This is a genomic window from Neorhizobium populisoli, assembly GCF_019430945.1.
Lineage (GTDB): Bacteria > Pseudomonadota > Alphaproteobacteria > Rhizobiales > Rhizobiaceae > Neorhizobium > Neorhizobium populisoli.
The window spans coordinates 1-115343 of record NZ_JAHYCB010000011.1; the positions used below are offsets into that span (position 1 = coordinate 1).

The 115343-nt window shown below is 58.6% G+C and carries 100 protein-coding genes and 16 pseudogenes (1 of these 116 running past the window's edge); 66 read left to right on the forward strand and 50 right to left on the reverse strand.

The features are described 5' to 3' along the window. The first annotated feature begins 286 nt into the window (after positions 1–286). From KX729_RS25385 to KX729_RS25395, 3 genes and pseudogenes are all read left to right on the forward strand, one after another. Positions 287–1156 carry a transglutaminase family protein gene (locus KX729_RS25385; RefSeq protein WP_219745291.1) on the forward strand — a complete coding sequence of 290 codons (870 nt, stop codon included), beginning with the start codon at positions 287–289 and terminating at the stop codon, positions 1154–1156. A gap of 216 nt (positions 1157–1372) precedes the next feature. After that, positions 1373–1581: pseudogene (locus tag KX729_RS25390) on the forward strand (cold-shock protein). A 171-nt stretch (positions 1582–1752) separates the two neighbouring features. After that, entirely contained in the window at positions 1753–1971 is a 219-nt protein-coding gene (locus KX729_RS25395; protein WP_219745292.1) for a hypothetical protein, read from the forward strand. Positions 1972–2359: 388 nt separating this feature from the next. Here KX729_RS25395 and KX729_RS25400 read toward each other — a convergent pair whose 3' ends face one another. Further along, complete coding sequence (locus KX729_RS25400; RefSeq protein WP_312991949.1) at positions 2360–2605, reverse strand: type II toxin-antitoxin system Phd/YefM family antitoxin; 246 nt, start codon at positions 2603–2605, stop codon at positions 2360–2362. Between KX729_RS25400 and KX729_RS34595 the strand changes: the two are divergent. From KX729_RS34595 to KX729_RS25410, 3 genes and pseudogenes are all read left to right on the forward strand, one after another. Beyond that, positions 2490–2811, forward strand: a pseudogene (locus KX729_RS34595) (RHE_PE00001 family protein); the annotation flags it as partial. The gene KX729_RS25400 and the pseudogene KX729_RS34595 overlap by 116 nt on opposite strands. 264 nt (positions 2812–3075) lie before the next feature. Next, positions 3076–3381, forward strand: a complete 306-nt coding sequence (locus KX729_RS25405) for a helix-turn-helix domain-containing protein (protein WP_219745293.1) — start codon at positions 3076–3078, stop codon at positions 3379–3381. A 1-nt stretch (position 3382) separates the two neighbouring features. Continuing rightward, a complete protein-coding gene (locus tag KX729_RS25410; RefSeq protein ID WP_219745294.1) occupies positions 3383–4636 on the forward strand; it encodes a type II toxin-antitoxin system HipA family toxin in 1254 nt (417 codons plus the stop codon). A gap of 107 nt (positions 4637–4743) precedes the next feature. Here KX729_RS25410 and nhaA (KX729_RS25415) read toward each other — a convergent pair. Together nhaA (KX729_RS25415) and KX729_RS25420 are read right to left on the reverse strand one after the other, a co-directional pair. Then, positions 4744–5518: pseudogene (gene nhaA / locus KX729_RS25415) on the reverse strand (Na+/H+ antiporter NhaA); the annotation flags it as partial. 213 nt (positions 5519–5731) lie between these two features. Then, complete coding sequence (locus tag KX729_RS25420) at positions 5732–6973, reverse strand: cation:proton antiporter (RefSeq protein WP_219745295.1); 1242 nt, start codon at positions 6971–6973, stop codon at positions 5732–5734. Between the two features lie 196 nt (positions 6974–7169). Here KX729_RS25420 and KX729_RS25425 point away from each other — a divergent pair, with 196 nt between their 5' ends. Together KX729_RS25425 and KX729_RS25430 are read left to right on the forward strand one after the other, a co-directional pair. Next, positions 7170–7973, forward strand: coding sequence for a potassium channel family protein (locus tag KX729_RS25425; protein WP_219745296.1), 804 nt, complete (start codon positions 7170–7172; stop codon positions 7971–7973). Between the two features lie 244 nt (positions 7974–8217). Then, positions 8218–8631: a hypothetical protein gene (locus tag KX729_RS25430; RefSeq protein WP_219745297.1), complete on the forward strand. Its 414-nt coding sequence runs from the start codon at positions 8218–8220 to the stop codon at positions 8629–8631. A gap of 118 nt (positions 8632–8749) precedes the next feature. Here KX729_RS25430 and KX729_RS25435 read toward each other — a convergent pair whose 3' ends face one another. Beyond that, on the reverse strand, positions 8750–9268 hold the full coding sequence (locus KX729_RS25435; protein WP_246617850.1) for an ArsR/SmtB family transcription factor: 519 nt from the start codon (positions 9266–9268) through the stop codon (positions 8750–8752). A gap of 382 nt (positions 9269–9650) precedes the next feature. Here KX729_RS25435 and KX729_RS25440 point away from each other — a divergent pair, with 382 nt between their 5' ends. Together KX729_RS25440 and KX729_RS25445 are read left to right on the forward strand one after the other, a co-directional pair. After that, the gene (locus KX729_RS25440) at positions 9651–11555 is read left to right on the forward strand and encodes a methyl-accepting chemotaxis protein (protein WP_246617851.1); all 1905 of its coding nucleotides are present in this window, start codon (positions 9651–9653) and stop codon (positions 11553–11555) included. A gap of 180 nt (positions 11556–11735) precedes the next feature. Beyond that, positions 11736–12701, forward strand: a complete 966-nt coding sequence (locus KX729_RS25445; RefSeq protein WP_219745298.1) for a sensor histidine kinase — start codon at positions 11736–11738, stop codon at positions 12699–12701. A gap of 165 nt (positions 12702–12866) precedes the next feature. Here the strand turns inward: KX729_RS25445 and KX729_RS25450 are convergent, their stop codons facing one another. The 4 genes from KX729_RS25450 to KX729_RS25465 form a co-directional block, all read right to left on the reverse strand. Then, positions 12867–13244 (reverse strand): ArsR/SmtB family transcription factor, encoded by a 378-nt coding sequence (locus KX729_RS25450; RefSeq protein ID WP_219745299.1) that lies wholly within the window; start codon positions 13242–13244, stop codon positions 12867–12869. Positions 13245–13575: 331 nt separating this feature from the next. Further along, complete coding sequence (locus KX729_RS25455; RefSeq protein WP_219745300.1) at positions 13576–13812, reverse strand: hypothetical protein; 237 nt, start codon at positions 13810–13812, stop codon at positions 13576–13578. 320 nt (positions 13813–14132) lie between these two features. Continuing rightward, positions 14133–15293: a Na+/H+ antiporter NhaA gene (gene nhaA, locus KX729_RS25460; protein ID WP_219745301.1), complete on the reverse strand. Its 1161-nt coding sequence runs from the start codon at positions 15291–15293 to the stop codon at positions 14133–14135. 251 nt (positions 15294–15544) lie between these two features. Next, positions 15545–15808, reverse strand: a complete 264-nt coding sequence (locus KX729_RS25465; RefSeq protein ID WP_219745302.1) for a DUF6894 family protein — start codon at positions 15806–15808, stop codon at positions 15545–15547. Between the two features lie 304 nt (positions 15809–16112). Between KX729_RS25465 and KX729_RS25470 the strand changes: the two genes are divergently transcribed. Together KX729_RS25470 and KX729_RS25475 are read left to right on the forward strand one after the other, a co-directional pair. After that, entirely contained in the window at positions 16113–16853 is a 741-nt protein-coding gene (locus KX729_RS25470) for a Crp/Fnr family transcriptional regulator (RefSeq protein WP_219745303.1), read from the forward strand. 98 nt (positions 16854–16951) lie between these two features. Further along, positions 16952–17356: a response regulator gene (locus KX729_RS25475; protein WP_219745304.1), complete on the forward strand. Its 405-nt coding sequence runs from the start codon at positions 16952–16954 to the stop codon at positions 17354–17356. Between the two features lie 234 nt (positions 17357–17590). On the opposite strand, the gene KX729_RS25480 is transcribed toward KX729_RS25475, so the two are convergent. Both KX729_RS25480 and KX729_RS25485 read right to left on the reverse strand, forming a co-directional pair. Beyond that, positions 17591–17728, reverse strand: coding sequence for a hypothetical protein (locus KX729_RS25480; RefSeq protein WP_219745305.1), 138 nt, complete (start codon positions 17726–17728; stop codon positions 17591–17593). A gap of 393 nt (positions 17729–18121) precedes the next feature. Beyond that, positions 18122–20068 (reverse strand): methyl-accepting chemotaxis protein, encoded by a 1947-nt coding sequence (locus KX729_RS25485; protein ID WP_219745306.1) that lies wholly within the window; start codon positions 20066–20068, stop codon positions 18122–18124. Between the two features lie 560 nt (positions 20069–20628). On the opposite strand from KX729_RS25485, the gene KX729_RS34280 reads away from it, so the two are divergent. Further along, positions 20629–20916 (forward strand): Lrp/AsnC family transcriptional regulator, encoded by a 288-nt coding sequence (locus KX729_RS34280; protein WP_281423267.1) that lies wholly within the window; start codon positions 20629–20631, stop codon positions 20914–20916. A 580-nt stretch (positions 20917–21496) separates the two neighbouring features. Here KX729_RS34280 and KX729_RS34285 read toward each other — a convergent pair. The 8 genes and pseudogenes from KX729_RS34285 to KX729_RS25525 all read right to left on the reverse strand — a co-directional run. Further along, a pseudogene (locus tag KX729_RS34285) lies at positions 21497–21670 on the reverse strand (SMP-30/gluconolactonase/LRE family protein); the annotation flags it as partial. Positions 21671–21812: 142 nt separating this feature from the next. After that, positions 21813–22853: a 4-hydroxythreonine-4-phosphate dehydrogenase PdxA gene (locus KX729_RS25495; RefSeq protein WP_219745307.1), complete on the reverse strand. Its 1041-nt coding sequence runs from the start codon at positions 22851–22853 to the stop codon at positions 21813–21815. Beyond that, complete coding sequence (locus KX729_RS25500) at positions 22850–23968, reverse strand: ABC transporter ATP-binding protein (protein ID WP_219745308.1); 1119 nt, start codon at positions 23966–23968, stop codon at positions 22850–22852. Before KX729_RS25500 ends, KX729_RS25495 begins: the two co-directional genes overlap by 4 nt. Beyond that, a complete protein-coding gene (locus KX729_RS25505; protein WP_246617853.1) occupies positions 23965–25908 on the reverse strand; it encodes a glycoside hydrolase family 127 protein in 1944 nt (647 codons plus the stop codon). Before KX729_RS25505 ends, KX729_RS25500 begins: the two co-directional genes overlap by 4 nt. A 34-nt stretch (positions 25909–25942) precedes the next feature. Further along, positions 25943–26803 (reverse strand): carbohydrate ABC transporter permease, encoded by an 861-nt coding sequence (locus KX729_RS25510; protein ID WP_219745310.1) that lies wholly within the window; start codon positions 26801–26803, stop codon positions 25943–25945. Further along, a complete protein-coding gene (locus KX729_RS25515) occupies positions 26803–27729 on the reverse strand; it encodes a carbohydrate ABC transporter permease (protein ID WP_219745311.1) in 927 nt (308 codons plus the stop codon). The genes KX729_RS25510 and KX729_RS25515 overlap by 1 nt, the downstream gene beginning before the upstream one ends. Positions 27730–27822: 93 nt before the next feature. Beyond that, a complete protein-coding gene (locus tag KX729_RS25520) occupies positions 27823–29064 on the reverse strand; it encodes an ABC transporter substrate-binding protein (RefSeq protein ID WP_219745312.1) in 1242 nt (413 codons plus the stop codon). Between the two features lie 68 nt (positions 29065–29132). Then, positions 29133–30125 carry a LacI family DNA-binding transcriptional regulator gene (locus KX729_RS25525; RefSeq protein WP_219745313.1) on the reverse strand — a complete coding sequence of 331 codons (993 nt, stop codon included), beginning with the start codon at positions 30123–30125 and terminating at the stop codon, positions 29133–29135. A 660-nt stretch (positions 30126–30785) separates the two neighbouring features. Between KX729_RS25525 and KX729_RS25530 the strand changes: the two genes are divergently transcribed. From KX729_RS25530 to KX729_RS33685, 7 genes and pseudogenes are all read left to right on the forward strand, one after another. Next, on the forward strand, positions 30786–31244 hold the full coding sequence (locus KX729_RS25530) for an MgtC/SapB family protein (protein WP_219745314.1): 459 nt from the start codon (positions 30786–30788) through the stop codon (positions 31242–31244). Positions 31245–31602: 358 nt separating this feature from the next. Beyond that, positions 31603–31842 carry a DUF2934 domain-containing protein gene (locus KX729_RS25535; RefSeq protein WP_219745315.1) on the forward strand — a complete coding sequence of 80 codons (240 nt, stop codon included), beginning with the start codon at positions 31603–31605 and terminating at the stop codon, positions 31840–31842. A gap of 10 nt (positions 31843–31852) precedes the next feature. Continuing rightward, entirely contained in the window at positions 31853–32062 is a 210-nt protein-coding gene (locus tag KX729_RS25540) for a hypervirulence associated TUDOR domain-containing protein (RefSeq protein WP_219745316.1), read from the forward strand. A gap of 352 nt (positions 32063–32414) precedes the next feature. Then, a complete protein-coding gene (locus KX729_RS25545; protein WP_219745317.1) occupies positions 32415–32618 on the forward strand; it encodes a cold-shock protein in 204 nt (67 codons plus the stop codon). A gap of 399 nt (positions 32619–33017) precedes the next feature. Then, the gene (locus KX729_RS25550; RefSeq protein ID WP_219745318.1) at positions 33018–33938 is read left to right on the forward strand and encodes a DUF6929 family protein; all 921 of its coding nucleotides are present in this window, start codon (positions 33018–33020) and stop codon (positions 33936–33938) included. A gap of 332 nt (positions 33939–34270) precedes the next feature. Then, a pseudogene (locus KX729_RS25560) lies at positions 34271–36193 on the forward strand (methyl-accepting chemotaxis protein). 99 nt (positions 36194–36292) lie between these two features. Next, positions 36293–36418: pseudogene (locus tag KX729_RS33685) on the forward strand (transcriptional regulator); the annotation flags it as partial. A gap of 315 nt (positions 36419–36733) precedes the next feature. Here the strand turns inward: KX729_RS33685 and KX729_RS25570 are convergent. Beyond that, positions 36734–39271, reverse strand: a complete 2538-nt coding sequence (locus KX729_RS25570) for a response regulator (RefSeq protein WP_246617854.1) — start codon at positions 39269–39271, stop codon at positions 36734–36736. Positions 39272–39443: 172 nt separating this feature from the next. On the opposite strand from KX729_RS25570, the gene KX729_RS25575 reads away from it, so the two are divergent. Continuing rightward, complete coding sequence (locus KX729_RS25575) at positions 39444–41387, forward strand: sensor domain-containing diguanylate cyclase (RefSeq protein ID WP_312991972.1); 1944 nt, start codon at positions 39444–39446, stop codon at positions 41385–41387. 238 nt (positions 41388–41625) lie between these two features. Here the strand turns inward: KX729_RS25575 and KX729_RS33690 are convergent. From KX729_RS33690 to KX729_RS25590, 3 genes and pseudogenes are all read right to left on the reverse strand, one after another. After that, positions 41626–41921: pseudogene (locus tag KX729_RS33690) on the reverse strand (ArsR/SmtB family transcription factor); the annotation flags it as partial. A gap of 257 nt (positions 41922–42178) precedes the next feature. Further along, entirely contained in the window at positions 42179–43504 is a 1326-nt protein-coding gene (locus KX729_RS25585) for a class-II fumarase/aspartase family protein (RefSeq protein ID WP_219745322.1), read from the reverse strand. Between the two features lie 66 nt (positions 43505–43570). After that, positions 43571–44539: a Bug family tripartite tricarboxylate transporter substrate binding protein gene (locus KX729_RS25590; RefSeq protein WP_219745323.1), complete on the reverse strand. Its 969-nt coding sequence runs from the start codon at positions 44537–44539 to the stop codon at positions 43571–43573. A gap of 143 nt (positions 44540–44682) precedes the next feature. On the opposite strand from KX729_RS25590, the gene KX729_RS25595 reads away from it, so the two are divergent. From KX729_RS25595 to KX729_RS34600, 11 genes are all read left to right on the forward strand, one after another. Then, on the forward strand, positions 44683–45789 hold the full coding sequence (locus KX729_RS25595; protein WP_219745324.1) for a GntR family transcriptional regulator: 1107 nt from the start codon (positions 44683–44685) through the stop codon (positions 45787–45789). Between the two features lie 22 nt (positions 45790–45811). Continuing rightward, positions 45812–46273: a tripartite tricarboxylate transporter TctB family protein gene (locus tag KX729_RS25600; protein WP_219745325.1), complete on the forward strand. Its 462-nt coding sequence runs from the start codon at positions 45812–45814 to the stop codon at positions 46271–46273. 11 nt (positions 46274–46284) lie between these two features. Further along, the gene (locus tag KX729_RS25605; RefSeq protein WP_219745326.1) at positions 46285–47787 is read left to right on the forward strand and encodes a tripartite tricarboxylate transporter permease; all 1503 of its coding nucleotides are present in this window, start codon (positions 46285–46287) and stop codon (positions 47785–47787) included. 219 nt (positions 47788–48006) lie between these two features. Then, positions 48007–48285, forward strand: coding sequence for a hypothetical protein (locus KX729_RS25610; protein ID WP_219745327.1), 279 nt, complete (start codon positions 48007–48009; stop codon positions 48283–48285). 482 nt (positions 48286–48767) lie between these two features. Next, the gene (locus tag KX729_RS25615; RefSeq protein WP_219745328.1) at positions 48768–49844 is read left to right on the forward strand and encodes a YihY/virulence factor BrkB family protein; all 1077 of its coding nucleotides are present in this window, start codon (positions 48768–48770) and stop codon (positions 49842–49844) included. A 94-nt stretch (positions 49845–49938) separates the two neighbouring features. After that, positions 49939–50730 (forward strand): alpha/beta hydrolase, encoded by a 792-nt coding sequence (locus KX729_RS25620; protein WP_219745329.1) that lies wholly within the window; start codon positions 49939–49941, stop codon positions 50728–50730. A gap of 22 nt (positions 50731–50752) precedes the next feature. Continuing rightward, a complete protein-coding gene (locus KX729_RS25625; RefSeq protein ID WP_219745330.1) occupies positions 50753–51397 on the forward strand; it encodes a glutathione S-transferase family protein in 645 nt (214 codons plus the stop codon). 580 nt (positions 51398–51977) lie between these two features. After that, complete coding sequence (locus KX729_RS25630; protein WP_219745331.1) at positions 51978–52913, forward strand: class I mannose-6-phosphate isomerase; 936 nt, start codon at positions 51978–51980, stop codon at positions 52911–52913. Further along, positions 52910–55195: a glycosyltransferase family 4 protein gene (locus tag KX729_RS25635; RefSeq protein WP_219745332.1), complete on the forward strand. Its 2286-nt coding sequence runs from the start codon at positions 52910–52912 to the stop codon at positions 55193–55195. The genes KX729_RS25630 and KX729_RS25635 overlap by 4 nt, the downstream gene beginning before the upstream one ends. A 36-nt stretch (positions 55196–55231) precedes the next feature. After that, on the forward strand, positions 55232–56530 hold the full coding sequence (locus tag KX729_RS25640; RefSeq protein ID WP_219745333.1) for a glycoside hydrolase family 130 protein: 1299 nt from the start codon (positions 55232–55234) through the stop codon (positions 56528–56530). Positions 56531–56792: 262 nt separating this feature from the next. Beyond that, positions 56793–56969 carry a hypothetical protein gene (locus KX729_RS34600; RefSeq protein WP_376776070.1) on the forward strand — a complete coding sequence of 59 codons (177 nt, stop codon included), beginning with the start codon at positions 56793–56795 and terminating at the stop codon, positions 56967–56969. A gap of 167 nt (positions 56970–57136) precedes the next feature. Here KX729_RS34600 and KX729_RS25645 read toward each other — a convergent pair whose 3' ends face one another. Continuing rightward, positions 57137–57466, reverse strand: coding sequence for a hypothetical protein (locus KX729_RS25645; RefSeq protein ID WP_219745334.1), 330 nt, complete (start codon positions 57464–57466; stop codon positions 57137–57139). A 469-nt stretch (positions 57467–57935) separates the two neighbouring features. Between KX729_RS25645 and KX729_RS25650 the strand changes: the two genes are divergently transcribed. Beyond that, positions 57936–58142 (forward strand): DUF3606 domain-containing protein, encoded by a 207-nt coding sequence (locus KX729_RS25650; RefSeq protein WP_219745427.1) that lies wholly within the window; start codon positions 57936–57938, stop codon positions 58140–58142. Here KX729_RS25650 and KX729_RS25655 read toward each other — a convergent pair. From KX729_RS25655 to KX729_RS25670, 4 genes and pseudogenes are all read right to left on the reverse strand, one after another. Continuing rightward, on the reverse strand, positions 58098–59048 hold the full coding sequence (locus tag KX729_RS25655; protein ID WP_219745335.1) for a DUF808 domain-containing protein: 951 nt from the start codon (positions 59046–59048) through the stop codon (positions 58098–58100). The two genes, KX729_RS25650 and KX729_RS25655, sit on opposite strands and share 45 nt — an antisense overlap. A 76-nt stretch (positions 59049–59124) precedes the next feature. Then, entirely contained in the window at positions 59125–60090 is a 966-nt protein-coding gene (locus KX729_RS25660; RefSeq protein WP_219745336.1) for a magnesium and cobalt transport protein CorA, read from the reverse strand. 92 nt (positions 60091–60182) lie between these two features. Further along, a pseudogene (locus KX729_RS25665) lies at positions 60183–60722 on the reverse strand (IS630 family transposase); the annotation flags it as partial. A 30-nt stretch (positions 60723–60752) separates the two neighbouring features. Then, positions 60753–61274 (reverse strand): YciE/YciF ferroxidase family protein, encoded by a 522-nt coding sequence (locus tag KX729_RS25670; RefSeq protein ID WP_219745337.1) that lies wholly within the window; start codon positions 61272–61274, stop codon positions 60753–60755. 840 nt (positions 61275–62114) lie between these two features. Between KX729_RS25670 and KX729_RS34850 the strand changes: the two are divergent. Continuing rightward, positions 62115–63155, forward strand: a pseudogene (locus tag KX729_RS34850) (PAS domain-containing protein); the annotation flags it as partial. A 111-nt stretch (positions 63156–63266) separates the two neighbouring features. Further along, positions 63267–65567: a hybrid sensor histidine kinase/response regulator gene (locus KX729_RS34855; RefSeq protein WP_446692524.1), complete on the forward strand. Its 2301-nt coding sequence runs from the start codon at positions 63267–63269 to the stop codon at positions 65565–65567. A 70-nt stretch (positions 65568–65637) separates the two neighbouring features. On the opposite strand, the gene KX729_RS25680 is transcribed toward KX729_RS34855, so the two are convergent. Beyond that, positions 65638–65919: a DNA-binding transcriptional response regulator gene (locus tag KX729_RS25680; RefSeq protein ID WP_219745339.1), complete on the reverse strand. Its 282-nt coding sequence runs from the start codon at positions 65917–65919 to the stop codon at positions 65638–65640. A gap of 141 nt (positions 65920–66060) precedes the next feature. Here KX729_RS25680 and lov point away from each other — a divergent pair, with 141 nt between their 5' ends. Both lov and KX729_RS25690 read left to right on the forward strand, forming a co-directional pair. Then, positions 66061–67110, forward strand: coding sequence for a blue-light-activated histidine kinase (gene lov, locus KX729_RS25685; RefSeq protein ID WP_219745340.1), 1050 nt, complete (start codon positions 66061–66063; stop codon positions 67108–67110). After that, on the forward strand, positions 67107–67511 hold the full coding sequence (locus tag KX729_RS25690) for a gamma-glutamylcyclotransferase family protein (RefSeq protein ID WP_219745341.1): 405 nt from the start codon (positions 67107–67109) through the stop codon (positions 67509–67511). Before lov ends, KX729_RS25690 begins: the two co-directional genes overlap by 4 nt. A 516-nt stretch (positions 67512–68027) precedes the next feature. Here KX729_RS25690 and KX729_RS25695 read toward each other — a convergent pair. Continuing rightward, positions 68028–68264 (reverse strand): hypothetical protein, encoded by a 237-nt coding sequence (locus KX729_RS25695; protein ID WP_219745342.1) that lies wholly within the window; start codon positions 68262–68264, stop codon positions 68028–68030. A 291-nt stretch (positions 68265–68555) separates the two neighbouring features. Between KX729_RS25695 and KX729_RS25700 the strand changes: the two are divergent. Continuing rightward, positions 68556–69067 (forward strand): annotated as a pseudogene (locus tag KX729_RS25700) (thiol-disulfide oxidoreductase DCC family protein). Here KX729_RS25700 and KX729_RS25705 read toward each other — a convergent pair. The 4 genes from KX729_RS25705 to KX729_RS25720 form a co-directional block, all read right to left on the reverse strand. Continuing rightward, positions 69017–69823, reverse strand: coding sequence for a cytochrome P450 (locus KX729_RS25705; RefSeq protein ID WP_219745343.1), 807 nt, complete (start codon positions 69821–69823; stop codon positions 69017–69019). The pseudogene KX729_RS25700 and the gene KX729_RS25705 overlap by 51 nt on opposite strands. 831 nt (positions 69824–70654) lie before the next feature. Next, positions 70655–72022: a metallophosphoesterase gene (locus KX729_RS25710; protein ID WP_219745344.1), complete on the reverse strand. Its 1368-nt coding sequence runs from the start codon at positions 72020–72022 to the stop codon at positions 70655–70657. Beyond that, complete coding sequence (locus tag KX729_RS25715) at positions 72019–73332, reverse strand: serine/threonine protein kinase (RefSeq protein WP_219745345.1); 1314 nt, start codon at positions 73330–73332, stop codon at positions 72019–72021. The genes KX729_RS25710 and KX729_RS25715 overlap by 4 nt, the downstream gene beginning before the upstream one ends. Before the next feature lie 18 nt (positions 73333–73350). Further along, positions 73351–74244, reverse strand: coding sequence for a vWA domain-containing protein (locus tag KX729_RS25720; RefSeq protein ID WP_219745346.1), 894 nt, complete (start codon positions 74242–74244; stop codon positions 73351–73353). Positions 74245–74600: 356 nt separating this feature from the next. Between KX729_RS25720 and KX729_RS25725 the strand changes: the two genes are divergently transcribed. Together KX729_RS25725 and KX729_RS25730 are read left to right on the forward strand one after the other, a co-directional pair. After that, positions 74601–75008 (forward strand): SyrB-like regulator, encoded by a 408-nt coding sequence (locus tag KX729_RS25725; protein ID WP_219745347.1) that lies wholly within the window; start codon positions 74601–74603, stop codon positions 75006–75008. A gap of 115 nt (positions 75009–75123) precedes the next feature. Then, a complete protein-coding gene (locus KX729_RS25730) occupies positions 75124–75717 on the forward strand; it encodes a hypothetical protein (protein WP_219745348.1) in 594 nt (197 codons plus the stop codon). 62 nt (positions 75718–75779) lie between these two features. Here KX729_RS25730 and KX729_RS25735 read toward each other — a convergent pair. Continuing rightward, positions 75780–75921, reverse strand: a pseudogene (locus KX729_RS25735) (cold-shock protein); the annotation flags it as partial. Between the two features lie 277 nt (positions 75922–76198). On the opposite strand from KX729_RS25735, the gene KX729_RS25740 reads away from it, so the two are divergent. The 8 genes from KX729_RS25740 (at position 76199) to KX729_RS25775 (ending at position 82579) form a co-directional block, all read left to right on the forward strand. Next, the gene (locus KX729_RS25740; protein WP_219745349.1) at positions 76199–76375 is read left to right on the forward strand and encodes a hypothetical protein; all 177 of its coding nucleotides are present in this window, start codon (positions 76199–76201) and stop codon (positions 76373–76375) included. A 1978-nt stretch (positions 76376–78353) separates the two neighbouring features. After that, positions 78354–78698 carry a hypothetical protein gene (locus KX729_RS25745; protein ID WP_219745350.1) on the forward strand — a complete coding sequence of 115 codons (345 nt, stop codon included), beginning with the start codon at positions 78354–78356 and terminating at the stop codon, positions 78696–78698. Between the two features lie 1335 nt (positions 78699–80033). Next, positions 80034–80351: a hypothetical protein gene (locus KX729_RS25750; RefSeq protein ID WP_219745442.1), complete on the forward strand. Its 318-nt coding sequence runs from the start codon at positions 80034–80036 to the stop codon at positions 80349–80351. Between the two features lie 249 nt (positions 80352–80600). Continuing rightward, on the forward strand, positions 80601–80984 hold the full coding sequence (locus KX729_RS25755) for a PAAR domain-containing protein (RefSeq protein WP_281423266.1): 384 nt from the start codon (positions 80601–80603) through the stop codon (positions 80982–80984). 2 nt (positions 80985–80986) lie between these two features. Then, a complete protein-coding gene (locus KX729_RS25760; protein WP_219745351.1) occupies positions 80987–81319 on the forward strand; it encodes a hypothetical protein in 333 nt (110 codons plus the stop codon). Between the two features lie 6 nt (positions 81320–81325). After that, a complete protein-coding gene (locus KX729_RS25765; RefSeq protein ID WP_219745352.1) occupies positions 81326–81709 on the forward strand; it encodes a hypothetical protein in 384 nt (127 codons plus the stop codon). A 258-nt stretch (positions 81710–81967) separates the two neighbouring features. Beyond that, a complete protein-coding gene (locus KX729_RS25770) occupies positions 81968–82204 on the forward strand; it encodes a hypothetical protein (protein ID WP_219745353.1) in 237 nt (78 codons plus the stop codon). A 36-nt stretch (positions 82205–82240) separates the two neighbouring features. Continuing rightward, on the forward strand, positions 82241–82579 hold the full coding sequence (locus KX729_RS25775; protein ID WP_219745354.1) for a hypothetical protein: 339 nt from the start codon (positions 82241–82243) through the stop codon (positions 82577–82579). Positions 82580–82598: 19 nt separating this feature from the next. Here the strand turns inward: KX729_RS25775 and KX729_RS25780 are convergent, their stop codons facing one another. Continuing rightward, positions 82599–84239, reverse strand: a complete 1641-nt coding sequence (locus KX729_RS25780) for an ABC transporter permease (RefSeq protein ID WP_219745355.1) — start codon at positions 84237–84239, stop codon at positions 82599–82601. A gap of 2 nt (positions 84240–84241) precedes the next feature. Then, positions 84242–85297 (reverse strand): ABC transporter ATP-binding protein, encoded by a 1056-nt coding sequence (locus tag KX729_RS25785; RefSeq protein WP_219745356.1) that lies wholly within the window; start codon positions 85295–85297, stop codon positions 84242–84244. Between the two features lie 115 nt (positions 85298–85412). Between KX729_RS25785 and KX729_RS25790 the strand changes: the two genes are divergently transcribed. The 3 genes from KX729_RS25790 to KX729_RS25800 all read left to right on the forward strand — a co-directional run bounded on the left by KX729_RS25790 (position 85413) and on the right by KX729_RS25800 (position 88372). Continuing rightward, positions 85413–86405: an extracellular solute-binding protein gene (locus tag KX729_RS25790; protein ID WP_219745357.1), complete on the forward strand. Its 993-nt coding sequence runs from the start codon at positions 85413–85415 to the stop codon at positions 86403–86405. A gap of 141 nt (positions 86406–86546) precedes the next feature. Beyond that, positions 86547–87563 carry a protein phosphatase 2C domain-containing protein gene (locus KX729_RS25795; RefSeq protein ID WP_219745358.1) on the forward strand — a complete coding sequence of 339 codons (1017 nt, stop codon included), beginning with the start codon at positions 86547–86549 and terminating at the stop codon, positions 87561–87563. Then, positions 87560–88372, forward strand: coding sequence for a DeoR/GlpR family DNA-binding transcription regulator (locus tag KX729_RS25800; protein ID WP_219745359.1), 813 nt, complete (start codon positions 87560–87562; stop codon positions 88370–88372). Before KX729_RS25795 ends, KX729_RS25800 begins: the two co-directional genes overlap by 4 nt. 9 nt (positions 88373–88381) lie before the next feature. Here the strand turns inward: KX729_RS25800 and KX729_RS25805 are convergent, their stop codons facing one another. After that, the gene (locus KX729_RS25805; protein WP_219745360.1) at positions 88382–89386 is read right to left on the reverse strand and encodes an inorganic phosphate transporter; all 1005 of its coding nucleotides are present in this window, start codon (positions 89384–89386) and stop codon (positions 88382–88384) included. Continuing rightward, positions 89386–90030 carry a DUF47 domain-containing protein gene (locus KX729_RS25810; protein WP_219745361.1) on the reverse strand — a complete coding sequence of 215 codons (645 nt, stop codon included), beginning with the start codon at positions 90028–90030 and terminating at the stop codon, positions 89386–89388. Before KX729_RS25810 ends, KX729_RS25805 begins: the two co-directional genes overlap by 1 nt. Before the next feature lie 94 nt (positions 90031–90124). Between KX729_RS25810 and KX729_RS25815 the strand changes: the two genes are divergently transcribed. Then, positions 90125–90655, forward strand: coding sequence for an NUDIX hydrolase (locus tag KX729_RS25815; protein WP_219745362.1), 531 nt, complete (start codon positions 90125–90127; stop codon positions 90653–90655). Between the two features lie 70 nt (positions 90656–90725). Here KX729_RS25815 and KX729_RS25820 read toward each other — a convergent pair whose 3' ends face one another. Together KX729_RS25820 and KX729_RS34605 are read right to left on the reverse strand one after the other, a co-directional pair. Then, the gene (locus KX729_RS25820) at positions 90726–91268 is read right to left on the reverse strand and encodes a DeoR/GlpR family DNA-binding transcription regulator (RefSeq protein WP_312992000.1); all 543 of its coding nucleotides are present in this window, start codon (positions 91266–91268) and stop codon (positions 90726–90728) included. A gap of 51 nt (positions 91269–91319) precedes the next feature. After that, positions 91320–91391 (reverse strand): annotated as a pseudogene (locus tag KX729_RS34605) (DeoR family transcriptional regulator); the annotation flags it as partial. Between the two features lies 1 nt (position 91392). Here KX729_RS34605 and KX729_RS25825 point away from each other — a divergent pair. Further along, positions 91393–91695, forward strand: a pseudogene (locus KX729_RS25825) (NUDIX hydrolase); the annotation flags it as partial. A 41-nt stretch (positions 91696–91736) separates the two neighbouring features. Beyond that, on the forward strand, positions 91737–91967 hold the full coding sequence (locus KX729_RS25830; RefSeq protein ID WP_376776067.1) for a hypothetical protein: 231 nt from the start codon (positions 91737–91739) through the stop codon (positions 91965–91967). 239 nt (positions 91968–92206) lie between these two features. Here the strand turns inward: KX729_RS25830 and KX729_RS25835 are convergent. The 5 genes and pseudogenes from KX729_RS25835 to KX729_RS25855 all read right to left on the reverse strand — a co-directional run bounded on the left by KX729_RS25835 (position 92207) and on the right by KX729_RS25855 (position 97401). Then, positions 92207–93123 (reverse strand): annotated as a pseudogene (locus KX729_RS25835) (nucleotidyltransferase and HEPN domain-containing protein). Between the two features lie 482 nt (positions 93124–93605). Then, the gene (locus KX729_RS25840) at positions 93606–93860 is read right to left on the reverse strand and encodes a ComEA family DNA-binding protein (protein WP_219745364.1); all 255 of its coding nucleotides are present in this window, start codon (positions 93858–93860) and stop codon (positions 93606–93608) included. Between the two features lie 96 nt (positions 93861–93956). Further along, a complete protein-coding gene (locus tag KX729_RS25845) occupies positions 93957–94994 on the reverse strand; it encodes a Gfo/Idh/MocA family protein (RefSeq protein WP_219745365.1) in 1038 nt (345 codons plus the stop codon). Then, positions 94991–95899, reverse strand: a complete 909-nt coding sequence (locus tag KX729_RS25850; protein ID WP_376776071.1) for an MDR/zinc-dependent alcohol dehydrogenase-like family protein — start codon at positions 95897–95899, stop codon at positions 94991–94993. The genes KX729_RS25845 and KX729_RS25850 overlap by 4 nt, the downstream gene beginning before the upstream one ends. A 116-nt stretch (positions 95900–96015) precedes the next feature. Continuing rightward, a complete protein-coding gene (locus KX729_RS25855) occupies positions 96016–97401 on the reverse strand; it encodes a UDP-glucose dehydrogenase family protein (protein WP_219745367.1) in 1386 nt (461 codons plus the stop codon). A 239-nt stretch (positions 97402–97640) separates the two neighbouring features. On the opposite strand from KX729_RS25855, the gene KX729_RS25860 reads away from it, so the two are divergent. The 9 genes from KX729_RS25860 (at position 97641) to KX729_RS25900 (ending at position 107687) form a co-directional block, all read left to right on the forward strand. Continuing rightward, positions 97641–98747, forward strand: a complete 1107-nt coding sequence (locus tag KX729_RS25860) for an NAD-dependent epimerase/dehydratase family protein (RefSeq protein WP_219745368.1) — start codon at positions 97641–97643, stop codon at positions 98745–98747. Beyond that, positions 98744–100783, forward strand: coding sequence for an NAD-dependent epimerase/dehydratase family protein (locus KX729_RS25865; protein WP_219745430.1), 2040 nt, complete (start codon positions 98744–98746; stop codon positions 100781–100783). Before KX729_RS25860 ends, KX729_RS25865 begins: the two co-directional genes overlap by 4 nt. A 35-nt stretch (positions 100784–100818) precedes the next feature. Next, on the forward strand, positions 100819–101892 hold the full coding sequence (locus KX729_RS25870; RefSeq protein WP_219745369.1) for a glycosyltransferase family 4 protein: 1074 nt from the start codon (positions 100819–100821) through the stop codon (positions 101890–101892). A 2-nt stretch (positions 101893–101894) separates the two neighbouring features. Continuing rightward, positions 101895–103025, forward strand: coding sequence for a CgeB family protein (locus tag KX729_RS25875; protein WP_219745370.1), 1131 nt, complete (start codon positions 101895–101897; stop codon positions 103023–103025). After that, positions 103022–104113: a CgeB family protein gene (locus tag KX729_RS25880; RefSeq protein WP_219745371.1), complete on the forward strand. Its 1092-nt coding sequence runs from the start codon at positions 103022–103024 to the stop codon at positions 104111–104113. Before KX729_RS25875 ends, KX729_RS25880 begins: the two co-directional genes overlap by 4 nt. Then, the gene (locus tag KX729_RS25885) at positions 104110–105225 is read left to right on the forward strand and encodes a CgeB family protein (RefSeq protein WP_219745372.1); all 1116 of its coding nucleotides are present in this window, start codon (positions 104110–104112) and stop codon (positions 105223–105225) included. Before KX729_RS25880 ends, KX729_RS25885 begins: the two co-directional genes overlap by 4 nt. A 17-nt stretch (positions 105226–105242) precedes the next feature. Continuing rightward, a complete protein-coding gene (locus KX729_RS25890; protein WP_219745373.1) occupies positions 105243–106286 on the forward strand; it encodes a UDP-glucuronic acid decarboxylase family protein in 1044 nt (347 codons plus the stop codon). A 3-nt stretch (positions 106287–106289) separates the two neighbouring features. Further along, positions 106290–107045 (forward strand): TIGR04290 family methyltransferase, encoded by a 756-nt coding sequence (locus tag KX729_RS25895; RefSeq protein ID WP_219745374.1) that lies wholly within the window; start codon positions 106290–106292, stop codon positions 107043–107045. Positions 107046–107141: 96 nt separating this feature from the next. Continuing rightward, on the forward strand, positions 107142–107687 hold the full coding sequence (locus tag KX729_RS25900; RefSeq protein ID WP_219745431.1) for a DUF1003 domain-containing protein: 546 nt from the start codon (positions 107142–107144) through the stop codon (positions 107685–107687). A 699-nt stretch (positions 107688–108386) separates the two neighbouring features. Here KX729_RS25900 and KX729_RS25905 read toward each other — a convergent pair. Beyond that, complete coding sequence (locus KX729_RS25905; protein WP_219745443.1) at positions 108387–108575, reverse strand: hypothetical protein; 189 nt, start codon at positions 108573–108575, stop codon at positions 108387–108389. Between the two features lie 899 nt (positions 108576–109474). Here KX729_RS25905 and KX729_RS25910 point away from each other — a divergent pair. After that, positions 109475–110473, forward strand: a complete 999-nt coding sequence (locus tag KX729_RS25910; RefSeq protein WP_376776072.1) for a 3'-5' exonuclease — start codon at positions 109475–109477, stop codon at positions 110471–110473. Between the two features lie 285 nt (positions 110474–110758). Here the strand turns inward: KX729_RS25910 and KX729_RS25915 are convergent, their stop codons facing one another. Next, positions 110759–112060 carry a mechanosensitive ion channel family protein gene (locus KX729_RS25915; protein WP_219745375.1) on the reverse strand — a complete coding sequence of 434 codons (1302 nt, stop codon included), beginning with the start codon at positions 112058–112060 and terminating at the stop codon, positions 110759–110761. Between the two features lie 220 nt (positions 112061–112280). Between KX729_RS25915 and KX729_RS34860 the strand changes: the two are divergent. Beyond that, positions 112281–112497, forward strand: a pseudogene (locus tag KX729_RS34860) (IS110 family transposase); the annotation flags it as partial. 688 nt (positions 112498–113185) lie between these two features. Here KX729_RS34860 and KX729_RS25920 read toward each other — a convergent pair. Then, a complete protein-coding gene (locus KX729_RS25920; protein WP_219745376.1) occupies positions 113186–113383 on the reverse strand; it encodes a hypothetical protein in 198 nt (65 codons plus the stop codon). 376 nt (positions 113384–113759) lie between these two features. Here KX729_RS25920 and KX729_RS33695 point away from each other — a divergent pair, with 376 nt between their 5' ends. Next, positions 113760–114023 (forward strand): cation:proton antiporter domain-containing protein, encoded by a 264-nt coding sequence (locus KX729_RS33695; protein ID WP_312992009.1) that lies wholly within the window; start codon positions 113760–113762, stop codon positions 114021–114023. 119 nt (positions 114024–114142) lie between these two features. On the opposite strand, the pseudogene KX729_RS33700 reads toward KX729_RS33695, so the two are convergent. Together KX729_RS33700 and KX729_RS25935 are read right to left on the reverse strand one after the other, a co-directional pair. Then, positions 114143–114548, reverse strand: a pseudogene (locus KX729_RS33700) (methyl-accepting chemotaxis protein); the annotation flags it as partial. Between the two features lie 246 nt (positions 114549–114794). Further along, positions 114795–115343, reverse strand: the end of a protein-coding gene (locus KX729_RS25935; protein ID WP_219745378.1) for an MFS transporter. It continues 705 nt past the right edge of the window; the window shows 549 of its 1254 coding nt (coding positions 706–1254); the start codon falls outside the window, past its right edge — the gene reads right to left on this strand; its stop codon occupies positions 114795–114797.

Sequence of the window (115343 nt, forward strand, 5' to 3'; positions counted from 1 at the left end):
CGTCGCGCCAGACCCGATGCTAGCACCGCGACCTCCAACGAAAGACAAGGCGATGATCGCCAGGAGGTCACGAACTATGTCCAGGACGTCATCGAGAGTGCGCTGCGATCCGCAGGGCTTATGAGATAAGCGTGTTCTTGGCCGCCTGCCGAGCGGCCCCTTCAATTGCCATACGGCACTAATTCTGGTTCCGGCGGACCGTCAGCCACGCAGCGGCGGGAATTTGCCTTGGTTTCGCAGTATTAGGACACATGCGCGCTGAGTTTGTTCTGCGCGAGGAGGGGAAATGACAAAGCTTTCCGTAAACCACCGGACGACCTACCGCTACCGATGTCCCGTTCAACTGTCGCCTTATCGGCTATTGCTACGACCGCGCGAAGGGCCGGATCTCCTGCTGCAACATCACCAGATCACGGTCTCACCGGAAAGCAGAGTCGCGTGGACTACGGATGTGTTTGGAAACGCAATTGCGACCCTGACGTTCTCGGAGCCGACGCAGCAGCTGGAGATCATAAGCCATGCCAACGTCGACCTGAAATCGCAAGCCTGGCCGGTGTTCGACATCGCTGCGTCGGGCATAACCTACCCATTCCGCTACGACGATCAGGATTGGAAGGATCTTGGCTCTCTCAGGGATGTTCAGTATCCCGATGCTTCCGGCGAGTTGCAGCAGTGGGTCAGGGGCTTCGTCATGGGGAATTCGACCGACACGCTGTCGCTGTTGAAGGATCTCAGTGCCGGTGTTTCGAACGGCGTCTCCTACCAGGTGCGAGATATGGAAGGAACACAGCCTCCGCTGGAGACCCTTCGTCTAAGGTCCGGGAGCTGCCGGGATCTTGCGACACTCCTTGCCGAAACTGTCCGGGTTCTTGGGCTCGGGGCGCGGATCGTTTCTGGATATCTCTACGACCCGGCGCGCACGCTCATCGGTTCGTCGTCAGGCGGATCAACCCATGCATGGGTTGAGGTGTTCCTACCAGGAGCAGGATGGATCGCGTTCGATCCGACGAACCGGAGCATGGGAAGCGCAAACCTGATCCCCGTTGCTGCCGCACGCAACATTACCCAGCTCGTGCCCGTGTCGGGAACGTTTATCGGTGCTGCGGACGCGTTCGTGTCGCTGGATGTCGCCGTGGATATTGCCTTCATTGGTTGATGACGCAAGCACAGGCAGAAACGCCGGGATCCTTTGTGGATGGGATTTTAAACCGGCGGTCTTTGTAAAATCAGAAATTTTACCCATATTCTCCTTATCGGCCATTGCTTGTGATGTTGGTCCGTAGCTTAGCTCCCGTCGGATTTCCTCTCAAGTCATCGATCTCATCCCGCAAGGTATCGCGGGAACCAACGATTGCTCTGAAAGGAAACCGTCATGAATAATGGCACTGTAAAATGGTTCAACTCCACCAAGGGCTTTGGCTTTATCGAACCAGACAACGGTAGCACGGACGTTTTTGTCCACGGTCTGCCGTCGAGCTCGCCGGAATGCGTTTGCTCTCGGATGGCCAGAAGATCTCCTACGAGGTTGTTCAGGACCGCAAGTCCGGCGAAAGCTCGGCCGAAAATCTTCAGGCAGCTTGAGTTTTTCATTAGCCCCGCTGACCACGGATGTACTAGCAGCAGAGCCGAGTGGCTGTGAGAGGTCGGGTTAGTGCCCGGCCCTTTTTGTTTTCGGACCGGCCGTGTTTCCGGCTTCGATCCAACCTTCGATTTCTCGGATGCGCCCGAGCTACAGACCGAAAGAAGTTTATCATGACCGTGACGAAGCATGAGTTTTTCAAGCCAGAGAAGATTTCCGCCCGAGACAAGGCCGCGACCACTAGCGAAGTCGCGCGGCAGATCATTGAAACGGAAGCGGCGGAGCGTATCCGCAAAACCGCGCGCCTGCGCCAATTGCGCGAAGCAAAGCCGATTATGCCAGACCCGGTCCGCCAGACTGGGCGTCGAAAGACAGCATCCGCAGCCGCTTGATTTGGGGCTACCAGCGGGATCATCTCGGTTGGTCGGATGACGTATTTAGGGAAGGAGAGGGTATTCCTCCCACCAATAGAATTTTTCGCCGAGCTATATTAACGCGCTCCAGGAGCGGTTGCCGTGACGAGTTTCGTCATCGTCCTTTTCATGATCACGGAGGGCTGGCTGTGGTGAACCTAACCGAAATAAAGCAGTCTCTTCTGCGTAGGCTTCTTAAAAGAGCGGGCTATGCGACGCTGGATCTAATGCCCGAAGCGGGAGGGGACCATGGCGGAGACGGCACTCTAGGGGCTTCGATGGTGCCGATGACGGTTTCAGCAGCATCGGAATATTCCTCCCGGCAGCACCCAAGCCGCGACCATGGAGTCATCGATGACAAAGGACATCAGCGGCGCCCTTCGTCACGCCAGGACAGGATCTCGTCATGAGTGGAGGTGACCGCTTTTTGCCGCGCGGTACGGACTTCGGCAAGCAACAACTGCATATCGTTCTCCTTGACCACACGGGCCAGTCGGATGATCGGATTGTTGCCGCGGGCGATCACGATATCCTCGCCTCCTTCTGCCCGAACGAGCAGGTCGGAAAGATGCGTCTTGGCTTCGGAGATTTGCACGGTGGTGGTCATCGGCATGAGCCTCGCCGACGCCTGCGCGTCGCTGTGGCTCGACGGCGAGCTCATCCATCTCGGGGACCTGTCCTCCACGATGCCGGCGCCGACGTCCGCGCCCCGACCCATGAACTGACCATCGCCGCGACGTGCTGCGCAGCCGCCGCCGCGTCACCAGCCAGCCGCCGGCCTGGGCCCTCAGCCCCGACGGCCTCTCCGGCACACGGGGCGTGCAGCCTCTTTTGGTGATCACGATGATAACGGCGGTGCGGATGGCAAGATCGCTATGCCCAGGGGAGGGGAGGGAGAAATTGGCCACCCGGCGGAGGCCACCGCGTCCTGGCTATGGCACTCCCATCCAGGACACAGCTTGAATGATATATAAACGGATCAATTCAGTAATAATGATCCGTATTAGTTTCTTTCGTGTTGACCGAACTCAGAATGTCTGAGATAGCTTTCCCTGCTCCACGAAGAATGGTGGGATGGGTAGGATGGCACGATCAGAGTCAGAATCCTTGCTGGAAATCGGGCGATTGCTGAAGGCTACTCGCAAAGCTCGGCAATTGACCCAAGAACAGATTGCCGACATGGCAGGCATATCGCGTCCCCGCTATCGCGAGATAGAAGCCGGAAGCAGTTCCGCACGCACGACAACCCTGATCAACATTGGCCGCGCTCTTGGGCTTGAATTGATGCTCATACCGCAGGCTATGGTTCCGGCCGTCGGTGCGCTGCTGCGGCCGAATGACGATATTGACGATCTCCCGGCATTCATGGCGCATCCGGACGGGGATTAGAATGTCTGAGGCTTCCTCCGATCCGAGATCCATCTCGTCGCTCGACGTGCTGCTGAACGATAAGAAGATCGGCACGATCGTCAGAACGCCCGGCGATTTCAACGCTTTCAGCTTCGAGGACAGTTATCGCTCAACCGGCGGCTTTTCGGTGCTCAGCCTGTCCTTTCGCGCTGCCACCGGCGGCTTGCGTAGAGATCCGAAACCCGTTGCCCGTGCGCTGCCGGCGTTCTTTGCTAATCTGCTCCCGGAAGACAAGCTGCGCGAGGCGATGGAAAAACATCATGTGGGGAGTGTTCGCGCGGGAAACGATTTCGACCTGCTCGTCGCGCTCGGGTCGGATCTGCCTGGCGCCGTCCGCGTCATCCCGGGTGAGGGAGCGGTTGCTCGTCTCGACAATCTGACAGCCCATAAGCCGAAAGCACGGTTTTCGCTCGCTGGCGTTCAGATGAAGCTTTCGGTCATCAAGAATACGGGCAAGGGCGGTGGCCTGACCCTACCGCTTGGCGACGATCAGGGATCCTATATCGCCAAGTTTCCATCGACCTCAATTCCCGGCGTTTCGGAAAACCAATATGCCAACCTTGCATTGGCGGAAGCGATCGGCATGGAAGTGCCGGAGCGGGAGCTTGTCGAACAGTCCGAGTTCGAAGGAATCCCAAAGGAGTTCGAGACTCTGTCGGATGGAAAAGTCTTGCTCGTCAAACGCTTCGATCGCGGCGCAGACGGCGAGCGGATCCACATCGAGGATTTCGCGCAGGTGTTCGGCATCTACCCGTCGCGGAAATACGAAGGGGGTGCCTATCACGATATCGCCGCAGCGTTGAACGTTGCCGTCTCGCCGACCGCTGCTCTTGAGTTCGTCCGCCGACTGGCGCTGGCAGCTATCACCGGCAATGGCGACATGCACCTCAAGAACTGGTCCTTGATCTATCGCGGGGCAGGTGACAAACCGCATCTCGCGCCCGTTTATGACGTTCTCTCGACGGTCCCATACATCCCTGCGGATGCCATGGCTTTGTCGCTCGCGGGCGAGCGGCCCTTCAAGGCGCTGAACGTGCAGCGGTGGAAAGCCTTCGCCAATCGTGCACGGCTTCCGGAAGCGGCTGTGCTCAAAGCGGTGGTCGATACAGTCGAACGCGTGAATGATCTCTGGTGGTCGCTGCCGGGACGTAATGTCGTCCCGGCGAAGGTTCTCGAGCGTATCGATACCCATGTAAGGTTGATGATGCCTATCCTTGGCACGTGTGCGGAGTGACGCCCTACGGCCGAGCTGTAGCCGCACTGTCCTAGCTGGCTCGCCAGTTCTCCTGACGCATCTTCACCCGTTGCCAAAGGGCATCGTCGACGATTCTAAGCGACGGCGCCGAGCGAGAACCCCGCGAACGACATGCCAGCATTGTCAAACCCGAAGATGGGCACGATGGCAAACGCGACCCACGGCTGGATCGCTTGCTCCAGCTTGAACAGCGGCGACAGGCCGGGTTGCCGTATTGCCAGTGGGACGGTCAGGGCAGGACCACGCCCGCCAATGTCGTATGGATCCCCGAGAGGAAGACCAGCACCCACAGCCCCAGGCCTAGCGCGGAATACGGCGCCAGGCGCTCACGTCGAAGTGGGTTGAGGGCCACGAGTACCACTGTTATCAGCGCTGCTCCGCCGAGCGCCATCACGTTCAGGTCGGCCGTATAAAACAGGGCGATAATAACCACGGCGCCGAGGTCGTCGATAATCGCAGAGCTGCCAGAAAGATCTTGAGGTCGGCACGTGTGAACCGAGCAGCGAGAGGACGCCGAGCGCGAATGCGATGTCGGTGGCCGCCGGTATCGCCCAGCCGCGCAGCGTTTCCGGCTCGCCGGCGTTCACGGCATAGATGAGAGCCGGGGCGAGATGCCGCCCGCCGCGGCCAGGCCAGGCAGGATGCGGTTTGGCCAAGTGGCGAGTTGGCCATCGACGACTTCACGCTTGATCTCAAGCCCGACCAGCAAGAAGACACCGCCATCAACGCGTCGTTGATCCAGTGCAGCACGTTCACGCCAGCCACATAGGTGTTTAGCGCCTCCTGATAAGACTGGCCGAGCGGCGAGTTAGCAACGACGAGCGCCAGCGCGGCGGCCGCCATCAGGATCAACCCGCCGGCGCCTCATGGGTGACGAAACGACGGAGAAACCCTCCTGAATTCGGGGAGGTGGGTGGAGAGTGGTGCGGTGCGTCATGGCTTCGCCGTCCTTTGTCAGAGGTTACATTTTCTCCGTCGGTTAAGGGGAGACCCAAGGCGCACGCAGCACACGCCCGACGATGCAAGCTAGGGAATCAGGCGTCATTGACCACCTTTTAGAAACTCACGTGCCCGTTACTCAACCGGACGGCCCTGGGCTTGGTCGAGGCGGCGCATGATCGGCGTCACGGTGATGCCGTGGATTACGATCGAAATCAGGACAATCAGAAACACCGTTGCCCACAAAGTCTCTTCAGTGCCGAAGCTGGCGAGGCCGGTCGCGAAAGCCAAGTAATAGAAGGAGCCAAGCCCCCGGATACCGAAGAAACCGATTACACCCCGCTCCGCAACCGACATCCGGAGCCCACCTAAGCTCAGCCATCCGATTACTGGGCGCAGGACAAAAAGCACTATCAAGGCCGTGGAGATAATCGGGATGGTCATGGCGCGCAGCAGCGTACCCTCCCCTATGATCATCCCGAAGAAGACCATCAACACCATCATCAAGAGGCGCTCGATCTGCTCGGTGAAGCTGTGCAGGTTCTCATGGAAATCATGTTGCCGTTCGGTGGAGCGCAGTGTGACCGCCGAAACAAATACAGCGACAAAGCCGTAGCCGTGGGCAAGTTCTGTGGCGCCGTATGAGAGCAAGGTAATCCCTAGTGCGACAAGCCCGTCGCCGGTCCGGGCCAGGCGGGCGTTTTTCGGGAGTCTGAAGGTCAGGAACCCCAGGATGCGCCCGGCTATCCATCCGATTGCCACTCCCGCCGCCAAGCGCCAGACGACATCGACCGCCAGCCAATGCCAAAGCACGTTCGCGTCGAAAGTCTGCATCGGAACCAGCGCGATCGCCAGGTACACGAATGGAAAGCTGAGGCCGTCGTTCAACCCCGCTTCTGAGGTCAGGGCAAATCTGGCTTCATCCTTATCTCCAGAACCGGGTGGCCCGACTTGCACATCACTGGCAAGCACCGGATCGGTGGGCGCCAGCACGGCGCCGAGCAGCAGGGCTGACGCCAGCGGCAGTGCCAGCAGGAGCCAACCGGTGACAGCGATGGCAAGGATGGTGACCGGCATCGCGATTGCGAGAAGCCGCCAGGTGGCGCGCCACCGCTTCCAGCCTAAGGGCCGGTCGAGCTTGAGCCCTGCGCCCATGAGTGCGACGATGACGACGATCTCCGTCAGCCGTTCGGTCAGGTTAAGGTTGTCCAGGGGGTTGATGGCCACCTGCGACAGTGTCGACCAGGAGAGCAGAATACCGAGCATGATACAAAAGATGGGCAGTGATAGTGGAAGGGTCCTCAGGACCATCGGCAGCCACGCCGTCAGCAGGATCACGACTCCGAGCAGCGTGAGAACGATCACATAGTTATCCATTTAGAACTTTCCTGACGTGGCAGCCGCAACACAGGTTTGCGCCGGGGTCAGGTGCTGCTTTTCTCTCCCCATCGATCCTTAACTGGCGGAGGTCGTAAACGTTTCAGCGGTGTCATAGATATCTTCTATTATTTGGTTTGCACCGAACCACGCGGCTTTTGCTTGACTCAAACCTATCACCGCCTATCTCGCGTTAATGAATGTTGACGAGCCGCGGACGCGCCCACTCAAAATCCCTGCTGCTTCAGTCCGGCAGAGCCTTCAACGGCTGGAGAGCAGTCGGGATACATGGGCACTGCGCTGGCAGGCATTTTTCGCTTTCATCGATCTGCTGATCCTGGCGTTCTTTATTCTTGGGCCATACCTTCGTGCAGGGCCGTCCTATATCATCATCGACTATCTGATTGCCGCATGGATGACCGTCGAGCTGGTGGCGCGCGCCATCAGTGCGCCGTCTCTGAAAGACTGGGCGAAACGGCCGATGACGTGGATCGACATCGTCATCCTTGGAACTCTGCTTTTACCCAATCACTTATTTAATTTCGCCTTCCTGAGGGTCATGCGGATCTGGGCGATCGGCAAAAGCCCCTTACTCTACGAGGGGCTGAGGCGCGCAGGTTTTGGGCATTTTCAGGACGTGGTCCGCGCTGTTCTGAACTTTCTGGTATTCCTCTTTATGGTGACGGGGTTTGTCTACACCACCTTCTTCTACCGCCAAGAGGGCGGCGAAGGATTTGTCGATGCGCTGTATTTTACTGTGGCGACGATCACGACCACCGGTTTTGGCGACATCACGCTCCCCGGCCCCCTCGGCAAGCTTACGTCAGTAGTCACGATGATCGTCGGCATCTCGCTGTTTGTCCGGCTCGCGCAGGCAGTCGTGCGGCCCTACAAGGTATCATATTCTTGCCACCAATGTGGCCTGCAGCGCCACGATGCCGACGCTGTCCATTGTAAAGCCTGTGGCAACCTCCTCAACATCCCGGACGAAGGTATCTGATAGGTGGCCAAGTCACCGAAGAGGAAGGCTAGCGTGGCGCAGCGTTGGACTGGGCCTTTGAGCAAACGTAAGCGAAATACGTGGCGCAGGGAGGTCGGATGACCAGGGAGTGCTCGATAGTGCGTGTTTCAAACCAGACCCTGGGGACCGAGGGGATGTGCCGCCCTACGTGGCCCTCCCGCTTCGCCTTCAGGTGCGAGGAGACGAGGTATAACTTGCCGAGCCGCTGCAGTTCGAGGCCTTGGTGCGTGACCGAAACATCCCCTTTGCACCGTCACCCGGAGAGTTCTTCGCTCTTTTTGAGGCCAAAGGGCAAAAGCAGCTATTTCCGGAGCTGGCTTCTCCCGCAGGCTTCAAATTGCTGGGGAAGGTCACGCCACTGATGCGTCAGCTTTCGATGCTGAGTCTGAGGCGCTTAATTTTTTTCCCGAGCATCCTCGTCAACCATACAAAATCCTTCCTGGCCCGATATATGGCCGATGTTCTGGGGCTACCTCATGTCCTGGTGTCGCCATTACCCGGCTGTACTCCCTATCCGCTCCTGCCGTTACCGTCGCTTGGACCGCTGAACCGGTTCAGCCGCATGCTGGCGACGCATAGGCTCGGCTTCTGCTCGGAAGCACGATGCGACGATAGCCATCGCGTGCAGTCGGTTTAAATGGCAGAATGAACGTCTCCCCTCGCGCTGGAACGGGACCACTGTGTTCCGTACAGGAGCGGATCACGCCGCCATGGCTCACATGTCCCGCTCATCCATTCCGATCACGCGGATAACTTCACAGAGGTAGCTGCCGGAGGCATTCAATAAGGCGCCGCATCTCGGCACTGGCTAGGCGATAATATTTGGTCTGGCCTTCCCGGCGCGGCACCACGATCCCCGCAATGCGGAGCTGTCGGAGATAACTCGATGCGAGACTGGAGCTGATCCCGGCAATCGTAGCCAAGGTGCCGACATCCCGCTCCTGGTCCATCATCAGTAGGATCATTAAGTAACGCTTCGGGTTAGCCGCCGCCGCGAGCAGTTCCACCGCTTTCTCAGGATCGAGGCTCTTAGGACCGGGGCACGCGGGTCGGCGCTCAGAGGCCGGTTGGCTTTTTCTTCTGCGGGAATAAAGGGACAGCTGCTCGGCAAAGAGGGTTCCCATCAGCCTGCGAACCGAGTTCGCTCCTTTAGGGACCCTTTGCCACTCGACAGCTCCGGAAGGCCTGACATGGAATATGAAGGGTTCATCCGCCGTCGCGGGAATGGTGACCCGGTAGATCAGACCCTCGTGTCGTTTTTCATAGAAGTGCATAGAGTCCCCCCTTACCCTTCCTGGTCCAAGGCCCGGCCGGACGCATTGAGCAAAATCAACGAGACCCGTGACCCGAGATAACGAGATTTTTAGGTTTTTGGATTTTCAGCATTCGCCGTCTGGAAAATGTCGGGAGAGAGCTCAATGGAAATCGGGTACTGGCTTGCCGTTCTGGTCGAGGTAATTGCAGGCCTATGGCTGATCCACACCGCACTGCTATAGCCTGCCTACGTAATCCGCCTCGACCGGATCACCGGATCTCGAAAAAAATAATACGCGATCATCCGGGCTAAGTTGCTATTTTCTTTAGATCTTATTAAATCAGCGTCCCTGAAATGCGCGGCGTCAACTGAACGTTCTCCCACGTGATAGAGAGCCAGCGATGCCCCGTCTTTCCGACATCAAAATCCTTCCCAAGATTGCTATTTCTTCCGCCGCCGTCATCCTGATCAGCACCGCAGCCGGTGTTTCCAGCTATAACGGCCTGAGCCGCCAGGAAGCTGCCAGCGAGATGACCGAGCACACCTATTCTGTCATCACCTCCCTCAACAGCGTTGCCGCCTCCATGGTCGACCAGGAAACCGGTGTCCGCGGCTTTCTGCTCTCAGGCGATGAAGCCTTTCTGGAGCCCCAGAAGAAGGGAGCTTCGCGGTTCCGCGAAAGCCTGGACCGCGTTCGCAGCCTGACCGTCGATAACTCAGCGCAGCAGCGGCGCCTAGACGAAGTGGAAAGCCTTGCCCGGCAGTGGAGCCAAAAGGTCGTCGAAACCGAACTCCCCCTGATGCGCAATCCGGCGACCCGGGAGCAAGCGCGCAGCATCGAGAACTCTGGCGTGGGGAAAGCCGCTATGGACGGCATCCGCGCCAAGGTGGCTGAAATGGTCGCCGATGAGCGGGCGCTTCTCAAGGATCGACGTGCAGCGGCTGACGAAGCCGCAGATACAGCCAGCCTGATGACTGTCGGAGGCGGAATTCTGGTACTGCTCGTCGCCCTGATCGCCCTGGCGATCGTGCATACCGGCGTGGTTCGTCCCGTTCGCTCAATCCGGGACGCCATGCTGCGTCTGTCAGAAGGCGATCGCGCCAGTGACATTCCCCACCTGCGCCGCCGCGACGAAATCGGCGAGATGGCAGGGGCCGTCGCGACCTTTCGCGAGGCCGCGATCCGCAACCATGAGCTTGAGCAGGAGGCCGTCGCTTCCCGCGAACGTGCCGAACGCGAACGGATCCGCCTGACCGAAGCCGCCGAAGCGGCAGCCCAGGCACGTCTCAACGAGGCGACTGCCGGTCTTGCGGCCGGGCTCAGGAAGATCGCAGCCGGCGACCTGTCATTCCAACTCGATGAGCCGTTTGCCCCTGACTTCGAAGCCTTGCGTCATGATCTCAATGGCGCAGTGAAGCAGCTTTCCGAAGCACTGGGAGCGGTCGCGTCGACCACCGCGTCGATCGACAGCGGCAGCCAGGAAATCAGCCGCGCGGCGGGTGACCTCTCCCGGCGCACTGAAAGCCAGGCAGCTTCGCTGGAAGAAACCGCCGCTGCGCTAGATCAGATTACCGCCAACGTCGCGAACTCCTCGCAGCGCGTCAACGAGGCCCGTGGTGTGGCCGCTGAAGCCAACAAAAGCGCCAAGTCGTCCGGCGAAGTTGTCGCCAACGCGGTTCAGGCGATGGAAAGGATCGAGGAGTCTTCCAGCCAGATCGCCAGTATTATCAGCGTGATCGACGAGATTGCCTTCCAGACCAACCTGCTCGCCCTTAATGCAGGTGTCGAAGCTGCGCGCGCAGGAGAGGCCGGTAAGGGATTCGCCGTGGTCGCTCAGGAGGTCCGCGAACTGGCGCAGCGCTCGGCCAAGGCCGCCAAGGAGATCCGTGAACTGATCCGTCAGTCCTCCGAAGAGGTGGGCAGCGGTGTTGAACTGGTGCGCGAGACGGGTACTGCGCTCCAGACGATCGGGCAGTTCATCGCCACCATGAACCAGCACATGGAGGCGATCGCCACCTCGTCGCGGGAGCAGGCGGTGGCTTTGGGTGAGGTCAATACCGCCGTGAACCAGATGGACCAGGTGACACAGCAGAACGCCGCCATGGTTGAGGAAACGAGCGCTGCGGGAGCTACCCTTGCCAGCGACGCAGTCCGGCTGCGTGAACTGGTCGGCCGGTTCGCCCTGCCCGGCAACAACGACAGCCTTCGACAGGTCGCTCGCCGTATGGCAGCGGCACAACAACCAAGGAGGCTGCCGTCCCACCAGGGTAATCTGGCTGTGAAAGAAGAGTGGTCGGAATTTTGAACCTGCACGGGCGGGAAACTTTCCCGCCCGATTTTTCGAGCTGCTCGACGAGGCATAAAGATTCACCATAAACGACGCGTTGCAAGGGGCCTCAATAGTGGCATCAGAGTGGCATTTTTCTGTTTTCTTTTGGGCGAACGCTGCTATCTCTATTACGGGGCTGCGGAGGAATGGACCGTCATGTCAGACATTCCAACGCCTGATGAACCATTGTGGTCACGGCTTTTGCCGAACCGGCCACCCAGTTTGCCGTACAGCCTGGCTTTGGGTCTGGGATGTCTTGCCGTGGGCTACGGCATACGCCTTCTCCTGTCGAACTGGGTCACCGGCGCGCCATTCCTGACCTTTTTTCCACTCATCGTCATTGCGAGCGTATGGGGCGGCGCGGCTGCAGGCGCGGTAGTGCTCATAGGGGCTGCGGGATTGGCTCTTGCGGGGATGACCGCGACTAACAATCTGCCGGGTTTAATCGTAGCGGTGTCAATGTTCTTGTTATCAGGAGCATTGATGACAGGCGTTATCCACGCCCTTCAGCGTGCCCTGGTGCGCCTTAGGGCATCCGAGGAGCAGGCCGAGGTAATGGCGCGGGAAATGCGCCATCGGGTGGCCAACGTGCTTCAGCTGGTGCAGTCAATCGCGCAGCTTAGCCTACGGACGTCAACAGATCCGTCGACTGTTTTACCGCTGTTTGAGAGCCGGCTGATGGCGCTCTCGAAGTCGCACCGTATTTCTTCGGGAGGCGCCGGTCGGGCGCCGACCGATCTTCGCGCGCTTCTGACAGACCTGCTTGCCGCTTATGGCTGCGACCGCGTCGATCTCTACGGCCCGCCTCTTGAACTGGACGAAAACCTTGGCCCGCGTATTGGCCTGATCATCCATGAACTGGCGACCAATGCCGCCAAGCATGGTGCGCTGTCTGTCCCGGAAGGCCGCGTGGCGATAGCGTGGGAAGCTTCGCAAGGAGTGACCGAACTGACGTGGCGCGAAACAGGCGGACCGCTTGTGCTGGCGCCGACGCGCCAGGGTTTCGGCAGCAAGCTCATTCCGGCTGCTCTGCCTCCGGATCTGGGGCGTGCGGAGATCATCTACGCGCCGGAAGGGGTCAGCGCCTATCTCCGGTTCAGGTCGTCTGGACCAGGCGGTTGAACCACAACCAGCTTTCATTTTAAGTTAACCGGTTGATCCATTTACGATCCCGCCCGCGGAACGGGACACCTACCGCCTGGTTTGGATGCCGCTGATCGGAGGTTCTCTCACTGGAAATATGGTTTTGGGCCGCAATCCTGGTACAGCTTGCCGCGGGCGCTTTCCTTATTCGGGCTGCGTTCCCAGAATTGCCGGAGTCTGAGACATCGCACCCAGAACAGTCGCCACTGTTTCGACAATCCGTGCGGCTCCCGGATCCAACAGGTCATACAGAGCCCGTTGCGCATCGCGCTTCGTCCTGACCACTCCGCAGTTCCTCAGGATCTTGAGGTGCTGAGAGGTCGTTGCCTGGCCGAGCCCAACAGTGGCTGCTATTGTGCCGACATCGTGACCCTGCTGCATGAGCAGGGTGACGATCCGAAACCGTGCCGGGTTGCTCAGGGCCTGAAGCAGGCGTGCCGCTCTGGTGATGTCGAACCCGGGTTCAGTGCGGGCCGAACCGATTTCATCGGCCGAGCCGCGGACTTTGGAAATGTCTTTCATCGATAGGTGTGGAGTTCGCTGAGAAACAGCGTTTCCATCTGCTTATGCAGAGCTTTGCACGACGTGGGATCGTCCACCAGCTGCTCCGCCCTCGCGCCAGGCGCGCGATCTGGAAACGGATGATCGTGCGACCCTGAAGGGGCGTACGCACCATCAGCCGATAGCTCATGCCGTCGTGATCTTTCTCATAGCTCTGAACTTGCATGGGCGCTCCTCCAGATATCGTAGCATACGCAACCTGCGTTTCTGGCGTTTGAGCCAAGTCAAACAAAGGCGTCGCCAATGCCACTGGTACGATAGCGTACCTTGGGACCGGGACGTCGATCGCAGCTCAAGCAGGATCAGCCTGACAGGTCTCAGTATTTCGCCTGAAAAGGCTTTCCAAACCCGGATAAGCCACTTCGTCTCCCGGCGCAGCCTTCATCTTGAGGCGCAATATCTGTCCGGACGCCCAGGCGCGCGCGCCCTCTTCGATCCCGAAGTCCTCTTCATAAAGCTCGCCACGTTCGACGATCCGGACGATCCAACGGCCATTGCGCACGATTATCTCGACGCTGTTGCGGTTCATGCTTGCTCCCTCTGAGTAAGACTCACAGCTTAAGACGCAAAACAAATCATGGTGTTGGATCTTAACAGCTTCGGCTTTGCGAAGCGGTTGCAAACTTTAGTATATGAGAGATTGGTAACATTAAGCGTCGCGAGAACGATAACTGTCAACGGACACGGCTGCAGTCGCTAAACCCAGGGGCGTTGCCCCTCGCGCGGGCAAGGGGCGGTTCTCGAGGCTCCGCGCTGCACTTGTGCGCCCGCCGCCTGAGACCGTTGCCCTTGCTACCCCCAGACCTCGCCGGTCAGGCAGGGTTGAAGGGAAACCCTGCACCTGCCGTCTTAGATACGCGCGGGTGCCTTCACCAGAACAGCCGCACCCACTACGCCCGACAGGATCGATCCCATCAGGACGCCCAGCTTCACCTCATCCTGAAGCAAGGGCGAAGTGGGGAACGCCAGCAGGCCGATGAACAGGCTCATTGTAAATCCAATCCCGCAGAGCAGCGACACACCATAGACGTGACGCCAGGACGCCGCGTGCGGCAAGGATGCCCAACCCGCTTTGACCGCCAGCAGCACCATGCCGAACACGCCAACCTGCTTGCCGAGGAACAGACCCGCCGCGATGCCGACGGGTACGGGATCAAGAAGCGCCCGCAAGGAAAACCCCGCAAACGACACCCCGGCATTGGCAAAACCGAACACCGGGACGATGGCAAACGCGACCCACGGCTGGATGGCATGTTCCAGCCTGAACAATGGTGACAGACCAGGTTCACGGATAGCGAGGGGGATGGTCAATGCCAGAAGAACACCAGCGAGCGTGGCATGGATACCAGATAGCAGCACCAGCACCCAAAGGACCGCCCCGAGGAAAAGATACGGCGCAAGGCCCCTGACCCCCGAGACGTTGAGCACGATTAGTCCCGCTAACACCGCCGCCGCGCCGCCCAGCGCCACGAGATTGAGATCGGCCGTGTAGAACGCGGCGATAATGAGCACCGCGCCAAGGTCATCGATGATTGCCAGAGCTGCGAGGAAGATCTTCAGAGATGCCGGAACACGCGATCCGAGCAGCGACAGGACGCCAAGGGCAAAGGCGATATCGGTCGCGGCGGGGATGGCCCAGCCTTGCATGGTGTCGGGATGACCGGAATTAACGGTTGCATAGATCACCGCCGGGGCCAGCATACCACCTGCCGCGGCAAGACCGGGAAGGATCCGGCGCTCCCAGGTCGCGAGTTGCCCTTCGATAATTTCACGTTTGATCTCAAGACCGACCAGGAGGAAGAAGACCGCCATGAGCGCGTCGTTGATCCAGTGCAGTACGCTCAGCCCGCCGATATAAGCATGCAGGACATGCTGATACGGCTCTGCGAGCGGCGAATTTGCGACTACCAGAGCTAATGCGGCCGCCGCCATGAGAATAAGCCCTCCGGATGCCTCATGCGTTGCAAAACGCCGCAGAAACCCTTGGGAGCGGTGGGAGGATGTGGTCATGGCTTCGCCATCCTTGCTAAGAGGTTACAATTCCTCCGTCGGTTTAGGAAAGCCCAAGGCGCACGCAGCACACGCCTGATAGCACCAACTTAGCGCATCCGGCCTGCGTTGACCACCTTAACCCGGTCGTGGATCGGGCTCTTGAACGCATAACGACAATGCCTAAATTAGGGATGTCTTCTCAACAAGAGCATCAAACGTGCGGCGCCTTTCCTCGACGGCGACGGCGTGAGGCGGGTTGAGCCACTTGTTCAAAGTGGTTCCCCGCCGGGGCAATCCAGTGCCAGTATGCCGGCCAAAGCTTCGCCGAGGGTTACGGTGGCAAGGATACCACCTAATTGGTCGGCGATATGAATGGCCTTGATCGTGAAGGCTCTGCCGTTGCGGATATGGTCGGCAAGGATCTCCCGGAAGCCGAGTAGAGCTTCCGACGTTGCGCGCTCCAGGTCGATCAGTTCGAGATCGTCAGCTGCGACATGCTGCTCGTCGTCTTCGATAATGAGTTGGTAGATCAAGTGGCCTCGCTTTGCAGGGCCCGCAATGAGCCAGCATGACCTTGCCACAGGCCCCAGTCCATCGCTTTGCGCTGGGTCAAAAAGAAGGCGGAGGTTCAGCTTCGTGCGGTAGCGTACTGGTACGGTACCCAATCAGCATATGCTGATCTAAGAAGCCGGTCCGCGCGTACAGTCTCCAAGTCGCTCCGCGGCTGGACGGAGGGTTCTGGTTTCCCCCTGATTGCCGGAATCCTTCGTCCGTTTTCCCTCTGGAACTTTTTATGACGGTGTCTACTTTTACGCCCCGAAAACTATGGGTAGTGACATGAGCGGGATTGTCTATCGCAACCTTCTTCTAGCGCATCTCGGTGAAGAGGATCGCCGACTTTTAGAACCCTTCGAGCCCATTGATGTTGACCTGCGCTTCAGCATCGAAAAGGCAGGCAAGCCCATCACGCATGTCTATTTTCCGGAAAGTGCGGTGGCCTCTGTTGTCTTGCAGGCGGGCTCGTCTGGCCTTGCCGTGGAAATGGGCGTCACCGGACTTGAGGGCATGACAGGCCTGCCGCTCCTTTACGGTGACGACCGCTCTGCCTTGGAAACCTTCATCCAGATCCCCGGGCGCATGTCGCGTATAACGACCAAGCAGTTTGTCACCGCGATCGAGAGCAGCGCCAAGCTCAAGGCCTTTTTCCTGCGCTACGCGCGTACCGTCCATGACCAGATCGCCAGCACCGCTGCGGCCAATGCCGCAGGCGACATCGAGCAGCGGCTGGGGCGCTGGCTACTGATGTGCCAGGACCGTGTGGGAAACGACCATATCCGCCTCTCACATGATTTTCTGGCGATCATGCTCGGCATTCGCCGGCCCAGTGTCACAGACGCTATCCACCGGCTTGAGGGGCGGTACCTGATCCGGTCCCTGCGCATGGATCTCCAGATCCTCGATCGCGCCGGCCTGCAGGCCATCTGTCGCGGCCTTTACGGCTACGCAGAACGGGAATACGAACGGATCATGGGTTTTCCCCTCCCGACCAGTCAACCGCAGCTGTCCGAGATCAGATGACGAAATGCGGGAACCCCGTAAGGGGAACCCCGATCTGATGTCGATCCTTGGTCGAGACTAACTGTAGGCTGGGGCTATGTGCCTCATAAAGGATTGCAATGCGCGAAATTACCAAGCAGCTTCTGTTGCTGACCGAAGACGACGCGATCCTGATGCTGGACGCCGAGGAAACCCTGGTCGGGGCCGGGTTCGGCGTAATAACAGCCGTGAATGGCACCGCTGCCCTGGCAATTATCAATGAGGACGCCGGGCGGTTTTGCGCCATCATCACCGACATCCGGCTCGGCCAAGGCCCAAGCGGCTGGGACGTGGGGCATCGGGTGCGCGAACTGGTTCCGACCATGCCGGTAATCTACATGACGGCTGACAGCGCCGCCGAGTGGTCGGCGCACGGCGTGCCAAACAGCGTCCTGATCCCCAAGCCGTTCGTGCCGGCCCAGCTGATCACGGCGGTGTCAACGTTGCTCAATCAGGTCGCGACGTCGCTTCCGCCGGCGGGTTAGACGGGGGCGACGAATAAGTTGCCGGAAGGAGCTTTATCAGCGTCTCAATGATCGTTTTGTTGTCGGTCGGTTTGATCAGCCAAGGACGGTCGGTGAAGACAGGGCTGACAAGCTCGTCTTCACCGGGAATTCCGGAGTACACCACGAATGGGACCTGCAGATCGGCAAGCATTTCCGCAACCGGCCGGCTGGTCTCGGATCCACAGCGGAAATCAAGAATGGCGGCATCCGGTGTCACTGTCGTGAGGCGGTGAAGACAATCGTCGATGCGGAGGCGGACAATACCCGGAACCCGGCATCTTCCAGCGCTTCTTCAAGTTCGAGCGCAATCAGGAACTCGTCCTCTAAAAGAAGGACTGTCGGGGCTTCCACTATGATGACTCCTATGACTGGCGTTCTTTCAGCAATAGAGGCAGTCCGTTCGCAACGGAACCGGCTTTGAGCTGGAGATTAAAAACAATCGCGTGAAAGAAGCGGGAACGGATCAGCGGGATAAGATCAAACCCTGCTGCGCGCGCGATACAGGGACTTTGGTCCGATTGTCCTCTGAGGGATCTAGGTCAAATCCCCCTCATGGAGCGGCACACCTTGATAATGGCTATCCTTATCGCCGGACTGGTGCTTGCGGGCGGTTTCGGCCTGCTGGAGCTGTCAAGGCTCCTGCTCGCCTGACGCAAGCGAAATTGACGCCGGGACGCAAGATCTCGCTGGCCGGGCGGAATACCTGGGGGACTGGTATCTTCGCCCGGCCATTGAGGCAGCTGATCAGAACTCTTCCCAGCTGTCGGTTGCGGCTGCCGTTGCAGTCTTACCCGCGAATGCCTGCGAAATCTTGTTGAGCATGCCCCGCGCGGGAGACGGAGCCGGCTGCGGTTCGGCCTTGGGAGCCCAGCCCGCCCTGACCGGCGGCACAGCGTTGCGGCGTCCGGTGTCGTCGAGCACGAAACGGCCAACCAACTCGCGCAAACGGCCAGCTTCGTGTGCAAGCGTCGCGCCGGCTGCATTGGTTTCTTCGACCATAGCCGCGTTCTGCTGGGTCACCTGGTCCATCTGGTTGACCGCCGTGTTCACTTCGGTAAGCCCGGTCGACTGCTCGCGCGCCGAGGTGGCGATCGCTTCCATGTGATGGTTGATCGACGTCACGTAAGACTGAATGGTCTTCAGGGACTCGCCGGTCTCGCTGACAAGCTCGACGCCGCTGCGCACCTCGACCGATGAGTTCTGGATAAGTTCCTTGATTTCCTTCGCAGCCTTGGCAGAACGCTGGGCCAGTTCGCGAACTTCCTGGGCCACGACCGCAAACCCCTTGCCAGCCTCGCCGGCACGTGCAGCCTCAACACCTGCATTGAGGGCCAGCAGGTTCGTCTGAAACGCAATGTCGTCGATGACGCCGATGATGCTAGAGATTTGTCCCGAAGATTGCTCGATTTTTTCCATTGCGTCGACCGCTTTAGCTACGACTGCCCCGGAATGGCTGGCGCTCTGATTGGCCTGTTGGGCGACATTACGCGCTTCTTGCACCCTCTGCGAGGCGTTACCCACATTTGCGGTAATCTCGTCAAGCGCAGCGGCGGTTTCCTCCAGCGAGGCCGCCTGTTGCTCGGTCCGCTTGGACAGATCGTCGGCGCTCCTACTGATTTCACGTGCGCCGCTGTCGATCGCAGAGGTGGCTCCAGCGACCTCCGCGAGCGTCTCGCACAGACGCTGGCAGGCGGCATTGAAGTCTTCCCGAAGGCCTTCAAAATCAGGCGTAAAAGGCGTGTTAATCGTGAAGCTCAGGTTACCGGCGGAAAGATGCTTTAGTCCGTCCGCCAGACCTTGCGTTGCCTGGGCCATGGCATCAGCACGCTTCTTCTCCTCAGCTGCAAGAACGCGCTGCTGCTCCTCGCTGGCGCTCCGCTGCGCTGTCGCTTCCTGTTCAAGGCGAATATTGTTGACGGCGCTGGTCCTGAACACTTCGACAGCCGCTGCCATTTCGCCGATCTCATCTGTGCGGCCCGCATAGGGAATGCGGCTTTCGGTGTCGCCGCCGGCCAGCCGGTTCATGGCGGCGGTGATGACTTGGACGGGGCTGGCTATTCCGCTCACGGCAAACCAGATGGCGCCGGCAAGGACCAGGCCGGTGAAGCCGACAAGAAGAGAAGCGATGATTAATGCTTCGGTGTAGGCAGCTTTGCTCGCTTCGTAGGAACCGGCGGCACCTTTCTGGTTGATGGATACCAGCTTGCCGAGATTTTCGTCGATCGCAAGGATAGGCGGGCGCATGTCGCCAAAGATCAGCTTCTCAGCGGCTGCATTATCGTGCGCATTGGAAAGTTGCTTAAGGTTCTCGGAGAGCTGTTCATAGACGTAAAAGTCAGCGCGAATTTTCTTGGTAACCTCTCGCTCAGCCGCAAAGTTTGCGATCTTATCATAGTCAGCGAGCGCGTTGAAAAGTCGAACTTTTCCGTCGGCAATATCGCGTTCCATCTGCGTTTTCCGCTCAGCCGAGCTTGAGATGAGGTGGCCGCGCCAAGCGACACGCATGTCAGTAAACGCGTTGTCGGCTTCTTTTGCGAGGCCGAGGCTTGGCATCCAGTTTCCAGCGATATCGCTTGTACTGGAATTGATGGTATCCATCCGACTAATCGCAAAAACGGCAAAACTTCCAAAAAGCAGGCCTATTACAGCAAACATGGTGATGAGGGCGGTTTTGATGCGGGGTCTGGTCATCGGAAACTCACAAGGGAAAGAGTTACATGGTAAGTTTCCATGCTTCACAGTCGCTAAACGAGGAACGGTGAGAAATCATTCACAAGGATACAGAAGTCCTTGCGGAAAGCCGCGAAGATGATCCGATGCAAGCATGGACGTGTCTTCCAGCCTGCGCTACGCGGGCGGCCGGTGGTGGTGGTGGTGTCAAACAATGATGGCTGTGTGATCGCCCGATAAAACGAAGCCAAGGCTTTGGGCATTGACATGGGGTGCCATGGCACCTCAATCGAGGACGGTTCGAACGGAAGGGCGGAATAGTCCGATTGAGCAACTACACGCTTTACGGCGACATGTCCGGACGGGTAGTCAAGATGTTGGCCGACTTCGCCCCCGAGCTGCAGATCTACTCGATCAACGACGCCTTGATCGGCTCGCCGGTATGGAGGAGCGGGCCGAGGCGATATCCCCCTGGAGCGGGTGACTATGTTGCAGTGAGCCGGGATTCAAGTCTAAGTTGATACTGCGCCGAGCAAAACGCTGGCCAAGTCGCCATCAATTTGATGATCATTCATCCCAATATGAGCCTCGACGCGATTGACCTGAAGATCCTACGTGTGCTTCAGGCGGACGCCCGCGCCCCGAATATCGGCCTGGCGGAAAAAGTCGGGCTGTCTCCCTCGCCGTGCTCGTGCCGGGTCACGTTGTTCGAACAGGCGGGCATGCTGGAAAGCTGTCAGGCGATTATTTCTCGTGCCGCTGTGGGCTGTCCCTCACCGTTTTTGCAGGTTCCGCGTGGAGCGGGCGTCGGACTGCCATGCAGACCCCATCGTCGATGCGGTCCTGGCTGTGGCCCGAAAAGTGTGTGAGAGATCGCAAGCAACAGGTCGTAGGTTCACATCCTTTCAAGGCGAGGCTAGAAGACTTGCTGAAGCTCAACCTGAAGTGCTTGTTTTCTAATGCGTAAGGTGACGTCGAAGCAGTGATGAACAATCGGTTTCCGGCAGGCCCGCCGAATGTACAGTTGGCTACGATCTCTGACACCAAGATCTTGCCAAGCCTTAGTCTCTCCGGGGCGTAAACGAAATCCGTCGGAAGTGCCCGGAGTGCTCTCGGGGAAGACGCTTCCGTTTGGAACTTGTTACCGCCAACGACATCGAACACACGGATGTGGTGGGGCCCAGTTTTTCCGGCAGGAAAAGCCTGGGTCTGAAACGTAGCGACGTCTCTCGTCGGGTGAGAAAGCCAATCCGTTCGGTTTCTCAAAATCATCCGCCGCGATCGTGAGTTCGCGTGTCTTGGGATGAAACGATCGACATGGCAGGCGCCTATTTCGCTGTCGGCCTTGGTTCTCTCGTAGTCGAAGAGGATGCCGTAGAAGGGATCGATAAACCAGATTGTACCATCGGACTTGACGACCACGTCGTTGGGCGAATTCAGCCGTTTGCCTTGGTATCGGTCAACCAGAGTGACGATTCGACCATCCGGTTCCGTCCGGCTGATCTCGCGGCCCGAGTGCTCGCAGGATACGAGCCGGCCCTCCTGGTCCAGTGTATGGCCATTCGCATGGTTGGAAGGCTCTCGGAAAACCGAACAGCCGGTGTCCGCATGCAATCGCGGCATGCGGTTATTGGAATGTCACTCCGGGTGACGCTGCCGCCTTTCCACCAGACCGGCCCTTCGCTCCGGGTTGCACCTGTCCAGAGCTTTTCAAGCGGGCATCCGGATCGAAAAGATTCACATGCGTGGGTCTTCGACGATAACGTCAGTCTGAATGCTCGTCGCCTCGCCTATCTGCTGTGGAAACCATTCTGGCAGCGAGCATCACAGCTTCCTCACTAGCCAATGAATTGGCTAAACCCTTACCGGCGATATCGTAAGCCGTGCCATGTGCAGGAGTGCAAACCGGGAAGGGGAGGCCTCCCAGCATGGTGACGCCTCTCTCGAAGCCCATCAGCTTCATGGCGATCTGCCCCTGATCGTGATACATGGTCAGCACGGCGTGATACTTGCCTCTAAGGGCGGTCACGAATACCGTATCGGCCGAATGCGGGCCTGAAACGTCAAAACCGTCTGCCGCAGCGGCTTCGATGGCGGGTCCGATAATGTCGACTTCCTCCATGCCAAAGCTGCCGCCATCGCCCGCATGCGGGTTCAGGGCCGCCACCAGAATTCGCGGATGCTCGATGCCCGATCGTCTCAGGCAGTCTGCCGTCAGAGCGATCTCGTCCCGTATCGCATCGATGGACAGGCTCGCCGCGACATCCTTCAGCGGGATATGCGAAGTCACGCGGGCATTCCACACCGTATCCAGTACGTTGAACTCCCTGACCCGCCGCTGAAGCTGCAAGAGTTCCACGATGAAGCGGCTCTCGTCGTCGTAGCCGGGGTGGGCCAGCCGCATCGCCTTCTTGTTGAACGGCGTGTAACATACGCCATCGACTTTGCCCTGCTTGGCAAGTGTCAGCGCCAACATGAAGTTTTCCACCGCAAAGCGCCCTCCGGCGAGTGTCGCCTCGCCATGGGACAAGTCCTGTGCACCGAGATTGCCGAGGTCGATCAGAACCGGTTTTTCGGAAGATCCGATCGCATCGGCGTTCACGGTCTCGATATCGAGAGGAAGACCTGCAACTTTTGCCCCCTCTTCGAGTATCCGCCTGTCCCCGATGATCGCAAGTCGAGCTTTGGAAGCAACTCTTTCGGATACGGTTAGCCGCGCGGCAAGCTCAGGGCTGATGCCCGCCGGATCGCCCATGGCAAGCGCGAGGAGGGGACGTCGCAGTTCTTTATTTGTCTGGTAAGTCATGCCGTCGGCATCCCCGCTGTGTTGGCGGAACGCAGCCGGTCGCCTCCGGTCGAGAAAAGTCTCAATCGCTCGGGATCACAACGCAGGAAGATTTCTTCGCCGGACGACAGGTCGCGGCCGTCGCGTTGTTCGACGGTGATGGTTTCACCACTCGGGAGATAGCAGTAGAGATAGCGGGTACTGCCGAGATATTCGGCGAAATCGACCTTAGCCCGCAATGCGGTGCTGCTCGACTGGGCGACGTTGAGATGTTCCGGGCGGATGCCAAGCTTGATGCCGTCTCCCGCCGCGACACCGGCGAAGTTCTGGCCAAGCGCCATGACCGTATCGGCAATCTTGATCCGGCCGTCGCCCGCATAGATCGCATCGACGATGTTCATCCTCGGAGATCCGATGAACCCGGCGACGAACAGGTTGCTCGGGTCCTCGTAGACCTCGCGCGGCGTGCCGACTTGCTCGATGCGTCCGTCCCGCAACACCACGATCCGGTCCGCCAACGTCATCGCCTCGGTCTGGTCGTGCGTGACGTAGATCATGGTGTTGCCAAGTTCCCGGTGCAGCCGCGCAATCTCGATGCGCATGCTGACGCGCAGTTCTGCGTCGAGGTTGCTCAACGGCTCGTCGAAGAGAAACGCCAGCGGTTTGCGAACGATGGCCCGGCCGATCGCCACGCGCTGGCGCTGACCGCCGGAAAGCTGCCCGGGGCGGCGCTCCAGCAGCGGTCCGATCTTCAGGATCTGGGCGGCGCCCTGCACCTGCCGCTCGATCTCCTCCGCGGGCGTCTTGGCCATTTCGAGCCCGAACGCCAGGTTTTCCCGCACGCTCATATGCGGATAGAGCGCGTAGGACTGGAACACCATGGCGATGCCGCGCTTGGCTGGATCGAGTTCCGTGACATCCCGGCCGGCAATGAAGATGTCACCGGAGGTCACGTCTTCCAGCCCGGCGATCATCCGCAGCAAGGTGGATTTTCCGCAACCGGACGGGCCGACGAAGACGACGAATTCACCGCCTTCGATGGAGAGGTCGAGGCCGTGAATGATGTTCACGGCGCCGAAGCTCTTGCGGACATCGCGCAGTTCGATCTTGGCCTTTTCGGGTGAGGTGACGGTCATCTTTGCGTCCTAACCCAGACAAGCATCTCGCCCGGTGTGCGGTTATCCCAAAGGTGATAGGGAACGAACCGGACGCTCGTTTCCTCCAGCGTCGGCTTTTCCGTATCGTAGAGCTTGCCGGTCCAGTCGCCCCAGTGTTCGCGACGCGCCTTCACATCGATGGCTACAGCGCCACCGAGTCCTTCAGCCCGACCGGCGACGGCATCCGTAGCATCGTCTTCAACGATCAGTCTGTTGAGGCCGGATGCATTATCGACCTCTTCGGCACAATAGATCATCGGCCCTCGTGCCAGGGCGACCCGGCCGAGATCCGCCTTTACGGCAGGGTTGGCGTGAATGAAGCGGGTCTGCATGGGCAGATCGAGCACGATGGTCTCGCCGCCCTTCCATTGGCGGTCGATCCGAAGATACCCTTTGTCCTCGATCGCCGTGGCGTCTAGCGATTCGCCGTCTATCGACAACGATGCAGCCCTGCACCAGCTGGGCACGCGCAGCGCCAGTTTGAAGGAGGCCGGCGTGTCGAGACCGACTTCGATCGCGATCCGGCCATCCCACGGGTAGTTGGTGCTTTGCGTCAGCGTGACAGGCGTGCCGGCGACCATCAGCCTCGCGGTGCTTTCACCATAGAGATGAACGGCCGCCTCGTCGGCGGAAACGCCGTACATGTAGCTGCCGATGGCGGCGACCGTACGGGCAATGTTGGGCGGGCAGCAGGGGCAGCGGTGCCAGGTCCAGCGATGGTGCTTGCCGCGGCTTTCCAGCGGATTGTCGTAGAAGAATGTCGCGCCGTCAGTGGCGAGACCAGAAAGGGCGCCGTTGTAAAGCGCCTGTTCCATGATGTCGGCATAGGTGCGATCCGGCCCGCGACCGAGCATCCTGCTCGCCACCATGATCAGGCCGACGGAGGCGCAGGTTTCCGCATAGGCGCTCTCGTTGGGCAGGTCGTAATAGTCGGTAAATCCTTCATTGCTCGCCGCCGGGCCGATGCCGCCCGTGACGTACATCTGTTTGGTGGTGAGGTCGTCCCAGAGGATTTTCAGCGCGTCCGTCAGGCTGTCGTCGCCGAATTCGGTAGCGACATCGGCCATGCCGGAATAAAGGTACATCGCGCGCACCGCGTGTCCAATGACCTTCGTCTGTTGGCGCACCGGCAGATGAGACTGGTTGTATTCGTAGGTCTTGTGCCGGAAATACCGGGGATCGGCGCCGCGCTCCGCAGCCTCCACATCGAAATAGTGCGGCTGCTGCCCTCGCTGCTCGACGAAATAACGCGCGAGGTTGAAATATCGCTGTTCGCCAGTGGTCCGGCCAAGCCGGATGAGCGCGAGTTCGATCTCCTCGTGGCCACAATAGCCGGGCTTCTGGTCGGTACCCGGGCCGAATGTCCGGTCGATGTGATCGGCGTAGCGGCACATGACATCCAGGAACCGACGCTTCTTCGTCGCATGGAAATAAGCCACGGCCGCTTCCATCAGATGGCCGGCGCAATACAGTTCGTGGCAGTCGCGCAGATTGGTCCAGCGCGTGCCCGGTTTCATGCGGATAAACCAGGAATTGAGGTAGCCATCGGGCTGCTGCAGGTCGTGGAACATGTCGATGATGGCGTCCATCTTCGCTTCAAGGTCCGGATTGGCCCTGCGATAGAGAACATAGGCCGCAGCCTCGATGACCTTGGCGACGTCGGAATCCCAGAACATCTGGACATTGACTGTATCCGGCGTGCCATCCGATCGGATGTGAAAGGGCATGCGGATATCCGGCACCGGTCTCGCCGGATCGATCTGGTCGAACATGCCTGCCGCGACGCAGCGTTCGTAGAGGATCATCACGGTCTTGTCGGCGACGGCGTCGATACGGTCGCCCCAGAAGCCACGGACGTCGACATCGGGGACGGCGGGCGGGCGGAAGCCCGGTGCGATGGGTTTTTCTAGGGATGCCATGATCAGTCTCATCCAATCGGTTTGGTTGTTATTGTCACTTGACGGCACCCGCGGTCAGGCCACGGATGTAATAGCGCTGCAGCAGCAGGAAGAGCGCCAGGCATGGCGCCATCATCAGCGTCACGCCGGATTGCACGGCACCCCAATCGATTGTGCCGAACTGGCCCGAGCGAACGGCGGCCATCAGCACCGGCAGGGTGTATTTATTCTGATCGGTCAGAAGGATGAGCGCCGCCAGGAACTCGTTCCATGACGCCAGGAATGCGAAGATCGCGACCGTCACGACACCGGGCAGGACGAGTGGCAGCATGATGCGGTAGAGCACCCGCAGCACCGAAGCCCCGTCCACCCGTGCCGCATCCTCGATTTCCTTCGGCACCGCATCGAAGGCGTTGCGCATCATGAATATCGAGAACGGCAGCTGCAGTGTGACATAGACCAGCACGATGCCGGTAAGGGTGTTCTGCAGCCCGAGCTTCGTCAGGATCAGGAAAAGCGGCGTCAGGATCGACTGGAACGGGATCATCACCGTCGAGATGATCAGCACGAACAGCGCATTCTTGAACGGAAACCGGAAGCGCGAGAAGCCATAGCCGGCGAACAGGCTGACGATGACCGACGCCACCACCGTCGCCGCCGAAACCATCAGGCTGTTGCCCGTATAGGTCCAGATGCCCGAGCCGTATTGCGCCAGATTGTCGTAGCTCTGGACGCTGAAACCGTCGACTGGCCATGGCGGAAGCGGCGGCTGACGGGCTTCAACTGATGGTTTGAAGCTGACGAGCACGCTCCAGACCAGCGGCGCCAGGAAAAGCAGGCCGACGACGATGCCGAAGCCGTGATAACGGATATTGGCAAACAGGCGGCGTGCCGAGGAGTTTCGTGTGCGGGCCATCACATGCCCTCCGGATTTCGGAGCAGCCTGAGCTGCACGACGCTGATGATGACGAGAATGACCAGCAGCACCATCGAGAGTGCCGCACCATATCCAAGCCGGAACGACATGAAGGACTGGCTGAAGATCCAGTAGACCGCCGTGACTGTCCGGTTCTGCGGCCCGCCATCCGCGATGATATAGAACTGATCGAAGGCCAGCATCGATCCGGAGACGGAGAGGATGAGCGCGAGCGCGATCGTCCGGCGCATCAGCGGCAGCGTGATCCTGCGGAAGCGCTGCCAGGATGAGGCGCCGTCCATGCGCGCGGCTTCCTGGACCTCTGTCGAAATGCCCTGAAGGCCGGTCAGCAGGATGATCATGTTGAAACCTGCGGTCTTCCACACGACCATGACGACGATCGACCAGAAGGTCGTGTCGAAGTCCGCGAGAAGGTTGATGCGCTTTTCCGTCAGGCCGGAATAGGCGAAGACATAGGAAAACAATCCGGAATCCACGTCGAGCAGCCAGGCCCAGAGCAGGCTGGCGGAGCCGAAGCCGACCACGACCGGCAGGAAGAAGGCGGTTCGGTAGAGTTTGGTGAGAGGCCGCGATCGCTCGGCGTAAAGCGCCAGTGGAAACGCCACCGCAAAAATCGCGATCGTGACGATCACCGTGTAGTAAACCGTGAAGCGCAACGATATCCAGAATTGTGCGTCCTGCAGAAGCCGGGAATAGTTGTCGAACCAGATGAAGCGCGGTTTGCCGAGCAGCGGCCAGTTATGCAGCGACATCCAGAACGCCATTCCCAGCGGAATGACGAAAAAGATCAGTACCAGGATAAGCGCCGGTGCGACGAAGAGCAGACCGGCAAGCTGGTTGCGGCGGCTGCGATTGTTGCGCCGCCTGACAGGCTGGGCACCGGTCGGTTGTTGTAGCGAAGTCATTTTATCTCGTCCGTAGCGTCGGTCGGGCTGTCCCGGACGGCTGTTTGCCGTCCGGGTCGTTGCGAATGAAAGGCGGTCGATAAGCCTGACGGATCAGTTGGCCGCGTCGAGGATCGACTGCATGCTGGCCTGCGCCTTGGCGACCGATCCCTTTACGTCGTTGCCGAAGAACACCTCGTTCAGCATCTGCTTCCAGGGGCCGGTGCTGCTGTTGATGATGTCGTTATAGAAGGGCGACGATGGCGTGCGTCCGATCTTCATTGCCTCGGTTGCGATCTGGTAGCGCTCATCGAGCGACTTCACCGCTTCCGTGGCGACATCGGCGCGGGTCGGCAGGCTGCCGCCCTTGGCAAGCAGGGTCTGGCCTTCCAGCGAGTAGACGAAATCGAGAAATTCCTTCGCCGCCTTCAGGTTGTCGCGTCCCGCGGTCACGACGAAATTGTCGCCGCCGCCGAAGGAAGCCTTGCCGCCGTCCTTGCCTGGAAGGAATGTGACGCCGAATTCGACGGTCGGATAGTTCTTGACGAGGTTGCCGATCGCGAAGGCGCCGATCGGCGAAAGGCCAATCTTGTCCGTCGCAAAGCCGCCGAAGAAGTTCTTGCCGGAATCCGTCTTTGCGCTTTCCGGGACATAACCCTTGGCAACCATGCTCCGATAGAAGTTGATCGCATCGTGCATCTGTGGCGAGTCGATATTGGCGCGCTTGCCGTTATCGACCAGAATATCGCCACCGGAAGCCCAGATCAGCGGCATGAATGTAAAGGCATTGCAGCCTCCGCAGGCGCCAGCAAAATAGAAGCCGTTGATGCCGTTACCAAGCGCGTTGACCTTGCCCGCTGCGGTTTCGATTTCCGCCCAGGTTGTCGGCGCCTTGTTGGGGTCGAGGCCGGCCTGCTTGAAGAGCTTCTTGTTCCATAGCAGCACCGAAGCGTCGGCGGACATCGGCAAAGCATAGATCCGGCCCTCATAGGTACCCGTACCCAGATGGGCTTTCGACAACTGGTCGAAATACGGCAGGCTCTTGGCCATGTCGGTTAGGTCTTCCAGTACGCCGGACTTGGCAAAGGCTGGGCCATAGACCAGATCGAGTGCCACGAAATCGGGAGCCGAACCGCCGGCGGCGGCGGTCGCGTATTTCTGCACCATCTCGGTCGAGGGTACGATCTGCAACTCGATCTGCGTCTTGTGCTTTTCGTTGAAGGCCTTGATCAGCGTCGGCATGAACGCTTCGCTGGTGGACCGCGACCACATGGTCAGCTTCTGTTGTGCAAGCGCTGATGAAGACAGGGCACCAACGATCGTGGCGGCCAAAGCCGCAATCTTGAGCAGTTTCATATGAGGTCTCCTCCCTCTAGAACCGGTTTATCGAACTGTGTCTGGCATGCTCTTTTCTTGCAAAACCGTCATGAGCCACGCACGACCAGCGTACATGGCAGTCTCCACATCCCTGTTTCGACAGCTTCGCCATTCACGAGCCGCAGAAGCGCTTGTCCAGCCTGCCGCCCGAGTTCCTTCAAGTTCATGTCCACCGTGGTGAGCGGCGGTCGGGTTTGCTCCGCAACGATCTCCCAGTTGTCGAAACCCACGACCGAAACATCGTTGGGGATATCGATATTGCGCTCGCGAAGGCCATCGACGACGCCTCGCGCGATCTGGTCGTTGCCGCAGAAAATGCCGTCCGGCCGCTCATCGTGCGACCAGAGATTAGCGACGGCTTCATGTCCCCAACGTTCAGACCAAGACCCGTACAAGACAGCAGCTTGCGGCGAGGACAGTCCCGCTGCCTGAAGTGTCTGGAAAAATGCTGCGGCACGCTCTTCGACCACCTGAAAGGTGCTGGGGCCAGTGATATGAATGATCCGCCTTCGACCTTTGCGAATGAGATGGCCAACCGCTTCGCGCGTGCCTTGGCTGTCATCGGGTAGGATTGTTACCGCGTCGTCTGGCCCTGCAGTCAATGCATATACAACCGGGACTGGGAGGTGGGTGAGATCGACCGGCAAAGACCTGTCGACGCGTTTGCCGGTCGCAATAATGCCGTCGATCTGTTTGTCCAGCATGGCATCGACATGCGTCTTCGCAAGCTCGGGGTTATTTTCGATAGCGCAGAGGAACACCGAGACACCTTGATCGATCAATCCCTCCGAAATCCCCGCCATGACCGGCAGCGTGAAACGTCCGTAGGTATCGTCGGTCAGGAGGCCTACCGTAAAGCTGCGCTTGCGAGTGAGGCTACGGGCAAGCGCGTTCGGACGGAACCCGAGATCCGCAGCAACCTGTTTGATTTTGGCGCGCGTCTCGCTCGATACCCGACCGGTTCCATTCAAGGCCTTCGAGGCCGTGGCTGTGCTGACACCAGCTGCAGCTGCAACATCGTATATTGTCACCCGCTCCATGAAGTGGACCGCCCTTATAACCTTCTAGTGAGAAACCGGTTTCTCACATCGTTATAGCTCAAGATTCGATCGGGGAAAAGGGTTTCTCGGCGAAATTCCCATCGATGGAATGCGCGGAGAAGCCTAGCTGGCGCGGCGACCACAACCGCGAACCAGCAGAAACCATCGACGTGGCATCACGCTGCGGACGATGTGCAACGGATTCGCGTATTTGGGGCACGACAACCGTTATCGGGCTCAACCGTCTTCCAGCACAATTTCGTCCTCTCACAATCAACGGTGCGGTGACGAGTCCGAGAATGCCGTCAAGTCTGGAACAACTGTCGAGGGCATCTCCTAGTTTCCACCCATTCGATCGCAATCGAAGTCTCTGACGATGGACCTGGTATGCCAACCTCCCCACATTCACCCGTGCTTGAACCAAAACCGATCAAGCGCGGAAAGGGGACGAAACTGATTTTGGCCTAGAGCTTCAATCGTGCATGAAATTCCGCTACGGTAAATCCGCGAAAAGGCGCCGAGATAACATCTACCTTAACCAATATGCCCTTCGCCTTCTGGGAGCATGTCGTCGACCGCGAAATCTGGCCCAGACCAATTCCGCTTGATCTCCATCCCGACACAACTATCTCCAAGCAGAAGCGACGGGAGGGTAAAAACATGTTCGACCAGCTGGCAGCTATAGGAACAACGTTCAATGTGGTTCCACATCTTGGAGCCCTTGTGGCGGCATACTTGCTGGCGCTTCCGATCGGGTGGGACCGTGAAAAGGGCGAGCGAAGCGCCGGGTTGCGCACGTTTCCGCTGGTCGCAATAGCCAGCTGCGGATTTATCCAGGCGACCGAGAACTTGACAGCCGGAAGCCCGGAGGCGACGGCCAGAATTGTCGAAGGCCTCATCACAGGCATGGGCTTCATCGGCGGCGGTGCGATCCTTGTCGTGAAAGCGAGTGTGCGGGGAACGGCCACGGCCGCCAGCCTTTGGGCGACGGGCGCTATCGGCACCTCTGTTGGCCTTGGAGCCTACGACGTGTCGATCGTGCTGGCCGTCATGACTTTTCTAACACTTCGGCTCAACGCCAATCTCAAACCGGACGGTCCACAAAACAGACCCGATTGATGAGAGGTCGGTGCACCAGCCTAGCGATGCGTTTCGCCGGGGGGTCTGGGTGCCTCCGAGTACGGCATCAAGCGGCTTTCAGCGTGTCTCAAGGGATCTCTTAAGCCACTCCGTCAACGGGGTCGCGACCAAAGAGCGGCAGGGATCTGCTTAGCCAGACGGGCATCGGGTTACGGTAGCGGAGCCTGCGCCAGATCACGAACTCTTCGCGGTCCCTGCAACCGGCTTACACGCGGGAGGAGGCGGCTCTGTCAGTTGACGCATGGCCTCGGACAAACCCAAGAAGCACCCAAACGGATAAGCGAGAGGAACGAGCCTCGCGCATTCCAGTTATCCTAGGCAGCACAAGGAGTAAGCCATGGACAACTGGGAACAGGAACGCCGCGAACGGGCCTACAAGATCTGGGAAGACGAAGGTCGCCCGCAGGAGGCACACGACGATCATTGGAAGCGGGCGGAGGCGCAGCACGAGTTGTCCGAGCAGGAATCCGAAGAGGTGACAAAGGTCAACCAGCAAGCCGACAACGAGTTCGCCAAGGACAACGAAACCAAAACCGCTACCGACATAAGGCCGCCGTCACCCGTCAGCCCGGACTAAAGGAGTAACCATGAGCAAGAACCTGAAAAAGGGCGACAAGGTCACCTGGGAAACCAGCCAGGGCAAAACCGAAGGTAAGGTCGTCAAGAAGCAGACGTCGGATACCAGGATCAAAGGTCATACGGTGAAAGCTTCAAAGGACGATCCCCAGGTCATCGTGGAGAGTTCGAAATCTGGAAAACAGGCCGCGCATAAACCTGAAGCGCTCAAGAAGGGATAGCGGGCACAATGGACGGGACGCTAAGGTTACCGCGATTCAGGGGGAGTTTCGAACCAATATCACGACGGCCATCATCGGCCCCGCCGCGCCAGAAGACAACAGTTCCGCGTTCGAACCTCTCCGAGGATTTGCGCTTTGGCGGCCACGGTCGGGCGAGGCGGTCAAGCGAACGGACAGGTTCCAAACAAGGTATGTGACATTGCTTCCGTCGCGTTGCTACTCCAATATTGCCAATTCGGATTGCGCATTGTAGGCGACAAAATCCTGAGAGCACTACGGATTTCTTGCAGGTTGTAGGAACGTAGGCTGGCAGTGTACGTTAATCGAGCTTCGCTGACATCAAGAGGATTCAATGGCGACCGGTACTGTAAAATTTTTTAACCAAGACAAGGGATTTGGCTTCATCACCCCCGAGAATGGCGGTCAGGACGTTTTCGTCCACTTCTCGGCCCTGCAGCGCGGCGACTCGCTTCGTGAAGGCGATAAGGTCAGCTACGAGGTCGGTCAGGACCGTAAGACGGGCAAGTCGAAGGCGGAGAATGTTTCCGTTCTCTAGTTAGCTCTCCGCCAGCCCTGTACGGGCTGGTGGCTTCCCGAAAACTCTCCAATCCAGCCTAGGGCCGTTCCCTCTCTGACTAAATCGAATGGCTTTGCAAGTCGCTCGCGTTCTGATTCAAGCTGTCTGCCTATGGAGATCGGTAGATTTGTCGAAAGCCCTTTCCGTTGATCTAAACCGGCGGTTTAACGTTTTCACAGCGAGCCAGTAATCCCTCTCCTGCCGTTTGAACCGTTGAGAGTAATAGGTTCTAACATGCGTGTTTCATGAAGCACCACGATCGGTCCATCCTTCAATCGTGGTAGCCGATCCGCTATTGCGATGACCATTGGTTCCCGCGCAACTGAGCCGCCAACCAAGACGCTGGAGTTGCTGACATAGGCCTGGTAGGACGTGACTATGCTCACCGTGACCGAAATACGCGCGCTCGACCTGTCTGAAGCAGCCTCGAAAAATCGGCCCAGTCACCTGAGCGCTGCGAGCGGCCTCGTGTGCGTGGGCTCAACGATGTACGTTGTCGCCGACGACGAGCTTCATCTGGGTGTGTTTTCGACAAGCACGCTAGAACCCGGTCGTCTCGTTCGCTTGTTTGAGGGTTTACTGCCCCACAAAAAAGCCGCGCGAAAGCGGATGAAGCCAGACCTCGAGGCGCTCACCTTCGTTCCGGCGTCCGAGAAGTTTCCGCACGGCGCACTGCTGGCTCTCGGGTCAGCGTCGAGACCGAACCGGGGCCACGGGTCGCTGCTTACCCTTGGTGACGATGGGGCGGTTACGGGTCTGTTCCAAGAAGTGGATATGTCCGCCTTACTCGGACCGCTTCATGAGGCGTTCGACGACCTCAACATTGAGGGCGCGGTAGTCGTCGGCGATGAGTTGCGCCTGTTCCAGCGCGGTAACAAAGCTCACGCGGAAAACGCGATCATCAGCTATCCACTTTTTTCGCAAGTCCTCGATGCTTTGCAAATCGCCCAGGCCGACCCTTTCACGCCATCCGCCATTAAGCGTCTCGACCTTGGTCTAATCAAAGGCATTCCGCTTTGCTTTACCGACGCGGCCGCTTTGTCCAATGGTGACATAGTGTTCTGCGCAGTGGCCGAAGATACCGAGGATGCGTTTCGTGATGGACCTTGCGTTGGCGCCGCAATCGGCGTTGTCAGTCACGATGGGCGGCAGCTCTCCTTGCAACAACTTGACAAGGCCTACAAAGTGGAAGGCATCAGCGTTGAAGAAGTCGGTGACAGACTCGACGTCCTGCTTGTCACCGATGCAGATGACGCCGAAATCCCCGCGTTGCTCTTGTCAACGTCGATCGCGAGATAGCTTGCAAGCTGAGCCAATAGCAGCAAACAAAGCGAGATTGCTATCTTGGCGAAGTGCTTTGAAGGGCATTCAAGATCATGATTGCATGTTGCTCGCGCGACCGTGGGACCCGCCCTTCCGGGGGGATGGTTCCGGCGCTTAAACCAAGTTTTTTTAAGTAAGCACACGGCGACATTATCGAGCCGTTAATATTATTCAGCCACCAATATGCGAGAACCCTAAATTATGTGTGGGTGTTAAACTCGAGAGGAATGTATCCTTTCATTAGGCCTGCGGCGGAATGATACCGTTCAAGGGACTGCTGGCTTTGACAGCCACCCGAGGATTTCATTATGTCGCGTCCCAAAATCAAGACTGCGCTGCTTGCCGCATTCGCCACCATTGGCCTGCTAACCGTTGTTCTTGCGGGATACGCCATCGAGAGAATGGGCGTCCTTAACGCGAATGTGAAAGAGGTTGCGACAGATTGGCTGCCCAGCATTCAGTATTCGAAGGAAATGGACACCGCCTTGTCCGACTTGCGGATCGCTTATCGTGACCATGTGCTCGCCATCGATGATGCCACGGAGGCTGACGCGGCCAAAAGCGTGGTGACCGAGAAGAACAGGCTTATCAAGGCAGCAGCCGACTACGAGACCTTGATTTCCGAACCCAGCGAGCGTGCAGTCCTGAAAGATATTCGAGACAATATTTCTGCTTTTGAAACCAGTGGCAGAAAAATGCTGGATCTGTCGTCGCAACAGGAAGACGAAAAAGCCAAACTGGTTCTCAGCAACGAGATGCGCCCGATTTCGGCAAAGATCGCCTCCTTGATCGATCAAATTGTTGAAATCAACCGCATCGGTGCGCTGAAAGCCTACGAACACAGCCAGACGACCTACAGCAATACGATTAAACTGACGTAGTCAGCCGTGGCCTTCTGTCTCCTCATCGTTGCAGGTGCCGTCTTTTTCGCTTTCGCTGGCATTGCCAAACCGATCGAAAACATCACTGCGGCCATGAAGAAGCTCGCTGGTGGCGATGCAACGAGCTCCATTCCCTATGGCGGTCGGGCCGATGAGATCGGCGAAATGGCCGCGGCTGTCGAGGTTTTCCGTGCCAACGCCGTGACCACTTTGCGCCTTGAGCAGGAAGCCCAGGCTCAACGGAGTCTGACCGACGGCGAGCGCCAGCGGAATGCCGAGGCTGAGCGGGTCAAAGCTGAAGCGATGGCACTGGCGACCAAGGGTCTCGGGGAGGGGCTGAAGCACTTAGCCGAGGGTGATCTAGCCTTCCAGCTCGCTCAACCATTTGCTGCTGATTTCGAAACCTTGCGCGCGGATTTCAATGCCGCCGTTACCCAGCTTTCAAAGACGCTGCAGGCTGTGGCCGAAGCGACGAGCGGCATTGATACCGGGAGCCGCGAGGTCAGCACCAGCGCCGACGATCTGTCCAAACGCACCGAGCAGCAGGGCGCATCGTTGGAAGAGACGGCCGCCGCGCTCGACCAGATCACCGTCAACGTTGCCAACTCCTCCAAGCGGGCTGACGAAGCCCGCGAGGTTGCCGTTTTGGCAAACGAGAGCGCTGCTCATTCGGGGAAGGTAGTTGCGAGTGCTGTCGATGCGATGCAAAAAATCGAGCAGTCTTCGAATGAGATTTCCAACATCATCGGCGTCATCGACGAGATCGCATTCCAGACCAATCTGCTGGCGCTGAATGCCGGTGTTGAGGCGGCGCGCGCAGGCGAGGCCGGGAAAGGGTTTGCGGTTGTGGCGCAGGAAGTCCGCGAGCTGGCACAACGGTCCGCCAAGGCGGCTAAAGAAATCAAGGGGCTGATCCAGAATTCCTCGATTGAGGTACAAAGCGGCGTCAAATTGGTCAGTGAGACGGGTGAAGCGCTTAAGACCATCGAAGCTTACATCGTCACCGTCAATCAGCATATGGATTCGATCGCCACCTCTGCAAAGGAACAGTCGGTCGGCCTGGCCGAGGTCAACACCGCCGTCAATCAGATGGACCAGGTGACCCAGCAGAACGCCGCTATGGTCGAGGAGACCAGCGCCGCCGGTGCCACACTGGCCGGCGAAAGCGCTAGGCTTCGGGAATTGATTGCGCAATTTCAGCTGGGCGGCGCCCCGAAGCTTGACATGACCATGCGCGCTGCTGGCCCTCTCCGCACCCCGGTTGCCTCACCCGCACGACGCATTGCTGCCCAGGTGGTCAAGGCCTTCGGCGGCAATACGGCGGTCAAGGAAAGCTGGGAGGAATTCTGATCGCCGCGCAGCGCAAAGCGCGCACCTGTGAAGCGTCCTCCAGGCTGTTCAAGTGATCTCCGTCTCGCCAACAGAACCTGAGATGCCGTGGCGATAGCTGCGGCGGGTGACGAGATGGCGGATCTCCTTCAGCTGGAAGAAGAGAACCATAGGCTGCGCAAGCTCCTGGCTGAAAAGCTCCGTGCTGAAAACGCCGATCTGCGCAAGCGTCTCAAGCTTGATTGAGAGAAAACGGTGGCCAATCGGTGGCCTCGTCCCCATACCTATTGGTAAGGCATCCTGGTGGCGACCACTGCCGCGCCATCAGAGCGTCAACTCGCAGCCTGGATGATCGTTTCCGAGCCTGAGAGTTCCACTGCATCGTCGCCTTAAGGGGAGGTGATTTGTGCACGGTCCTCTCGAAGGGCGATTGCACGAGAGCCGCGTGTGGTGAACCGACCCGATATTCTGTTTCGGGTCCGCAGAGCTGATCCAATAAGGCCAATGCGCGGAATTTTCAAAATCCCAACCCAAATCTGGTCGTCACCGGTCGACATTCCCTCAAGACCGCCGAATATCCTCACCCAACTCCGTACTGCTGATTATCTCCTTGACCCGCTGGCCAAAAGCCTCACTGGAAAACGGTTTCGTCATGACCTGCATCCCCCGGTCGAGATGACCATGGTTCAACACTGCGTTTTCCGCATACCCGGTAATGAACAAAACCCTCAGGTTCGGGCGGGCGGTTCTAGCCGCGTCCGCAACCTGGCGTCCATTCATGCCGTTTGGAAGGCCGACATCCGTCACGAGAAGATCGATGTCGGCTCTCGCCGCGAGAACCCGCAGCGCCGAAGGACCATCCTCTGCCTCGAGAACCTCATAGCCCAGTTCCTCGAGGATTTCGACCGCTACCATTCGGACAAGCGGCTCGTCATCCACAACGAGGATTATCTCATTCCCCTTAGAAGGTGGAGCCTTGCCTTCGTCTGCTTCCTCCGTTTCAACTCGCCCATCGTCAATATGACGAGGCAAATAGATGCAGATCATCGTGCCTTTTTCGATTTCGGAGTAGATGCGCGCCGATCCGCCAGACTGACCCGCGAAGCCGTAGACCATCGAGAGCCCGAGCCCAGTCCCTTGGCCGGTCGGTTTTGTCGTGTAGAAAGGATCGAAGGCTCGCGCGACAACATCCGGCGTCATTCCCGTTCCCGTGTCGCTCACGCAAAGCGAGACATACTGGCCGGGCGCGAGGCCTCTCTGCGCCGCGGCTCGCTGATCGAGCCAGCGGTTGGCCGTCTCGATCGTGACAGTGCCGCCATCTGGCATGGCGTCGCGCGCGTTGATACAGAGGTTGAGCAGGGCGTTTTCCAACTGGCCGACATCGACAAACGTTGTCCAGAGACCGCCGGCCGCGACGGACTCCACCTTGACGCCAGGGCCGACGCTACGCGATATCAGCTCCTGCATACCTGCTACGAGACGATTGAGATCGGAGGGCTTCGGATCGAGCGTCTGGCGCCTTGAAAACGCCAGGAGCCGCTGTGTTAGTCCGGCAGCGCGCCCGACCGCCGACTGCGCGCCACTCAAATACCGGTCAATGTCTGCAATACGCCCTTGAGCCAGCCTTGTCTTCATCATTTCCAGGCTACCGCCGATCCCGGCCAGAATGTTGTTGAAGTCGTGCGCCAGACCGCCGGTTAATTGACCCACGGCTTCCATCTTCTGCGCCTGCCGAAGTGCCTCTTCTGCTTGAAAGAGCAACGTAGTTCTTTCTTCGACGCGCTGTTCCAGCGTGGAATTCAGCTCACTCAGAGCGGCGGCTGTGTCGCGAAGTTCTGCTTCTGATCTCACCCGCTGGATGTGGGCCCAAGAGCGCTCCGTAACCTCCCTGATCAGGGCCAGTTCCTCATTCGTCCAACGATGTGGCACTTTATCGTGTATCGCCATGAGCGCTGTCAGCTTGCCCTCTCGGATCAGAGGCATGCAGATTGTCGCGGCGATGCCGATTTCCTGAAACGTCTTGGCCTCTTCGGGAGCTAGTTCAGCCAGGTTGTCTGTGACCACCAGCGGGAGACCACGGCGGAGATTAGATACTGCCAGCTTGCCAAACGCCGCCAGGCTGTAATGTCCAACGATCGAGGGAGATCCCTGCGCCGCCCAATCGCCTCGGATGGTAAACCCGTCTTGGTCTTCGTCCATATCCGCATAGGCGCAGTTGGAGATCGACAAATATTCGCCGACCATTTGCGTTGTGATCTCCAGGACGGCGTCGGCATCGTCGCTTTTGCCGGTCTCACGAGCGAGTTCGTCGAGAAACCTTAGTCTCGCTTCTGACTGACGCACAGAAGTGTCAGCTTGAGTCCGTTCGGTGACATCCGAGCCAGAGACAAAAATGTCAGTGACGTCGCCGAAGGCATCCTTGATTGGCTGGTAAGCAAAGTCTACGTAGCGGTTGCTGACGACACCATCCGGCGAAACTTGGATAGCGTAAAGCGCCCCGGTCGCCGTGTAGGCTTCGCCGGTGCGCCAAATATCTTCGAGAAGCTTCAAATAACCTTGTTCGACTGCATCCGGTAGAACCTCTACCGCCGTCTTGCCAATCAAATCGCGATTACCCACCAGAGCGTGGAACGCGGGATTGCAATACTGTATCACATGGTCAGGGCCGCTGAGCATCGCCATGAAGCCTGGCGCACTCTCAAACATTTGCCGGTAGCGTTCACTCTCAGACGCGATACGCTGTCGCGCGTGCACCGCATCGGTGGTTTCGATCGCGGTGTCCATCATGCCAAGGATAGTGCCATCCTCGTCCCTGACCGGACTGTAGCAGAAGGTGAAATAGGCGGTCTCCGCGTGTCCGAGCCGGGTTGTCTTCAGAGGAAAGTCTTCGAAGTAAGCGGCCTCGCCAGACATGGCTTTTGCCGCAATTGGCTGCAGGGCCTCCCACGTCTCGGCCCACGTGACACGTAGCGGCTGCCCTAAAGCCTCGTCTTTCGCCCCAAGCAAAGGCAGGAAGCCATCGTTGTAGATGGCAATGAGATCGGGACCCCAAAACAGACACTGCGGGAAACGGGAAGCCATCATCGCATCCACGGTCATCCTGAGCACCGGCGGCCACTGGTCAATCGGTCCAAGAGGGGTCACCTCCCACGGGAAAGTGCGTAGCCTGTCTGCCATTACGCTTTTGGACCACTGAAGAAAGGTGCTTGGGATCATGAAGCCTTACCGCGTTGATTCTCGTGCCAGATAGGGAAGCCGCGTCGGATGAAAAGTGCTGCTCATCGATTCGCTGCTTGTGAAGGTACAAACTGTACGGGGTAATACCGAGACCAAACGCTCGGCACTATGGAGGGGTCATCTCGCCTGTCTTGTTAACATTCTGTTTTCGATAACCGTTAATGAGAACAAATGCATCTCGTACTACAGTAGCAAAACATCCGTCAGCCAGGTGCTTGTGCCAATGCCGCTATTATCGTTTCAAAGTTTACGTGACCGCCTGACCATCAGATCACAAGTTGCGTTGCTGACCGCAATCACATGCATAGCCGCTGTCGGTATCGCAGCGGCAGGGGCAGCCGTACTTGCGCGGCAAAGCGCGGTCGCCAGCGCGAACCAGGAGCTTCAGGCTTTGGCGCGCAATATGGCCGACCGGCTCGACCAGCATATGTTTGAACGATACCGTGAAATAAAGAATATCGCCGGATTGGGACCTTTGCAGGAAACTTGGAGCAGTGATCCCGATGCCGTGCGCGTTGTTCTGCAGCGCCTCCAGGCGAGCCTGCCGGAATATGCCTGGTTAGGCTTTGCGTCTCCTGACGGTACCGTTCGCGCCGCAACCAAGGGCATGCTCGAAGGGGCATCCGTCGCTGCTCGCCCGTGGTTTATAAACGGATTGAAGCAACCTACTGTGGAAGACGTGCACGACGCGAAGCTACTGGATAAATTGCTGCGCGTGTCGCCCGATGATGCTCCGTTTCGCTTTGTCGATGTCGCAATGCCCGTTAAAAACCGGCAGGGAGCGCTCGCGGGGGTTCTCGGCGCCCACATGAGCTGGACCTGGGCGGATGACGTTCGTCAGACGGTCCTTGCGAATGAGGACGCAACCGCGCCTGCGGATCTGTGGGTCGTTGCACGCGATGGTTCGGTTCTCATTGGACCTCCTTCTGGTAAGGTCGAGCCCGCTCGTCTCGTAGAAAAGGGCGGCACGGTATTCATCGACACGAGTCATGGCAGCGCTACCCTAACCGCACTGGTTACCACCCGTGGCTCCGGCGATTATCCGGGGCTTGGCTGGACGGTCGCCGCCCGCAAACCCGTTAACGTGATCTATGCGACAGCGAACCGGTTGGTCATACAGATTTTGCTGGTCGGCTTCATTGTAGCCGGTGCCGCTTCCTATCTAGCCTGGGTTCTTTCCGGGGCGGTCACGAAGCCGCTCCAAAATCTCGCCGAGCGTCTTGATCTGATTGGTCGGAAGGCCAACATAACCAGCGTTGAACGCGAACACGGATCCCTGGATATTTTGCAGCTGTCCGCGGCAGTGCGTTCACTTCTGCGCAGAGTGGGTCTTGCCGAAGCAAGCCAGCAGGACGCAAATAGCACCATCAAGGCATTGCAGCGTGAGGTCGAGGCGCAGAAAAAGAATGCGGACGAGAAGATGCTGCGGTTTGGCCAGGACCTCCACACCCTCCAGATCCTTGCCGACACGGACGGCCTAACTGGGCTTCTCAACCGTCGAGCATTTCTGCCCTTTGCCGAAGATGCGTGGAACTACTTCAAGCGGTATAACCGTGAGTTCAGCATCCTCATGTTCGACATTGACCACTTCAAGAAGATCAACGACACCTTTGGCCATTCTGCGGGCGACGAGGTGATCCGAACAATGGGACAGATTATCAGTGCCGGCATCCGGACAACCGACAAGGTAGCCCGCTTCGGTGGCGAAGAGTTTGTTGTGCTGTTGCGCGAAACGGATGAGGCCGCAGCCGTGCTTCTTGCCAACCGCCTTCGCGAAAAGATTGCCAAAGCAGTGGTCGAAACCGGCGGGCATACTATCACCTTTACCACCAGCGTCGGATGTGCACTCGCCACCCGCCTTGCACGCGATCTGGAAGATGTGATTCACGCAGCTGATAAAGCTCTTTACGCGGCCAAGACATCTGGCCGCAACCGTGTTGAACTCCACAGGTCATCCGATAATCGGCAGGCGGCCTGAGGCACTCTATCCTGCGCCAGTCTCTCGTGACATCGGGCAGAGCGAGCACCGGCGAGGCATCATGTGATCGGGTGCAGATCTACTGCTGCAACAGTCGGCCCCGTGACCCTACAGCTCAGCGGCGTTCGTTGGGAAATGCTTCAGCCCCGGCGTCCGCTGGAGCGACAGGCGATTGACGATCGGTCTGAGAGCCGCAAGATCTCAACATCAATGCCACATGACGAACGCTCCGACCCGCATAGATCCCGTTCAATGTGTGCAGAAGTTGATGCACGGCACCTGAATGACAAGCATAATAAATCGCCTAGCGCTCGCGGCGGGTTGCGACAGCCTTCACGTTACGAAGCTTGGACAGGTGCTGTGACAAGGCGGACTGACTGAGACCCACGATATCGGCAATTCGTAAACCAATCGCTCCCCGCTCACGAGGATCTGCAGCCGTTTGGCATTTTCAAGGGCGGAAAGCAGTGCTGCCGCCTCGTTTAACCTATCCCGTCCGGGATCGTGAACCTCCCAGCTGAACCCTCTCTCTATTTGCTGATCTGATATACAGACCACCTCCAAACGAAATCGTACAGTTTCCGTGAATCTATGGAGCAGCTAGCTGAGCACGGAGACGCATCCCAGCAGGTGTCGTCTACGGTAGGATGCCAATGGTCGGTTTAACGACGGCATCCACATCGAAGGTCTTGGGACCCAGAAGCAGACGTTTGTCGCTGACTTATGACTAAGTGTCGCGGTTTTAGATGCCCTAGTCTCCCGCTGTCGCCAGTTGTTAAAATAGGTGGCGCTCAGCCCATGCCGGCGATCTTGTCCACCAGATTGGCGGAACTGCCGGTATAACTTGCAGTATCAAGCGTCACTATGTCCTTACCAATCATTTCCGGATGCTCGGCAATAGCCTGTGTAAACGGTAGGCCCTCCATGACGGACCGTTGTGCTGCCCCATAGAGCATGTGATGGGCCTTGTGGCGGCCGATACGATCGGAAAGCTGCATCATGGCGGCTTCCGATACGATGAGCCCATTGGTGATCTCGATATTGCGCTTCATCGCGTTGGTGTGAACGACAAGACCATCGACCAGGCGGGCGAGCGTTTCGGCTACGGACGCGCCGAGAATGGCTATCTCTGGAACGGCGACATCGCTGACATTCGATGCTGAGGAATCCCCTTCGTCCAGACGCAGCATCGAGCCCATCAGCAGCGGCAACCGCGCCGACAGGAGGCGGCAGAGGCTGGTGAGCAGGAGTGCTGTCGAAGGATTGCGTTTCTGGGCCATGGTCGAACTGCCGACCTTGCCCATGTGGAAGGCTTCTTCCACCTCTGCAATTTCAGTCCGCTGCATGAAGACGATGTCATGGGCAATCTTGTCCGCCGTGGCGGCGAGCAGTCCGAGCGCACAGAAATAGTCGTTGGCGCGGTCGAAGGATGAACGCATCGGCAGTATTGCGGGTTCGAGGTCGAGGATCGCAGCCATTTCCGCTTCGACCGCTGGGCCTTTTTCGCCCATGGCCGCAAAGGTGCCAATTGCGCCGCCGAGGCATGCGACGAATGATGGTCCGATGCGATCCTGTAGGCGCTTGCGGTCTCGGCGGATTTCTTCGAGCCAGCCAGCCACCTTGAAGCCGAAAGTCATGGGCAGTGCGTGCTGGCCATGGGTGCGGCCGGCCTGCATCGTATCTCGATGGGCGACAGCGAGCTTTGCTAACGAGTGCGTGGCGGCTTCCAGGCTTGCCTCGATCAGGGTGTGAGTTCGCCGCATCTGCAGGGCAACGCCGGTGTCAAAGATATTTTGGGTAGTAGCCCCCCAGTGGATGTAGCCCGCGGCCGGCTCACCGCTGAACTCTTCAAGCTGTCGCAGCACAGGCACGAACGGGTGCTGCGCATAGGCGATCTCGCGGCTCAGCCGTTCCGTGTCGAAGCGTTCGAAACGGCAGGCCTCGGTGATGACAGGTGCGACGTCTGCCGGAATGACGCCGAGGCGGCTTTGTGCCTGCGCCAGAGCTGCCTCGACATCCAGCCATGCCTGCAATGTCTGATGATCGCTCCAGATCTCTTTCGCCGGTGTGCTGAACCAGTAGCGGGTGATGAAAGAGTCGAACATTCCGACGGTCATGGCAAATCCATTGTCTTGAAAAGCGATAAAAGGGCGCGCTCCGGTCTCGCAGAGCGCGCCCTGTGATCATTCGATGGTGATCTTGGAATCCATGACGATCTTCTGGTAGATGACGGCCTGCTGGTCGATGAAGCCGGCGAATTCACCCATCGCCATCGGCGATGCGATGAAGCCGCCGTCGGCGAGGCGCTTTTTGACGTCCTCCTGTTCCATTGACGCTGCGATCGCATCGCTGAACTTCTTGGCGATCGCCGGATCAGTGCCCGCCTTTACGAACAGACCTTGCCAGAGCGGCAGCGCCAGGCCCTTGAATTCCGGAATTTCCGTCATCGCAGGAACATCCGGCAGGGTAGCGGCGCGGTCGTCGCTGGTCACGGCCAGAATGCGCAGCTTGCCTTCCTTGAAGAAGGGCAGGGCGGTCGAAGTGGTGAAGACGGCCGAATCCAGGATGCCTGCGAGGATGTCGTTGGAAACCTGCGCACCGCCGCGATAGGGGGCGTGAACGAATTTCGCACCTGAGCGCTCGCTGATCATCTCGCCGACCATGTGCTGGGCCGTGCCGATACCCGGTGTGCCGATGGAAATGCTGTCCGGCTTGGCCTTGGCGGCAGCAACCAGTTCGCCCAGCGTCTTGTAGGGCGAGGCGGCGGGCACGGCGATTGCCATCGAGGTAATCGCGGTGCGACCGACCGGCAGCGTGTCCTTCTTCCAGTCGATCTTGACCGACTTGTTGAGCATCGGTACGGCAACGGTGTCATGACCGCCGTAATAAAGCGTTGAGCCGTCCGCCTTGCCGTTGATCAGCTTCTGCAGCGCGATCATGCCGCTGCCACCTGTTGCGTTTTCCACAACCACCGAGCGGCCGAGGCGCTTGGTGAGTTCCGGGGCGATGACTCGCGCCGCATAATCGGCGCTGCCGCCGGCGGAGTAGCCGACCAGAAGCGTGATCGGGCCGCTGTCTTGGGCAAGGGCGGCGACAGGCACTGCCGCCATAGCGAGCGCGGCGGCGGCGCGAAGAAGATTTCGTCTGAACATGGGTTCCTCCCTTTGTACAATATATATTGTATCGGCAAATCGAGCCTGATATAGCGAGATATCGCGCAATTATCGGCCGCGCAAGCTCGATTCTGCGCAAAAACACTTGAGCGAATGTATTGTATTGTATTATGGAGATCGCAATGACTGACACTGCACGCCTTCAATCCTATCTGCGCTCCGTCGCTCATGCCGCAGCGGCCGGTGAAAAATTGCCGACCGTTCGTCAGCTGATGCGCGATTTTTCGCTGAGCCAACAGAATGTCGAGCGAGCCTTGAAGATACTCAAGGACGAGGGGCTCGTTGCCGCCCATGTAGGCCGCGGGACGTTTTTCACGGGCGGGTCGGCGGGCGAGCCTGCAACGTCAGGCAGAAATCGAGCGGAGGAGGGCGCGCAGCGTAGCGTGATGCTGCTGAAGCGTTCGTCGAACAATTTGCGCGGCAGAATTGTTGTCGAGGAATTGCAGAGGCTTCTCAACGGTGCCGGTCACGTCACGCTGGAAGTCGGTTATTCCGACTCCGAACATGCAAAGCAGGTCTTGCAGACCCTGCCGCGCTTTGATGCCTGCATCGTCCAGAACTCCTTCGACACGATGCCGATCGATATGATCGCCGCGTTAAAACGCAAAGCGGATACGATCGTCGTCGATGGCGCCTGGCTGGTTGGGACCGATGTCGATGCAGTCGGCTTCGAATGGGGCCAGTCGGTCGAAACGGCCGTTAGACGGCTGGCTGCCGCCGGTCACGACCGGATCCAGTTCGTCACCACATCGAGCTTCTTTCTGGCCAACGAAATGGGGCTGCATCGCTGGCGCCTCCTGCGGGAACAGTCTGCGTTCGCCCAGGTGCTTCAGCCGGAGACCCGCATCGTCAAGCTGCCCCCGAAGGACTATGAGGAAGTCGTCGTCGCGGCGATCCGCACGGCACACGCCGCCGCGTCCGGAGCGCGCCGGCCTGCCGTCATCGTATGGGGTGTCGAGGATGGCGCAAAGTTCCGTTCGCTGCTCGCTGCCGGCGGGCTGGATATTCCATCCGATCTCTCTGTCGTCCTGCTCGGGCGCACGGATCTCGAGCCGGAATCCGGCACTTTCTTTCACATGATCGGCTATCGCGCCGCAGATCAGGTCAAGGGCGTCTACGACCGCCTGATCGAACGCTGGCGCGAACCGAACGCACCTTATGGCTTGAGGTTATTGCCGATGACGGAACGCCTCGGCGAATCGCTCCGGGATCAGGAGCCAATTCGATGATCTTTCTACCAGGGAGGAAATGATGACGGGTATACGCGGACAACGGGATTTCGGAATCGGGGTGATCTATCTCGCCCTCGGACTAGCCGGCTTTATCATCGCGCGCAACTATAGTTTCGGTACCGCCGGGCGCATGGGGCCGGGATATTTCCCGACGATCATTTCTTCGCTGCTGATCGTGTTCGGGGTGATCACCGTCGCCCGCGGGCTTTTCCGCGACGGCACGCCGATCGGTGCGATCAACTGGAAAGGCATTTTCCTCATCACCCTCTCGGTCTGCGCCTTCGGTTATTTGCTGGAGCGTGCCGGTGTCGTCGTGGCGCTTCTGGCGCTGATCCTGATCTCGGCCGCCGCAAGCGAGCGGTTTCGCCTTGAAATCAGGGCGATTGCCGGTCTCGTCGCACTGATTGTTTTCTGCACCGTAGTGTTTGTCGAAGGCCTCGGTCTTCCCATGCCGATCCTCGGCGAATGGTTCAGGAACTAAAGGCGCGTCCCATGGATATCTTTGCAAATCTCTGGCTCGGCCTGACCGTCGCCGCGACGTTTTCCAACATGCTCTATTGCCTGATCGGCGTTTTCCTTGGCACCGCCATCGGCGTGCTTCCGGGCCTTGGCCCGGTGGCAACGATTGCCATGCTGCTGCCGATCACCTTCGGCCTGCCGCCGGAATCAGCCCTGATCATGCTCGCCGGTATCTATTATGGCGCGCAATACGGCGGCTCTACCACTGCGATCCTCGTCAATCTGCCGGGCGAGCCTTCGTCGGTCGTCACCGCGCTTGATGGCTACCAGATGGCTAGGCAAGGTCATGCTGGTCGGGCGCTTTCGACCGCGGCGATCGGTTCCTTCATCGCCGGCACGATCGCGACGGTGTTGATCGCCATTTTCGCCCCGGCGCTTGCCGCCGTTGCCCTGCAGTTTGGCCCGGCCGAATATTTCTCGCTGATGGTGCTCGGCCTGATCGCCTCGATCGTCATGGCATCCGGCCCACTTCTGCACGCGCTCGGCATGATCCTCGTCGGTCTGTTGCTCGGCATGGTCGGCACGGACGTCAACTCCGCCGTGCCCCGCTACACGTTCGATATGCCGCTGCTGGCGGACGGCCTCAACTTCGTGGTCATTGCCATGGGTGTTTTCGGTATCGGCGAGATCGTCGCCAACCTTGAGGACGAGGCAGACCGCACTGTGATGACGAAGCGGGTCACGGGACTGATGCCGACAAAGGAAGACTGGAAGCGTATTATCGCGCCGATCCTGCGTGGCACCGCGCTCGGGTCATTGCTCGGCATCCTGCCGGGTGGCGGCGCCGCACTTGCCTCGTTCGGTTCCTATACACTCGAAAAGAAGATGTCGAAGACGCCGGAGCAGTTCGGCAAGGGTGCCATCGAAGGTGTGGCCGGTCCGGAGGCCGCCAACAACGCCGGCGCCCAGACTTCTTTCATTCCGATGCTGACCCTCGGCCTGCCGTCCAACTCGGTCATGGCGCTGATGATCGGCGCCATGATCATGCAGGGCATCCAGCCCGGCCCGTCGGTGATGACCGAGCAGCCGGCACTGTTCTGGGGGCTGATCGCCTCCATGTGGATCGGCAATCTCATGCTGCTGGTGCTGAACCTGCCGCTGATCGGCCTGTGGGTGCGGATGATCGCGATCCCTTACAACCTGCTCTTCCCGATCATTATCGTTTTCTGCGCGATCGGCGTATTCAGCGTCAACAACAACACGTTCGACGTCTACGCGATGGCGCTCTTCGGTGTCGTCGGATACGTCTTTCGCAAACTGGACGCCGAGCCTGCACCGATGTTGCTGGCCTTCATCCTCGGCCCGATGATGGAAGAATTTCTGCGCCGGGCCATGCTGTTCTCGAAGGGCGATCCGAGCGTGCTGGTTACTCGGCCGCTCAGTTCGGTATTGCTGGCCATCGCCGCCACCCTGCTTGCCGCAGTTTTGCTACCGTTCGTTCGCAAGGGGCGCAAGCAGGCGTTTCAAGAGGAGTGATTGATCCGACTTCCAAGCTCGATATCCTGTTCAGAACCGATGACCTCCTGAGTGAGGTTGCCGCGGCGATCGAGGGACGCGATGTTATCCTTGTCCTCGATAGCTGCGAACACGTCGTGGAGGAAGGCGCGGTTTTTGTCGAAGCTATACTCGCGTCTACTTCTACGCCGCGCTTTTTCGCGACGCTTCCGTGTCTTGACGCGCGGAAGGCGAACGGCGTTGCTCAGGCATCAGACACTCAAGGCGACGCTCGACTGGAGCTATGCGGTACTGTCGGCCGAGGAGCAGGCGGCACTGCAGCAGCTCGCGATTTTCAGAGGCTGGTTCACCGCCACGGCCGCCGTCGCGGTCCTAGCAGTGCCAAATCCGGACGATATCATCGATAACCTGGTGAACAAGTCGCTCGTGGCGATCGAGCCGGGTTCGGATGGAACGCGGTTTCGGCTGCTGGATACCACGAGCGGATCAGGCACCTGTTCCGTCTCTAAGATCAGCTAAGCGTTCCCGGGAGCCATAACATTCAGGGCCGAGTGAATCTGGCTCACGACGGCAGCGCCTTCGCCGGCCGCCGCGGCCACACGCTTACGACGATGCTCCGATCGGTAACGCGGACAACCTCGGGATTCCGGAACCCTTCGCCACGCGCAGCCGCACGGGCTTGCCCGGGCTACAACCGCCGCGGCGGTCAAACTCACCTTCTCGGTCTCTGTCGCGGATGACCGGGCGAACCCCATTCGGTTCAAGCTGCAGCGCAAGGTTCTGCGAAGAGCTGACAGACGGTATTGTGACCGCACCGAGAGCGATCGAAAGGGCCATCCCAGGTTCAAGCATCGTCATCGCGGTCCTCTAACATTGGTTTCAGTGGATCCCGACATCGACGCCAGACAGATGTTCCCTAATGCGGGGAACGGAGCCCGAGGTAAGGTGTGCATCCTTTGCCGAATTCGAGCGTTGAGCGCCTGATCGAGAGGACCACGCGAATGCCGGCAATGAACATCATCAAAAAGCTACCGATAGCGACCATCGCCTTCGGGCTGGCGGTGTCGTTACTGCTTGTCAAAAACAGACACCAGGAAACGCTCTCGAGTGAGCGGCAATCCGAGCCGGTGGACATGCAGCGAGGACGGCACGCCGAGGTCCCGGAAGCCATTCCAGCGAAAGGACTGCTCGATGTCTTCTGGCGGCTGGTCGAGGAGGTTTCGCAAGACAGGGTTATGCTCATCGCGGCCGGGGTGACCTTTTATCTCCTTCTTGCGTTGTTCCCCGGGCTGACGGCGTTGGTATCCATTTACGGGCTTATCGCCGATCCGATGACGATCTCCGACCATCTTGCGAAGCTGTCGGGACTTTTGCCGCCGGGGGCTTTCGATATAATATGTGAGCAGATCAAATCCTTGGCCAGGCGCAGCGATGGCACCCTCGGAGTCACGTTTTTCGTGGGCCTGTCTGTCGCTCTCTGGAGCGCCCATAGCGGCGTTCTATCAATCTTCGACGCAATGAACGTCGCTTATGACGAGGAGGAGAAACGAAGCTTCATCCGACTGAACCTGATCGGGTTGGCTTTCACTCTCTGCTTCGTGGTAGCGGCAGTGGCCCTGGTCGCCCTTGTCGCGGTGCTGCCTGCGCTCCTATCCTACCTGTGGCTCAACCAGTTCCAGGAACAGATGGCGCTTATTCTGCGGTGGCCTTTGCTGTTGTCGATCGTAATAGCCGCCGTGATGACAGTGTATCGCGTAGCACCCAGTCGGGAGCCCGCCCACCTGCGGTGGCTCACCTGGGGAGCGGCCTTGGCTATTTGCGTCTGGTTCGTCATGTCACTGGCCTTCTCGTTCTATCTGACGCACTTTGCCGACTACAACGCCACCTACGGGACCCTCGGTGCCCTGATCGGGTTCCTCGTCTGGACGTGGATTTCCGTGGCGATCCTGATCGTCGGCGCGGAACTCAACGCAGAGCTGGAGCATCAGACCACCCGAGACACGACGACGGGGATGTCGCGGCCAATGGGAAGCCGTGGAGCTTACGTTGCCGACACGGTCGGTGACGCGAAAAATTAACGCATCAATGACGCCCGTGCTCTTTTCGATGACATAGATATCAGGAACGAAACGCTCTGGAGACGGTTTTCGACGTGACAGACCAAGGACACTCATGATCTCCTCCCTTTACGCTAGCATTCCATTGTTACTCTTCCTCTCGCTAACACCCTTGACCGCAACCGCGGCAAAGGCTTCGGCATTAGCCGAACTCGAGACCTCTCGGCACGGACCGCGCGCCACGCAGGCCACCTCGTCAAATGGTATCGGACATGGCCATGCGTCGAGTACGGAAGCTTCAACGATATCGGCTCAGCCTGGACGCCTCGTCATATTCTTCCACGGGGTCAAGGGCAGGGGATCGGTGATGGACGCCATCGCAGACTCATGGAGACGAACGCTCCCGAACACCAGGTTCGTCGCACCCGATGCGCCGTCCCCACATAGATCGGGTGGATATCAGTGGTTCGTAGTCGATGACCAGGTCATGCGCCCCGACCGCATCGAGGCGGCCCGGCGAGCGTTTGACGGGCTGGTGGCTGACATTGTTGAACGCGAGGGTTTCGAGAACGATTTGGAAAATGTCGCATTCGTCGCGGTTTCGCAGGGTGCGATCATGGCCCTCGACGCCGTAGCAACAGGTCGCTGGAAGGTTGGGGCGCTGGTCAGTTTCGCCGGCCTGCTGCCATTGCCGCCAACATCGCCCTCTTCGGGAACCTCGATCCTGCTCATGCACGGCGGTGCGGACAGGACCATCCCGTCGGCAGCTTCGGTTGCGGCAAGCGGACAGCTGAAGTCGGCCGGGTACGATGTATCATTGAAAGTGTTTCCGGACGTCGGCCACACGATCTCTTCCGACGAGGCGAGCGAAGCCGCGATTTTCCTGCGCGACAAATATTATCGATAGTCCGGCAAAGCCAGGAGAGCAGATGCTGATCGTCCACCATCTCAACAACAGTCGCTCCCAGCGCATCCTCTGGATGCTTGAGGAGCTTGGCCTCGAATACGAGATCAGGACGTACAAGAGAAACCGGGACATGTCCGCTCCTGCGGAAATGAAACGCGTCCACCCACTCGGGAAATCTCCTATACTCGAAGACAGGAAGCCGGGCGGCGACGTGACAGTCCTCGTGGAGACAGGCGCAATCTGCGAATATCTGGTCGGCAAGGCTGGGGGTCGTCTTCGACCTCCGGACGGCGGTCAAGATCTTCTATTCTACCGACAGTTCCTGCATTCCGCCGAAGGCTCCGTCATGCCGGTCCTTTTCACGATGCTTGTCCTATCTAAGGTGCCGATCGTCGGGCGTGTCATGGCCCGCAGAGTTCGGCCTATGTTGGACATACATCTCGACTATGCCGAGGGTGAGCTCGCAGCGCGCTCGTGGTTCGCCGGAAACGAGATTTCCGCCGCCGACATTATGATGAGCTTTCCGCTCGAGGCTGCGCAATCGAGGGGCTTGGTCGGTGAAGAGCGGCCGAACATCAAGCGCTGGCTTCAACAGATACATGCTCGTCCAGCTTACAAGAGAGCGCTCGCTAGGGGCGGACCATACAGCTTCGCCGAACAGAGCTGAGAGGACACTCGACTTCCCTGCCATGACGACGGTCCAGCCACCGCATTGCCGGGGTGACTGTCAGTCCATGCATCAGGATCGAAGCGAAAACCACGAGCGACAGGATCACCTAAAGTCGGTCTCCATCTGCAAAATCTCCGTGATTTATGCCATACGCGAGATAATAGAACGATCCGACCCCGCGAATGCCGTAGAACGCGATGGAAAGCCTTTCACTCGTTGTCGCTCGCGTTCCGATCAGCCCCACAAGGCCTGTAACGGGCGGTACGCTTCGACCCCGCTAATATTCATTGCGCGCAATTAGTATTGCTCAAAAATAATTTTCCCGATTATGAGAATAATAAAGGTCCAGATACATTGTTAATTCCGATTCTTGACACATATTGCTAGAGTGAAAACGAACTCGGTCCCATAATAAACTCGAATTTATTTTGATTTTTATGTTAATTAAAGCGCATGTCATGTGCTGATGAATTATTTGTTGGTATTTTAAACAGTTTCGATGAGGCAGTAGCGCCTCACAGGAGACATTCCGACCTCGGATCACCCTGATCTTAGCGGCTAAGATCAGGAGATTTACATGCCATTCGAACGCGCAACTGCAAGGGTCGTATCCAAACCGTGGGGCAGCCAGGATCTGCGCCCCTGGAGTTCGGCGGATAGTCAATCAGCCATCGGCGAGCTCATGTTTGACCGGATTGATCCACATACGCCCGATCCTTCGCTGCTTCTCAAGTTGCTCTTCACCACGCAGGACCTCTCGATTCAGGTTCATCCAGACGATACTTTCGCACAATTGATGGGCATGCCTAATGGCAAGACCGAGGCATGGTACGTGCTCTCGGCCGCGGAAGGCGCGCAGGTCGCCATCGGCTTGAATCAATCCATGACGCGGATCGAATTGCGTGATGCGATTGAGAGCGGATCGATCGCCGATCTTGTCAAATGGCAATCGGCTTCGGTCGGCGACGTGTTCTTCGTGCGGGCCGGAACCATTCACGCGATCGGCGCCGGGTTGGTCATTGCTGAAATACAGCAAAGAAGCGACACGACATTCCGTCTCTTTGACCACGGGCGGACGCGCGAGCTTCATATTGATCAAGCCCAGGCGGTGGCAAATCTGGAGCCGACAAAAGCGGAGCCGACCCCGACCAATATCACTGTCGAACGGATGCAGCTTACGTCCTGCCCCTTCTTTACATTCGAAAGGCTTGACCTCCCGCCCGATGCCACTTGGGAGTTGCGGGTGGGATGCGAAGCCTGGGCGGTGGTCATCGGCGGAAATGCAACCATCGGCGCCATGCGCGCTGGTGTGGGCGACGTGTTTTTTGCCGACGAGGACAAAGCGGTCGTCAAGGTCGGCCGTGATGGTGTCGCTATTCTACTGGCCTATGCCGACGGCGTGCCCGACCCCGATCTGCTGCGCGAACTCGACGGCGATTTCGCCACACGCAGGCCTATCGAACAGAGGAGGCCGGTTGTTTCACCCCTCCGTGCTGTGGAGCAAAGCCTATGACCGGTCTCAAGAATATTGCATTCATCGGCAATTCACTGCCCCGCCGTTGCGGCATCGCGACCTTTACAACGGATTTGCAGCAGGCCGTTTCAAGATCGCCCATCACGGTCGGGACCGCGATCGTTGCAATGACGGATCACGGCCACGCTTACGACTATCCAGAGAGCGTCTGGCTTCAGATCCCTGATGAAAGCCTGGAGGATTATATCCCCGCGGCGGAAGCCCTGAATGCCGGCCGGTTCGATGTCGTCTGCCTCCAGCACGAATTCGGAATCTTCGGCGGAGAAGCCGGAAGCCATATCCTGGCGCTCCTGTCGCGGCTGGAGATGCCGGTCGTGACGACGCTTCACACGGTGCTTGCGGAACCCAACCTTGCCCAACGCCGCGTTCTGACGCGGATCGTCGAGATTTCGGCGAAAGTCGTGGTGATGGCGGAAAAGGGGCGGGTGCTGCTGAGCAAGGTCTACGGCGTACCGATGGATAAGATAGAGGTGATCCCTCACGGCATTCCAGATATTGCCTTTTGCGAGCCTGATGCGGCGAAGCAGAAGCTCGGCTTCGAAGGCCGCTCCGTCATCCTGACATTCGGACTGCTGTCTCCCAACAAGGGTATCGAGGTTATGATCGACGCAATGCCGTTGATCCTACAAAGCCGGCCGGATGCGGTCTATGTCGTTCTTGGCGCAACCCATCCTAATCTCGTCCGCACCGAGGGCGAGGCCTATCGTGAAAGGCTGATCGCACGCGCGCTGGATCTGGGGGTCGAAAACAACGTGGTTTTCATGAACCAGTTCGTCGATCAGGCGACGCTCCTGGACTTCATTTCCATGTGCGATGTGTATGCCACGCCCTATCTAACCGAGGCGCAAATGACATCGGGCACTTTAGCCTACAGTTTCGGCCTTGGAAAAGCGGTCGTTTCGACGCCCTATTGGCACGCAGGCGAACTCCTGGGCGAAGGGCGCGGGGTTCTTGTTCCCTTCAGCGATGCGGGAACGATCGGCGCGGAAATCGCGACCTTACTCACCGACGGCGCTCGACGGGATGCCATGCGCCTGCGCGCCTATGCGGAAAGCCGGTCGATGACGTGGGAGAGAACGGCGGAACGGTATCTCGTGCAGTTCCGCGAAGCGATCCGAGGCAGAACGCTCACAAGACCGCTCGTGTCTGGTGGCGGGGTTTCACTGCGCAAACCTTTCGCCCTACCGGAGCCGCAGCTCGCGTATTTCCTTTCCATGTGCGACGATACGGGCCTGTTTCAACATGCCGTTTACTCGGTGCCGGATCGCTCACACGGTTATTGCGTCGATGACAACGCCCGCGGCCTCCTTCTCTCGATTGCGCTTTATTCGCCGGGAGAGAAATCCCTCCCTGAGCCTTTGGCGGCGCGCTTTGCGTCCTTCGTCCAGCATGCCTGGAATCCCGATGAGAAGCATTTTCGCAATTTCATGGGTTTCGACCGGCGCTGGCTCGAAGACAAGGGATCCGAAGACAGCCACGGCCGAACATTGTGGGCACTGGGAGAGTGCGCCCGCAGCGACATCAATCCCTCCCGGCGGCGATGGGCTGCGGCGCTCTTCGCCGAGGCCCTGCCGACGGTCGAGAATTTCCGGTCGCCGCGTGCATGGGCATTCACCCTGCTTGGTCTCGACGGATATTGCGCAGCCCGCAAAGATGATGACTTCGCCCAGCGGGTTCGCATGGCACTTGCCGCCCGCCTGATCGATCTGCTCGCTCGTGTCGAGACGCATGACTGGGTCTGGTTTGAAGAAGGCCTTTCCTACGACAATGCACGCCTGCCGCAGGCACTTCTGTTGGCCGGTCTCGCAACCGGTACATCGGACTACGTCACTGCCGGGCTGAAGAGCCTGCGCTGGTTGATGAGAATGCAGACCGCCGCACTCGGCCATTTTCGGCCGATCGGGACGGACGGGTTCAGCGATAGGCGGACGAAGCCTCGCGGGTTCGACCAGCAGCCCCTCGAAGTGACGGCAACCATCGCGGCATGCCATGCAGCGTGGCGCGCCGACCAGGATATCGAATGGAGAAGCGAGGCCGGACGCGCATTCGCGTGGTTTCTGGGCAGCAACGATCTAGCGTTGCCGCTTGTCGATCCCGACACCGGCAGCTGCCGGGACGGCCTGCATCCAACACGCGTCAATGAAAACAGGGGCGGCGAATCCGTCGTGTCATATCTTCTGGGGCTTGTTGAGCTTCGCAAGCTTTCACGCGCAATCGGCCATTCTTCGACAATCGCTCCGGTTCACGCCCTGAGTGCGTGAACCGGCACCTCAGGACCCAGAAAGATCGAGATCATTTTGTCCCAATCCACTTTTTTGAACCGCCAGGCGCTTTTCCTGCGTCCCGATCCTTCGCGGGTCGTGGTGCGTCCCTTCAAACCGGCGACGGAGCCACGGGATCTCAACCCGACCGACAAGACGCGCGCAAACCACATCGTCGATCGAGTTCTCGCGCTCGATCCTGAGGTAGCCGATAGCATGCTCAAAGATATCCTGGAAAACTTCGAGGGCCGCCACCGCAACCTGCTCACGACGTTTGAAAACCGGGCAGGCGAGATGGAAGAGGCGCTCATACCGCACGTGGAATTCACGAAAGTTCAACGCCAGCTCGTCGGCGCCTATTTTCTGCACGAATATTCCTTCGAGGCCTCCGCGCTGTTTAACCCCAGCATCGTCGTGCATCCGGATCAATCCGGCGTGCAAGAGGGCAGCCGGCGCTTCATCCTCAGCCTCCGTGCCGTCGGCGAAGGGCATGTGTCCTCCCTGACGTTTCGGACCGGATTGATTGCCGCGGATGGCAGTGTGGAAATTGAACCCACGGCCCGACTGGCCTCCACTCCGACGGTGCATACGCGGATATCAGATCCTCTTGGTGAGCCGGTGGAGTTGAGCTTTTCCGCCCAGCAGCACATCAGCGAGCGGGTCATCTTTCCCATTACGCCGGCGCAGTCGAACGGCATCGAGGATGCACGTTTCGTGGCGTTCGAGGATGGCGGGAAGAGAACGTTCTATGCGACCTATACCGCCTATAGCGGGAAGGCCATCCGGTCCGAACTGCTTGAAACCGACGATTTCATATCTTTTCGGATGACACCTCTTCACGGTTCGGCGGCCAGGAACAAGGGAATGGGGCTGTTTCCCCGCAAGATCGGCGATCGTTACGCGATGATCGGACGGCAGGATAACGAGAATCTGTACCTGATTTATTCTGATGACCTCTATACCTGGGATGGGGGACAGATGATCATGGGTCCAAAGTTCTCGTGGGAATTCGTTCAGATGGGAAATTGCGGCTCGCCGATCGAGCTCGACGAGGGCTGGCTGTTACTGACCCATGGCGTCGGTCCCGTCCGCAAATATGCGATCGGTGCGGCACTTCTCGATAAGAACGATCCGTCCCGAGTTGTTGCCCGCTCGAGGGAGCCCCTGGTTCGGCCAGAGCCATCAGAGCGGGAAGGATACGTTCCGAACGTCGTCTATACCTGCGGTGCTATGCGTCACAACGACCAGATCGTCCTGCCCTATGCGGTATGCGATACCTTTTCGAACTTCTCGACAATCAGGATCGCCGACCTTTTGCGAACACTCGATGGCTGAAAGTCGGCACCTATGAGATGAGACCCAAGGGCTGCGTTCCACCCGTGATATCCATGACGGGGCATAAGGTATTCACTTGAACTTTGAGAAGGGAACGGCCTTGAACTCTGTTATTAGCATCGGCTTTCGCCTGGAGTGGAAACATCCTGTCATCGTTCGGCAGGGTCGAGTTGGCGACAGAGCAGTCCGGAGCGCGCGAGAGGCTTCGAAATAGCTCGCCGACAGTTTCACAATTCGTGGCGGACAGCCCTACTGAAGTGCGATAGGCGCCTGTAACGCCGCCCTTCTCTGCCGGGACGATGTCGAGCGATCGCGCGATTGTTTTGTGGCGGCCTATGCGGAATATCTCGTCAAACTTCATCCCAATCGACGGGTGGAGCCTTCATCGCCGATCGCCCCCGTCATCAAAAAGGGCAGCTATCGCCGCCCTTCGCCGTAGTCATCTTAAACCGTACTGCGGCCAGGTCAGCTCTTGCCGTTCTTGGCTGTTAAGCGGCTCGGAATGTCGAACCCTTATCGGCGTCCAATATTGGATGCCGATCACCCCCCGGAGGGTCAATATCCCACGCCGAAACACACCATGATTGCGTGCGACGAGCGATGGGTCTATGCAGCCGGTCTAGTCTTGGTGCGACAAAAGCCGGGATCGGCAAAGAGCGTGATGTTCATCACCGGGACCACAGAACCCAAACCGCCGAAATTGCTTCGCGAGCCAAACGGCACCCCATAGCTCCCAGAGACGGTGAGAAACATCGGGGGATAGTGGGACCGGGCGGCGTCGGTCTCCGAGATTGCTTCGGAGTGGAGCGGAGCGAAAGCACGCATTAGAAGCGTGAGACGATAGTCCCGATGGAACAGCGGCGTCGGCTGCACGAGCGTGTTGAGTTCCCCTGCGTCGTTCCCCAGCTGAGCTACGATATTTGCAATTTCTGCCAAATCACTCTCCAGAGATTTAAGTTTGGCAGTCCGCTCGTCGATATCCTTTCTCCGCCCGTCGGGATGCTCCCGAACCGTTCTCGTCCGAAGGAGGTCGAGCTCTTTGGCATTGCTGTCTAGTGCATCTAGGAGCTGCCCGCGTCGTCGCGAAGCCCAATGGGTCACCATCGCATTTTCAGGAAGAGGTGTTCCCCGCTTCGAACCTGGACCCAATTCAACGAATGGCTCCCGCCGGATCAACCGCTCGGCAATGATCTCTTCCCGAACTTGTCGAACAAGTTCGGTTGGCAGGACCGCCCTTCCTCGATTGGTCCGCTAGCTCCACGAGCGCTCCGGTCTCTCCTCGACGAGATCCATGCTGCCGAGACTCCCAGTTCCGCTTCGATTGTCTTCAATCATCGCCACCGCATCAACGTGGATCATTAAATCTTTAGCGGCAGGATCACGTAGTCAGCAAGGAGATATCGATATGGCGACCACAACACGCGGCCGGGCGCAGGACAGAGCGAAGGTCGCAGGCGGACAGGATCATGAGGTCCGATACGAAGCGAAGAAGGAAGGCGTCTCGAAAGGTGAAGTAAAAGACGCCGTCAAAAAGGTCGGCAACAGCCGCAAGAAGGTCGAAGCGGACCTAAAAGGTGGCGCGCCCAGCGAACTGCTTCCCGACAGACAATAGGATGACCGCGACTGCCCCGATCCCGATCCCGATGATTGCCTGAACGAAGGATGTGGCCAGCCAATTCGTGACTAGTGGGGCAACCACCACGATCTGTTCGACCCCCGATGCAAACGTTTCGACCAGATGTTCAGGCTCATGCCATCCCATGCCCGCGAGGCTGTGCACAATGATACTCCCACCCACCCAGAGCATTGCCGCCGTTCCGACGACAGCCAACCCTTTCAGAAGGATGGGTACGCCTTTGACGAGAGCGGTCCCGACCGCTTTCGCTAGAGGACCTCCGGCCTTAGTCAAGTGCAATCCGATATCATCGGCTTTGACGATGAGTGCCACGACACCATAGACGGCTGCGGTGATCAGGATCCCGACGGCCGCCAGTACTCCGGCTTGCGAATAGATGTCCATTGTTGAAACGCCGGCCAGCGTCAGTGCCATGATCTCGGCCGAGAGGATAAAGTCGGTGCGGATCGCGCCTGCGACCTTATGATTTTCCAGACCTGCCGCGTCGAGCGGCTTGTCGTGACCTGGACCATACTCTGAGCCATGGGGGAAAAATGCCTCGTGTAGCTTCTCCGCGCCTTCGAAGCACAGGTATATGCCGCCGATCATCAACAGCGGCGTGATAAGCCAGGGCGCGAAATATCCGAGCACGAGGCAGATTGGCAAGAGAAAGATCAGCTTGTTCTTCAGCGAACCGAGTGCAATCTTTCCTATGATCGGCAGCTCACGGGCGGGAGCCAGGCCGACAACATAGGTTGGAGTAACGGCAGTATCGTCGATTACGACGCCCACTGCCTTCATACTGGCTTTTGCGGTCTGCGCCGCGACGTCGTCGAGCGACGCAGCTGCCGCCTTCGCGATGGCTGCAACATCATCAAGCAATGCGATCAGTCCGGTGGCCAATCCAGCTCCTGTCAGGCTCAGTTAATCAGCTGTTGATGTAGTGCTCGCTGAAGTCAGGGAAAGATGCACAATCATCCTACAGCCATCCTGTTTTCTTGAACCGGTAATAGAGGATCGCGCAAAGGCTCAGAATGACGGCTATTACGACATAGTAGCCGTATTCCGTTTTCAGCTCCGGCATGTGCTCGAAGTTCATCCCATAGATGCCAGCGATCGCGGTCGGCACGGCAAGGATCGCCGCCCAGGCCGCAAGCTGGCGGGTGATTGTGCCCTGACGTTGTTGTTCCAGAAGATTGGATGCTTCGAACACGGAGGTGATCACTTCCCGCAGGCCCGAGATCATGAACTCGACACGCCGCACATGGTCGAGGACATCCCGAAAATAGGCTTTCGCATTGTCGTCGATACAGGGCAGTTCCAGGTTTGTCAGCTTTCCGACGACCTCTGCCATCGGACCAAGGATCCGCTGGAAGCGGATGACCTGGCGTCGCATGCGGAAAAGCCGCCTGATCTGCTCGCGCTCCAGAAACGAGATCAGCATGTGCTTTTCCATCTCGAGCACCTTATCCTCTAACGTCTCGACCATGGGCAAATAGCCGTCGACGACGAAGTCGATGATGCCATGCAGGACGTAGTCGGGTCCGTGGTCGAGAAGCTTTGGCGACTGTTCGAGCTGCTCCCTCAGTTCCTTATGTGAACGTGCCGAACCGTGCCGGACCGAGATCACATGGTGCCGCCCGACGAAGATGCAGGTTTCACCATAGGCGATCTTGTCGCCTTCAAGGTGGGCGGTTTTGATGATGACGAAAAGCTGGTCGCCATACACCTCGACCTTAGGGACCTGCTTGCCGTTCAGCGCATCCTCGACGGCCAGCGGATGCAGATCGAACATCGACTTCAGATTTGCCATTTCCTCGACAGTCGGCTCGGTAATACCGATCCAGGCGAACTCGCCGTCCTTCTGCGAAAATGGGCTGCCCGTCAGCGGAAGTTCTTCGGCACGTTTGCCGAGCCGGTAGATGTAGGACGCTACGACTGTCATGGGAGATCGCATTTATTTGGAAGGGTAGTCTGAAGTGGCGCGCTGCAATCGATGTGACAAGAGCATGGTGGGAAATCTAGAGCGCGTCCGCTTTACTCGGGGTCATATCCGCACGATTTATAGTTTTTAGCGCATCCTCGTGGTTCGAATAGTGTGACGATGTGGCCGACACTATTCCATAAGCCGTCGATCGTTCGCTCAGCTTTTGCGCGCAAGACGGCCTTGAGCTTCGCGAATGCCTTCTCGATGGGGTTAAAGTCGGGACTGTAAGGAGGAAGGTAAAGCAGCCTGCATCCGGCGTTTTCGATTGCGTGACGCACGCCTTCCGCTTTGTGAGCAGGCAAATTGTCCATGATGACGATGTCGCCCGTTGCCAAGGTTGGAATGAGAACCTGCTGGACATAGGCCTGGAATGCTATCCCGTTCATCGCGCCGTCCAAGACCATGCGTGCGGTCATTCCCGATAACCTGAGCGCTCAGGTAAACGTCGTTGTTTTCCAATGGCCGTGCGGGACCGGTGAGCGGCATCGATCTCCGCAAGGGGCCCGTCCGCGCAGCCGAGACATCTTTATGCTGACGCCGTCATCGATGAAGACGAGCCGCGCCGGATCGAGATCGATTTGGCCGTCGAAGAGACGGCCTTGCGACGCAGTTCGAGCCGGCTAGGCGGCTTTGCCTTTGCCCTTCGGGTTGGCCGAAGCCTTGGCGAGCTGCGTCAGCTTCTTGTCCGTCGCTTCTTCTTCGGCAAGGTTCTGCTGCAGAAGCGGCACCGCATCCTTCAGCCCAAGCTGGTTTGCCCATTCGATGAGCGTGCCATAACGGGCGATCTCGTAATGTTCGACAGCCTGCGCCGACGAGATCAGGCCGGCGTCGAGAGCAGGCGATCCCTTGAATTCTTCCATGATCTCTTCGCCCTCGGCGATGATCCCCTGGATCGCCTCGCAGGTCTTGCCGCGGGCGGGCTTGCCGAGCAACTCGAACACCTGTTCCAGGCGCTCGATCTGCCCTTGCGTCTCGTCGCGATGTTGGAGAAACCCTGCCTTGCCTTCTTCGGAGTCGGCGGCACGGGCCATCTTCGGCAGAGCCTTGAGGATCTGCTTTTCGGCAAAGTAGAAGTCGTTGAGAGTATCGAGAAACAGATCGTCTAGAGTTTGGTAGCGGCCATGTTTGGTCCTTCTGAACACTGAGTAGCGCGCTCACTCACACGGGCGGGTAAGGTTCCCAATCCGATAACGTTTCCGTTACCTGGTGCCTCTCGCGCTGAGCGCCTTAAATCGCTGCGTCCGTTCGCGCGATCCCCGCGCCGGGTAAATCGAAGAATGCTCTGTGCATTGGCATGTCATCCGTCTTCACGAAACATCAGGCAGCGAGTGCGGCGTACTGCGCGACGCGCCTGCTGAGCGGGCCCTCGTCACATGCTTCGTCGCTTTCCCAATGGTGGAGTTTCCGCTACACAGTCAAAAAAATCAGCAAGTGGCATCATGACATCCGCTTTTAACTTCCTGGCTCACAATGGCGAGCTTGCCGCGCTCATTCGCAAGTTCGATTGGAACGCAACCTCCCTCGGATGCCCTTCGCAATGGCCGCAAGCGGTCAAGGTAACTGTGACGACGATACTCCAGACTCCGGTCCCCATAGTTACCCTGTGGGGCGAAGATGGTGTGATGATTTACAATGACGCCTATTCTGTCTTTGCTGGGGGACGGCACCCCGGGTTGCTCGGATCAAGGGTGCGGGAGGGCTGGCCGGAAGTGGCCGACTTCAACGACAACGTGATGAACGTCGTGCTTTCGGGGAAGACGCTTGCCTACAAGGATCAGGAATTTACCCTCCACCGAAACGAAAGGCCCGAGCAGGTTTTCATCAACCTCGACTACTCGCCGATCATGGACGATGAGGGCAGGCCCTGCGGTGTCATGGCGATCGTTGTTGAATCCACCGCGAAAGTAATCGCAGAGCGCTGGAGCCCCGGCGAGCAGGAGCGCCTGCGTCTTTTGTTCGAGCAGGCGCCGGGTTTCGTGGCGATGCTGAGAGGGCCCGATCATGTGTTCGAACTGACGAATGCGGCATATCGCCAACTCGTCGGGCACCGGGAGGTCATAGGATTGCCGATCCGGCAAGCGTTGCCCGACCTTCGCGGGCAGGGGTTCTTCGAGCGTCTTGACGAAGTATACCGGTCGGGCGTCGCCTTCGAGAGCAACGCACTTGTTGTCGACTTCCAGCCTTCGGAAAACTCCAGCGTCGAACGGAGGTATGTCGATCTCGTCTATCAACCGGTATCAGATACGGCTGGTGGCGTCGTCGGTATTTTCGCGCAAGGCACCGATGTCACCGATCGCGTGCTCGCCGAAGAGCGCTTAAGGGCTAGCGAGAGGCAGAGCCGCCAGATTATCGACGGCGCCACCGACTACGCAATCTTCGCGCTTGGCCTCGATGGCCGAATTGTGCGTTGGAACGAAGGCGCTTACCGGATCTTCGGGTGGACCGAGGCCGAAATGACCGGATCGAACTGGGAGGTACTATTCACCCAGGAAGATCGCGCGTCCGGGAAGGCAGCCGAGGCAACTGAGACCGCCCTTCAAGCCGGCAGCGCCCATCACGAACGCTGGCATGTGCGCAAGACCGGCGAACGGTTCTGGGCGGACGGTGAGATCAGCACGATCCGCGACGAGGACGGCAAAACAAGCGGCTTCGTGAAGGTCCTGAGAGACAAAACGAAGGAGCATCTTGCGGCGGAGGCGCTCCTTGAAGCCGAGGCAAGGCTGCGCAGGGCGCAGGAGGCGGGCGGCGTTGGCGTGTTCTCGCTCGACCTCAAAGCGAATCTTCTTAGTCCGACTCCCGAATTCCGAAAGATCTATGGACTGCCGGATGCCGGGCCGGTTCCCATCGAGATGATCGAGGAACTGGTTTTTGAAGAGGACCGCGAGATCGGTTCCAATCGGCGCACGCGATCGTCGGGAGATTCGCCCCTCAACGTCGAATACAGGATCCGGCGCGCAGATGATGGCCGCAAGCGTGTCATCGCCCGCAAAGGCGAATTCGAATATGACCAGCAGGGAAAGCCTGTCCGGTTTGTTGGCGTGGTGCAGGACGTCACAGACCGCCGCCGGGCGCAACGTGAACTACGGGAAAGCGAGGCACGCTTTCGGGCGCTGACCCAAGCGCTGCCAAATCATGTGTGGACGGCTCGGCCGGACGGCCTGCTCGACTGGTTCAACGAGCGCGTTTACGAGTATTCCGGCCACCGGTCGGGAGAACTCGACGGCGTGGAATGGACGAAGATGGTCCATCCCGACGACCTTTCTGCAGCCGGACAACGTTGGCAACAGGCACTGGCCTCCGGCGAACCCTATGAAGCCGAGTTTCGTCTCCGGCAGGCCGATGACAACTATCGCTGGCACATCGCCCGCGCCGTGCCGATCCTCGACGACGACGGCGCTCTGGTCCGATGGATCGGCACGAACACAGACATCGAGGATCAGCGCGTGACCCGCGCGAAGCTTGAAGCTCTGAACCAGACCCTTGAGGAGCGTGTGGCGGAGCGGACAGCGGACCGCGACCGGATGTGGCGGCTTTCAACCGACCTGATGCTGGTCGCCAGCTTCGATGCGCGGATCGTTGCAATTAATCCAGCTTGGCGGACAAGCCTTGCGTGGACGGAAGAGGACCTGACAGGACGCTCGTTCATGGACCTCGTCCACGCCGATGACAGGGAAGCTACCCTTGCCGAGGTCGGGAAGCTTGGCGACGGAGCGACCACTTTCCTTTTCGAGAACCGGTATCAGGCCAAGGACGGCAGCTACCGGACCATATCCTGGACAGCTGTGCCCGACGATGCGTTCATCCACGCTGTCGGTCGCGATGTCACGGAAGAGCGGGAAGCGGCGCTTGCGCTCCGCAAGTCCGAAATGGCCCTACAGCAGGCTCAGAAGATGGAGGCCATCGGCAATCTGACGGGGGGCGTCGCGCATGACTTCAATAATCTTCTCCAGGTCGTCGCGGGCAACTTGCAGCTCCTGGCAATCGACGTCGCCGGGAACGAGAAAGCCGAGCGGCGGATCACCAACGCGCTCTCGGGCGTCGATCGAGGCTCGAAGCTTGCCTCGCAGCTTCTGGCCTTTGGACGTCGACAGGCGCTCGATCCGCGTGTCGTCAATGTCGGCCGGCTTATCCGCGGAATGGATGAAATGATCCGCCGCACGATCGGCGAAGGCGTCGAGGTCGAAACCATCGTGTCAGGTGGGCTTTGGAACACGCTCGTCGATCCGATGCAGATCGAGAACGCGGTTCTGAACCTTGCGATCAATGCGCGCGATGCGATGGACGGGTTTGGCAAACTGACAATAGAGGCCGGCAATGCATACCTTGATGAGGATTACGCCCGGCGGCACCAGGAGGTCGAGCCGGGCAAATATGTAGCCTTGTCGGTGACCGATACGGGAAGCGGCATGTCGGCCGAGCTGATTGAGAAGGTCTTCGAGCCGTTCTTCTCAACCAAACCCGAGGGTAAAGGCACCGGTCTTGGCCTGTCGATGGTCTATGGCTTCGTTAAGCAGACAGGCGGCCACATCAAGATCTACAGCGAGGTTGGTCAAGGAACGACGGTGAGGATGTATCTGCCACGGTCCATGCAGCCGGAGGACGTGGACGTCAGCCAGAACGATCTTCCCATCGAAGGCGGCAAGGAAACGATACTGGTGGCCGAGGATGACGAAGGCGTCCGCGCGACAGTCGTCGAACTACTTCAGGAGCTTGGTTACCGCGTCCTGAAGGCGCCGGACGCGTCGGCGGCGCTGACCATCATCGATAGCGGCGTCCAAGTCGACATGCTGTTTACCGACGTCGTGATGCCAGGGCCGATGAAGAGTAGCGACATGGCGCGCAGAGCCAAGGAGCGGCTTCCCCGACTGGCGGTGTTGTTCACCTCAGGCTACACCGAGAACTCGATCGTCCACGGCGGAAGGCTGGATGCTGGCGTCCAGCTCCTGTCCAAACCTTACACGCGCGAAGCGCTGGCTCGAAAGATCCGCCATGTCCTCAACAATGAGGCGCAGGTCGCCATAGCCGAGACTCGTGCCGAGGCGCAGAATCCACCAACGGCGGAAAAGGCCGTAAAGGAAATTCTGGGCCTGCGGGTCCTGATCGTAGAGGACAATCTCCTTATCAGGATGTCGGAAATCGACATGCTTGAGGAGATCGGCTGCGAAGTCGTTGAGGCCGGTTCGGCGGAGGAGGCTCTGCCGATGCTGGCTGAGGGCGGCATCGATATCGTCATGTCCGATCTCGGTCTTCCAGGAATGTCCGGTGAGGATTTCTGCCGCGAAGTCCGACGTCGTTGGCCCGAGATCGGAATCATCTTTGCGACCGGCATGGATCGTGGGCCCGAGCTAGAAGATCCGTCAAGGACGGCATTACTTTCAAAGCCGCACGGGCAGAACGAGCTTCGGGCTGCCCTGGAAGAGGTGTTACGAAAATAGCCGACCATTGCCGGCTCGTCCCACGGCCCCATACGGCATTCACCGCCCGGTGTCGTTATTTCTACTTCCTCTAGGACAGGATCCGCTGGAGCGCCTCTTGGAGCGAATCTGGTGTGGTCGGCTTGTCGAGCCAGCCGCCTTTCCTGAACACCGGATCGTCGACTTCGGCGCCGGAGTAGATGATGAACGGCACACCGTCCGCCACGAGCCGTTCCGCGACGTCGGCACACGTCCCGTCGTTCAAGCGTGGATCGATCACCGCCAGATCGGGCCGCGTCCAATCCAGCCATTCCGGCGCGTCGGCTCTGTTTCCGAACGTTGTCACCGTCGTAGCCCCGAACGCGCGGAGCATCTCGTCCATGTCCAGGGAGATGAACGGTTTGTCTCTAGCACGAGCACAGTCGTGCAAGTTATCGTTTCGAAGGAGCGCGAAACGGTTGAACTATTGCGCTCCCTCGACGTTCTGATCTGCAGAAAAAACGAAAGGTGCCGCGTGCCTGAAGCCGACAAGTCCGACATCCATGGCGACCAGCCCGCCGCAGCCTCCAAACAGGGAAAGGCAGACCATAAGGAGCTGGCGACATTCGCATTCCAAAGAACCCGCATGCCGATGGTGGTTTCGGACGCCCGCCAGCCAGACTACCCCATCGTCCTTGCTAACGACGCCTTCCTCAACCTCACCGGATATTCCGCCGATGAGTTGCTCGGCAAGAATTGCCGCATGCTACAGGGCGAGGAAACGTCGCGGACGGCTGTAGCAGAAATCCGCGCGATTATAGCGCAGGAACGCGAGGGGACTGTCGAAATCCTGAACTACAGGAAGGACGGCACCGCCTTCTGGAACCAGCTGCATCTCAGCCCGATCCGCGACGACGAGGGTCAGCTCGCCTACTACTTCGCGTCTCAGATCGATGTCACCGCGTACCGGAAGGTCCAGACACTGGAGGAGGCGGAGCGCCGTCTGCTCCTCGAAGTAGATCATCGAACCAAGAACGTTCTGGCGATCGTCGACAGCATCGTGCGTCTGAGCCGATCAGACAGTGCGGCCGCTTATGCCGCCTCGGTGCAGCAGCGCGTCCAGGCCTTGTCGCGAACCCATATGCTGCTCGCCGACAATGGATGGCAGCAGGCATACCTCCACGACATCGTGCGGCTTCAGGTCGCCGTGTTCGGCGAGGATGGCGTTAAGATCGAAGGGTCGGAAGTCGCGGTTCCCGCACAATCTGTGCAGCCGCTCGGCCTCGCGATACACGAACTTGCCGCCAATGCCGCCGTCCATGGCGCGCTGTCTCGGCCCGGAGGCCGGCTTCACATAGGCTGGCAGAGACAGGGCGACGGGATCGTGCTTGAATGGGCGGAAAGCGGAGCAAGCCCGCCCAAGACGGAACCACGAGGAGGTTTTGGAAACGTCCTGTTGGGCGCCGTTCTTGAAAGGCAGCTTGGCGGGAGCGTCACGCGAGAGTGGCGGGAGGATGGGTTGCGACTGCGCATTGAACTGCCGTCGCTGGACCGCGTCGGGGCCAAACTCAGGTCCAATCCATGAAGGTGTTCATCTACGGCACGCTGAAGCGTGGCTTTCCCCTCTTCGAGAAGGGCCTTTGCGACACACGCTACTTGGGCGATGTCGAGACAGTCGAGCGCTACCCCATGTATATCGCCGGATCGTTCTACGGCCCGATGATGCTCGACCGCCCGGGCGTTGGCCTGCAGGTTCGCGGAGAGCTTTTCGAAATCGAGGAGGAGCGTCTCCAAACCCTCGATGAACTTGAAGCCGTCGGCGAGGAAGGAAGTTTTCGCTCAACTGTCGAAGTCACGCCGGTCGGAGGAGGAGTACCGGTCGTCGCTATCGGTTACATGAAAACTGAGAAGTGGCTTGATCCGCTTCATTCGGACTGTCTCGCTGAATATCAGGATCGACGCTTCGTCCCGCCATGGGCCCGGTAAAACAGTGCGTCCGCCGGAACGAGAGGAGACGTGTGCGTCGGGTGCGGTGAGACCCCCGTGCTGCCGAAAACTACGTCAGGTGCCTGGGCGCACCCAGATCGATCCCAAGCGCCTTAGCCGCGTTGAGCGGGCGATCACGCAGCCATCGTTGTTAGACGACACCACCGGCCAGCCGCGTGAACGGACTGGAAGACACGTTGACAGGAGGCGTAGAAGTTGTTGCCCTCGACCAGGGTCGGCGCCCGCGGCCTAAACTTCCCGATTGCGTTGGTGACAATGCCCCATACCTCAAACTCCTGGCCGTCCTGATGACGATGTCACGGTTACAGCTTTCTCCATAAATATGGTCCAGCAGCCGCTCAACAGCGCCGTTGTCGCCGGTATTTTCGATGAAGGCGTTTGAGCTGCGCAAGCCGGAGGATGGATCTCGGAGCGCCCATACGGACCGGACGAACGCGAGATAACCGATGTGTGGCGATCCGGCTATTGCAGCATCATGGTGCGTCACCTACTAATTTAATGACAAGTGCGGGTGGCTAGCACACGAGCGGCTTCGGCTTCTTCCATAATGCCGTTGAGGGTCGATAGATTTTCCCGGAGAAGCGACAAGCGGCGGCGATACTCGGCAAGACGAGCTACGTACCCTTCTGAAACGGTCGCAGGCTCTTCTTCATCCGCAAGATCAATAAAATTAGTCATGATGGGCTCGGTTGGGTAATTCGAGGCAGGTTTGTTTGTGATTATCTTCGCCATTTCTTACCACTGACTTAACACCCACTATACACCGTTCTTGTTGTGACGCCGTTTATCGCTTGTCGGCCTCGATCTTTTTCATAAGCCCAGCCATCTTGAGAGCCTGATCAACCGCCTCGCGGATAAATCAGCTCTCTGTTTCTCGCCCACGATGCTGTCGATCCGCTCCAGCGTTTCTGAGGAGGGGTCCACGTACGTGCGCAGGTGTTGTTTTCAAGCTTCAACACGACCACAGTCTCTTGACGCGCACGCATGTGATTTACCTCGAACCGACGGTGACGCAGAGCGATCATGACGAGATTTTCGAAATGCCTAAGTGAGGGAAGCAAGAATGTGACCGATGAGGGGTTATCGACCATCATAGTGTTTGATACGAATTGCGTTCTATGCTCATCATGGGTTCACTTCATCCTCCGTCACGAACGCGATCAGACGATCCGTTTTGTCTCCGCCTGGTCGGACGAGGGGCGAGGTTGGCGGCCCGGTACGGTCTGACGGTGGATGATCTTGATGCCACTTATCTGGTGGTCGAAGACGGCCGTGGCCTTGTTCGCTCCGATGCTGGGTTGGCACTGATCGGGCAGCTCTCAGAGCCCTGGCGCGCACTTCGTGTTCTGTCCATCTTTCCTCGCTCGCTTCGCGACGTCGTCTACGCATTCATCGCTCGGAACCGCTACCGCTGGTTTGGGCATGGCGGAAACTGCTTCGTGCCGCCTCCAGGCCAGAGCCACAGGTTCGTCAACGGCGCGCGGTCAGCGTCGCGTGCGCCATCTCAGGACAAGGCCACCGGCCGGGCGGAGTGAGAAGCGCGCCATCGGTTTCGGTAGCTGGTCGCACGGTGCTGGAACCATGTGTTGCAATACTGTCGCCAGCACCAGGCCGGTCTCCATCAAACCGAAATTCTGCCCGATGCAGACGCGCGGCCCGGCACCGAACGGCAGATAAGCGTAAGGCGGCCAATCCGCTTCGTTCATGAAGCGCGTAGGGTCGAAACGCTCGGCGTATTCGAAGAGCCGGTCATCGCGTTGCGTGATGTAGGGGATGACCTGCACGAGGTCTCCGCGCCGAATCCGCTGCCCCTGAATATCGACGTCCCGCAAGGCCTCGCGAAGGAAAAGCGTATAGGCGGGCGGGTAAAGCCGCAACGTTTCCTGGAGTATGGCCATGATCGTCGGCAGCCGCAGGAGATCCGATGCTTGGGGCCGTTCAGCGCCGCGCACCCTGTCCACCTCAACTATTGCGCGTTCCAGCCAGACCGGGAAGGCGGCAAGCATCGCGAACGACCAGGTCGGCAGCGCGCCTGAAGTTTCGTGTCCGGCAATCAGCAGGCTCATGGCGTCATCGCGGATCGCTTGCGCGCGACCTTCGTGGTGTTCGATCAGGCTGGATATGAGATGGGCTTCCTCGCCCACGCGTTGCTGCAGGGCGGTGGAGAACAGTCCGGTTATGAATTCATCCATGATCTTCATGGCGCGATCCTTTCGGCGCGCGATCGGCAGAGGCAGCCAGCGGGGGATATTGATCAGCGACGTTGTTTCGGCAAAGGCGACATCGGACAAATCCTTAACGGGAGGCCTTCCGATGTCCGGGTCGCCGGCGTGCGGCTAAGGTATGCGAGGGCAGCACCGGGCGGAATCACCGTCATCGGAAAAGCGAGAAAATCGTCAGGATTCCCTTCTGCCAGCCTATAGGCGGATGTGATGAACCGGGCCTCCTGACCCAGCTCGAGCAGATCCGCACCGCGAAGAAGTTTCGATGGGTCCTCCGCGGGGAGCAGTGTCTAGCGCGGGGCAAATCTCGACATCAATAATAATAGTCGCCAAGTAACCCAAACAGGGAGCCGCCAATCAACGATAATATCAGCGGCAACATAATGAACAGGAACAGCACGAGAAGGACGAAGCGCATCAGGCAGCCCCCCGCTGCTACTCTCACAGATGGGGCTTCCGGATCCGAATAGGTCGGTCTTCGAGGGACACGACTGGAGCGTGACAGAGCTCTCAGCATCTCCAGCATCTTGGCTGTACGAATATCGGTGGCCGAGGTACGATCAGGGGCGGGCCCGACCTCGGGACGCGCAGATCTGGACTTTTCTTTCCGGTCCCATGGCCCTGCCGTGTCTAGCGGCGGCATTGCCTTTCGCGGCGCCGCTTTAGGTGAAGGATCTAAGGGGCGGGGGCGAGCGGCAGGCGGTGCCGACGGAGTCGCAGGTCGTTGCGGATCACCAAACTTCGCTCCGCATTGCGGACATGCGGGTGCATCCAGGAAGTGTCCGGGCCTATGGTTTGTACAGTAAAAGCTGACATTTGCTTCGTGACAGGCTTCGCACTCACCGGTAGTCGTTGTGGCGGTGCCGCAGTTCGGACAACGTAAGATGACGCCTGTCATGGTCAATGTTCCTCTTTCGGGTGGTTGTCGATGCTGTCGACGGCCCGCGGAGGATAATACGCACGGATCATTTCTGGTGGAATGTGCAGTCGACATACGCTTGGCAAGGCACCTTCGACGTAGCGCGCCATAGTCGGAACCCGTTCATACGATCCGAAAGCTTCTCGGCTCAAACGGCGCGAAAGCGCGACGGTCGTCACTAGCGGAGTAGCATGATAAGCCGGGAAATTTGCGTATCTCTCTTCCACGTGATCGTGGCCACGTATCATATGGGTAACGGGCCGCCCGAGACCTTCACATAAGGAGCAAAAAACGCCGAAGTCCTCGTAACCGAACTGGCTGCCGCGAGAGAACCTATTTGGCAGCTTCTTCCGGGCTTTCGGATGAGCCCTGGTCCATACGAAATCTGACAGACACATGGGGTCATTCCAGTCCTCAGTCTGAGCAAGGGCTGGGTGTAAGTCGACGAGTGGAAAACCTCCATGTACGGCAAGCAGTCCATCGGGAAAGAAGATCGCGCGGGGAGCGTTCGCAAACAGCCGCACCGCAAGCTTACCGGCCCGCTCGATCCATTCGTGCGTGAGATTGGCATTGAGGAAATCAGCGAAATCCGATGGCGTGACGCTTGAAGAGAATCTTACGCCATCATAGGAAAGGGCTTCGTCGTGATTGCCGGCAATCAGGCAAACGCGGTCGGGTGCTTCTACGATCAGTTCAAGAATTCGGATAAGGACTTCGAGGCCAAAGCCCTCATCGTCGAAGAGATCGCCAAGAAACAGGAGCCGCGGTGGCCTATCAAGGAGCTGCAGGCCCTGCTGCCGCACCGCTTCAAGTGCAGCCTCAAGCGCCAGTAGATCGCCATGCAGGTCGCCGATGATCCACAACGGGCTTTCAGTTTGGAAGGCAGAAACCTTGATGACTTTATCCGTAGGACTGCCACGGAATTCATCAAATAACATGCCTGGCCCGTCGGCTTGGTCAAGCAGCGCCTCCATGCTTTCCACCGCGGAGCGAACGCGAGCACGGATGGAGGATGGATTGGCTTGGTCGCGGACAGCTTCCCAATCCAGATCAACGATATCGACGATCTCTAATGGCTTGAACGTTTTCGTTTCTGAAAGGGTCGGATCCGGAACTGTGTTTTCAGTCTCAAGCAGCTCTCCGTCCAGGCGAGACTGATCAGGCTCAGGTATCGGGTCGGTTCCTGCTACAGGAGGTTTGGATGCAAGAGAAACGGGAGGGCAGCCGGGGAGGGGCACGTCGACCTCACCTGTGCACAAGTCTTTGGTCAGTTCATGCGCATCTTTTAAAGGCGTTCGCCCGTCGAGTGGATCAGGCTGGGGCACTTGAGATCCTTCGCGGGAGTTCATGTGGGAAGTGCCCGAACAGTAAGGGGCAATTTGGCAATACCCTTAGCCTCGCGACCAACCGCAATCCGATCACCTTGCCTAAGCGGATGAGGAGCTGCCAGGGTCAGGCCGTTCACAAGGGTATCGTTGGTGGTGCCAGCAACGCGCGCGACCACCCACCGCCCCGTGGCATCTCGCCCGACAATGCACTGGCGTTCGTCCCAAAAATCGCTGTCGGCTCCGAATTGCCGCAAGAGGGGTTTTCCGAGTTCAGTCCTCACCCCAATCTGCAATGATCGTCCATCGTCATCGACCAGCTCGATCCTGTTGGATGAGATCAACTCGGCCAGTCCACGAGCGGGGACCTCTGACGCCGGCACCGCAGCAGGTTTTCCTCTGGAATCGACCGACCCTGCTCCCCGTCCACTAAGGACAGCCCGCACTTCCGCCGCTGTTGGTCTTGCGGCGGGATCTGGTGAAAGGCAACGATATAGGATGGCACTGACGTCCGCATTATTAGACGGAGCCGGCATCAACCCGGCAAGTGCCGGAGGCTTGGCGGCATAGCTCTGAACTAGCTTTAAGTAATCGGTTTGATCCTCAGTCCAGTACGGGTGATAACCAGCTAAAAGTTCGTAAAGTATCAGGCCACACGTGAAGACGTCGGAAGCAAGTCCCGGGATCCCGCCGCGTTTCATATGTTCCGGCGATCGATAGTTGTCGGTACCAACATACCCTTGATGCCCGTGCCAAGGTGCGCGTCGATCCGCCAGGAGCGAGAAATCCATATCGATCAACTTCAGCTGGTAGCCAGAGCTAATCGAGGCGTCTTTTAGAAGATAGGCATTCGCCGGCTTGAGATCTGCATGGACGATCTTGGATTCATGCAGCGCTGTGATCCCAGCCATGAACACCTTCGCCCACGTGATGTGACGCGCCCACACCGTTGGATCGCGCGTTGCAGCCAACTTCGCGCTGCGCTGTTGTTCTCGCTCATCATCGAGCATTTGCTGCAGGTCGGCGCCATTTTCGACGAACTCAAAGGCCTGAAAGTAGCACGGCCCACCCCAAACATCTTCGAACGCATCGACTTGGCGCACCGCAAACTGGGCAGCACGTCCGTCACGGACCCGTGCTCCCAACTCATTTTGATAAGCAATGAATGCCTTGTACCAGACAACCGTCGGAGCGGGAGATTTGTACTGCTTAAAGAAGACTTTCTCACCACTCGGAGTCTCGGCTCCGTACGAAATCGCCATCATACCCGGCCCAAACACCCTTGTTATGCGATACTGACGGATCCGGTCGCCGACCTTCAGCTTTTTGGCCATGACTTTAGGGCGACCCGGCTAGAGTGCGACAGTTGCTGCCGAGCGCGAAACGCTTGCGGCGAGCTGCTTGAGGGTGTTGCGGAAGTTCACAGGGTCGGACGTGAACTTTTGGAGCGCCTCCTGGGGGTTGAGCCCGTCGTACTCCACGACCTCCCATTCCGATTTATCGATCTGGCTCAACCTGTCGTAGCCTTCAAAATTGGGGGCAAACAGGCTGAGAATGATCCGGTTAGCCATGATCAGGTTCGCAACGTCCTGGAGCGAGCCGCCCTTTGCCTCTGCAATGCTCATTGTTTCCTTGAACGATGCATCGGTGAAGACGATGACGACGCGCGCCGCGTCACTTCTGTAGCGCCATTTTGTCGGATCTTCTGTCTGCGAATTCTTCGCCACAGCCTCCATAGAGGCAAGCTTGTACAATGCATCGAGAAGCGATTCCGGCTCATCCCCACCGCCGTTTGCCTGCAGCGTGCCGAGCTGAGCTTTAAGTGCGCCGGCATCGCGGACAAAGTCATTATCGACAATCCAGGGCAGTCCCTCAGCTTCGGCGGCCTCGATGTCGCGGTATCCAACGACCTTCCCGCGCCAATCTTTGACCGGTGCGGCATTGTTGGGATCACCTTTGCTCAGAGTGTCGATGAAGGCTTCGATATTGCGCCGCAGTGCATCGACGCAGGGAGCCATACTGCCAGTGATGTCTATAAGGAAGACAATATCAGCCACGCCTTTGGTTTTCGGACGCTCCTGAGGGGCTTGGTTGCCAGCGGTAAATACGGGCGCATCTGTCGTAGCTTCTACCGGTCGTTCTTCCGGAGCCGGGGAGGTCGGACCGGTTGCACTTGATGTCAACGTCACATCAGGATTTTCAGGGGCAGGGGGCGTCTGCTGGTCCGGTTGCTCGGTATTACTCATTAGTCAGCTCCAATAGTTTGATGTAGTTGCGCGCAAACCTGCAAGAGGCGCCACGACAACACCGCGGGAACCTGAAAGTTCCTACCTGTGGGATCTTCCCCGTGCCAAGTCCCCTGACGGTCGAATTATGGTAGTATGAAGCACCCGACGCTCCCGGGTGAAACGCGGGGCTTTGAAGCGTCGCTGGACGAGCATTGAATGCATTGCGACCGGAATCGCTATTTTGATCGGATGGCTCCAAGAACTCAGTTCCTGTCCAAATGCCGCCGACGGCTTTTTAGTTCAGCTAGTCGCTCATCATTGACTCTTCGCTGATCTCATTCGACAACAATCTGCCCATCAATCAGGAGCCATAGATGCCAGACGAAAACGATACTCACGACATGAATGAAACTTCCACGCCGATCGTCGCTGATCAGGCACCGATAGCGAAAAAGACCCGTCAGCCTCGCAAGCCTAAGGCCGCTGAGGCGACGGCATTGACCGATCTGGCTGCATCGGAAAAGTCTGTGAAGAAAACCAGAGCCAAACGCGGTTCCAAAATTGCCCCCGCCAAGTCACCGAAACCGGCCGGCCGCCCTGCTGCTAGTGCGACCGCTGCTCCCGATACGTCGATCGAGACCGCAGCTTCCAACGGTGAGCCCAGCGATGAATTCGCGGACCTCATCAGGCTGGAGGAAGAAAACAAGGGCCTTCGTAAGCAGCTGTCTGAGAAGCTTCGTGCAGAGAACGCCGACCTGCGCAAGCGCCTTGGTCAGAACTGACTGCAGGTATTGAGCTTCGACTGCGACTTACCATCTTACGGTTACGCGTGCCGGATCGATCAGGTCCGGCACAAGAACAAGGCATCAATGTTTTGACATACGAAAGGCATGAAGCATGAAGACGCCGTGGCGGTTTTTAGCAGATCTGGTTTCCAGAAAACCGGCCCTCGGGAGAGCAGATAAGGCAAATGAGAGCGCCGACATACAGGCGCTCGAGTATCACCCGCTTCAAGACGTGGCCGACGCCCTTCAGTCGCACAATCAAGGTCAAGATGAGGACCGAACCGGTGGTCTCGCGAGTTCCGCTGCCGTTTCAGACCACCCCGCGGCAGGTTACGCGACATCGGACCTAGGGGAGACAACGCCCCCATCCGTTGATCTAAATTCCTCGGTTGCCTTCGTCGAAGAGATTGTCGCGCTGGACACGTCCCATCGGCGCGCCGACGAAGAAGCGATGTCACTCAAACAGCCATCCAACAGGAGAAAGGCTGAAGCTAGGCGGTTCGACAAGGTTGCCGAGGCTCTGACACCAGCCGATGGCCATCCGTCGGAATTTGTCGCAACAACGCCAGTCGCAGCAAAGACAGCAGTCGATGAGATGGCGGAGCTGGATGCCGAAATCCAAGACCTTCGAAAACGGCTGGCAAGAAAGCTCTCAGTGCAAAACCGTTATCTCAAGCAGATGCTTAACCGCTACGATAGCAAATAAATTTTCGGCACAGCGGCTGTCGCACGAACAGTCGTAAAGAAGCTGGTTCTTTGTAAGTAAACTCAGAGGACGGAAACGTTCTCTGCTTTCGATTTTCCGGTTTTCCGGTCCTGACCGAGCTCGAAGCTCACCTTATCGCCTTCCCGCAGCGAGCCGCCGCGCTCAAGCGCTGATGTGGACGAAGACGTCCTGCCCGCCGTTTTTCGTCAACGCTATTTCTGTCTGGTCGCAATAGTCGATCAAAAGATATGGCGACCGCGTGGAATTTCAACTGCGGCGGCCGGCGTGTGTAGCTTCTACCGCCCGGCTCCTTGCAAGTTCGGGATCCGAGCCCGTACGGGAGCCTTGTTCTAGCGTTTGGAAGCGCCGGTTCTGTTCGATGCACAGTCGACGCGCCAAAGGGATCCAAACGGCTACTTGACGAGACCGGAGTCCTAGACTTTTTCAGTGTGGGCTTCGGCCGAGGAACGGGCGACGTTCTGTGGCAGATGACACCGCCGATAAGCGCGGACGTTACGTCAAAGCAGACATCGACCGTTTTAACGACGTTGCAGTTAAATTGATCCGTCAGGAGGAAGTCGAACACCGGGCGAAAACCAACCACCTTAAAGCCCTACGCTTGGCCAGAAGTCACCAAAGCACCGATGAAGGCGCATGAGGCCAGGTGGCAGGTGATCGGTAGTTGATTGCGCCTGAGCGAGGATGCTCCTCCGCGGGACGAACAGAGCTCGACGATTTTGGGTTGCTCCGGTCACCCCGCCTGCCGCTCCGGCAGCGACGACCGGTTACCGCACTGGTCGCGGCAAGCCAGCCGGCGTCAACAACGGGACTGACACCTGGATGGCCATGATCCCGAGTCCTGTCAGGAGAGCGCCAATGACGACACCGATACCGGCCCCGTGCCAGCGCCGTCTGCGGCGTTCCTATCGCCTTTCTTGTGATAGTCACCTGCATTTTTGACACGATGCTGATGTCTGCCGACGGGATGTCGCGGGCATCCAGCGTGGTGACTGCCGCGCTGAAAGGGCGCCCTTGGTTGCGCAGACGCCGCCTTAGAAAAGAGTGCGAGCTCACTACCAAACCTGCGCTTTGGTCCGGCGCTCCTTGATCTCCGGACGGCACTTGTAAGAGGAGGCAGAACCTGCAGCCGAAACAATTCCGGAACCGTTTACCACTCCGGTTCGAAAGTCACGTTTAGGACCGAAGCCCAGCGCCAGATTTCATGACAGCAGACTACCGAGATCACTTTGGCCCGCCGCCGCTGAGTCCCGAAGAGCTTGCAACGGTGGAACGGGTCCTCCGCGAGGCAATTGAGTTGGCCGGCATAAATAGGTCTAGCCGCCAAGCGGAAGGCTTGGCGGCGACTCTGCTACAGCTGTTCCATCTTGGCTTTTGTGATGAGGAGCAGCTCAGGAGGATGTCGGCCAAAATCGAATTCCTTTAGCCCTTGATGACCACCCAGAAAGCTTTGTACGGTTGCTGACAATGCCGTCGCTAGGGGTTTTCCAGCTTGCTGTTTCCGCCTCTTGCGCCCATCTGAGTTGCAGCGCCGTTGAGATACCCCACAACCCAACTCGGCGACGTTAGACGGTCGGAGTTCGTCCCCCTATTGACTTCGGCCGTCGCAGGGTTGTCGATTCATCCTCCTATGCTAAAAAGTGGCGTCCATGCGCACGTGGTGAGATACTGCACGAGGACAAGGGCGACCGGGAGCAATCAAGGCAGCCCGGTCGCTTGCCTAACTAGGCGGCCGGCGTGATACTCGCCGAGATGCTTGGCAAACTGTGGCAAGGGGAGTAACAAGGGCGGTTTTAGCGATGATGAAATCAAAGCGGAGCTTGAGCGCCGTGTGCTTGAGAGCAAAAATCGCGAAGCCCAAACATTTGGCAGCCTTAGCAAAGGAGATACGACCTGTCTCCATTGCGGCAACCCGATGCATTCCTGGCGTCCGACCCGAGCACCCCCTATGCGACGTCTGCTTAGGAAAATAAACCGCCCACGGAAGCGAGGTAGGGAGGTGGGCATCAGCACTTCTATGTTATGCCGTATATTCGACGGATTGACGAACCTCTGGAATGCCGGGCATCATCAAGGAAACGTCTTCTAGGAGTGGAGAATGACCCACGTTTCATTAGCCGCGTTTATAGCGGCTCTCGCCTTGTCGTTCTTTCAAGTGATGCATTTTCGCAAGCCCCGTCCTCAGTCGAGACCGTAGTCAAGGTCTGGAAAACGGACCGAGAGGTACGCGATGTGCTGTCGGCACAGCTTAATGCCCTAGCAGCTCCCAACCTCCACTTGAGCACGGAAAAACTGCGCCCGCTATTTGTCTGCCACGGCGAATGACGCTGACTTCGAAATAAGCGATGGACATTCTAGAAAGATACCTCGTTAAAAGCTCAGAGACCGTCAAGGAATCCTCAGCGACCAATACCACTTTTGTTCTCATTGCCGCGCCGGGAGATGTTTTCCCTGTTCTTGATGATGACGGGCGTTAAGCCCAGCGCGGTCCTGTGCGCAAAAGGCGTCTGGTCTCCGATATTCACTATAAAGCCATAGATTTTTATTTCCCGTCGACTCGGCTACAGCAAGATGCAAGAAAAGTGAGCGCCAGATTAGCGCTCACCCGAGGAAAAGACATGAACTCCAATAGCCTACGCTTAGGTTTCGCAGCTATCGCCTTCGGTATCGCGTCCTGTGGACCGATGACCACTACTGCCCAAGCGGCAGAGTTTTCTTTCACAGCCACCAACACAACGAAGTCCTCAATCACGAAAGTCCTCGTCTCGGAAGACAAAAAGACCTGGGGCTATTTCGAGATTGGTAAGGGCATTAAGCCGGGCGCAACGGCGGACCTCGTGTGGGACAAAAGCACCAACAGCGAAAGCTGCAAACAGTGGGTCAAGGCGGCTTACGCAGACGGTAGCGAGTCTGAACCTGCCAAGTTCGATTTCTGCGAAGATGGTCTTGAGATCGACTTTTGATACCTACTTTGAAGCATCGTAGGCCCTGATTGAACGGTCGATGTCCGAAAGGCGTCGATCGTCTTGCGTTGAATTTTGGGTGCTGCGTCCGCTTACGGCCCTAAGGACAAAGCCTCTTGTCTGATTTCGGCAGCATTGAGCGCCTATTACGGACAATCTGCCGGATTTCCGACGCATCTTTGTAAGCAATGTCATCCTGCAGGCTTTGCCTCGAACCACCACATCCATCCGATCCACATCGTTCGCTTCGAAAAGTTCGAAGATGGGTGTTGTCCCGTTCCCGTCCCGATCCATTTCCTGTCATGCGCGCCAAGAGCAAATTTCGTCGGCTCCCTCCGGATCAGCTACCGCCGCCGACCCGGCGAAATGTCAAGAAGGTGCCGCCGACAATGCGGGTGATGCTGCACGTCCGTAATGCGGACGTCGAGGCGAGCGAGACGCTTGCTTTTCAATCTTTAAGCTTCGAACAACCATCAGTGCAGTCTGCGTTTCCGATGAACCAGCCGGCCTGATAGCCAATCAGCACCGCAGCGACTTGACCCGTCATACCCTGCTGCGGTAGAGGTCAGCGCGGCTTTGCCGTCGTTGGCCACGCGTGATGCGATGATTGGCGGCGGGGTCAGGAACCTCTGTTGTTTACACAAGTTCGCTGACAGAAATCAGCGATCGGAACTCCAATGGCAATTCGAATTATCAGCATCTCCTTTGCAGTCGGCTTAACATGCCTGGCGCTCTCTGGATGCGTGAGCGAAGGCGGTGGCTACTCTTCTAGATCAGGCTGGGCCGACCGCGAGGATGGGTACCACTATCGTCACCATCGCCGCCCGGACCATGATCGGAACTGGGATCGAGGCAATTACCGGTATGACCGGGGTCAGGCAGACAACACTGACGGCTTCAGAGATGGGCCCGGCTATCGAGATGGCGGGCAAGTCTTCATCCCTCGCAGGTAGGGCGGTTATTCCGCAGTCGCCGATGACCTCACCAGACGACAAGTCAACGACTGCCCAAAGGCAGAGGCCATGCTCTCTACGGCGAAAGGCGCGCCCACCTACTTTGAAGGTCACGAGAAATATTCAGAGGGTGAAGTTGATCCCGAAAGCCGAAGCGGCTTTCGGGATCATTAGTTGTCCAGTCGCTCATTCCTTGAGGTGGGCAGTAGTGCGCTCGATGACGGGCCGGATCTGCTTGGGTGCCATCCTCCGACGCCATCCAGCCGCTTCGACACATACTGGCGTGGCCCGACTTCCATCACCGAAAATAACCCAAAGCGGACCATCAGGCGATAGCCCTTAAGAATGCTTTGTTTGCCGGGCATGATGCGGGAGCTGAGAATTGGGCTACTATCGCGTCGCTCCTGCTCGATCGCTTCCACAGCGGACAGATGACAGACCAGCAGTTCCGGCAGGTCTTCGGGGATCAGGTCGATCCCACGCTCGTCAAGAAATATTGGGAAATGTGAAGCACATGAAGCGTATGCGGATGCAGAAGAAACTGGCTTATCTCGTATTCATCCCGTCGGCTGTGATCCTGTTCTCGCTCGCCTGGACTTATTTCGGTGCATTCTCTTTAGGAGCTTTCTTGTCCTTAGCGGTTTTATTGGTCGGAATGCGGTTTATTTTGCGCATCTGTTTCGAGTTTCATGACCGTTGATTGGCACCGACGTCGGAGACGGAAACTCGCAGTCGCACAATGGTGAAGCACACCCTCTGATTGTGTTCTTTTCCAGCCAGAGGAGATTGGAGATTTCCTGAGCTAACCAGGCTCTCTCGGCCACCTACAATATGTTCCCTGCCTTCTTAATGTTTTTGAGAATGTATCCCTTCTGAACCGTGTCCAATTTTTACACTCTCCCGGATCGTCCTCGTCATGAAATTGCTTGCCTAACCGAACAGAGAGGAGTTGCCTATTCCGCAAGCACATCGCAAAGCCGAAATCGGGTCGGCCCATTCGTGCCACTTCCCTCCGACCCCGGCAACGGGGGGAAGTCGGGATGTCTATGTCAACAGCCGTCAGTTGATGCGCGTCGGCGACGCTTACGTTCCCCATGGCTGCCCTACTTGCCCGCAATCGGCGCATGGACGTAAGCTTGCGGCCGGTTCGGGCACTGTCTTCATTAACGGCCGCCCGGCAGGGCGCGTAGGTGACGCCATCGACTGCGGCGGCAACGCGCAGACTGGCTCCGGGAATGTTTTCATTGGTGAAGATGAAGTCAAGGCCGCTGGCAGCGGCACCTCTTGCCAAGTGAGCATGGCGGCGCAATCTACGCCGACAATCAGGGGGTGAAAATGTCCGGTAGAACTGAAGACAGTTACGGTTTCTCTGTCGTCTCACGGGCATTTCTTGAGCGCCTTTGCGAAATCGCTGAGGGCTGCGACAAACGCATTTATGCAGTAATAGATGGTGCCCGCTTCGGCGGGCTGCCGTCGCGTCTTTTCGCAGCCAAATTAAGTCATCGTCATTTGTATCGCCAGATCGGTGCAGGAGCCGCCGTCGTTCTCGGTGGACCTTGGTTAGTAACATTGTGCATGGCTCCGCCGATGCCTGTCTCGCAAGATACGGTGGAAGGCTCGGAAGAGCCGACCGACGAAGAGCTTGCTGCTCTTGCGGCGAAGTTATAGCTTGATATGGCGCATGCCGTCGCCAATGGTGACGAAAGCGGCGGCAGTATGTTGCCAACCGACGAGATAGACCGCCCAGAGCGGATAAAGGTCCGTATCGAGGCGCTGCTTGAGTTAGTCGAGGACAAGCCCGGCCTCGTGTTCTGGATCGGAGGCCGCTCCTTGTCGGAAGACGAGATCTACCGTCATCTGCGCAGCATCAACCGAATTCTCATAGAACGAGAATCTGAACAGGATCTGGTGGGAGATAGTCTGTCGGCCTTGCCTGGTGCTGCGAACTCGCTCTGGCGGCAGGAGTGGCGGACCCGGATCAGGTGCCGGCTGATGACAATAATGAAGGAGGAAAGAGCTTCGAGGCCTCCGTCTTCCGCCATGCAGATCCGAACGTGATGATGCAGGTATTTCCCACCCTCTCGCAGAACAGGTGGCGCGTCTGATGGGGCCGGCCGAGCAGATCTTCTTTGCGCCCAGTGAGGAATGGGGCGGAAGCATCAAACGGGGGCGTCGCCCCGCAGATGCTGCAGTAGGTAAAGGCCTATTGCGACTGACACGAGAGAACCTGGAGACGATTGGCGACAAAGGATACAGTTTTCATGGCATAGAAGAATTGAGGTCTTTCGCCGCTCTGCACCGCACCTATTAGAGAACATGGACGACCGAGAAGCGCTGATATTCATGGAGCGGCATGAAAGGCAAGCCCGAGCACACGGCTTGAAAACCGAACGGGGCTTTTTCCAGTGGACTTATCTGATGGGAGCGAGTGATGATCGCTTCATCCAGTCGCCGGAAATTTATGCTCAACTAAAGGGCGGCAATCCAGATGATAGGCTCAATGACATGATGCGGCTGATGGCCAAGGCGACGAGGGAGGAACTACGCTTATGAGCGGCGCACTGGCCGCAGGCGGCGGGGAGGCGCTACTTGGAAGAAAAAGGCGCTCAAGCCCGGTATCGCCCGCAAGCTGACGTGCCGAGCGGCATGGTCATCCAGGCATTTGGTGTCTTCGCCGAGGCGCCGCTGCGGTGGCAATGCCATTTTCATCCGACGCCTTCGGACGGCACGCGCTTTAGCTCGTCTTCGGCATTTCAACCCGTAGAGCTCGCACGAGCTGCGATTGGGACAAAACGGTTCCACGCCGTCGCCGCGCGGCAAACTCGAAGGCGCTTATTCCTATGTCACTATCGAGGACGTGACCTTCTTCGCGGCACCAAGTTCCACCGCACCCATCACGTCCTCGGCCTCCTGATCGGTCAGGCTTAGACGCGACTAAATCCGCATCTCAGAGCAGCGCCTGTTCGTTGCGTCCAAGGAAGCGGAAGGCGATATAGACAGCCAGTCCGCTTACCAGCAGCAGGATGCTCGCCATGGCTGCCGCCGTGCCGAAATCGCCATCGAGGATTAGCAGGTAAATGCGCACAGGCATGGTGACCGTGCTGCCGACATAGAGCACGAGCGACGACGACAGTTCGTTGATCGCCGTGACGAAGCTGAGCATGCCGCCGGCGATAATGCCCGGCACGATGAGCGGCACAGTGATGCGCAGAAATGCTTGGAACGGGCTATATCCCAGCGAGATCGCCGCCTCTTCCATGCTCGGCGATATCTGCCTGAGCGCCGACGCCGTCGTCCTGACCGCATAAGGCAGACGGCGGATAAAGACTGACAGGATGATGATCGTCGCCGTTCCCGTCAGGATGACCGGGCCGGTGTTGAAGACGGCGATATAGGCGATGCCGATCACGATGCCCGGCATGACGAAAGGGATCATGAAGGCCGCATCGAGAAGCGAGGTGTTCAAGGTGGTCCGCCGGGCCACATAGACGCCGACGATCGTGCCGACCAACACGATCAGGATGACTGCCATCACCGAGAAGGTGAGCGAGTTGCGCACCACGTCGCCCAGATTGAAGAGAATGCGAGTGTAGCTCTGCAATCCGAAACCCGACTGGAAGACGGGGCCGTTGGTCAGGCGGAAGGAGTAGATGATCGAGATGATCACCGGCAGGGCGCCGAGCAGGCCGATCAGGTAGACGACTGTATGCGCGGCGACATTGCGCCAGCCCTTCAGCTTGATCTTGATCGGCTTGTTGATCATGTTGCCGTGATAGACGTTCCGGCGCGACATGTAGCGCTGCAGGAAGACGAAGAGCATGGAGACGATGATCAGCACGACGCTGATCGTGGTCGCCATCGACATGTTGGAACCGACCTCCGCCGAATAGAGCGTGAAGGCTTCGGTCGCCAGCACGTTATAGCCACGACCGAGCAGCCGCGGCGTGCCGAAATCGGCGATGGCATGGATGAAGGCGAGCAGGCCGCCGGCCGACAGTGCCGGAAAGACCATCGGGAACGAGATCTTGAACGTCCGCTGCCATGGCGTCAGCCCCAGGCCTTCGGCAGCCTCTTCAAGCGAACGGTTGACGTTGGCCAGCGCCCCAGAGACCATGAGGTATACGTAAGGGTAGAATTTCAGGGCGAAGACGATGAGGATGCCGATCAGGCCGTAGATCGGCGGGATCATGATCCCGACGTCCCGCAGGCCGGTGCGCACCAGCCCGCCGGCGCCGAACAGCACGATCCAGGAATAGGCGCCGATGAACGGCGGCGAGACGAGCGCCAGGATCGCCAGCAGCGACACGAACTTGCTGCCGAAGATAACGAACCGGGAGATGCAAAACGCCATGATGGCGCCAAGCAGCAGCGCACCTGCAAGCCCTCCGAAGCCCACCACCAGCGTGTTGAGCAGCGCCCTGTGAAACCGCGGTTCGCTAAGGAAGGCGGCGTAATTGGCGAGGGTGAACTGACCGTTTGGATCATGGAAACTCGACAACAGCACGGTGCCGACGGGAAGCAGCAGAAAGATCGCCAGCAGGAGCCAGGTGAAGATGGCAACAGCCGACCAGAAATTCAGTCGCGACATGATCAGCCTCCCGTGGAAAGACGCTTGCCGTTGGTGTCGAAGCCCATCAGGGCGTCGCGTGTAATCAGAACCGATACCGGCTCGCCGACGGCACGGCCGGCATTTCGGCCCGGATTGGCGATATGCACGACGAGTTCACCGATGCCGGTGCTGACCTGCAGATGCGCTTCCCGGCCGAGGTAGACATATTTGCTGACCGTCCCTTTGATCGTCGCGCCCTCGCGGGCTGCCGGATTTGACAGGCCCAGTCGTTCGGGGCGGACGGCCCAGGTCTCGGCCTTGACGTCGCTTAGCCCAAGATTGCGTGTAAGGTTTTCCAGATCTGCTCCGGATTTCAACGTATTCAGGGTGCCGACGAAATTGGCGACGAAACGTGTCTGCGGGTCGCCATAGATATCCTGCGGCGTGCCGATCTGCTCTACATGTCCGCCGCTCATCACGCAGATGCGGTCGGAGATCGCCAGCGCTTCTTCCTGGTCGTGCGTGACGTAGATCGCGGCAATATCGATCTGTTTCTGTATGTCGCGGATTTCCTCGCGCAACTCGATGCGCAACTTGGCGTCGAGGTTGGAGAGTGGCTCATCCATCAGGAGCAGTCGAGGCTTGATCACCATGGCGCGTGCGATACCGATGCGCTGCTGCTGGCCGCCGGACATGGCGGATGGCATGCGATCGGCCAGGGCGGAAAGGCGGACAGTGGCGAGTGCCTCGTCGACCCGCGCCTTGCGTTCCGCCTCCGGCACCTTGCGTGGCTTCAGGCCAAAGGCGACGTTGTCGAATACGCTCAGATGCGGAAACACGGCATAGTCCTGAAACACCATGCCGATGTCGCGCTGGTGAGGCGGAATTTTGCGCAGGTCGTAATCGCCAAGCTTAATATCGCCGGAGGTCAGGTCGTTGAATCCAGCAATCGCGCGCAGCAGGGTGGTCTTTCCGCACCCGCTCGGCCCAAGCAGTGTGAAGAACTCCCCCTTGTCGACGCTGACAGAAACCCCGTCCAGCGCTTTGAAGTTTACCCCGAATTGCTTCGTGGCATTTCCGACCGTCAGATACGTCATGCTGGCTCCTCCTGATGTCGATAATGGCGCAAAATATTCGTATTGCAACATTCACACTTGAGGTTCAGTATTAAAATGATCAGGAGGATGATCCAAAGCGAACACGGAGGATGCAATGAATATTCGCAAACGAACCCTATTGGCTGCAGCGGTGGTACTGGGGAGTGGCGTGGCTGGCACTGGTATCGCTGCCGCGCAGGACAAGAAGCCGGTCGTCATCTACACCGCCCATATATCCGCGATCGTCGACAAGCTGATCCCGGCCTTCGAGAAGGAAACAGGCCTGAAGGCGGAAGTCATCAAGCTCGGCTCCGGTGATGTGGCTAAGCGCGTGAAAGCGGAAGCCGGCAAGCCGGCCGCCGACGTCATCTGGTCAATTACCGGCAGCGTCCTGACCGAGCTTGCACCGATCCTTGAACCCTATTCACCGAAAGACGCCGACAAGATCAACAAGGACCTTGTCGGCAGCCCGGCCTGGACGCCCTACACCAGCGTCGTCTATGCGATGGCGGTCAACACGACCCTGACGCCTCTCAAGGACGCACCGAAGAGCTGGGCCGACCTTGCCAATCCCAAGTGGAAGGGCCAGATCGCCTCTGCACGCGCCGACAATTCCGGATCCGCCCTTCAGCAGATGCAGGGCGTCCTGACGATTTTCGGCGATGACGGCCTGAACAAGTACAATCAGATCGCCAAGAACTTCGTCCTAACGGACAGTTCCGGCTCGGTTTCGCGGTACGTCGCCGACGGCGAGACCTCGCTCGGCCTGACACTCGAGGACAACGCCCTGCAGTATGTCGCCGGCGGCGCGCCTGTCTCGATCGTGCATTTCACCGATGGTACGCTTCTGTCGCCGGATGGCGTCGCAGTCGTCAAGGGCGGTCCCAATACCGAAGGCGCCAAGAAGTTCGTCGACTGGGCGCTGTCCAAGGCCACCCAGGAAACGCTCGTGAAGGAAATCGGCCGGCGGTCGGTTCGGACTGACGTCAAGGGACCCGCAGACCTGCCCAATCTGACCGATCTCAAGATCGTCAAAGCCAAGACGATCGCCGAACTCGGCGGGCAGGAAGCGCTGCTCGCCAAGTGGCGCGCGGCCACCGGACAGTAATAAAAACGAGTCGCCCGCCATCGCGATGCGGCGGGCGGCTCGTACGACCGTTGCCCGTGTCATCGCCCTGTCAATCAACAATGTAACTGACATCAGCCACCGTCCTCATGGCCGGCGGACCGCAATCGTGGATTTACGCATATGAAGCAGATCGAGGCCTTCACGCTCGGCAAGAAATTCGGCCATCCCGAGTTGAACGAAGACAGCATGGTCATCATGCCGGACCTCGGTTATGCGGTGATCGACGGTGTCACCGATCGCAACGGGACCCGCTACGGTGGCATGCTTTCAGGCCGCTTCGCCTCGCGCACCGTCAAGCGTGCTCTCGAACAGTTCCTGCTCGGTCGCAACGACCCCGATCAGCGTCACCTGACTTATGAGGGGCCGGAATGGCTGATGCGTTACCTCACAAATGCCATTCGTCGTGGTTACGAAGACAACAATGCGCTCGCAGCGGCAAAGTCGGATTGGAAGGTTCGCGCTGGTTGCACGCTGATGATCGCCTTCTACGACGGAGATTTCCTGCAGGTCGTGGCCGCCGGTGACAGCGGCATACGCATCAACGGTTCCGACGTGGTGCAGCCGCTGAAGCCGCTGGACGATGTCACAGCGATCCTGCGCCGGGAGGCCTGGCGCGTTTTCGAAGCGAAGGGTGTCGGGGTCAAGGATCGCGACCGGATGTCGGGCCTCTTTACATGGCAGGGGACACAACACCAGCCGCCCGGCTCCGAGACGGGCGATCCGGGCCTGATCGAGACGATCGAGAAACAGGCGCTCGAAGCAGCCCGCCAGCACCTTCCGACCGTGCCTGATTATGAACTGCTCGAACTCATCCAGCATGGCATCGCCCATGGTCAGGGCAATTTTCAGAATGTCACAGATCGTGTGCTTGGATATGGGGGTCTCGACGGGTTCGACATCGCATCCCAATATATCGTGACGCGGCGTCTTCCAATCTCTGAAATTGACACGATAGAGTTATTCTCTGATGGATATTTCGAGATGGGGGCAGAATTCGGCATAGCCTCCTGGGAAGCAGCCTTTCAACGGGTAGAAGAGGAAGATCCTCACAAGATCGGCCGGTACATGAGCGTAAAGGGAACCACGGATATCCAGCTGACCGACGATCGAACGTATATTGGTGTCAGGTTGCGATGAGCGGTGTGGCCTCTCCGGGTTCGGAACAATCAGAAGACAGTGGTGATAGCCCCCGTCGCACTGAGCGGCAGGCGGCGATCCTTGAATCCGTCCGAAAGAACGGCGCAGCATCGGTCGGTGACCTTGCGAGGGAATTCGGCGTCACCCAGCAGACCATCCGCCGCGACCTGAAAAGCCTCAACGACAGCGGTCTGCTGCAAAAGGGTTTCGGGGGTGCATTTGCATCGCCGGGCGTGCCGCATTTTGTCCGCGGCGAACGGCAGAACCTGCTCGTTTCGGTAAAGAGGCGACTTGTCCAGGCGCTTGAGCAGTTCATCCAGCCGAATACAACGATGTTTATCGGCCTCGGCACGACCTTCGATTCGCTTTACGAAATTCTCGCCCGGCATCCGGGTGTCTTCATCGCGACGCCCAATCTCGAAGTTGCCTATAGCTGTGCCATGAAGACGGAGGCTTCCGTCTATATCTATGGCGGCTATGTACGCAGCAAGGACCCGACCATCCTGACTGTGCCGGACGAGAGCCGCAATCGCTTCAAGTTCGATATCGCCGTGCTGGGTGCGAGCGCGATTGATGAAGACGGAGCGGTTCTGGAGTTCGATCCGCTGGAAATCGAGCTCGTGCAAGCGATCCTGCCGCATTCGCGCCAGGTCATTCTTGTGGCCCACGACGAAAAGTTCGGCAAGCGCGCCCCACACAGGGTGACGAACCTCGGGTCGATCGACGTGCTGATCACCAATAGCGGCGCACTGGAGAAGCTCACGCCGACGGCAATACCCGACGCGCTGAAGATCGTGTCAATCGAATAGCCGCGGCCATTACGAAAGCAGGCCCGTCAAAGCATAGAAGATCGCGGCAATCAGTGCCGCAGCCGGCATGGTGACAATCCAAGCGATGACGATGTTGCCGGCTAAGCCCCAGCGGACCGCCGAGACGCGCCTTGCGGCGCCGACGCCGACGATGGCCCCAGTGATCGTGTGCGTCGTCGAGACCGGAATTCCGAGCCAGGTCGCCCCGAACAGGGTCAGCGCCCCGCCGGTCTCGGCGCAGAAGCCCTGCATGGGGTTGAGCCGGGTGATCTTCGATCCCATCGTATGGACGATGCGCCAGCCGCCGAACAGCGTGCCGATCGCCATGGCCGCCTGGCAGGAGATCACCACCCAGAAGGGCACATAGAAGGTACTTCCGAGATGCCCCTGGCTGTAGAGCAGCACGGCGATGATGCCCATCGTCTTCTGGGCGTCGTTGCCGCCATGGCCGAGAGAGTAGAGCGAGGCGGAGACGAACTGCAGGATCCGGAACGTGCTGTCCACTGCAAACGGGGTCTGCCGGACGAACAGCCAAGAAACGAAAAGCACGAGCATCAGCGCCAGGAAGAAGCCGATCGCCGGCGACAGGAAGATTGCCCCCACGGTCTTCAAGAGGCCGGACCAGACGATCGAGTTGAAGCCGACCTTCGCAAGGCCTGCTCCGACTAGCCCGCCGACAAGCGCATGCGACGAACTCGACGGAATGCCGAAGATCCAGGTCACGATGTTCCAGATAATCGCGCCCATCAGCGCCGCAAAAATCAGCTGCGGCGAGACGATCGCCGGATCGATGATGCCGGTTCCCAGCGTTTCCGCAACGTGCAGGCCGAAGAACATGAAGGCGATGAAGTTGAAGAAGGCCGCCCAGGCGACGGCAAACTGCGGCCGCAGCACGCGCGTGGAGACGATGGTGGCGATCGAGTTTGCAGCGTCATGCAGGCCGTTCAGGAAATCGAAGAACAGCGCTACGGCAATCAGGCCGACCAGCAGCGGCAGGGCAAGCGACGCATCCATCAGACGTTCTCGATGACGATGCCGCTGATCTCGTTGGCGACATCCTCGAAGCGGTCGACGACCTTTTCGAGCTCGCCATAGATCTCACTGCCGATCATGTAGGCCATCGCGTCGCCGCCGGCGCGGTGGCGCTGGAAGAGATCCTTGAGGCCCAGGTCGTGAAGCTCGTCGGAGCGGCCTTCGACCCGGGTGACCTCTTCGGCAATGGAGGAGAGACGCTGCGCGTTGGCACTGAGCTTGTCGAGCAACGGAATGGCCTCCGCCAAAAGATTGGCCGCCTTGACGATCTCGCCGCCCATCTGCTGCATCAGCGGGTCGAAGCTCGACTGCTCGAACAGCCGGATCGTCTTGACGGTTTTGTGCATCATGTCGATCGCATCGTCCATCGACTGGATCAGATCCTTGATGTCGCCGCGATCGAAGGGCGTGATAAAGCTGCGCCGCACCGCAAGCAGGACCTCGTGGGTAATATCGTCGGCTTCGTTCTCGTATTTGACGATTAGATCGCAGTTTTTTTGAACGTCGACCCCTTTAAGGAGTTGATCGAGTGCATGAGCGGCGGCGACTACCGTCTTCGAATGCCTGGTAAACATGTCGAAGAACTTGTCTTCCCTCGGCATCAGCTTTCGAAAAATGCTCATCATGTGCTGCGATCCCGTCCTGCCTTGGCTGTAATAAATCTGTCATAAACGCGCTCACACAGTTGACGCAACAGGGAAATTCCTTCGTTACATCGATATGAAACCTCCGAAAAAAAGCGAGAAATCCAAGCCAGGCAAATCGAAGCCCCTGCTCAGGCAACTCGCAGGAGTGCCTGACAAACTTTTCGCCGGCGCGTTTCGCCAGCAATACGGTGCGCTCTGCTTTCGGCGCCGCAGCGATGGAACCGGGATCGAGATACTGGTGATCACGTCGCGCGACAGCGGGCGTTGGGTCATCCCCAAGGGGTGGCCGATGAAGGGAAAGAAGCCGTATGAGGCCGCAGCCATCGAGGCTTGGGAAGAGGCGGGGGTGCGCGGGACGGCGAAGAAGAAGCCGGTTGGCAGCTATACCTACCTGAAGGAACTTGATAATGGTGACGTTGCCCCCTGCGTCGTCGACGTCTTTCAAGTGGAAGTCGACGCGGTGAAGGCGCAGTTCAAGGAGCGCGGACAGCGTATCCTCGAATGGGTGAGCCCCGACGAGGCGGCGCGCCGGGTGCGTGAAGTGGAGTTGAAGTCGCTGCTCGTCGAATTCCAGCTGCGCGGCAGTGTGAAGCGCGCTCCGTAAATCGGCAGAGTGGCAAAGGTTGATGCGTCTCGCGCGGTGATATGTGGCCCGGCGCCCGAGGCGCAGGGTTTCAGGCGGTGACTATCGACATGCGCCGCGTCCGGAAGGGCTCGAGCAGCTCTGCCGGGCAGCCTTTCTCTACAATCAGGCCAACGACCTGCTCCAGGGCGATCACATCATGGGCGGAGACGGCGCCGAGTTTTTCCCTTGAAGCGAGCAGGACGGTTTCGGCGGACTGCCGGCTGATGGCTCTCTTGATGGCGGCTTCCTCACGGTCGCCTGTTGTCAGTTCGTGTTCTATATGGATACCCGTTATGCCCATGAAGTAGATATCGGCCCGGATGTGGGAAATGCCTTCGATTGCGACGGCGCCGACAGCGACGTTCGAATGCTTGTAGATGCGGCCGCCCACCAGTTCGACCTCGACGGCGGGATTGTCGAGCAGGGCGACGGCGACATCCGGGCTATGCGTCGCGACGGTCGCCCGCAGTTCCAGCGGCAACGCCCGGGCGACGGCGACGGCCGTCGTTCCGCCATCGAGGAAACTGATCTGGCCGTTCCTGATCATCGCCGCGGCGGCCTTGGCGATGGCGACCTTATCGTCAACGGCCACCTTTCGGCGTGTCGATAGATCAGCCAGTGCTTTTGAGGCAGGCAGCGCACCGCCGTGAACGCGCTGCAGCAGTCCTTCCCCCGCAAGTTCCCGCAGGTCGCGGCGGATCGTATCCTCGGGAATCGCCCGCCGCCTGCTCGACTATGCCGGCCCGGAGGAGCGGATCCGTGCGGAAGTTGAGGAGGAAACAGGCTTCACGGTGACGGAGGTGCGCCAGATCTTCGACGCCTTCATGAGTCCGGGCTCCGTGACGGAACGGCTGCATTTCTTCGTAGCCGCCTATTCAGCCGCGGACAGGACATCTCAATTAGGCGGTAATGCGGAGGAAGGCGAGGATATCGAGCGCCTCGAACCGACGATCGACGAGGCGCTGGACATGATCCGAGATGGCCGCATCCGCGACGGCAAGACCATCATCCTACTGTAATACGCCGCCCTGTATCTGTTCGGGGCGGCCAAAGCTGCCTGATGGGCTATGCCTCTTGGCGCCGCGAGGACCGCGACGTCATGATCGGCGAGAACCTTGAGCTCCTCCAGGAGATCGCTGCGAACTCCGACAATATCGACTACGGCAAAATGGTGAACGTCCACAACGGCAGTGAGGAAGGCACCACAGGCTTTACCAAGCGCGGCATTAAAAGACTCAAGAGTTCCTTGCCGAGATCAGATCATGGACCGGAGGTGTCCAAGAATTCCTGAAGCATGAAAACTGCGATCCAGATATGATCGAACGCGTCATGGCTGATGAGGCCAGGCTACCCGCGTCAGACATGGGCGGGATATAGGGCAAGCTCTCGACACGCGGCAGAGATCTCACCGCTAGTCGCTCAAGACTAAACAGCCGGCGCCTTCAAATGAGCAGATCAAGTCGCCTGATGAAGATTGTAACATAGCGGTTTATGATCCGCTTGACCAAATGAGAGCGTCCAGGCCCCACATTACGGGCTCTCGTCTGCGGCCTTTTTCAAAATCTCGATATGCTCGCTACAAACGATGCTTACGGGTTCAAGAAGAACGGATGTTCGTTCCCCGAGCCACTTCAGTGCATCTGCACTGATCTCGTAGTGCTTCGAATACCGCGCTTTGACATAGGCCTCATTGAGCGTGTTGAACCACGCGCGTTCTCGATGCTGGCGCGGGGGAACGCCTCGGCAAGACGGTGATCCTGCCCCTCTGCTAAGGAGCGCAGAAACTTGATGTTGTGAGAGGGAGGGCCGTAATTCGTAAGGGTCAGCAGCACACATGCATACGCTTGCTCGAGCGCTTGGTGAAGCTCGAAAGCTGACACACGGAGTTCATCTTCGCTAAGGCACGTTCTGGCAATCTTCAGAAAGTCTGTGCAAGCGGTAAGCGATCGGCTAAAAAAGCCGTTGCCACGCGAAGCTGATCTAGTTGCGATAGCGACTTGGGCTCCGCTAGCGGCTCGTCGTCGAGCTCGTAGAGAACAATGCCTTCCTTGCGGATGTCGGAGAAGAAATATTGTTCTTCTTTCAGGTAGGTGTTCACCTCCAGCCGTGAGTGGACAATGAGGCTCACAGGGGTTTCGATCGACTTTTCGCGAATCAGCCGATCAGCCGCTTTGTACCAGTAGGTCGCGAAATCGCAGAGCCGACGTTCGTTGACAATGATCAGCAGATCAAAGTCGGAACGGTATCCCTTCATCGTGAACGGCTCGTCGACCCATCCGCCCTTGGCGTACGATCCGAACAGGGATGATCTTCAGGATACGGCCGCGCTTTTTGAACTGGGCGGTGCCCTTCTGCAAGGCATCTTCGAACTCCTCGTGGATAATTTCTAGCACGCGGTCCAGTTCGCGCTGCTTGTGGGGAGGGATGTGATCATGGGACGTTTTCATTGCCAAGCGGTAAGCTAGTGCTGCGGATTCGTCTACTCGCAGAATTGCTAGTTTTGCCCGCGGTTCGTAAGCCGGTGGATGAGGTGCCTGTAAATCTTCAAACTCAGTTGGGCAGTATTCGCATTCTAGCCTGGTGCTCTATCTTCATTTACTCTAGACAGATAACTCGTTTGCAGCGGTTGGGGTCGATACACGGGTCACGGCGGCTCGTCGTTTCATTGGTTTTCCGGCAGACACCTGTGTTGGAAGAATTGCTGGCGTGCGTCACATGGCATCAGCGGCGCTCCATGTATCGCGTCGTCTGCAGTGACGAAATCATTATCCCCATGTGCTTCACACCGCTGAGGAATGGCTTGACGTTTTTTCAACCAGCTAGGCTGAATAAGTGGCAGGCATCGGCGGGTCGGCGGTTCGACTGCCTTTAAGACCTTCATATTTGAGGGGTTGTCCTGGGCGCTGATAGGTATGTCGGGGCGAGGTGCTCAATGTTGCGTGGTGGCTTGCTTCTTCATCTCGGTCATCCGGCTGATTTCGTCTCGAATGAGCGCGAGCGACCGCTGGCCGATTCCAGGCACCTCCAACAACTGCTCGTCAGAGAGAACGGCAATCACACTCATTCTCTTGATGCCGCTTTGTCTCAGCACGCGAACAACCCACTGCGGCAGACCGCTCCTTATTACCAGATCGGACGGTCGGGCCGCCGGCTCTTTCTCCCAATGATACCGTCGCTTCGGCATATGTGCCTCGTTGTCGTTCGCCGCTCAAAAAACTACGATGACGGCTGACAGTTCCGCAGCTTCAAAACGGCCGCTGGATTTTATTTCCAGCGGAGTTCATGGTTGGTAGGGGTTGGCATAAATCTGGTCAATAACTTCGGCGACACGAACAAGGTGTTCGGCCTCCGGATCGAAGCCCCGGTTCCTGACAAGCTGCCGCGCCCAGGCGGTTGCCGCGCGTCCGCCCCACTCGTCCGGTTGATCCGCAAGCTGCTCCGTAACGGTCCCGGAGAAGCGTTGGGCGACAAAATCGTAAAAAGACCCTCCGACGTTACGCATAGCCGCTCCGCCAGCGGTGCCGTAGAAGCTCGCATCGATGATACAGTCTTGCCCGGCGTGCAAACGCCAGGAGCATGCCAGCCGAACGACAGCGCCGGTCGCAAGAAGAAGTGTCGCCACGGCATAGTCCTCAACCTCTTCCGGTGCGTTGGACAACGGCCGCCCTCGCGCCAACAAGTTGCTCGTGACCTTGATTACGTCAGGGAAATCAAGTGCCCAAAGAGCTAGGTCAATCAGATGTACGCCAAGATCGATGACACATCCGCCACCGGATAGCTTCTTGTCGTAGAACCATGGCTTGTCCGGTCCATAGGCATTGTGGAACGTCAGGTCGATAGCGCTCACCTGACCTAGATGCTGCGCCTTAAGCAACGCCTTGATCCGTTGCATTGCTTCAGTATGCCGATAGGAGAGGTCTACTCCGATAACGCGATCTGCCGTTCTGGCGGCCTCGACTACAGCCTTAACCTCCCTCGCCGTGCGGCCTAACGGCTTCTGGCAAAAAACCGCCACCCCGGCATTGAGTGCTCGAATAGTTTGTTCGGCATGTTGGGCGCTCGGCGTAGCGATAACGACGCCATCCAAGTCGAGTGCTAGCAGCTCATCCAGGTCGGAAAGCAGCTTGGCCTGCGGCGCAGCCTTGGTTGCCGCTTGCACCATTTCAGGAGAGGGATCGGCAATCGCAGCAGCTTCCACGAGCCCAGTGGCGAGCATGGCCTCCATGCGATGGCGGCCAATCCAGCCAACTCCCAGGAAACCGACGCGTGCGGGCCGAGTAATTGGCTCCCCTTGATCCGGTATTATGATACTATTCATGGGTTGACCACCAGTGCCTTTATAAAATTGTCGGGACGGTCACGTGTATCGTCGAGGGCTTGGTCGAGCTGAGCCAGAGGATAGCGATGCGTGTAGAGCGAAGAGGGATCCAGACGCCCTTCAACCACGGCGTCGACCGCGTCGCGGATGCCCTGGATATATATGGCAGGATCGCGTTCATGAGCATTGACAACGTTGAAGCCGCGCCAATTCCAAAGCTGCATGTTGACTTGCCGGGGACCGTCCTGATGGTAGCCGGCAACGATAAGGCGGCCGTGCTCCATGGTCAGTTCGCCGGCCAAGTCCAGGGGCCATTGCATACCTACTGCCTCAATCACCCTCTCGCAGAAGCGCCCCTCCGTGAGGGTTTTAACTTCTTCAATGATGCGCCAATGATCGTCGAGCAGGATCGTTTCGGCAGCACCCATCCGCTTTGCCGCTTTGAGTGACTCCTCACGCCGGGAGATAGCAATGACGCGGGCTCCCGCCTTAGCGGCAAGCTGGGTCAGCATTGCACCGAGAAAGCCAATGCCGACGATGGCCACCGTTTGTCCGGCGCGGATTTCCGAGCGCTTGAAGATGTTCATTGCGCAGCCGAGCGGTTCTCCGGGAAAGGGTTTATCGTCCAGCGCCGGGGGAAGTGGCACGACCATGTCCGCCGGAGCATAATCGTGGCTCGCATATGCGTGGTAGCTTAAGACAGCAACCCGATCGCCGATTTTCAACCCGTTGACCCCTGCGCCCAACGCGTCGATTCGTCCCCACCCCTCGTGGCCAAGCCCGCCCGGCTCCGTTGGAAATTGCATCCAGTCCGGCCCTGCCCAAGGCGTCAAGTTCGAGGCGCAGACGCCGCATCCCTCGAGGCGCACTCGCACTTGCCCAGCCTTCGGTTCTTCGAGAGCCATGTTTCGAAGTTGTATTTCGCCTGCTTTTGAAATGACAACGGCAGAAAGCTGCCCAGCAGCGACCTGGTTGGACAAATCCATGCGTTACCTCCTAGTTAGAACTCTGGGTTGATCGGTTAACAGGGAGATGCAGCGACTTCGATCAAGGCCGGGCCGCCGCCGCCCCGAACATTGACTTGCGTTTTATCGGCTCTGCCTATGGCACGGCCAAGGCTATGATGAACAAGGCCGTGGCGGATTGCGTCTTCCGGCATGAAGAGGTTCCGGAAGTCAAAAAGGTAGGGGCCTTCCATTAGGTCCGCAACCCTGGACAAGTTCATTCGGCGATAGTCATCCCATTCGGTTAAAACAACCACTGCATCGACCCCATTAACCGCTGCGTAAAGGTCGTCGTGCCATTCAACACCAGCGCCTAGCACTTTGCGGGCCGGCGCCTGGGCCTTCGGATCATGGGCACGTACGCACATGCCGGCCCGCAGGAGGATCGGGATGATCGATAGGGCGGCGGATTCCCGGACGTCGTCAGTTTCCGCCTTGAAGGCCACACCCAAGATGGCAACCGTTTTCGCGTGGCCCGTCGCGCCGAGCACCTGCAATATCCGGTGCGCCAAGTCACTTTTCCGCTTGTCGTTAAAATTGATCAGCGTTTCGATCAGTGGCTGAGGTGCGTCGAAGCGCTTGCCGGTTGCGGCGAAAGCTCGTGTGTCCTTGGGGAAGCAGGAACCACCGAAGCCAGGGCCTGTCTGCAGGAACGTCTGGCCGATGCGCCGGTCGAGACCGATTCCTTTTGCGACCGCAGTCACATCACCTCCCGCATTCTCGCAAAGGTTCGCGACGTCGTTAATGAAGCCAATCTTCAATGCCAGAAAGGCATTGGCTGCATACTTGATTAGTTCAGCGTCGATCGTACTGGTGGCGACGAAGGGAACGCCGCGCTCGATCAGGGGGCGGTAAAGTTCCTTCAAGGAATTCGCAGCACCTTCGTCGTCCGCGCCAACCACAATCCGATCCGCGTTCCTGAAGTCGGCGATGGCCGACCCTTCTCGCAAAAACTCGGGATTTGAGGCGACAGTAATACGGCGGCCAGCTCTTTTAGAAGAGATGACGTCGGCGACGGTCTTTGCCGTGCCAGCCACGACCGTCGACTTGATAACCACGACAGCACTATCGGGAAGAAATGGCGCGATGCCGCGTGCGGCAGCATCAACAAAGGACAGATCTATATCGCCATCGATTGTTGATGGAGTCCCTACAGCAAGGAAAACGAAGTCGGCGTCAGCAACCGATGCGCCGATGTCGGCGGAAAAGCGTAGCCGCCCCGCTTTGCGGCCCTCGATGATCAGTTCCGCCAGGCCGGGCTCATAAATCGGCATTATTCCTTTTTCGAGATCAGCAACCCTTCCCTCATCAATATCAACACAGCAGACTTTGTAGCCAAGTGACGCGAAACAGGCGCCCGTGGTGAGACCTACATAGCCCGCACCGATCATTGCAACATTCATTCCTGCCACTCCGCCATCTTCGCAATTACATCGGTGGTCCGAACTCTGGATCCTGTGAAGAGTTCCGGATGACATTGAAGAAGATGACGTTGCATGAGTGGGCGTGACACCAGTTAGGCTGCGACGATGTCATTGATGAAGTCACTGATGTCAAAGATGTCATAGATGAAGGAACTTTTGCCGCCGCCTAAGGTTCGAACCTCATCGCATGGTTCATGCTTATCAACAAAGGAGCCTTCATGGCAAAGATTCTTGTGACCGGCGGGTGCGGCTTTATTGGCCGTCATGTCACAGAAGAACTTCTGGAACAGGGTTACGAGGTCCGTATCCTGGACGCGTTCATCGACCAAGTCCATGGCGACACAGAGGCGACTGTGGCGGAAGCGGCCGAAGTTATTCGCGGTGACGTGAGGGACAAGGGTGTCGTAGAGCAAGCGCTCTTAGGCATCGATGGTGTGGTTCATCTCGCCGCCGAAGTTGGCGTTGGCCAGTCAATGTACGAAATTGCCCGTTATGTCGGCGGCAACGATTTAGGTACGGCTGTTCTTCTCGAAGCTATGATCGACAAGCAGATCAAGCGCATTGTCGTCGCGTCATCCATGAGCGTCTATGGCGAGGGACGCTACCAGACACGCGACGGACGCTCGCTCGACTTGGTGCGGCGAAAGGCCGAGCAGATCAAAGCTGGCCGATGGGCTGCGACCGGTGCCGATGGCGAAGAACTCGTTCCGGTGCCGACCGACGAGGAAAAGCCGGTCGATCTCGCCTCTATCTACGCGCTCACCAAGTACGCCCAGGAAAAGCAGGTGCTGATCTTCGGCGAGGCCTATGGCGTTGAAGCCGTGGCGCTGCGCCTCTTCAACGTATTCGGCGCCGGCCAGGCGCTGTCAAACCCCTACACCGGCGTACTTGCCAATTTCGCGTCACGACTCTCCAATGGTCAACCGCCGATGATTTTCGAGGACGGTCGGCAGCGCCGTGATTTCGTTCATGTGCGCGATGTCGCCCGCGGCTTCCGTCTCGCGATGGAAAAGCCGGCAGCAAGTGGCCATGTCATCAATATAGGCAGTGGCCAAGCCTATACAATTGCCGAGGTCGCGACCTTCCTCGCCGAGGCTATGGGGGTCCCGGAGATCTCGCCCGACATCATGAACAAGGCGCGCTCGGGTGATATCCGCAACTGCTTTGCGGATATTTCAAAGGCGCGTGAATTGCTAGGCTTCGAGCCCCAGCACCGTCTTGAGAATTCGCTCGGTCCATTCGCGGAATGGGTCCGCAGCACCGGCGCTATCGACCGGGGGGCGGAGATGAAGCGGCAGCTGGAAGAACGAGGGCTCGTATCATGACGGAGCCTCAACCAGCCGCTGCCCGGGACCCTCGCCAATATGGTTTTGTTGAATGGTTCAGGCCAGGCGAATACGAACGAACTGAGCTCCTGCTGCCGCAAATCATCGCCAGCGGCGCAAGTTATCTCCGCACGCATCTCTCATGGGCCGAATATCTCGCGCCCGGCGGCGAGGAGTGGTTCGACTGGCTGATGCCGCATCTCGGTAGCCAGATCGACTTGCTGCCCTGCCTCCATTACACGCCGCCGTCGCTGTCCCGGACAGGACGTGCCAATGGGCCGCCGCAGGACCTGAAGTCCTATGCGGATTTTCTGGATCACGTGCTGACCCGTTATGGCAAGCATTTCACCCATGTGGAACTTTGGAACGAGCCGAATAATCTGCTCGATTGGGACTGGCGCGAGGACGCCGATTTCCTGCTGTTTTCCGAGATGGTCGGCGGCGCAGCTTATTGGGCCAAGCAACGCGGCTTTAAGCCGGTGCTGGGCGGACCTTGCCCCTTCGATCCCTACTGGTTGAACCTGATGGGAGAGCGCGGCATTCTCAACGTCGTGGACGCCGTCGGCTTCCATGGCTTCCCCGGCACGTGGGATAGCGAAGAGGGAACCTGGGGCGGCTGGGACATGCATCTCGGCGAAATGCGCCGGATTCTCGACCGCTTTAACCCCGCATCGGAGATCTGGATCACCGAAACCGGCTACTCCACCTGGCGCAGCGACGACATGGAGCAGGCCCGCCGGTTCATGAAGGCTCTGACCGTTCCGGCAGACCGCATGTACTGGTATTCCTGGCAGGATGTGGCGCCGGACGTGCCGGTCCAGGAAGGCCTGTGGTTCGACCCGCGGCACTATCACCTGGGCGCCGTCACGCACGACAACCAGCCGAAGTTGCTGGCCCGGCTACTGCTGGAAGGTGGCGTGTCTCGGCTTGAGGATGTGGCTAAGCTCGCCGCGCCGAACCTTTCCACCGGCGCCGCACCGATCTTGATCACCGGCGGCAGCGGCTTCATCGGTTCCAACCTTGCTGACAGCTTCCTCAACGACGGCGAAGACGTTGTCATCCTCGATAACCTCGGGCGTTCAGGTGTGGATCAGAACCTTGGATGGCTGACGCAGCGGCATGGCGACCGGGTTCATCCGGTGCTCGCCGACGTTCGCGACCTGCGCGGTATAGAAGCGGCGTTCACCGACGCGAAGGCCGTTTTCCACCTGGCGGCCCAGACGGCAGTGACGACTAGCCTCGTGCATCCGCTTGATGACTTCGAGGCCAACGCGCGCGGCACGATCAACGTACTCGAGTCGGTCCGCAGGGCGGGCAAGCACGCACCGGTCATCTTTGCCAGCACCAACAAAGTATATGGCGCATTGGAAGACGTTCAGATGCTTGAGCTGGACGACCGGTATGTCCCGGCCGACGAGGCGATCCGTGCACATGGGATCGGCGAAGACCGCTCGATCAACTTCTGTACCCCCTATGGATGCTCGAAGGGCGTGGCAGACCAGTACGTGCTGGATTACGCAAAGTCCTATGACCTGCCGACCGCCGTATTACGGATGAGTTGCATCTACGGCCCGCGTCAGTTCGGAACCGAGGATCAGGGCTGGGTAGCGCATTTCCTCATTCGGGCCCTGGCCGGCGAGGAGATCTCCATCTACGGCGACGGCAAGCAGGTGCGCGACATTTTGCACGTAGGCGACGCGGTTTCGGCCTATCGCGCGCTGCTTTCCGCTATCAACCAGGTCAAGGGCAAGGCCTTCAACCTCGGCGGCGGTCCCCGGAACTCGGTGAGCATCCTCAGCGTCCTGCGCGAGATCGAGAAGCTTACGGGCCGGCCGCTGAACACGCAGTTCGGCGACTGGCGCGCCGGCGACCAGTATTTCTTTGTGGCAGATACCCGAACACTGGAGAGCCAACTGGGCTGGGAGGCCAAGGTCCATTGGCGCTATGGGCTCCAGCACCTCGCAGAATGGCTGGCCGACAACCGCTTCGGCGGACGATCGGTGCTTGGGGAGGAAAAGCGGAAGGTTTCGGCATGACGATACCTAAGCGGCCCGCCGCTGTCCGTATCCTTATGACGATCGATGCGGTCGGCGGCGTCTGGCGCTATGCGATGGACCTGGCCGCGAGCCTGCAGCCCCGCGGTGTCGAGTTCCTTTTTGTCGGGCTCGGCCCCCGGCCGTCGGGTCGCCAGCAAAGGGAGGCCGCCCAGCTTGGGCATCTGCGCTGGCTCGATGCGCCGCTGGACTGGATGGTGGAAAACGAGGACGAACTTTCACGCGTGGGGCCGCAAATCGCGGACCTGGCGCGTGCGGAAGCGGTCGATCTCTTGCATCTCAACCTTCCTTCGCAGGCCGCTGCGATCGATACGGATCTGCCGGTAATCGCCATGTCTCATTCCTGCGTGGTGACCTGGTTTGCCGCGGTCCGTGGTGAAGCGGCACCAGTGGAATGGCAGTGGCACCAAGCGATCAACCGACGCGGATTCAACCGGGCGGACCTCGCGCTTGCGCCAAGCCGCAGCCATGCCCGCACGCTGGAGGAGACCTACGGGGCGATCGAAGAGCTCCATGTGGTCTATAACGCCAGCCGGTCTGAGGAGACAGCCGAGCAAAAGGATGCGATTGTCTGCGCCGCTGCCCGATGGTGGGACGATGGCAAGAACGGGCGCGTGCTCGACGAGGCTGCGGCGTTCACTGCTTGGCCTATCATGATGGCGGGACCGAACACCGGACCGGACGGCCAGACGCTGCCGATCCGTCATGCAGAACGGCTCGGCGAGCTCCCGCATGCGGATGTTATGGCGTTGATGCGTCGCTCGTCGGTCTTTGTGTCGCCTTCCGTCTACGAACCCTTCGGGCTCGCGGCGCTTGAAGCAGCGCGTGCCCATAACGCGCTCGTGCTGGCCGACATCCCCACCTACCGCGAACTCTGGGACGGGGCTGCCCTTTTCGCAAACCCCAGAGACGCAAAGGCTCTGGCCGCGGCAATCGATCGGCTTTGCCGAGATGACGATCAGCGAACACAATTGGCGGACAAGGCTGCGGAGCGCTCCAGACGCTACAACCTGCCGTCACAAGCTGAAGCCATGGCGGGTCTCTATGCGGGTCTGCTTCAACGCAATTTAACGAATTCCGCTGCGGAGTGACCATGAAGTTTATTTTTTACACCCACTCGCTGATCTCCGATTGGAACCACGGCAATGCGCATTTCCTGCGTGGGATCATGCGCGACTTGACCCGCCGGGGTCATGAGGCGGTGGCACTCGAACCTTTCGAATCTTGGAGCCGCGGCAATCTCGTGCAGGACCAGGGCGAGGCGGCACTCAACGATTTCGCTACGCATTTTCCGGAACTTCACGCCGAGATCTATAGTGCCGACTTCAACCATGAAGCAGCTCTTGCCGATGCGGATGTGGTTGTGGTGCACGAGTGGACGGATCCAGCACTCGTGTCGGAAATCGGCCGCATCCGTGCCAACGGTGGCACATTTACTCTCTTATTCCACGACACCCATCACAGGGCAGTTTCCTCGGAAGGCGACATCGCCGGGCTGAGGCTCACCGACTACGACGGAATCTTAGCCTTCGGGGAGACGCTACGCGAGCGTTACCTTAAAGCCGGCTGGGGCAGGACTGTGTTTACATGGCATGAGGCGGCCGACGACACACTATTTAAGCCGATGCCAGCGGTGGACAAGGCTGGGGAGCTGATCTGGGTGGGAAACTGGGGCGACGATGAGCGCTCCGCAGAGATCATCGAGTTTCTGGTGAAGCCCGCAAAAACACTTGGCCTCAAGACGCTGGTGCATGGGGTACGCTATCCCGACCATGCGAAGCAGGCGTTGCAGGAAGCCAACATCACCTTTGGCGGCTGGATCGCCAACGCCAAGGTTCCCCATGCCTTTGCCCAGCATCGGGTGACGGTGCATATTCCGCGCCGCCCTTATGTGCAGAACCTCCCGGGCATTCCGACCATCCGTCCGTTCGAAGCACTTGCCTGCGGTATACCGCTCATCTCGGCGCCTTGGGACGATGCGGAGCATCTGTTTCGCGCTGGTGACGACTACCTCATCGTGCCGGATGGCGAGGCGATGACCGCACGGTTGCGGGAGGTGCTCTTCGACCGGGATCTGGCGCAATCGCTTGCCCGGTCGGGCCGCGAAACCCTAATGGCGCGTCACACCTGCCGCCACCGGGTCGACGAACTCCTCACCATCTTAGCTGACTGCGGTACCGATCGCGTCACCCGCAAGCTTGTTTCCATGGAGGCCGCAGAATGAAGATCGCTTTTTACGGTTCCAGCCTCGTTTCCGCCTACTGGAATGGCGCCGCCACTTACTACCGCGGCCTGCTGCGGGCACTCGCCGAGAAGGGTTACGACATCACCTTCTACGAGCCCGACGTCTACGACCGCCAGAAAAATCGGGATATCGAACCGCCGGAATGGTGCAAGGTCGTCGTCTATGAAGGGACCGTCGAGGCGCTAAAGTCCGTTGCAGCAAAGGCCGGCGAGGCCGATGTCGTCGTCAAGGCGAGCGGCGTCGGCTTCGAAGACGATCTTCTTTTGGAGGAGGTGCTGCGTGCAGCGCGGCCCTGTGCCCTCAAGATCTTCTGGGATGTTGATGCTCCCGCAACGCTGGCTGAACTGCGCGCGGCCCCCGACCACCCCATGCGCAGGGCGCTTTTCGCCATCGATCTCGTGCTGACTTATGGCGGCGGTGATCCGGTGGTTAACGCCTATCGCGCGCTCGGCGCCCGCGACTGCATTCCGATCTACAATGCGCTTGATCCGATGACACACCACCCGATTGCACCCGATGCGCGCTTCACGGCCGAGCTCGGTTTTCTCGGCAACCGCCTACCGGACCGCGAAGCACGGGTCGAGCATTTCTTCCTCGAGCCTGCCAACCGGCTTCAGAGCGCGAGCTTCCTGCTCGGCGGCTCCGGCTGGCAGGACAAGCCGATGGCGCCGAATGTCAACTATATCGGGCATGTCTCGACGCGTGACCACAATGCCTTCAACGTGACACCGAAGGCCGTGCTCAACATCTCCCGAGAAGGCATGGCCGAAAACGGTTTCTCGCCGGCAACCCGCGTCTTCGAGGCGGCCGGCGCCGGCGCCTGCTTGATCACCGATTTCTGGGAAGGGATTGACCTCTTTCTCCGGCCGGACGAGGAGGTGCTCGTTGCCCGCGATGGCCAGGACGTTGCCGATATCCTCGCCGGCCTGACGACGGAGCGGGCGCAAGTGATGGGCCAGAAGGCGCTCACCCGCGTCCTTGCGGATCATACCTATGCGAGCCGCGCCGTTACCGTCGACGCTATCTTCCGCACCCATGCGGCCCGGCAGATGGAGACGGCCGAATGACGGGCCCGCTTGACATCGTCTTTATCGGGCTTTCACTGTCGTCCTCCTGGGGCAATGGTCATGCCACGACATTCCGAGCCCTGATCCGGGGGCTCAACGAGATGGGCCATCGGGTCCTCTTCCTGGAGCGTGACGTGCCCTGGTATGCCAGTCAGCGGGATCTCCCCGAGCCCGACTTCTGCCACCTGCACTATTATTCAAGCGTTGGCGAACTAACCGGATCGTTTGCTGGCGCAATCCGCGCGGCGGACGCGGTCATCATCGGTTCCTATGTGCCGGAAGGCGTTACGGTCATCGATGCCGTGGCGGCACTGTCGCCCAAGCGCCTCTGCTTTTACGACATCGATACGCCCGTGACGCTGGCCAAGCTTGATCGCGGCGACGAGGAATATATAGGCCTGCGACAGATCCCGGTCTTCGACGCCTATTTCTCCTTCTCGGGCGGCGAGGTGCTGACCCGGCTCGAGCGCGACTACCATGCCCGCCGCGCGATCGACCTCTATTGTTCGGTTGACGCGGAACGCTACGGCAATACGGGCGAAGCCTCCCGCTGGGATCTCGGTTATCTCGGCACCTATAGCCTCGATCGCCAGCCGACGCTGGAGCGGCTTCTGATCGAACCCGCGCGGGCGCTGCCGCATCTGCGTTTCGTGGTCGCTGGTCCGCAATATCCCGACACGGTCGACTGGCCGGAGAATGTGGAGCGTATCGAGCATCTGCCGCCGCGGGACCATCCGAGCTTCTACAGCCGGCAGCGGTTCACCCTGAACGTGACGCGCGCCGACATGATCGCTGCCGGCTGGTCGCCCAGCGTGCGGCTGTTTGAGGCGGCCGCCTGCGGCACGCCGATCATCAGCGACGACTGGCGCGGTCTGGACGAGCTTCTTCCGGATGGCGAAGCGATCTGCATCGCCCGCAGCACGGCCGATGTGATCACGGTCCTAACCGGCATGGACGAGCCGAATCGCACGGCAATCAGCAAGGCGGCCCATGCGCGCGTCATGCAGACGCATACCGGCGTGGCCCGTGCCCGGCATCTGGCGTTGGCGCTCGATCGTCTTGCGGCAACGCAGTCGGCCCGCGCCGATATGCGCGATGAGATCTCGGTATGAGGAGTGAGGAGAACACCATGTTGCAAAGAATGCGTGACGGAAAAACCAAGACTGTTCTTGTGGCCGGCGGCGCCGGCTTTGTCGGCTCCCATTTGTGCGATGCCCTGCTGCTGCGCGGTCACAAGGTGATCTGCGTGGACAGCTTTCTCACCGGATCCAGAGCCAATGTCCGTCCTCTGGAGAACCATCCCCGGTTTCGGCTGATCGAACAGGACATCTGCCATCTGTCGGAACTCGACGAGCCCATCCACCAGATCTACAATCTAGCCTGTGCCGCTTCACCGCCCTTCTACCAAGCCGATCCGGTGCACACGATGATGACCTGCGTGGCGGGAACGGGCAATCTGCTTGCGCTTGCCGAACGCCATGACGCATCCTTCCTCCAGGCCTCGACCAGTGAGGTCTATGGCGATCCCGAAGAGCATCCCCAGCGCGAGGACTATCGCGGCAATGTCAGCTGCACGGGGCCGCGTGCCTGCTATGACGAAGGCAAGCGCGCCGCAGAAGCCTTGTGCTTCGACATGCTACGGGCCGGGCGCGCCGATGCGCGCGTGGTGCGCATCTTCAACACCTATGGCCCGCGCATGCAGCCCAATGACGGACGCATCGTTTCAAACCTGCTGGTTCAGGCGCTGTCGGGCGATCCACTGACGATTTACGGAAGCGGCGAGCAAACGCGGTCCTTCTGCTTCGTGACAGATCTCGTAGCAGGCCTGTTGGCGCTGATGGATGTCAATCCTAATCCGGGCGTGCCCGTCAACATAGGGAACCCGGGCGAGTTCACGATCAATGAGCTGGCCGAGATGATCCTGACAATGGTCCCCACGGCGTCCGAAATCGTTTACCGGCCCCTGCCGAAAGACGATCCGCAGCGTCGTCGCCCGGATATAGCCCGCGCGAAGGAACTGCTTGGCTGGGAGCCGAAGATCCCGCTGTCGGAAGGCCTTCAGCAGACGGCTGATTATTTCGCTTCAGTTCTCGTCGAGACAGACCTTCGTCCGAAGACCGCAAGCGCAAAGCCACGTGCCGGTCTAACCGATTCGTTACCGATCGGAGCCTGAGGAATGGACGCCGGAAGAAAAGCAGACGATGACATGGAGCATCGGATCGCCGAACTTGGGCCCTGGTTCCAGAATATCCACGTGCAGGGGGTGCCAACCGCTCCCGATCACTTCCTGGGCGATTATCCATCCTTCAAATGGCATGGCTTCAAACAGGTGGTGCCGGAGGATCTTGGCGGGTGCAGCGTTCTCGACGTCGGGTGCAACGCCGGCTTCTACTCCTTCGAGATGAAGAAGCGTAATGCCGGCCGAGTGTTGGGGATCGACGCAGATCCGCACTACCTGCGGCAGGCTCGTTTTGTGGCAGAGCAGACGGGTCTAGACGTGGAGTTCCGCCAGATGTCCGTATACGAGGTCGGAAAGCTCGGCGAAAAGTTCGACCTCGTGATTTTCATGGGCGTGCTCTACCATCTGCGCCACCCCTTGCTTGCGCTCGACCTTCTGTATGAACATGTCGTAGGGGAACAGATGTTGTTCCAATGCCTGCAGCGCGGGGATGAACGGTTGCCGGAGATCCAGGAAAACTACGACTTTACTGAGTGGTCGCTATTCGACCAGCATGATTATCCCAAACTTTTCTTCGTGGAAGAACGCTACGCTTCTGATCCGACCAACTGGTTCATCCCAAACACGGCAGCCATGGAAGCAATGCTGCGCAGTTCAGGCTTCGTCATTGAAGCCCATCCGGAACGGGAGGTCTATCTTTGTCGCCGCGGCCAGCGGCATTATGCAGTCGAGGTGCCACCTCAAATCTGCTGAAGAAGGTGAAACAGCAGGCACTGAAACCTGCCTTCTCTGTTTTGCGAATGAGCCGGCGCAGAAGCGATCCGGGAGGTAGTGGAGGTGAACCTGCTGATGAACAATGCGCAAGACGAAAGCCCAACGACACCAGCAGCTGAGGGCCTTACGCCGGCTCTCGCCCGGAACATCGACGCAGTTATGCAGCGTCGGCGCAAAACAGCAAATGCGGCCTCATCGCAAGAACGCGCAGCCGCTGCGATTAGTCGGTTCGCGGGATCGATGCCTTTCATCTACATTCACCTCCTTCTATATGGGGGGTGGATTGTTGCCAATCTGGACTTGTTGCCGGGAGTGCCCGCGTGGGATCCGTCGCTCGTCATTCTTGCTATGGAAGCTTCGGTCGAAGCCATTTTTCTCTCGACTTTTGTCCTGATAAACCAAAATCGAATGGCGGCCGAAGACGATACACGAGCTGATCTCGATCTACAGGTGAGTTTGTTGAACGAGCACGAAACGACCCGTCTAATCGCAATGGTGGAAGCGATTGCTAAGAAGTTGGAGGTGCCGCCGATCGAGAGCGACGAGGAGCTGAGCGAGCTGAAAAAAGATGTCGCTCCCGAGGCTGTGCTGGACCGAATTGAGTCGGAGGAGAAAGGCTAGGCGTTCACGAAGGCCCCCGCAACAAAGTCTACAGGTCATCTAAGTAGCTTTGTGTGGCGAATGACGACTTCTTGCACCGAGATTGCCAAAACCGATTGAGGTTTTGACGATGTCGTGAGCATGCTCGTATCACGATATATGCCCTATGTGTTGTTAAGTAACGTAGGAGCAGCCCTGAACCGACCGGTACATTGGGCGAAACCGGATACGGTGCTCGTGAGATACGCTTCCTATACGACATGGAAGGTAGTAAAATCCTGTCGCCCTGACTCTTCGGCCTCTGTGGCCTGCCGATAGCAAACGAATTGATCTCGCGTTTGCCATTCAAAATCCCCTACAATTTTCTTGGGCCGAGACTGCCGTAGAAAGCCCAACCTGCTGACCTGCGGAGTGACGGGGGAGATCGGGCGGGGAGATGGCCGCGCTAACTAGAAATGGACCGGTTCATGTTCAACAGGGATTCCGCTGCATTCAACCGGACCAGCTCGCGGCCATTCTGATCGAGCCGGTCTTAAATGCTCGCAATCTTTCGGGAAGCAATTCACCTAACCGGAACCCGTAACGCCTCTTTTTTTGAAGTGCTTCAGCATGGAAGTCTCCTAACGTGAGGCTGATCTCTCTGCGTCGCTGCAGCGAGCAATTCACAAACCGGAAGGAGCCCGGACATATGAGAAAGATCAACAGGTGCCGTAAAGAATGTCAGCCGAGGTCCCTCAGCATTTTGGCTTCGGCCTCCAGCAAACGGGCGACCTCCTCGAGGCTCATGTGGGTGACGCACAGATGAATTGCACATTCCAGAAATCGGATCGAGGACCGCCTCAGGTACGCATCCTGCTGTTCGGCGCAGATGCGGGACAGCCGGTTATTTTCGTGCTCGCTGTTGGGCATGGTCTCCTCCGGAAGATCGGCCAACCATCGGGGCACGGGTAAGTTCCTTGGATCTCTTCGATAACGCCAAATAATCATCCCAATGGGCTGCTGCGCCGAGATGCCATAATGCTTTGGAACGGTTGGCGTCTTTGACTGTTTGAGGTTTCTATGTGTATCGAGAGATCCCACACGATGTTCAAACCGCTTGCCAGGTTCATTCTAGTCGCCGCTTTCGCCGCCGACAAACGCGCAACTACTTTGATCGGAGCTCCCGCGCGTTACGGCGCTCCCCAGCGACCCGAAGCAAGCAGCCTACTTCGGGAACCAAAGCGGTTCCCCCGGCCGATCTCGGTGTGACCAACATCCACCGGTGGCGAAGCATGTAAGACGATGCCTGGTGCATCGGCACAACGGCCGAATACCAATGGCCTAAAGATCAACCGCAACCTACGGGTCGCTGCAATGACAAGAAGTAACCATCCATCAGCCCAAAAGACCGTAGAGAGGCAGGCCGCCCGAGATCTTTTCTCGTTGGAGAAGTCACTGTTGCGGCAAGAAAAGGCAATCAGCCGGCTAATGTTCAGGGGAATGCCCATATCTGAGGAAGAAGGCAGGCTGCAAAAGACGTTGGAGGCCCTTCGGGAGCAACGTCTCACGTCAGCGGTCGCCGTTCGCCGCGCCGAACCCTAAACGCGCCAATTTGCCCCGCGCCCGCTGGACTGCCGACACCTCGCGGGTGGGATATTCCTGCTAGGATATCGCTCCGTCGAGCGGAGCGTCCTTCCTGCTCGAACGCTTTGAGCGCCAATAGATTTCGCGATCCTGGGGGCTACCATCAAGCTCATTTGAAACTGAGTGCGCAAAAAATGCATCACATCACGATGACCTCGATGACAGCGCGTGGTAATTCTTGCGGTATGACGCGACAGGAAACAGCCAGAACGCCCGCCCAATTCGATATGTTCGTCGACGCGGATGGCGCATCGCCGCTGCGATCTGCTGCCGACCTGCGCGTAAATCGTGGCAGTAACGTACGGATGGATGAAGCTGAGATGGTGGCGCATCTCACCGCAACCGGCCGCTATCGCATCCTCCGGAAACTTGAGCCCCGGGAGGTCGCAACAGTCATTCGGACCGAATTCCCATTGATGGGTATCATCCTCGACACCGAGACCACTGGCCTCAACCCCCGTAAGGATGAGATCATCGAAATCGGCGTCATCGCCTTCACCTTCAACGAGAAAGGCGCCATCGGCGACGTCACGGGAATTTACGGCGGCTTACAGCAACCGAGCGGGCCTATCCCTGGCGAGATTACCAGGGTCACCGGCATCACCAGCGAAATGGTGGCGGGTGAGGTTATCGACATAGTGGCGTTGCGGTCCCTGATCGATCCAGCCGATCTGATCATCGCCCATAATGCCGGGTTCGACCGTCCGTTCTGCGAGGCATTTTCACCCGCGTTCTCCAGCAAGGCATGGGCCTGCTCTAATGCCGAGATTGACTGGTCATCACGCGGCTTCGAGGGTACGAAACTGGGCTACCTGATCGGTCAAGCGGGATACTTCCATGACGGTCACCGCGCCGTCGACGACTGCTTTGCGCTGCTCGAAGTCCTTGATCGTAAGGCACAAGCAGATGATCTCACGCCGTTCGCTGAACTATACAGGGCAAGCCAGCGGTCGCGGGTGCGTATCTTCGCCGAGAACAGTCCCTTCGATTTCAAGGATCATCTGAAAGCACGCGGCTATCGATGGTCGGACGGAAGCGAAGGGCGGCCGAAGTCGTGGTGGATCGAGGTGGATGAACCCGACTTAGAAGATGAGCTGCGCTATCTCCGCGCCGAGATCTACCAATATCCCGAAGCCGACCTGCCAACCAAATTCCTCACGGCGTTCGATCGTTTTAGAGCCTGAGAGCTCCGCAGCATCGTCGCCCGAAAGGGAGGTGAATTGGTGCACGGCCCTCCCAGAAGGGCGGATGCACGAGAGCTGGCGTGTGGTGAAGCAGCCCATATATCTGTTTCAGGTCCTGAAGACTAATCCGTAAGGTCAAGGCTCGGAATTTTAAAATCCCAAGTCAAACTTGGTAGTCACAGGTTCACATCCCCTCAAGACACAGGGTCCCCCGCGCTTTTATGTGGCGCTGATGATCCAAATGAGGGAGCTGTGCTGAAGGACGACCTGAGGGGAGACATAACGTCAGGGAGAGCGGGGCGGCCGAGCGACTTGGACAGGTGACTTCATATCGATCTCCAGATGAGGGTAGGGGATGGAAATGCCGGCTTCCTTGAACGCATCCCATAATGCCATGAGGACCTGGCCACGGACGTTTGTCAGGCCGTTATTTGGGTCGGAAATCCAAAACCGCAGTTTGAAATCAAGCGACGAAGCGCCGAACGCTGTCAACCAGCAAACCGGCTTGGCGTAATCGTTCTCGACACGCGGGACGGACGATGCGGTCTCGATCGCCAACCGAACCACCTCGTGCGGATCGCTGTCGTACGATGTGCCGAACACGACATCAATCCTGACAAAGTCGCTGGAGAATGACCAATTTACGACCTTCTGGGAGATAAAGTCTTCATTTGGTATAAGGTACTCCTTCCCATCCCGCGTGATGACCGAAACAAATCTCGACCGCAAATCACGAACGGAGCCGAACGTATCGCCGAGCGTGATCGTATCTCCGGGCTTGATCGACTTGTCGAGCAGAATGATGATTCCGGATATGAAGTTCGATACGACCTTTTGCAGGCCAAAACCGATACCGACGCCCACGGCACCGGAAAACACGGTTAGCGCTGTAAGATCGACGCCGGTTGCGGTCAAAGCCAAAACAGCAGCAACAACGATTAAGCCGATCTTGATGAGCTTGCTGATGAGCACCTTGAAGGAAGGTGACAGATCGTTGGAGCGCTGAATCCGATGGGAGGCGACCTTCGCGATAAAACTTGCGAGCCAGACGAGGACTGTCACAAGAAGGAGGGTTTTCAGTATGATCAACAGGGAGAGACGGACAGCCCCGAGGTTGATGGAGGCGCTATCGAGCGCTGTGAAGATTGGGCCATCCAGCCCAAGGACGTTGAGGGCTATGTAGATCCAAATCGCCATTGCGGCGATTTTCGCCAAAGTTCTGTTTCGAATAATCCGCGTCAGCACGGAGGCTGCCAGCCAGGCGGCGCTCAAGATCAATGCCACGGACACAAGCCAACGGTTCTCCTCAGGAACCTGACGCTGGAGAAACGCTTCGGCGACGCCGAGCCACACGACCAGGAAGAGCCATCGTAGCCGACGAAGGAAAGCAATTGCTACGCGCAAGAGGTCGGGATTGCCCCGGATATTTCGAGCTCTGCCTTCGAAAAACGGCTCGATCCGTCTTGCGAGCAGCGTCGAAATCGCAAACACCAGAGCGATGACAACGATTTGGATGGCTGTCCACTCGTTAATCAGGATAGCCTTCAGCCAAGCTAATGCACGATCGGATGTGATAGACAGGTCCATTTCAAACCCCGCGGCTGCAGACTTATAACGGTCCGGCGGCTGGTTTGTTCGGGAGCGCGGCGTATTTGAAGCTGGTGGAATCAAGCGTGACGATCGCAGAGACTTCTAGGAAGACAAATTCTCTGCCGAGTGCGACGGAAGCTCGTTTTTCGTTCGTGTAATGCCCGACGCGAACCTGCCGGGCGAACCGAAAGCGAGGAGATCATGAAGAAGATCATTTCAGCAGCTGAGGACTTTGTTAGTCGTTGGCGCGACTTCAATCCTGAGGCAGGGCCCGACGAGGCGCGAAACTACCAGCTTGGATCGCCTCTGTGCTGGAGCCGAGACCCTATAAGGTCGCTGCGGTAGCGCTGGCCAACAAAATAGCGCGTACAATATGGGCGCTCCCGGTCAAAGGAGGGACGTATCAGACTCCGGCAGTCATGATGAAGGCATAGACAGAATTCCCGGCGGTATGTGCCGGGATAGCGGCAAGGTACAACAGCGTGATGAACCAATGGAACGCAACCCCAATATCGATCGGACCGTGTGATTCAGGGCGCCGTAGAGCGTGTGAGATTGATTAGGCGATCGACATTGCGGACTTCATCGTGGCCAGCGGGCTATACCGCATCAACAGGCCGAACATATGAATGCACCGTCCGATGGTGAACTACGAGGAAAATACCTTGTTGACCGGGCCGTTCCGCATAGGAATCATACACCGTCGCCAAGATGAACCCCGTTTATGGGGACACTGCCTAGTTCCCGATGGCCCCTGATCGCCCAAACCATACGCCCAGCAGTGCTGCAAGAGACACAATGACGAGACATCCGCTGACAATGAGGAGCAGGATGCTTGGTATTTTCCTGACATCGGGTTCAGGGGGAGGCGGGCCCGGCCGAAATTCCCGCAGAACGGCGACGATGAAGCAAAAAGCGCTGAAAAGGACTAGAATGGTGCCGGTGGTAACGATGAGAAACTCTGGAACAACTGCTGCCAAGAGAGCTTTGGCACCGAGCCCACTTGCAAGGGCTGTCAGTCCAGTCCGCATCCATGCTGCATAGGTACGTTCAGCCGCATAAATCATCGGGCGGCCGCGAGCACCGTCCGGCGGTCTGGTTCCTGTGTCGCTCTGTCGTCGCTCATAGGCCGAACGACACGTCAGAAGAGGAACGATCTAACTCGTCTTGTCGATGGCGCTGACTGCGCGACGACGACGTCAAGAAAGCATCAAGTTCGTCTCTTTTCGGGCCAAACCGGGCAATGTGGCGAACCGCCTGCTGCCGGCTGATCCCATAGCGGTCAGCGAGTTCTTCCGCCGTGTACTCTTTATCGGACATAACAATCTCCTTCGCTGAGATAACCCGCGATTGAGGTCCCAGTTCCAGCACGCGGGACTTGCCGCCAACTCATTGATTCGAGGTTGATCTGATATTCCCGCGCGGTCTCACGGAGCCGGAAATCGTATCGGCCGTTTTGGACCTACATCGTGCGGGGACAATTCAATTGAAGAACATGAGCTCGTGCATCACCAAGCCATCACTGTGGTTTTGGGTGATTACCCCCGTGCATGGCTGCAAGATTCACTGCGGATTATGCAGCGGAGGGCAAGACGTCCGGGCTATCCGAAGCGTTGTTCCTGATTCAAATCATCATCCTCGTTGTGATCGGAAGGTTGCTCGGGAAGCGATGGTCCGCATCGGACAACCATCGATCGTGGGCCAGATCATCGGTGGCATCCTCCTTGGCCCCTCGGTGTTTGGGCTGCTCCTGCCGGACACACAGGCCGCTCTCTTTCCCGATGCGGAAGCTCAGAAGTCGATGGCGGATGCGGTCGCGCAGCTCGGCATCCTGTTCTTGCTGCTGCTGGCCGGCATGGAGACAGATCTCGGCCTGGCCCTGAGGCTCCGGCGAGCGGCCGCAGGCGTTTCACTGACGTGGTATTATTGTGCCGTTCGCGCTGGGCTTCGCGCTTGGTGAACTTGTCCAGGCCAACCTGCTTCCGGATCCGAACGCGCGGCTTGTCACTTCTCTGTTTCTAGGGACCGCCTTGTCGATTTCATCCGATAAGATTGTTGCCTCTGTGGTGCGCGAAATGGATTGCCGATCTCGGAAGAAGATTGTTCGATGCGTCCCATCGCGGAAAGGGCTTTGCGGATGATCTCACCCGACTGTTCGGCACCATTGCGGGTACGGTTCACCAAGTCGCCCGCTTCTTGCGCCGTCTGGTGGAGTCCTTGACTGTCGTGGTGATTTTCGTCCAGTGCTGCCGCAGTCTCTTCCACGGCCGCTGCCTGTTGCTCAGTCCACTTGGCGAGGTCATCGGCGGCCGATTTGATCGCCTTGGCGCCTGCATCTATGCTTCGAGCATTCTGCGCCACATGGCTCAGGGTCTGCTGCGGCTTTTCGGCCGAAGCGTTAAAATCGTTGCGTGCGCCGTCCAGGTTCCGCGAAAACCTGACCAATACGATGAGAAACGTCACCATTCGCGCGCTTGGAGAGGCCTGCACCTTTGCAATTCGCTTGATTTATCTCAAATCATAACTGTTCCGCTGACAGATTAGGCATCTTGAATAGCTAGCGAAAGGTGGCGGCCGATGAAGCTTTCCGGCAGGCCGAGTTCGCGGCCGAAGCCACATTCCTCATCTGGAGATTTGCATCGATAGGTTCTAATGTTCGATGCTACGCTGCCCGGTCTGCGATTACCGGACTTTTTGCAGCGATCTCTCTACCGCAAGCTCAACCCGCACCTCACCCCTGGTTACTGACAACTGACGCCGGCCAAAGATGCGGGAACCAATGGCCGCCGATCATCCCGGTAAGGATAAGCCCCAATCCACCGTACAGTGTAGCCGCCCATGAGAACCCGACGCTGTCGATCAACGGTCCGGACACCAGGAGGCCGATTGGCAGACCGTAAACGGCCTGCATCCTGATCCCCATGATCCGGCCGAGCAGATCGGGATGCACCCCGCGCAGCAACAGGACAGACAACGGCAGGAGACATAAGATGGAGGCCGCACCGATCATCGCAAGGACAACCAATCCTATGAGCATGCTTTCAGTCTGACCGAGCAATAATACCAGGCAATGCCATACGGCGCCGAAGATCAGCATCATCCGGGCCGGTCGCACGGAATGGCCCAAGTGGCCAAGCAGCAACGAGGCCGCCAAAGCTCCGACGCCGGTTGCGGCTGTCAGATAGCCCAAGCCGGCATGGCCAGCCTGATACACTTCACGTGCGATGTAGGGCAGAAGGCCCAAGGTGAACGGGAACGCCATCAGGTTCACCAGAAAAGC

Coding starts and splice junctions, on each gene's coding strand:
- KX729_RS25385 (WP_219745291.1), top strand. CDS start 287: ATGACAAAGCTTTCCGTAAACCACCGGACGACCTACCGCTACCGATGT.
- KX729_RS25395 (WP_219745292.1), top strand. CDS start 1,753: ATGACCGTGACGAAGCATGAGTTTTTCAAGCCAGAGAAGATTTCCGCC.
- KX729_RS25400 (WP_312991949.1), bottom strand. CDS start 2,605: ATGCCGATGACCACCACCGTGCAAATCTCCGAAGCCAAGACGCATCTT.
- KX729_RS25405 (WP_219745293.1), top strand. CDS start 3,076: ATGGCACGATCAGAGTCAGAATCCTTGCTGGAAATCGGGCGATTGCTG.
- KX729_RS25410 (WP_219745294.1), top strand. CDS start 3,383: ATGTCTGAGGCTTCCTCCGATCCGAGATCCATCTCGTCGCTCGACGTG.
- KX729_RS25420 (WP_219745295.1), bottom strand. CDS start 6,973: ATGGATAACTATGTGATCGTTCTCACGCTGCTCGGAGTCGTGATCCTG.
- KX729_RS25425 (WP_219745296.1), top strand. CDS start 7,170: ATGAATGTTGACGAGCCGCGGACGCGCCCACTCAAAATCCCTGCTGCT.
- KX729_RS25435 (WP_246617850.1), bottom strand. CDS start 9,268: ATGCACTTCTATGAAAAACGACACGAGGGTCTGATCTACCGGGTCACC.
- KX729_RS25440 (WP_246617851.1), top strand. CDS start 9,651: ATGCCCCGTCTTTCCGACATCAAAATCCTTCCCAAGATTGCTATTTCT.
- KX729_RS25445 (WP_219745298.1), top strand. CDS start 11,736: ATGTCAGACATTCCAACGCCTGATGAACCATTGTGGTCACGGCTTTTG.
- KX729_RS25450 (WP_219745299.1), bottom strand. CDS start 13,244: ATGAAAGACATTTCCAAAGTCCGCGGCTCGGCCGATGAAATCGGTTCG.
- KX729_RS25455 (WP_219745300.1), bottom strand. CDS start 13,812: ATGAACCGCAACAGCGTCGAGATAATCGTGCGCAATGGCCGTTGGATC.
- nhaA (WP_219745301.1), bottom strand. CDS start 15,293: ATGACCACATCCTCCCACCGCTCCCAAGGGTTTCTGCGGCGTTTTGCA.
- KX729_RS25470 (WP_219745303.1), top strand. CDS start 16,113: ATGAGCGGGATTGTCTATCGCAACCTTCTTCTAGCGCATCTCGGTGAA.
- KX729_RS25475 (WP_219745304.1), top strand. CDS start 16,952: ATGCGCGAAATTACCAAGCAGCTTCTGTTGCTGACCGAAGACGACGCG.
- KX729_RS25485 (WP_219745306.1), bottom strand. CDS start 20,068: ATGACCAGACCCCGCATCAAAACCGCCCTCATCACCATGTTTGCTGTA.
- KX729_RS34280 (WP_281423267.1), top strand. CDS start 20,629: ATGAGCCTCGACGCGATTGACCTGAAGATCCTACGTGTGCTTCAGGCG.
- KX729_RS25495 (WP_219745307.1), bottom strand. CDS start 22,853: ATGACTTACCAGACAAATAAAGAACTGCGACGTCCCCTCCTCGCGCTT.
- KX729_RS25500 (WP_219745308.1), bottom strand. CDS start 23,968: ATGACCGTCACCTCACCCGAAAAGGCCAAGATCGAACTGCGCGATGTC.
- KX729_RS25505 (WP_246617853.1), bottom strand. CDS start 25,908: ATGGCATCCCTAGAAAAACCCATCGCACCGGGCTTCCGCCCGCCCGCC.
- KX729_RS25510 (WP_219745310.1), bottom strand. CDS start 26,803: ATGGCCCGCACACGAAACTCCTCGGCACGCCGCCTGTTTGCCAATATC.
- KX729_RS25515 (WP_219745311.1), bottom strand. CDS start 27,729: ATGACTTCGCTACAACAACCGACCGGTGCCCAGCCTGTCAGGCGGCGC.
- KX729_RS25520 (WP_219745312.1), bottom strand. CDS start 29,064: ATGAAACTGCTCAAGATTGCGGCTTTGGCCGCCACGATCGTTGGTGCC.
- KX729_RS25525 (WP_219745313.1), bottom strand. CDS start 30,125: ATGGAGCGGGTGACAATATACGATGTTGCAGCTGCAGCTGGTGTCAGC.
- KX729_RS25530 (WP_219745314.1), top strand. CDS start 30,786: ATGTTCGACCAGCTGGCAGCTATAGGAACAACGTTCAATGTGGTTCCA.
- KX729_RS25535 (WP_219745315.1), top strand. CDS start 31,603: ATGGACAACTGGGAACAGGAACGCCGCGAACGGGCCTACAAGATCTGG.
- KX729_RS25540 (WP_219745316.1), top strand. CDS start 31,853: ATGAGCAAGAACCTGAAAAAGGGCGACAAGGTCACCTGGGAAACCAGC.
- KX729_RS25545 (WP_219745317.1), top strand. CDS start 32,415: ATGGCGACCGGTACTGTAAAATTTTTTAACCAAGACAAGGGATTTGGC.
- KX729_RS25550 (WP_219745318.1), top strand. CDS start 33,018: ATGCTCACCGTGACCGAAATACGCGCGCTCGACCTGTCTGAAGCAGCC.
- KX729_RS25570 (WP_246617854.1), bottom strand. CDS start 39,271: ATGACCGTGGATGCGATGATGGCTTCCCGTTTCCCGCAGTGTCTGTTT.
- KX729_RS25585 (WP_219745322.1), bottom strand. CDS start 43,504: ATGACCGTCGGAATGTTCGACTCTTTCATCACCCGCTACTGGTTCAGC.
- KX729_RS25590 (WP_219745323.1), bottom strand. CDS start 44,539: ATGTTCAGACGAAATCTTCTTCGCGCCGCCGCCGCGCTCGCTATGGCG.
- KX729_RS25595 (WP_219745324.1), top strand. CDS start 44,683: ATGACTGACACTGCACGCCTTCAATCCTATCTGCGCTCCGTCGCTCAT.
- KX729_RS25600 (WP_219745325.1), top strand. CDS start 45,812: ATGACGGGTATACGCGGACAACGGGATTTCGGAATCGGGGTGATCTAT.
- KX729_RS25605 (WP_219745326.1), top strand. CDS start 46,285: ATGGATATCTTTGCAAATCTCTGGCTCGGCCTGACCGTCGCCGCGACG.
- KX729_RS25615 (WP_219745328.1), top strand. CDS start 48,768: ATGCCGGCAATGAACATCATCAAAAAGCTACCGATAGCGACCATCGCC.
- KX729_RS25620 (WP_219745329.1), top strand. CDS start 49,939: ATGATCTCCTCCCTTTACGCTAGCATTCCATTGTTACTCTTCCTCTCG.
- KX729_RS25625 (WP_219745330.1), top strand. CDS start 50,753: ATGCTGATCGTCCACCATCTCAACAACAGTCGCTCCCAGCGCATCCTC.
- KX729_RS25630 (WP_219745331.1), top strand. CDS start 51,978: ATGCCATTCGAACGCGCAACTGCAAGGGTCGTATCCAAACCGTGGGGC.
- KX729_RS25635 (WP_219745332.1), top strand. CDS start 52,910: ATGACCGGTCTCAAGAATATTGCATTCATCGGCAATTCACTGCCCCGC.
- KX729_RS25650 (WP_219745427.1), top strand. CDS start 57,936: ATGGCGACCACAACACGCGGCCGGGCGCAGGACAGAGCGAAGGTCGCA.
- KX729_RS25660 (WP_219745336.1), bottom strand. CDS start 60,090: ATGACAGTCGTAGCGTCCTACATCTACCGGCTCGGCAAACGTGCCGAA.
- KX729_RS25680 (WP_219745339.1), bottom strand. CDS start 65,919: ATGCTCCGCGCGTTCGGGGCTACGACGGTGACAACGTTCGGAAACAGA.
- KX729_RS25690 (WP_219745341.1), top strand. CDS start 67,107: ATGAAGGTGTTCATCTACGGCACGCTGAAGCGTGGCTTTCCCCTCTTC.
- KX729_RS25695 (WP_219745342.1), bottom strand. CDS start 68,264: ATGGCGAAGATAATCACAAACAAACCTGCCTCGAATTACCCAACCGAG.
- KX729_RS25710 (WP_219745344.1), bottom strand. CDS start 72,022: ATGAACTCCCGCGAAGGATCTCAAGTGCCCCAGCCTGATCCACTCGAC.
- KX729_RS25715 (WP_219745345.1), bottom strand. CDS start 73,332: ATGGCCAAAAAGCTGAAGGTCGGCGACCGGATCCGTCAGTATCGCATA.
- KX729_RS25720 (WP_219745346.1), bottom strand. CDS start 74,244: ATGAGTAATACCGAGCAACCGGACCAGCAGACGCCCCCTGCCCCTGAA.
- KX729_RS25725 (WP_219745347.1), top strand. CDS start 74,601: ATGCCAGACGAAAACGATACTCACGACATGAATGAAACTTCCACGCCG.
- KX729_RS25730 (WP_219745348.1), top strand. CDS start 75,124: ATGAAGACGCCGTGGCGGTTTTTAGCAGATCTGGTTTCCAGAAAACCG.
- KX729_RS25745 (WP_219745350.1), top strand. CDS start 78,354: ATGAACTCCAATAGCCTACGCTTAGGTTTCGCAGCTATCGCCTTCGGT.
- KX729_RS25760 (WP_219745351.1), top strand. CDS start 80,987: ATGTCCGGTAGAACTGAAGACAGTTACGGTTTCTCTGTCGTCTCACGG.
- KX729_RS25765 (WP_219745352.1), top strand. CDS start 81,326: ATGGCGCATGCCGTCGCCAATGGTGACGAAAGCGGCGGCAGTATGTTG.
- KX729_RS25770 (WP_219745353.1), top strand. CDS start 81,968: ATGGACGACCGAGAAGCGCTGATATTCATGGAGCGGCATGAAAGGCAA.
- KX729_RS25780 (WP_219745355.1), bottom strand. CDS start 84,239: ATGTCGCGACTGAATTTCTGGTCGGCTGTTGCCATCTTCACCTGGCTC.
- KX729_RS25785 (WP_219745356.1), bottom strand. CDS start 85,297: ATGACGTATCTGACGGTCGGAAATGCCACGAAGCAATTCGGGGTAAAC.
- KX729_RS25790 (WP_219745357.1), top strand. CDS start 85,413: ATGAATATTCGCAAACGAACCCTATTGGCTGCAGCGGTGGTACTGGGG.
- KX729_RS25795 (WP_219745358.1), top strand. CDS start 86,547: ATGAAGCAGATCGAGGCCTTCACGCTCGGCAAGAAATTCGGCCATCCC.
- KX729_RS25800 (WP_219745359.1), top strand. CDS start 87,560: ATGAGCGGTGTGGCCTCTCCGGGTTCGGAACAATCAGAAGACAGTGGT.
- KX729_RS25805 (WP_219745360.1), bottom strand. CDS start 89,386: ATGGATGCGTCGCTTGCCCTGCCGCTGCTGGTCGGCCTGATTGCCGTA.
- KX729_RS25810 (WP_219745361.1), bottom strand. CDS start 90,030: ATGATGAGCATTTTTCGAAAGCTGATGCCGAGGGAAGACAAGTTCTTC.
- KX729_RS25815 (WP_219745362.1), top strand. CDS start 90,125: ATGAAACCTCCGAAAAAAAGCGAGAAATCCAAGCCAGGCAAATCGAAG.
- KX729_RS25830 (WP_376776067.1), top strand. CDS start 91,737: ATGGGCTATGCCTCTTGGCGCCGCGAGGACCGCGACGTCATGATCGGC.
- KX729_RS25840 (WP_219745364.1), bottom strand. CDS start 93,860: ATGCCGAAGCGACGGTATCATTGGGAGAAAGAGCCGGCGGCCCGACCG.
- KX729_RS25845 (WP_219745365.1), bottom strand. CDS start 94,994: ATGAATAGTATCATAATACCGGATCAAGGGGAGCCAATTACTCGGCCC.
- KX729_RS25850 (WP_376776071.1), bottom strand. CDS start 95,899: ATGGCTCTCGAAGAACCGAAGGCTGGGCAAGTGCGAGTGCGCCTCGAG.
- KX729_RS25855 (WP_219745367.1), bottom strand. CDS start 97,401: ATGAATGTTGCAATGATCGGTGCGGGCTATGTAGGTCTCACCACGGGC.
- KX729_RS25860 (WP_219745368.1), top strand. CDS start 97,641: ATGGCAAAGATTCTTGTGACCGGCGGGTGCGGCTTTATTGGCCGTCAT.
- KX729_RS25865 (WP_219745430.1), top strand. CDS start 98,744: ATGACGGAGCCTCAACCAGCCGCTGCCCGGGACCCTCGCCAATATGGT.
- KX729_RS25870 (WP_219745369.1), top strand. CDS start 100,819: ATGACGATCGATGCGGTCGGCGGCGTCTGGCGCTATGCGATGGACCTG.
- KX729_RS25875 (WP_219745370.1), top strand. CDS start 101,895: ATGAAGTTTATTTTTTACACCCACTCGCTGATCTCCGATTGGAACCAC.
- KX729_RS25880 (WP_219745371.1), top strand. CDS start 103,022: ATGAAGATCGCTTTTTACGGTTCCAGCCTCGTTTCCGCCTACTGGAAT.
- KX729_RS25885 (WP_219745372.1), top strand. CDS start 104,110: ATGACGGGCCCGCTTGACATCGTCTTTATCGGGCTTTCACTGTCGTCC.
- KX729_RS25890 (WP_219745373.1), top strand. CDS start 105,243: ATGTTGCAAAGAATGCGTGACGGAAAAACCAAGACTGTTCTTGTGGCC.
- KX729_RS25895 (WP_219745374.1), top strand. CDS start 106,290: ATGGACGCCGGAAGAAAAGCAGACGATGACATGGAGCATCGGATCGCC.
- KX729_RS25900 (WP_219745431.1), top strand. CDS start 107,142: ATGAACAATGCGCAAGACGAAAGCCCAACGACACCAGCAGCTGAGGGC.
- KX729_RS25905 (WP_219745443.1), bottom strand. CDS start 108,575: ATGCCCAACAGCGAGCACGAAAATAACCGGCTGTCCCGCATCTGCGCC.
- KX729_RS25910 (WP_376776072.1), top strand. CDS start 109,475: ATGACGCGACAGGAAACAGCCAGAACGCCCGCCCAATTCGATATGTTC.
- KX729_RS25915 (WP_219745375.1), bottom strand. CDS start 112,060: ATGGACCTGTCTATCACATCCGATCGTGCATTAGCTTGGCTGAAGGCT.
- KX729_RS25920 (WP_219745376.1), bottom strand. CDS start 113,383: ATGTCCGATAAAGAGTACACGGCGGAAGAACTCGCTGACCGCTATGGG.